Genomic DNA, 115,343 nt, shown 5'->3' on the forward strand with positions numbered 1-115,343 from the left:
GTCAGCGTGCTCAACGGCCCGCATGACCTGGGTATTCCCGATTCCGCCAGATTTCTCCGACTTGTTTCGCTCACCGGCCCGGAGCGGTCCGCAACCGGGCGTCGACGGCGTGGGCGGCCAGTGCCGCGGTGACGGCGGCCCGGCGCCGCGCGCTCCCGGCGAGCACCGGCAGCGGGTCGTCGGGGATGCCCGGCCGCCGGGCGAGCTGCGCGAAGGCGTCCGCCTGGGTCGTGGCCGGCAGCCCGGCGATGACGCCGTGGACGCTGCGGTAGACGTCGTAGCCGGCCACGACGTCGCCGGACTCCAGTGCGAGCCGGTAGTGCGCCGACGACAGGCGCACCCGGTCGTAGTTCGGCTCCGTCTCGTCCATGCGGGCGAGCTGGGCGTCGTCCAGCCACAGCACCACCGCCCGCAGGGTCCGCCCGCGGTGCTCGTACGGCGTGTACGGGATGTACCCGGCCCGGCTGACGTGCGCCGAATGACCCACCGCCAGGTCGCTCACCCGGACGGCGTGGACGGGGACGGCGAGATCGGGGCCGAGCTTCTGCCGCAGCTGGCTCGCCGCCGCGTTGGACCCGACGGCGAGCACCGGCCGCCGTCCGTCCAGGCACACGTCCGCCGCCAGCGGGCGCACCGCGGTGCCGGTCACGACGCAGGAGGTCGTGACCGGCACGCCGGGGTAGCTCGCCGGGTCGAGCAGCGGTGCGGTGCTCAGAGCCGGGCCAGTGCCTCGCGGAGCGGGTCGAGGCCGATGGAGCCGAGGTCGAGCGCGGCGCGGTGGAACTCGCGCAGGTCGAAGGCGTCGCCCTGGCGCCGCTGGGCGTCGTCGCGGGCGGCGAGCCAGATGCGTTCGCCGATCTTGTACGACGGCGCCTGGCCCGGCCAGCCGAGGTAGCGGTCCAGCTCGAAGCGGAGGAACTCGTCGGGCATGCGGCAGTGGGCGCGCAGGAACGCGTACGCCGACTCCGGCGTCCACACACCGGCGGGCAGCCCGTCGGCCGCCACCAGCGACGCCGGGATCTCCTTGCCCAGGTGGAAGCCGATGTCGACGACGACGCGGGCGGCGCGGAAGGACTGGCTGTCGAGCATGCCGAGGCGGTCGCCGGGGTCGTCGAGGAAGCCGAGGCCGGCCATCAGCCGCTCGGCGTACAGCGCCCAGCCCTCGCCGTGGCCGGACACCCAGCACAGCAGCCGCTGCCAGCGGTTGAGCACCTCGCGGCGGTACATGACCTGGGCGACCTGCAGGTGGTGGCCCGGCACGCCCTCGTGGAACACCGTCGTGGTCTCGCGCCAGGTCGAGAACTCCTCGACCCCCTCGGGGACGGACCACCACATGCGGCCCGGCCGCGTGAAGTCGTCGCTGGGGCCGGTGTAGTAGATGCCGCCCTCCTTGGTGGGCGCGATGCGGCACTCCAGCCGGCGGATCGGCTCGGGGATGTCGAAGTGCACGCCGCTCATCGCCTCGACGGTGCGGTCGGACAGCTTCTGCATCCACTCCTGCAGGCCGTCGGTGCCCACGATGCGGCGGGCGGGGTCGGCGTCGAGGGCGGCGACGGCGTCGTCGACGGTGCCGCCGGGGACGATGTCCTGCGCGACCGCGGCCAGTTCGGTCTCGATGCGGGCCAGCTCGGCGACGCCCCACTCGTAGGTCTCGTCGAGGTCGACGGTGGCGCCGAGGAAGAACCGGGAGGCGACGGCGTAGACGTCGCGGCCGACGGCGTCGCGCTCGCGCGCCGCCGGGGCCACCGTGTCGCCGAGGTAGCCGCCGAACGCACGGAACGCCTCGGACGCCGCCACGGCGGCCGCGTCGAGGTCGGTGCGCAGGGCGTCGGGGCCGCCCGCGGCCAGCCCGGCGAAGAACGTGTCGGCGACCCGCCCGGCCTGCTCGGCGACCGCGAGCACCTGACGGCGGGCCGGCGGCAGCCCGGCCGCGAGGTCGGCGTCCATCGTCCGCCGGTACTGCTCCAGCGCCACCGGGACGGCGCGCATGCGGGCGGCGATGTTCGCCCACTGCTCGTCGGTGTCGGTGGGCATGAGGTCGAAGTTCTCGCGGGCCCAGTGCATGGGGCTCTCGATGACGTTGAGGTTGCGGTTCAGCCCCGCGTCGTCCATCTCGAGGTCGAGCGACAGCCGCTCGCGCATCGCCTCGCCCGCGACCCGCTCGCGCTCGTCGGCCGCGGTCGCCGTCTCGAGCGCGGCCAGGGTCCGTTCCGCGAGCGCCCGCCGCTGCGCGAACCCGTCCGGCGACAGGTCCGTGCTCTGGGCGTCGTAGCCGCTCAGGCCGGCATAGGTGGCGGTGTAGGGGTCGAGGGCGGCGTACTCGTCGACGTAGGCGTCAGCGATCTCGTCGACGGTGCGCGGCTGCGGAGTCGTCACGACGCCGACCCTATCCGGGCGATCCTTCCGGCGAGAAGGACGAACGACGGGCAGATCTTCGGCAGTGCGTCAGCGCGGCAGCGCGCTGGCTCGCCACGCGCCGTCGCCCGGCGTCAGCGGCGCACGGCGCCGCGCCCAGTACGACGCCCACGCCGACCGCGGCGGCTCGGCCGGCCCGGGCCCGCCCGCCGCCTTCGCCGTCAGCACGACCGTGAGCGCGGCCAGCTCTTCGTCCGTCGGCGTCCCCCGGACCACCCTGAACAGCGCTTCGTCGCTCACACCGTCACCCTAACCGGTGCAGCGGGATCGTCGCGGTGACCGTCGTGCCGCCGGAGCCGGAGCCGAGGTCGAGCCGTCCGCCCAGCTCGGCGGCGCGCAGCCGCATCGACTCCAGCCCGACGCCGCCGTCGCGCCCCAGCCGGCCGCCGCGGCCGTCGTCGGCGACGCGCAGCAGCACCTCGTCGCCGCACTGGCGGAGCAGGACGTCGCAGCGGCCGGCTCCGGCATGGCGGGCCACGTTGCTCAGCGCCTCGGCGCCGATGCGGTACAGCGCGACCTCGACGGCGGCGGGCAGCCCGGTGAGGTCGCCCTCGACGACGACGTCGTGCGGCAGCCCGGCCAGGACGGCGCCGGCCTGCTGGCGCAGGGCGGCGGGCAGCCCTTGGTCCAGGGCGGGCGGGCGGAGCCCGTCGACGACGCGGCGGATCTCGCCCGCGCAGCCGGTGAGGTCGTCGACCGCGGCGGCGAGCATCGCCGCCACCTCGTCCGCACCGGCCGCGCCGGCGCCGGCCTGGGCGGCCCGCACCTGCATCCGGGTGCCGACCAGCGCCGGCCCGAGGCCGTCGTGCAGGTCGCGGCGGATCCGCAGCCGCTCCTCCTCGCGCGCCAGCACGAGGTCCTGGCGGGAGCGCTGCAGCGCCAGCGTGAGCCGGTGCGCCTGGGCGGCGATGCCGGCCTGCGAGGCGACGTCGCGCAGCAGGGTCCGCTCGGCCGGCGTGAACACCTCGCCGGCCCGCCGTGGCGCCACTTCCAGCGAGCCGACCCGTTCGCCATGCGCCAGCAGCGCGAACGCGGTCAGCTCCGGCTGCGGCCGGCCGTGTGCGGCGGTCACATAGCTGCCGTCGCTGGTGTCGACGAGCATGCGCACGTACGGCACCCGCAACGCGTCGGCCAGCGTGACGACCAGCTGATCGAGCATCGTGCCGGGGTCGCCGGCCTCCTGCATGCGCCGGCCGAGCCGCTGCAGGACGAGGTGCGGCGCGTCGCGGTCGCCGAACAGCAACCGGTCGACGGCGCGCTGGACGGCCCGCCGGACGGGGTCGAACCCGGCCGCGACCAGCCCGGTGGCCAGCGCCGACGCGACGACCGTGGAACCGCCGGAGTGCAGCCGGCTGCCGGCCAGCCCGATGCCGACGGCGTAGACGCCCAGCACCAGTAGCGTCATGACCAGCCAGACGAGAGCCCGGTTGACGACGAGGTCGAGGTCGCCGAGCCGGAACCGCAGCACCGCGAGCCCGATGCCCAGCGGCAGCGCCACCAGCCCCGGGACCAGCGCGCCGCTCACGCCGGCCGCGTCCAGGACCACGCCGGCGGCGAACAGCACCCCGGCCGGCAGCATGCAGGCCAGCTGCCGCCGGACCAGCGGCTCGGCGCCGCGGGCGCGCCGCAGCAGCGAGGCCACCACGAGCAGCGCCGCGACGATCAGTGCCAGCGCGACCGCGATGACACCGCGGACCAGCAGGTGCGCCAGCGGCGAACCGGACTCGCCGCTGGTCAGCAGCGACCGCGGGTGCTGCGCCGCCGCGACGGCCAGCGCGAGCGTGCCCGCCGCGGCGCACCCGGCGAGGACGACGGCCAGCGGCCGCCAGCGTGGCGACGGCAGCGCGCCGTCCGGGAAGAACAGCAACGCCAGCGGCACCAGCGCAACCGCCGGCCACCACGCCCACTGCGTCACCCACGCCGGGACGACGGCGCCGGACCACGCGACCGCGGCGACGGCGCCCGCGGCCAGCATGCCGGTGGCCAGCACCAGCCGCGCGACGGCGTGCCCCGGCTGGGCCCGGATCAGGAACAGGCCCACCGGCAGGAACCCGCCGGCCAGCGCCAGCAGCATGTCCAGCGGCGCGTCGACCCGGCCGGACGGGCCGACCAGGAAACCCGCGGCCGCGAGCAGCACCAGGACGAGGCAGCCCCAACGGGCCGCCGCCGTCGACCAGCGGGCCACGGCTCAGACGTGGAACAGGTTGTGGAACCACCCGGCGCGGTGACCCGGCCCGGGACGCACGTCGAGCTCGTCGTTCAGCGCGCCGAGGACGTCGGCCAGCGACCCCTTCGGCCGGGGCACCTCGGTGGCCGTCGGCAGCGACTGCTGGCGGCCGAGATCGGGGTCGGCGGTGAGCCGTTGCTGGGCGAGCTCGAGGGCGGTCGCGACCCGGGCGGCGACGGCGTCGGGGTCGCCCGGCCCGGCGCCGGGGACGAACCCGGTGACGACGAGTTCCGCGGTCACCACCGGCCACAGCCGCCGGCCCGCCGCGTCGTACAGCTCGACGACCCGCTCGTCCGGATGGTCGTCGTGGCCGCCGGGCAAGTGCGCGAGCATCGCCTCCACCGTGCCGACGTGCAGGAAGGTGTGGTCGGCGGAGATCGCCAGGACGAGGTCGCCGAGGTCGACGAGGGATGGGTCGGTGCTGGTCACGATGGGTCGCTCCTCATGATCGCGGGCGGGCTGAAAGTGCACCTTAGTGGGACGGTCGTGACAGAACGTCCGCCGGCTTCGCTACGCTCGGCGTCATGGCGAGCGACCCGCTGACCGTGCTGCTCGTCGACGACCATCCGGTGGTCCGGCGCGGGTTGCGGGCGCTGCTCGGCGCCCAGCCGTGGGCGGGCCCGATCCACGAGGCCGACACCGTCGCGCGCGGTCTGGAGCTGGCCCGCGAGCACCGTCCCGACGTCGCCGTGGTCGACCTCGCGCTGCCTGACGGCGACGGCGGCCGGCTGGTCGAGCGGCTGGCGCCGGACTGCGCCGTGCTCGTGCTGACGATGACGGTCGACCCGGGGCGGGCGCGGGCGCTGCTGGCCGCCGGGGCCGGCGGGTACCTCGCCAAGGAGACCGACCCCGACGTCGTCGTTGACGCCATCCGCACCGTGGCCGGCGGCGGGCTCGTGCTGGGGCCGAACCTCGACCGGTCCGCCGTGCTGGGCGCCGGTCCGGCCACTGCCGCGCCGCCCGCCCCGTTCGACCGGCTCAGCCCGCGGGAGCTGCAGATCGTCACGCTGATGGGGCAGGGCCGGTCCAACGCCGAGATCGCCCGCGCCCTGTCGCTGGCCGACAAGACGGTCCGCAACCAGGTGTCGTCGCTTCTGACGAAGCTCGGCGCGCGCGACCGGCTGGAGGCGGCGCTCATGGTGCGCGAACACGGTCTGGTCCCGTAGTACGCCAGGCGCGCAGCGCCCGGGCGCCGTCACTGCGCGGGCCGGCGGTCAGCGCGGCCAGCGCCACGAACGCGTTCAGCACCAGCAGCAACCGGCCCAGCCGCCAGTGGTCCGGCGTGCCCGCGACGACCGCCAACCCGGCCAGCGCGAGCAGGACGGACGCGGCCGGGCCGGCCAGGCAGACCAGCGCCTCGGTGCGCCGTCCGGGGCTCACCGAGCGGACGGTGCCGGCGTCGAGCAGCCCGCGCAGGACGACGGTGTGCACCCGCAGGCCGCGTGCGCGGGCCGCGAGCGCGTGCCCGGCCTCGTGCGCGACACAGGTGACGAGCGCGACGACGCCCGCGGCCGCCCCGCGGGCCAGCGCGGTCGCGACGCCGTCATCGCGGGCCAGCAGCGCGGCGACGGCGACGACCGCGGCCAGCTGCAGGTACACCGCCCGGCGCACCTCGACCCGGGTCCGCTCAGCCGGCGACACGGCACGCCTCCGCGGCGAACGCCAGCACCTGCGGCAGCGCCGGCAGCGCGCCCGGGCCGACGGAGCCGTCGCCGAGCGAGACGCCGTCGACCGGGTCGAGCACGCCGACGCCGTCGGCACGCAGCGTGGCGACGTTGCGCCGGACCGCCGGCTTCGCCCACATCGCGGCGTTCATCGCCGGTACCATGACGACCGGGCAGGTCGCCGCCAGCAGCACCGTCGTGAGCAGGTTCGGGGCCAGCCCGAGGGCGGCCTCGGCGAGCAGGTCCGCCGTCGCCGGCATGACCAGCACGAGGTCGGCCCAGGCGGCCAGTTCGACGTGCGGGACGATCAGGTCGCCGGTCCGTCCGTCGGAGTAGACCGGGTGGCCGGCGGCCGCGGCCAGCGGCAGCGGCGTCGCGAACAGCTCGGCCGCGGGGGTGGTGACCACCCGCAGCCGCGCCCCGGCGCCGAGTCGCAACGCCGCCGCGGTCTGCGACATCGTGGCCGCGGCGACGGAGCCGCCGATGCCCAGCAGGATCCGCCGGTTCAGCCAGTCCATCTCCCTCAACTCCCTGTCAGTGTTGTGGCCGCGTCGAGGACCGCGTGGCCGAGGCCGGTCAGGACGGCGATCGCTTCCGGCCGCGCCCCGAACGCGGCGCTCACCCGGGCCTCGTGGTCCAGGACCTTGACGGCGGCGGCGTCCGCGGCCGCCCGCCAGAACGCCGCAGGCCTCGGGCGGTCGCCGTCGTACCCGCGTCGTACCGCCGCGGCGAGTCCGAACAGTGCGGCCCTGGTCCACGGGTCCCGCCCCCCAGGGGACCCGTGGACGGCCGCCCCGGCGGGCTCGGCCGGTGCGCGGTGGCCGTCCGCCGGGAGCAGGTGCGCGATCTCCAGCAGATCGCCGATCAGGTAGCCGGCGTCGAACCACGCCGGCCCGCGGGCCCGCCCGGTCCAGCCGGTCACGACCGCGAGCACCGCGTCGTCCGCCGCCGGCTGCTGCGCGACGAGGAGATGGCCGGTCGACGGCTCGCCGTGCAGCGGCGCCGGTGGCTGCGCGTGCCAGCCGGCGCGGACCCCTGCCAGCGCGGCAGCCAGCCGGTCGTCGGTGCGGGCCAGCGTGCCGGTGGCGTCGACGCGGGCGAGCGCGGCGGGTTCCGCGGCCGGTACGGCGCCGGGGCCGTCGTGCAGGGCGCGCAGTGCGCGGCCGAGGCCGGCGCCCAGGTCTGGCCCGGCCGGGTGGCGCGGGCCGGCCGCGGTGATCGTGGCCGCCAGCAGCGCGGGCCGCCAGGGCACCTCGTACGCGACCGCCCCGCCGGACAGCGGGATCGGCACGCCGATCCGCACCGAACCGTCCTGCCGCGGCACCCGGACGATCGCCGCGGGCGTCGTACGCTCCGCCGGCACGTCGGCCCAGAGGTGGCCGCCGGCCACGGTCGTCAGGGACCAGCGGGCGAGCAGCGGCCCGGCCAGCACGGTCGCGTCCGCCAGCACCGGGACACCGGCGGCGGTGAGGCCGGCGGCGAGCGCGGGTGGCACGGTTGCGGCCGCCGGGCCGGCCGGGTTGGCGCTCATCGCGGCCCTCCGGCGCCGGCCAGCACGCCGGCGCCGAGGTCGGGCTCGGCGCCGCCGGGGCCGAGGTGCGGCCGGTCCGGGTCGAGGCCGGCGGCGGTGAACTCCGCCCGCACGCCGTCCCAGCGGGCCGCGACACCGGCGCCCGCCCCGGCCGCGAGCACGCCCCGGACCAGCAGCAGGCATCGATGCTGACCGAAGCTGAGCGCGCCGGCGGCCGTGCGGGCCGGCTCGTCGGCGACCGCGACGCCGGGTGCGACGGCCCGGGTGAACGCGGGCACCGAGGGTCGCAGCCGCACGCCGGGAGCGGCCAGCGCGGCGCGCACCACCGGCGCCGTCGCGGCCGAGTCGCCGCGCGGGGTGTAGAGGACCAGCGCGTCAGGCCGTGGATGCGCGGCCGGGTCGTTGAGCGTCTTGACGGTGAACGGCAGGCCGGCCGCGTCCAGGCCACCCACCAGCGCACCCAGCAGCGCCGCCGCACCGTCCGCCGTCGTGTTCAGGTACCAGCGCAGCACCGGGCCCGAACCGGGTCCGGCCAGGCCCGTGGTCAGGTAGAAGCCTGGCGAGACGAAGCGGCGCTCGGCGGGGAACGCCACCTCGACGCCGTCGCCGGCCGGGCGGACCTCGTCCGGACGGGCCGTGACCCGCACGCCGTCGTCCGTGCCGACCACCGTCAGCCGGTCGCCGTCGGCGCGGTCCAGCCGCCAGCCGGGCTGCCAGCGCCGCCGTCCTCCGTCGGCCCGGCGCAGGGCCGCGACGAACGCGGGGTGCTCACGGTCGGCGGGCAGCCGGCGGTCCGGCGTCGCGGCGGGGTCGTGGTCTCGGCCGAGGTAGAGGTGGTCGTACACGGCGGCGTGCAGGCCGGCGGCCGTGACGGTGCGGTCGCCGCATCGCGCGGTGTCGTGGTCGAGGAGCTCGACCCGGTGGACGGCGTCGAGCAGGTCGGTCGTGGTCATAGCAGCATCGGCGCCGTTCGGTCGGGATCGGTGAGGAGCTGGGTGGCGAGGTGCGCCGTGAGCACACTCGGCGCGTCGAGCCGCTCGGCCAGCAGGCCGGCGGCCAGGGCACGTTGCAGCAGGAACACACCGGCATGGGCGGCGACGAGCCCGCGGTCGGCCGGTGCCAGCGGCGGGTACGCGCTCAGCGCGGCGCGGACCCGCGCGCGCAACTCGTCCAGCGGGACCGGCGCGTCCGACAGCCAGGACTCCAGCGTCCCGCCCGGGGCGAGGCGCAGCGTGTGCAGCCACAGCTGGACGAGGTTGCCGACCAGGCTGCCGAGGTCCCACAGCGGGTCGCCCCAGCCGGCCGTCTCCCAGTCGAGCAGCACGACGCGGCCGCCGTCGGCCACGACGTTGTCGTGCTTGACGTCGCCGTGGATCAGTGCGCTCGGCCGCCACCGCGCGGCGAGCCGGTCGAGGACGGCGTGCGTGTCGGCGGCGCGGGCCCACACCTCGCGGAACCCGGACGGGAACGCCGCCAGCGCGGCCGGCGTCACGGCCGCCCAGTCCAGCGTCGGCCGGCCGAACGGGCCGGTGGGCGCGATCGCGTCGACGGGGTGCGTCTCGGGCCGGACGGCGTGCAGCCGGGCCAGCGCGGCCCCGATCGCCCTCGCGACGTCCGGGCCGACGTCCGGCCAGTCCGTCAGCGCGCGCCAGTCCTGGTAGCCGCGGTACACGGCGGCCGATCCGGCGTCGTCGACGGCCAGCAGTTCCGGCGCGATCGCGGCCGTCCCGGGCAGGGTGTCCAACGCGCGGACCACGCCTGCCTCGCCCGTCACCGCCGGCCGGCCGGGCCGGGCCCGCTTGACGAAGAGCAGGCGGCCGTCGGCGAGGTCCACCTGGGAACAGAGCGCCCGGCCGGGCAGGTGACGGACGGCGCGGACGTCGTCAGGCGCGGCGAGGCCGGTCCGCGCGAGCGCGGCGAGCAGCGGGTCGTCGATGATCGTCACGGCGATCCTCCGTGGGACGGGACGGCCGCCGGGGCACGAGACCCCGGCGGCCACCGGGAACGGACCGGATCAGCAGCTGAAGCCGTAGCTGGCCGCGATGATCGACGGGCAGTAGATGATCGACGCGATCACGATCGGGGCGAGACCGTCCTCGGTGGTCTCGGCCCGCTCCGCGACGTCGGCCGACAGCGCGGCCTGCTCGGCGGGGGTCCCGAAGAGGTTCTGAGCGGACATGTGGCAACTCCTGTTCTCCAGTCCGGGAGCGCCTCTCGCCCCCGGCTGAAGACCACGCTGGCTGGCCCGCCGTCCCTGCCTCCAGGGACAATGTCCCCGTCAGAGCGGGATGTTGCCGTGCTTCTTGGGCGGCAGCGTCTCGCGCTTCGTGCGCAGCGCCCGCAGCGCCTGCGTCACCGCGACCCGGGTGCGCGACGGCTCGATGACGGCGTCGACGTAGCCGCGTTCGGCGGCGATGTAGGGGTTGGCGAGGGTGTCCTCGTACTCGGTGATCAGCTCGGCGCGGCGCTCGGCCGGGTCGTCGGCGTCGGCGAGCTCGCGGCGGTAGAGGATGTTGACGGCGCCCTGCGCGCCCATGACGGCGATCTGGGCGGTCGGCCAGGCGAGGTTGACGTCGGCGCCGAGGTGCTTGGAGCCCATGACGTCGTAGGCGCCGCCGTAGGCCTTGCGGGTGATGATCGTGACCAGCGGGACGGTCGCCTCGGCGTAGGCGAAGATCAGCTTGGCCCCGCGGCGGATGATGCCGTTCCACTCCTGGTCGGTGCCGGGCAGGAAGCCGGGCACGTCGACGAAGGTGAGGACGGGGATGTTGAAGGCGTCGCAGGTGCGGACGAACCGCGCGGCCTTCTCCGACGCGTCGAGGTCGAGGGTGCCGGCGAACTGCAGCGGCTGGTTCGCGACGACGCCGACGGACTGGCCCTCGACGCGGCCGAAGCCGACGATGATGTTGGCGGCGAACAGCGGCTGCACCTCGAGGAAATCGCCGTCATCGAGCACCGCCTCGATGACGGCGTGCATGTCGTACGGCTGGTTGGCGCTGTCGGGGACGAGGGTGTCCAGCGCGAGGTCGGTCTCGCTCGGCTCGAGCGACGCCTCCACCCCGGCGAACGACGGCGCGGGGTCGAGGTTGTTCTGCGGCAGGTACGACAGCAGCGCCTTGACGTAGTCGACGGCGTCGGCCTCGTCGCCGGCCATGTAATGGGCGTTGCCGCTGCGGGTGTTGTGCGCGCGGGCGCCGCCGAGCTCCTCGAAGCCGACGTCCTCGCCGGTGACGGTCTTGATGACGTCGGGGCCGGTGATGAACATGTGCGACGTCTGGTCGACCATGACGGTGAAGTCGGTGATGGCCGGCGAGTACACGGCGCCGCCGGCGCACGGGCCCATGATCAGCGAGATCTGCGGGATGACGCCGGACGCGTGCACGTTGCGGCGGAAGATCTCGCCGTAGAGGCCGAGGGAGACGACGCCCTCCTGGATGCGCGCGCCGCCGGAGTCGTTGATGCCGATCATCGGGCAGCCGGTCTTCAGTGCGAAGTCCATGACCTTGACGATCTTCTCGCCGAACACCTGGCCGAGGCTGCCGCCGAAGACGGTGAAGTCCTGCGCGAACACCGCGACCTGGCGGCCGTCGACGGTGCCGAAGCCGGTGACGACGCCGTCGCCGTAGGGGCGGTTGGCGGCCATGCCGAACGCGGTGGAGCGGTGCCGCGCCAGCTCGTCGAACTCGACGAACGAGCCGTCATCGAGCAGCATCGCGATGCGCTCGCGGGCGGTGCCCTTGCCGCGCGCGTGCTGTTTCTCGACCGCTCCGCCGGAGCCGGCGTGCACGGCGTCGTCGATCCGCTGCCGCAGGTCGGCGAGCTTGCCCGCGGTGGTGTGGATGTCCGGGTCGTCGTGCGTCGTCATGTCGTGCCTCCGTCGTCGGATGGAGCGTTAGCAGGGTAGAGCACGTCCTCGCAGCCTGCAGTGACTCTCGTCTCGCACTGTGGGGCGCGCCCACTGCGTTCCATGTGCGCTGTCTACGCTGGACGCATGGCCTCCACTGCCACCGGATCCCGCGAAGCCGCGCGCTTCGAGATGCCCGAACGGCTGCGCGCCGACGTCCGGCAGCTCGGCGACGCGCTCGGCCAGGTGCTGCGTGAGTACGGCGGCGACGCCCTGCTGGCCGACGTCGAGCGGCTGCGCGAGCTGACCATCGCCTCGCACCACGAGGACCAGACGGTCGCCGACGACGCCGCCTCGCAGGCCGAGCACCTGGTCGCGTCGTGGTCGCTGGACCGCGCCGACGAGGTCGCCCGCGCCTTCACCGTCTATTTCCACCTGGTCAACGCCGCCGAGGAGTACCACCGGGTCCGCTCGCTGCGGGCCGGCGACCGCGCCGACCACCCGCTGGCCGGCACCGTCGCGAAGGCGGTCGAGGACGTCGCCCGCCTCGCCGGGCACGACAAGGCCAAGCACCTGCTCGACGGCCTCGAGTTCCGGCCGGTGCTCACGGCGCACCCCACGGAGGCGCGCCGCCGCGCCATCGTCACGTCCATCCGGCGCATCGCGCAGCTGCTCGAACGCCGCGACGACCCCAGGCTGGGCGCGTCCGAGGACGCCGAGACGCAGCGGCACCTGCTCGAGCAGATCGACGTGCTGTGGCGCACGGCCCCGCTGCGGGTCGACCGTCCCGGCCCGCTCGACGAGGTCCGCACGGCCATGTCGGCCTTCGACGACGTGCTGTTCCACGTCGTGCCGCAGGTGTACCGGCGGGCCGAGATGGCGCTGGCCGGCGGCGCCGAGACGGTCGCGGCGCCGCAGGTGCCGGCGTTCGTGCGGCTCGGCTCCTGGATCGGCGGCGACCGCGACGGCAACCCGCACGTCACCAGCGCCGTCACCCGTCAGGCCATGGCCATCCAGTCCGACCACGTGCTCAGGGCGCTCGAGGCGGCGGCCACCGCCGTCGGGCGCGGGCTGACGCTCGATGCCGGCAGCACACCGGCCGCCACCGAGCTGCGCCGCATCCTGGCCGACGCGCAGGCCGCGCAGCCCGAGCTGTACGCCGAGCTCGCGTCGCGCTCGCCGAACGAGCCGCACCGCATCGCCGTCCTCTACGCGGCCGCCCGCATCGCCGCCACCCGCCGCCGCGACGCCGACCTCGCCTACGCGGCGGCGGGCGAGCTGCTGGCCGAGCTGCGCGCCGTCCAGGCCAGCCTGGCCGAGGCCGGCGCGGCGCGGCAGGCCTACGGCGCGCTGCAGGGCCTCATCTGGCAGGTCGAGTCGTTCGGGTTCCATCTGGCCGAGCTCGAGGTCCGCCAGCACAGCGCCGTGCACCGGGCGGCCTTGGAGGAGATCCGCGCCGGCGGCGTGCTGTCCGACCGCACCGAGGAGGTGCTGGCCACCATCCGGGTCATGGCGCAGATCCAGGCCCGGTTCGGCCCCGACGCGTGCCGCCGCTACGTGGTCTCGTTCACGCAGTCCTCCGACGACGTCGCCGCCGTGTTCGAGCTGGCCCGGCACGCCCTCGACGGCCGCCCGCTGGCGCTCGACGTCGTGCCGCTGTTCGAGACCGGCGCCGACCTCGCGGCCTGCGTCGACATCCTCGACGGCGTGCTCGAGCTGCCCGACGTGCGGTCGCGGCTGGAACAGACCGGCCGGCGCCTCGAGATCATGCTCGGCTACTCCGACTCCGCGAAGGACGTCGGCCCGGTGTCGGCCACGCTCGCGCTGTACGACGCGCAGGACCGGCTCACGGCGTGGGCGCACGAGCACGAGCTCACGCTGACGATGTTCCACGGCCGCGGCGGGGCGCTGGGGCGGGGCGGCGGGCCGGCCAACCGGGCCGTCCTGGCGCAGGCGCCGGGCTCGGTCGACGGCCGGTTCAAGCTGACGGAGCAGGGCGAGGTCATCTTCGCCCGGTACGGCGACCCCGCCATCGCGCGCCGCCACATCGAGCAGGTCGCGTCCGCCGTCCTGCTGGCGTCGACGCCCGCGGTCGAGGAGCGGGCCCGCGCGGCCGCGGTCGAGTTCTCGCCGGTCGCGTCGGTGCTCGACACCGCGGCCCGCGAGGCCTACCACGCGCTCGTCCGCACCGACGGCTTCCCCGAGTGGTTCGCCCGGGTCACCCCGCTCGAGGAGGTCGGCTCGCTGCCCATCGGCTCGCGGCCGGCCCGGCGCGGGCTGACGGTGTCGTCGCTCGACGACCTCCGCGCCATCCCGTGGGTGTTCTCGTGGTCGCAGACCCGCGTCACGCTGCCCGGCTGGTACGGCCTCGGCTCCGGCCTGGCCGCCGTCGGCGACCTCGACGTGCTGCGCCGCGCGTACGAGGAGTGGCCGCTGTTCACCGTCATGATGGAGAACGCGGAGATGTCGCTGGCCAAGTCCGACCGCCGCATCGCCGCGCGCTACCTCGCGCTCGGCGACCGGCCGGAGCTGACCGACCGCATCCTCGCCGAGCACGCGCTCACCACCCACTGGGTGCTCGACGTCACCGGGCACAGCCGGCTGCTCGAGGACCGCCACGTGCTGGGCCGCGCCGTCGCACTGCGCAACCCCTACGTCGACGCGCTGTCGTACCTGCAGGTCCGGGCGCTGCGGGCGCTCCGTCGCGACGACGTCGAGTCCGGCTCGGCGGAAGAGGCCGCCACCCGGCGGCTGCTGCAGATCAGCGTCAACGGCGTCGCCGCCGGCCTGCAGAACACCGGCTGATGTGGGACGTCCACCGGGTCGCCACCACGGGGTCGACGAACGCCGACGTCGCCGCCGCGGCCCGGTCCGGCGCGGCTGAGGGCTACGCCGTCGTCGCCGAGCACCAGAGCGCGGGCCGCGGCCGGCTGGACCGCCGCTGGGAGGCCCCGCCCGGCACGTCGCTGGCGATGTCGTTCCTGCTCCGGCCGCACGGCGTGCCGGACCCGCGGTGGTCGTGGCTGCCGCTGCTGGCCGGCGTGGTCGTGGTCGACGCCGTCGACGCGGCGGCGGGTGCGGTCGCCGTGCTCAAGTGGCCGAACGACGTGCTGCTCGACGGCGGCAAGCTGTCCGGCATCCTCGTCGAGCGGGTCGAGACGCCGTCCGGCCCGGCCGCCGTCGTCGGCATCGGGCTGAACGTCGCGCAGACGCCGGACCAGCTGCCGCCCGGCGGGGTGTCGCTGGCGCCGTACGGCGCGCGGGCCGACGCCGTCCTCGACGCGGTCGCGTCCGGGCTGGCCGCGCGTTACGAGACCTGGCGCGCCGCCGAGGGCGACCCGTCCGCGTCCGGGCTGGCCGAGGCCTACTCCGCCCGCTGCGACACCCTCGGCCGCGAGGTCCGGGCCCAGCTGCCCGGCGGCGACACCGTCGAGGGCCGCGCGGCCGCCGTCGACGACGCCGGCCGGCTGCTGATCGCGCCGGCCGCGGGCGGTTCCCCCGTGGCCGTCGGCGCCGGTGACGTCGTCCATCTGCGTCCGCGGTGAGAGCGCCTGTTCTCGCGAACGGGTGCGACGTGCCAGGATGCACGCCATGGGGTTCTCCGATAAACACCTCAGCGACGACGAACAGGTCATCTACCACCTGCACACGCACGTCAAGGCGCTGATCGTGCCGGTGCTGGTGCTCTTGGTCCTGGCCGCCGGCGTGGGCTTCGGCCTGGGCGCGCTGCCCGACGACGAGCTGATCGGGACGGTGGGCCGCTGGGCCATCGTCATCGTCGCCGTCGTGGCGCTGGGCGCGTGGGTCATCTGGCCGTTCCTCACCTGGCTGACCACCACGTACACCATCACCAGCGAGCGGCTGATCACCCGCCAGGGCATCATCACCCGCACCGGCCGCGACATCCCGCACACCGTCATCAACGACGTCGCGTACGAGATGCAGCTCACCGACCGCATGCTGCGCTGCGGCACGCTCGTGGTGTCGGCCGCCAGCGAGCAGGGCCAGGTGCGCCTGCACGACGTCCCGCGGGTGCACCAGGTGCAGCTGCGGCTCAGCGAGCTCGTGCGCGAGGCGCACGACCTGGACGAACGCACGTGACGCTGCCGCCCGAACCGCCGCGGAAGCCCACCACCGACGAGCTCGAACGGCTGCTGCTCGGCGCGTCCCGCCGCTACACGCGGGAACAGATCGCCGAGGGTGCCGGGCTCAGCGTCGAGGAGGTGACGCGGTACTGGCGGGCGCTGGGTTTCCCCGACGTCGGCGAGGAGCGGGCGTTCACCGTCTGGGACATGGAGGCGCTGCGCGGCGTCACCGAGCTGATCCAGGACGACGTCGTCGACGAGGCCACCGCCGTGCAGATGGTGCGGGCGCTGGGCCGGATGACCGGCCGCCTCGCCGAATGGCACGTCGAGACGCTGGCCGAGATCATCGAGGACAACGAGGCCGCGGGCCACGGCACCGGCAGCCGGCTGACGTCGGCCTACCTCGTGGCGCAGAAGCTGCTGCCCGAGTTCGAGCGGCTGCTCATCTACGCGTGGCGGCGCAAGCTGGCCGCGTCGGTGAACCGGCTGGTCGCGATCGGCCGCATCGGCGACGCCCCGCTGCTGGCCGCGCCCGCCTCCGTCGGGTTCGCCGACCTCGTGTCGTTCACCCGGCTGTCCCGCGGGCTCAGCGTCGACGAGCTGGGCCAGCTGGTCGAGCAGTTCGAGGCCACCACCAACGACGTCATCTTCGGCACCGGCGGGCGGGTCATCAAGACCCTCGGCGACGAGGTCGTGTTCACCGCTGACGACCCCGAGACGGCGGCGGAGATCGGCTGCCGGCTGGTCGAGGAGATCGGCGAGAACGGCGACCTCCCCGACATCCGGGTCGGCATCGCGACCGGTCCCGTCGTGGCCCGGCTCGGCGACGTCTTCGGCACCCCGACGAACCTCGCCGCGCGGCTGACCGCGCTGGCCGAGCGCAACACCGTCCTCGTCGACGACGTGACGGCGAAGGAGCTGGCCGCGGCGCCGGCGTTCGCGCTGCGCGCCCTCCCGCCGACCACGGTGCGCGGGCTCGGCGTCGTCAACGCCTTCACCGTCACGCCGCGCCGCGACCCGCAGGCGCCCGCGTGATCGAGCACCGGGTCGCCGTCGCGGTGCTGGTCGCCGGCGGCCGCGTCCTGATGTGCCACCGGCGGGCCGACCGCACGTGGTACCCCGACGTCTGGGACTTCCCGGGCGGCCACCTGGAGGACGGCGAGACCGCCGCCGAGTGCGCGCGGCGCGAGTGCGGCGAGGAGCTCGGCATCGACGCCGGGCCGGCGCACCGCGAGCTGGCCCGCTGGGTCGAGCGCGACGAGGACATCACCTTCGTCCAGCTGCTGAGCTGGACCGGCACGCCGTCCAACCACGCGCCCGAGGAGCACGACGACGTCCGCTGGGTCACGCTGGCGGAGGCGCTCGAGCTGAGGCTGCCGGACCCGCGGTACCCGGACCTGCTGCGCGGCGTGCTGGACCCGCCGGCGGGCGGGTAGGGTCCGCGGCATGACGACCGGAGCGACCGTGCGGCAGGCGGTGATCCTCGCCGGTGGGCAGGGGTCCCGGCTCAAGCCGTACACCGACACCGTCCCGAAGGTGATGATCGAGATCTCGGGCCGGTGCATCATCGACCACCAGCTGGACTGGCTGGCCGAGGCCGGCGTCACCGACGTCGTCGTGTCGGCGGGGCACCTGAGCGAGGTGCTGCTGGCCCACCTCGACTCCCGCGAGCTGCCAGTGCGTGTGCGCACCGTCGTCGAGGAACAGCCGCTGGGCCGCGGCGGCGGGCTGAAGTACGCCGGCAAGGAGCTGCCCGCGCCCGACGACGGCTGGTACGCGCTCAACGGCGACATCTGGACCCGGTTCGACCTGCGCGCCATGACGGCGTACCACCTCGAGCGGCAGGCCGTCGCCACCATCGCGCTGGCCCGCCCGCGCATGCCGTGGGGCGTTGTCGAGCTCGACGAGCTGGGCCGCGTCACCGACTTCGTCGAGTCGCCGCCGTCGCCGTACCCGATCAACGGCGGCGTGTACGTGTTCTCGCCGCGCATCCTCGACCTCCTGCCCGACGTCGGCGACCACGAGCGCACCACGTTCCCGTCGCTGGCCAAGCAGCGGCTGCTGGCCGGGTACCCGATCGAGACGTACTGGCGGGCCATCGACACCGCGAAGGACCTCTCCGAGGCGGCGAAGGAACTGGCGGCGCTGCGGTCCCGGCTGGGCGACTGAGCCGCCCGTTAGGGTGTGCCCCATGGGCAGTGTGACGATCAACCGGCACGATGACGTCCCGGGTGTCACGGAGCTGGTCCTCGACCGGCCCGAGGCGCACAACGCCATCTCCACGGAGTTCGCGCGGCAGCTGACCGCGGCGACGGCGGAGCTGGCCGCCGACCCGTCCGTCCGCGCCGTCGTCCTGACGTCGTCGGCGCCCAAGGCGTTCTGCGTCGGCGCCGACCTCAAGGAGCGCAACTCCATCGACGACGACGGCCTGCGGGCGCAGCGGCTGGTGTTCCGGGAGATGTTCACCGACCTGCTCTCGCTGCCGGTGCCGGTCGTCGCCGCCTTGCACGGGTACGCGCTGGGCGGCGGGCTGGAGCTGGCGCTGTGCTGCGACCTGATCGTGGCCGACGAGTCCGCCGTGCTCGGGCTGCCCGAGGTGTCCGTCGGCGTCATCCCTGGGGGCGGCGGCACCCAGCTGCTGACCCGGCGGCTGGGCTGGAACCGGGCCGCCGACCTGATCTTCACCGCCCGGCGGCTCGACGCCGCCGAGGGCTACCGGCTGGGGCTGGTCGACCGGCTGGTGGACGCCGGCTCGGCGCGGGCTTCCGCCGTGTCGTTGGCGTCGTCGATCGCCGCGCATTCTCCCGTCGGGGTGCGCAGCGCCAAGCGGGCCATGCGGCAGGGGTTCGACGCGCCGCTCGCGGCCGCGCTCGACATCGAGGACGCCGCCTGGCGGGCCACCGCGTTCAGCGGGGATAGAAAGGAGGGTGTCGCGGCGTTCAATGAGAAGCGACGCCCGGATTGGCCAGGTGAGTGACGTGACGTTCCCCTCCAGCGTGAGTGTCCGCGAGGTCGGCCCGCGCGACGGCCTGCAGAACGAGGACCCCGTCCCGGCCGACGCGAAGGTCGAGCTGATCGACGCGCTCGGCCGCACTGGCCTGCGGCGCATCGAGGCGGTCTCGTTCGTCCACCCGAAGGCGATCCCGCAGATGGCCGACGCCGACGAGGTGTGGTCGCGGGTCCGCCGTTCGCCCGACATCCGCTACTCCGCGCTCGTCCCGAACGTGCGCGGCGCCGAGCGGGCGCTCGCGGCCGGGTTCACCGAGCTCGAGGTCGTCGTGTCGGCGTCCGACACCCACAACCGGCGCAACATCAACCGCACCACCGAGGAGTCGCTCGCCGACCTGCCCGCTCTCTCGTCGCTGGTGCACTCGGCCGGTGGCACCCTGCAGCTGATCGTGTCGACGGCGTGGGGCTGCCCGTACGAGGGCGACGTGCCGGTGTCGAGGGTGCTGTCGGTCGTCTCGTCAGGGGTCGCGGCGGGGGTCGACTCGCTCGCCTACGGCGACACCACCGGCATGGCCACGCCGCCGCGCGTCACCCGGCTGGTGGAGTCGACCCGCGAGGCGCACCCGTCGCTGCCGCTGGGCCTGCACTTCCACAACACCCGCGGCACCGGCCTCGCCAACGTCTACGCGGCGCTCGAACTGGGCGTCGACGACTTCGACGCCTCGGTCGGCGGCCTGGGCGGCTGCCCGTACGCCCCCGGCGCGTCGGGCAACATCGCCACCGAGGAACTCGTGTACCTGCTCGAGGACATGGGCATCCGCACCGGCGTCGACCTGCCCGCCCTCATCGAGGTGGCCGGGCTGGCCGAGCGGCTGGTGGGCCGCAAGCTGGACTCCCAGGTGCTGCGCGCCGGTCCGGCCGTGCGCTGAGCCGGTCCGGCCGTGCGCTGAGTGGCGGCCGTTCGCGGCCGGGTGCATGGCCCGCCCGGCTGGGAGGGCTTCCCACCCTATGGGCGGGCACCGACAGAGTCGCCGAATCGGCCGCGGCGGTGGCTAGGTGGTCTGCTCCTGCACCCGGTGCGCCGGGAAGACCCAGGTGCGGTACGACCAGAACCGGAACAGCGTGCCGAGCAGCAGCCCGACCACGTTGGCGGCGATGTTGTCGGCCAGCGGGCCGGACAGCCCCAGCACGTACCGCGAGAACCCGAGACAGGCCAGCGCGATGCCCAGCCCGATGCCGTTGAGCACGAAGAACAGCGTGTACTCGCGGGCCAGCCCGGTGCGGGCGCGGTGCCGGAACGTCCACAGCCGGTTGCCGGTGTACGTGACGGACGTGGCGCCGACGACGGCGATGGTCTTGGCCCAGAGAGGGGAGTCGTGCAGGGGGCCGATGCCGTCGGCGCCCCAGAAGAGCAGCGCGTTGAAGATCGCGAGGTCGACGAGGAAGCCGATGCCGCCGACGGTGGCGAACTTGGCGGCCTCGCGGACGAGGTGGTGAAGTCCGTACCACAGTCGCGACACCGCGCCCGGCAATCGCGGGGCGCGGCGCTTCGGCGGCACGGTATCGAGCACGCGCCCAGGGTAAGGCACAACGCCCGGATCGGGATATCCCTCCGGATTTGCGCAGGTCAGCTCGTGATCGTTCGTCTCAGCATGAGGCCGGCAGGTGGTCGCGGCGGGCCGGACGGCCGGTGCCGTACGCTCGTGGCCCGTGGGTGATGATGCGACGTGGCCCGTGGTGGGCATGGTCGGCGGGGGGCAGCTGGCCCGGATGACCCAGCCGGCGGCGGTGGCCCTCGGCGTACGCCTGAAGGTGCTGGCCGCGGCGCCGGACGAGTCGGCGGCGCAGGTGGTGAACGACCCCGTCATCGGCGACGAGAAGGCGCTGGCCGACCTCCGCGCGTTCGCCGCCGGATGCGACGTCCTGACGTTCGACCACGAGCACGTGCCGCCCGCGTGGCTGGAGGCCCTGGAGGCCGACGGCGTGCTCGTGCGGCCCGGGTCGGCGGCGCTGCTGCACGCCCAGGACAAGGGCGTCATGCGGTCGCGGCTGACGGCGCTGGGCGTGCCGTGCCCGCGCTGGTCGATCGTGGCGTCGCCGGACGAGGTGGCGGCCTTCGGCACCGAGGTCGTGCTGAAGACGACGCGCGGCGGGTACGACGGCAAGGGCGTCTGGCTGGTCACGCCGTCGACGCCGGCCGAGGTCGTCGAGGAGCCGTTCAAGGCCGGTGTCCCGGTGCTGGCGGAGGTGCGCGTCGACTTCGCGCGCGAGCTGTCCGCCGTCGTCGCCCGCTCGCCGCACGGCCAGGCCGTCGCGTACCCCGTCGTCGAGTCGGTGCAGCGTGACGGCATCTGCGTCGAGGTGGTGGCGCCGGCGCCGGGGCTGTCGCCCGACCTCGCGAACGAGGCGCAGCGGCTCGCGCTGACGGTGGCCGCGGAGCTGGGCGTCGTGGGGGTGCTGGCGGTCGAGCTGTTCGAGACGACGGACGGCCGGCTGCTGGTCAACGAGCTGGCGATGCGGCCGCACAACTCCGGGCACTGGTCCATCGACGGCGCCGTGACCAGCCAGTTCGAGAACCACCTGCGAGCCGTCCTGGACCTCCCGCTCGGCTCGCCGGTCGTGCGGGCCCCGTACACCGTCATGGTCAACCTGCTCGGCGGCGACCTCCCCGAGGTGTACTCGACGTACCGCCACATCATGGCGCGCGACCCGGAACTCAAGGTGCACTGGTACGGCAAGGGCGTACGGCCGGGCCGGAAGGTCGGCCACGTGACGGCGTACGGCGCCGACCTCGAGTCGCTGCGGGAACGGGCCTGGCACGCCGCCGACTACATCCGAGGGGACATCGATGAGTGACCTGGTGACGGCACGAGGGTCCGGCGCGCCGCTGGTCGGCATCGTCATGGGCTCCGACTCCGACTGGCCGGTGATGTCCGCCGCCGCCGAGGCGCTGGATGAGCTGGCCGTGCCGCACGAGGTCGGCGTCGTGTCGGCGCACCGGATGCCGCAGGCGATGCTGGCCTACGGCGCCGACGCGGCCGGGCGGGGGCTGCGGGTGCTGATCGCCGGCGCCGGCGGCGCCGCTCACCTGCCCGGCATGCTCGCGTCGGTGACGTCGCTGCCCGTCGTCGGCGTGCCGGTGCCGCTGAAGTACCTGGACGGCATGGACTCCCTGCTGTCGATCGTCCAGATGCCGGCCGGTGTGCCGGTGGCGACGGTGTCGGTGGGCGGTGCCCGCAACGCCGGCCTGCTGGCCGCCCGCATCCTGGGCGCGTCGGACGACGCCCTGCGTGCGCGCCTCGACGACTTCCGCTCGTCCCTCGAAGCCGCGGCGACGGCGAAGGGCGCCGCCCTGCGCGCCCGCCTCGCGTCCGACGCCGACTCCTGATCCAGCCGACCTCACCCGCGTCTGGCACACCTCACCCGTCCGGGGACCAGTTGGGCCCGGGAACGGCTCGTCATACGGTCTCCACGCGAGTGAGGCGCACATCGGCAGAGTGAGGTCTGCCGATATCCACAGGGCCGCCGGATCTCGGCGATCGTCCACAAATCGGCTGCAGGCCCTGTCGTGCGGGCGCGCCGATGACGACGCTGGGCCAATGCCAGGACGACCGCGCCGACTTCCCGACGACATCGCCGAGCTCATCGCGCGTGAGCACGGGGTGGTGACGCTTGCCGTCGCGCGGGCAGCGGGGGTCGATCCACGACGGCTCCGCCGGCTCTGCGCGGCTGGACTGCTGACCTTGCTGATGCCCGGCTGTTTCGCCATGGCCACGTCAGCTGCGGTCGACGAGTGGGACGAGTTCCGGCTCGGCGCGCGTGCGTTCGCGGGCTACTGCGGTCCGTCCTCCTTCCTGTCTGGGTGGTCGGCCGCGGTCACGTGGCGGCTTCCAACCATCGGACGGCCGCCGTCACGCCACAGCGCTGTCCGCCAGGTCGGCGCAGGCCACTCGGTGCGGAACACACCCTTCGGCGAGCTGCGAGCTGTCGTACTCGCGCCGCGCCATTCCTGTCGCTTCGCCGGTGTGCGGGTCGTGAGCAGGGCGTGGACGGTGGCCGATCTGGCCCGTGCTGGGCCGATCCTGCCCGCGCTTGTCGCCGCTGACGCTGCCGCCGCTGCGGGCGTCGATCTGCGCGGAGCGATCGAGCACATGGAGCACTGGCCCGGCGTTCGACGAGCGAGATGGGTGGCCGCGTATGCCGACCCGATGGCCGAGTCGCCGCTGGAGACGCTCGGGCGGTTCGCGTGTCTGCAGTTCGACCTGCCGCTGCCGGTCTGCAACGCATGGGTCGGCGCCGACGGGCCCGAGTACCGGGTCGACGGGCTGTGGCCCCACCACCGGGCCGCGTTCGAGGCCGACGGCGCGCTGAAGTACGACAACCGTCCGGACGCCTCCCGCATCGTCGCGCGGCAGGGCGAGCGAGAGTGGCGGTTGCGGCGAATCGGCCTCGACGTCGTCCGGTTCGGGTGGGACTTCGCCTGGCGGAACCGGGCCGAGCTGGCTGGACGGTTCGCCGCCCTGCTCCGCGACAACGCGCGGCACGAGCGACCGATTCGCTGGTGGAAGCACGTGCCGGGAGTAGGCGCGGTGGAACCCGAGCCCGCCGACTGGCCGTCGCCCGTGCGGTCGGGGGTCGTCCTGCCGGCCGGCTGGGACCGCTGACGTCCGCCGGATTCCGGGGCGTGGGGGCCGCGCGGAAATTCGGTTGCGCCGACGGGACCGGACCGGGTTGGCTGGACGGCGACGGATGTCCGGGTCGGCTCGACCCGGCGAGGCGAAGGGAGGCGTGTCCGATGGCTGCCCACTCGAGGCGGCGCGCTGTCGTCTGCGCGCCAGATGGCCCTCACTTCGCCGTTCCCACCGCCTGACCCGAACGAACACCCCGCGGTGGGGACCTCCTCGTCAGGAGACCACCGCAGTGCCGAACCACGATCAATTCCAGCCCATGCGCTCTCGCGGCCGCGCCCGCACCCGTGAGGACCGCGCCGAGGTCGCCGACCGCGGGCCGAACGTCTTCGCCGAGTATGCCGCGAAGTACGGGCTCACCCCGCCCGGCGAAGAGGCGGTCACCGACGACCCGCCGTACGGGGACCGGTGGACCACCTGGGACGACTCCACGGCGGGCCAGCGCGGCCCGCGGCCGTACCCGGACTGGGTCGTCACCGAGCTCGGCGCCGTCGACACCGAGCTGGGCATCCTCAAGACCGGCAAGGAGGCCGACGTCTTCCTGGTGGAGCGCTCGGTGCCGGACACCGGGAAGGCCACGGTGATGGCGGCCAAGCGCTACCGCGACCCCAAGCACCGCATGTTCCACCGCGACGACGGCTACCGCGAGGGCCGCCGCGACCGCGAGTCCCGCGTCAACCGCGCCATGGCCAAGGGCAGCGCGTTCGGCCGCGAGGCCATCGCCGGGCAGTGGGCGCACGCCGAGTTCGCGGCGCTCACGGCGCTGTGGGCGGCCGGCGTCGCCGTCCCGTATCCGGTGCAGATCGTCGGCACCGAGCTGCTGATGCAGTTCATCGGCGACGACGGCGGGGGCGCGGCGCCGCGGCTGGCCCAGCTCCGGCCCGACCCCGGCGAGCTGCGCGACCTCTGGGACCAGCTGGCGCACAACCTGTCGCTGCTGGCGCTGGCCGGCTACGCGCACGGCGACCTGTCCGCGTACAACCTGCTGGTGCACGACGGCCGGCTGGTGGTCATCGACGTGCCGCAGATCGTCGACGTCGTCGGCAACCCGCACGGCCGCGAGTTCCTCGACCGCGACGTCCGCAACGTCGGCGGCTGGTTCACGGCCCGCGGCCTCGACCCCGGCCACGTCGACTCGCTCAGCGAGGCGCTGGCGAGGGACGCCCGGCTCGCCTGACCCGCTCGGCAATGAGCACCTCTACGCATCGATGCGTATGGGTGCTCATTGCAAAGAGGCGCGGCGGGCTCCCGAGGGAACCCGCCGCCGCCTGGAGCGTCAGGCCGTCAGCGCCCGTCGCTGACGATGCCGACGGTGGCCGAGGCCGGGTCGCCTGCTGCGTAGCCGGCGCCGTCCTCGATCGTGACGGTGACCGAACGGTCGCGCGGGCTCGGCCCGCGCCGGTCGATCACCCCGACGGTCTCGACCACGGTGGTCTCGCCGGGCCCGAACGTGACGGTGCCGTCGAGCGGTTCGTAGTCGCGGCCCGGCCGGGTGTACCGGTTGTTCTCGACCGAGTACGTCACCGTCAGCGAACCCGACGACGAGCCGGCCGGACGGGTGAAGGTGAACGCGCCGTCCGTGGCCGGCTCGACCGCGTCGGCCGTCGCCGCGACCGTGACGACCGGCAGCGACACCGTAACGCTGTCGGAGACGGTGACCTCCTGAGCACCCGGGTTGTCGGTGACGTGCACCGCCGAGTTCGTCAGCACCGTGCCGTCCGCGACGTCGGCGTCGACCGTGACGTCGTAGGTGATGACGACCGGGTCGAGGTCCGGCCCGGCGTAGTTCGCGCAGACGACGGTGTCGTCCGCGATGACGCCGGCCGCGCTGCCCGCGTTGACCAGCGCCGTCGCCGACGTGCCGGCGGCGTTCTCGGTGCCGATGGTGATCGGCCCGGCCAGCGGCCCGGTGACGTTGTCGTAGGCGAACACCAGGTCGTTGCTGCCCGACTGGATGATCGCCTCCATGTCGTAGGTGCCCTGCGCTCCGGTCGGGTCGCCGGCGAGCCGCAGGTCGTCGTACTCGATGATCCCGGCGGCGCCGCCGGTCGTCCTGGCCAGCGTGACGCCCGAGTTGGCCGCCTGGTCGTAGACGACCTGCATGTCCTGCCAGAGCAGCGCGGCCACGTTGTTGGGCAGCCCTGCCGACGGCAGCTCCTGCGGCGTCCCGGGGTCGCCGCCGTAGTTGGCGTCGATGTCGAAGATCAGGAAGCCGTCGTCGGTGAAGCCCACCTCGGTGTAGCCCACGTCGTAGAACCCGTACGTGCCACCCAAGGTCGTCCCGAACGCGACACCGTCGCCGGTGATGTTCGGGTTGGCCGCGAGGCCCGCGCCGGTCGCCAGGTCGACGTACGACGCCGTGCCCGTGAACGGGTTGACGCACTGGGGGTCGGTGGCGCTGGTCGTGATGACGTAGTCCCCTTCGGCCCCGACCGCCGTCGGCAGCGTTCCCGACCACGTCAGCACGCCGTCCTCGACGGTGGCGCCCTCGGTCGCCGATCCCTCGACGTACGTCGTGCCCTCGGGCAGCGTGTCGGTGATCGTGTAGGCGAGGTCCTCGGGCGTGACGTTCGGCTGGACCATCAGCGTGTACCTGACGGTGTCGCCCGGCGCGGCGGTGTCGACGGACGCCGTCTTGGTGACGTCGTCGGCGTGCCGGGTGACGGTGACCGGGATGACGCCGATGTCGCCCGGCGAGTCCGGCGACGAGCCCAGTGCCACCGCGCCGAACCAGGTCTCGCCCGGGTCGAGGTCGTCCTCGTCGTAGAACGCGCGGATGGTGAACGGCTCGCCCTGGGGCTGCGACGCCGGGCCCTCCACCGTCAGGTTGCCCTCGCCGGCGGTGACGACGGCGGTGCCGAGCGTGACGGTGTCGGTGCCGCCCGGCGTCGACGCGTCCCAGTTCTGCACGAGGATCCACCAGGTGCCCGCCTCCGGGCTGCCGACGTCGCAGGACTCGGCCGCGCTGCCGGTGGCGCTGGTGCACACCAACGTCGCCGCGCTCGGGGTGTCGCCGGTGCCGACGAACAGGTCGAGGTCCGGCGCCGTGGAGTCGGACAGCTGGGCGACCAGCCGCGCGGTGTCCGCCGGCACGTCGACCAGGATCGTCTGCGTGCCGTTGCCGTCGTACGGGTCGGTGTTGGTGCTGTCCTCGACGATCGACAGCTGCTGCTCCTCGACCGGGACCAGCCCGCCCACCGTCGCGGTGAAGTCCTCGATCTCGATCGACTCGATCGGCGCGGACTCCTGCGAGCCGGCGTCGCGGCGGGTGTCGATGTCGATGCCCTCGGGCAGGACGCCGTTCGACGGCAGCGCCGCGACCGGCAGGTGCGCGACCGGCGCGGCCGAACCCTCCGCCGGCGTCAGGACCACCGTGGCGAACTGGTAGGCGTCGGTCGGCGCGCCGGTGACGTCAGCCGTGATCGTCAGCTCGATGTCCTGGCCCTCGGCGATGGTGAACGTCGACGGCTCGACCGTCACCGCGATGCCGTCGGTGATCCCGTCGGTGCTGACGGTCCAAGTGCCGGCGCCGGTGGAGGTGCCGGTGACGGTGCGGGTCCACGTGCACGTCTGAAGGCACTGCCGGTCGGTCATGCTGGCGGTGTTGAGCGCCTTGACGTCGCCGCCCTCGCCCGGGTCGGCCGCAGCGTACTCGGCGGGGGTGACGTCGAGGACCAGTCCGGCCATCGCGGCGACGTCGAGGTCGACCCGGCCGGAGCCCATGTCGAACCAGTCGGCGGGCGTGCCGTCGTTGTCGGTGACCTCGGTGACGGACGTCGTCATCAGCGCGGACTGCGCCTCGGCCGGCGACCAGTCGTCCCCGTGCAGGGCCTTGAGCAGCGCGTACGAGCCGGCGACGTGCGGGCTGGCCATCGACGTGCCGGAGATGAAGCCCCACGACACCTCGTTGCCGACCCCGTTGGCGGCCAGGACGTCGACGCCGGGGGCGCTGACGGCCGGCGAGATCAGCTCGACGGCACGGTTCGGGCCGCGGCTGGAGAACGACGCCATGATGTCGCCGAGATCGTCGGAGATGACCTCGAGGCCGCCGGACAGCGACGCCTGCTCGCCGGTGACCGACGCCATCCACGCCTTCAGCGCGACGCCGTCGTCGTAGGTGATGTGCACCGCCGGGATCGCGTGCGGGTCGGCGTTGAGCGACGTGCCGCTGGCCTCGTCGTTGGCGAGGACGAAGCCCTCGGCGCCGAGGGCGCCGACGATCTGGCCCTTCTCGACCCGGCCGTTCTCGCCGCGGTCACAGACGACGATCTGGCCGGTGAAGTCGGTGCCGGCCGGGAACCCGTCGGCCAGGCACAGCGGGTTGTCTAGGTCCGCGGCGTCGACCAGCGGGAACGTGCCGCTGGTGGCGGCGCTGAACGCCTGGCCGCGGATCGCCGGCAGCGTCTGGCCGCCGTCCGCGGTGAGGTTCTGCACCTCGGCCTGCCACTGCCGGTTGTGCTGCACGGCGCCGACCGCGGTCAGCCACGGCACGTCGCCGGGGGAGCCGGTCGTGGCCGCGCCCGGGCCCTCGTTGCCGGCCGAGCTGGCGACGTAGACGCCGGCGGCGCGGGCGTTGAGGAACGCGACGGAGTCGGTGTCGCTCCACGGGTCCGGCGAGGCCGACGGGCTGCCGATGGAGTAGTTGACGACGTCGACGCCGTCGGCGATGGCTTGGTTGATGCTGGCCAGCGTCGCCGATCCGGGGCAGCCGTCGGCGTTGCAGGCGTCGTAGGCGATGACGTTCGCGTGCGGCGCCACGCCCTTGATGGTGCGGGTGGCGCTGAACTCGTGCTCGGTGCCCTTCGCGCTGTACGTCGTGGCCGTGACCTGGTTGCCGGCCGACGTGCTGGCGGTGTGGCTGCCGTGGCCGTCGTTGTCGTACGGGTTGGTGCCGTCGACGCTGGTGAAGTCCCAGGCGCCGATCAGCTTGTCGTTGCAGCCCCAGTCCGGGATGTGCGCCGGGTTGGCCGGGTCGCAGACGCCGACGTACGTGCCGGCGCCGCGCGGGTTGGTGTGGTCGTAGCCGTCGCCGCCCTCGGCGACCGGCACGTCGTCGGCGAACGACGGGTTGGCCGGGTTGATGCCGGTGTCGATGACGCCGACGACGACGCCCTCACCCTTCGTGCCGGTGTCGTCGGCGGCCGGGGTGCCCGAGCCGTCCCACAGCGCCGGCGCGCCGATCCACTCCGGGCCGACGTCGGTGTGCAGCTCCCGCTCCACGTCGACCGTCACGGACGTGACGCCCGGCAGCTCCGCGACCGCCAGCGCCTCGTCCTTCGTCAGCTCGACCGCGATGCCGTTGAGCGCGTACGTGTAGGTGAACGCGACCTCGGGCGCGCGCCCGATCTCGTCGTCGATGCGCGCGACCAGCTCGGCCTGCTCCTCCTCCAGATGCCCGGCGTAGGCCTGGGCGGCCCGGCTGTCCGCGTCCAGCGGCTCGGCGCCGCGGGCCTGCGGGCCCGTGGCCGCGAGACCGTCGATGCCGCCGTCGTAGGCGGGGACGGCCGGCTGGTCGAGCTGCACGATGTACAGCTCGGGCGCGGCGGCGGTGCCGAGCCGGAGGGCGACGCCCTTCTCCTGCTGGTGCACGGAGAGGTCGGTCACCGCCTCCAGCTGGCCGGGCGACGGGGGCTCCGGGGGTGCGGCTCCGGCGGCCTGGGTGAGTCCCAGGGCGAGAGCCACCACCGTCGGAAGGGTCAAGCTGCGACGCAACATGCGGGCTCCTTCAACGACGAACCCGCCGGCCGGTCCGGGGTGTGGTGGCGGCGGGTCTGCGGTACACGCGTACGTGCTGACGGGACGGAGGAGATGCGGTGCCGGTGACAACGCGTTGGCGTCGGCATCACCGGCCTCCTACGGAGCGTGCGTTTCCCGGACGGATGACGTGCGGAGACGCACAGTGTCACAAGGTGTCCGGTAACCGGTGAAACTAGACGAAGGCTGTCACCACTGTCAATGGTGACAGTTAGGGTGAGGCGCATGAACACGTCCGCGACCGTCGCCGGCCTGGTCGACCTCGGGCTGACGAGCTACGAGGCGCGGGCCTACGTCGCGCTGGCCGGCCGGCGCGACGCCACCCCGGCCGAGGTCGCGCGACTGGCGTCCATCCCGAGGCAGCGCGCCTACGACGTCCTGGCCACGCTGGCGGAGCGCGGGCTGGTGCAGCAGGTCCCCGGCCAGGCGGTCCGGTACCGCGCGCAGCCGCCCGACCACGTCACCGAGCTGCTGCTGGCGGTCCGGCGGCGCGAACTCGACCGCCTCGCGCAGGCCTCGACGGACGTCGCCGGGCAGCTGCGGTCGCTGTTCCAGCGCGGCCAGGACCACGGCCACCCGTTCGACTACGTCGAGGTGCTGCGCGACCGCGAGCACGCCGTCGAGCGGGTGCAGCAGCTGTGGGCCGACGCCCGGCACGAGGTGCTGACGTTCGTGCACCCGCCCTACCTCGGCGCCTCGACGCCGTCGACCGACGCGGTGCCGACCGGCATCGTCCAACGCTCGATCTACGAGACGTCCATCCTCGACGACCCCGTCATGACCGAGCGGGTGCGCACGTGGGCGGCGCTGGGCGAGCAGATCAGGCTCACCACCGAGCTGCCGCTCAAGCTGACCATCGTCGACGGCCGCTCGGTGGCGTTCAACATGCCCGACTCCGCCGAGGGCGACGGCTCGGTGACGACGCTGGTCGTGCAGCACGAGGCGCTGGCGGCCACGCTGAAGATCGCGTTCGAGAGCCTGTGGTCGACGGCCCGCACCCTGGACGACGTCGCGGCGGCACGCACCTACTAGAGGAGTGAGTCCTCTTGATCGGGAGTGGTCGTCGGCGGTCATGGCGTTTGGTTGGGGCGCCGGTGTGCGCTCGCTGCTCTCGGCGGTGCAGATCAGATGCGGGCCCCCGGGTGGTGGTGCGCGGCGGGGTGACACGCGTGCCAACATTTGCCGCTGGTGTCACCGGGCCAGAGCAGAGCCCCCGGTGGTTCTCCCGGACGAGGGCGAGCACAGTTGATGGGCCGGAGCTCACCAGACCGCGTCCTCGCCGTACCGGCAGCGACACACCCGCAAGATCACTAGGGCGCACCTACTAGAGGCGGGGCGCCTCGATGGCGGGGCAGGTGTCCATGACGACCTCGAGCCCGGCCGCCTTCGCCCGCTCGGCCGCCTCCTCGTCGACGACGCCCAGCTGCAGCCAGACCGCCTTGATGCCGAGCCGCTCCTGCTCGGCGATGGCGTCGTCGACCACCTCACCGACCCGCCGGCTGTTCACGAAGCAGTCGACGACCTCGACCGGGCCCGGCACGTCGGCCAGCGTCTTGTACCCCCGCGCGTCGAGGGTGTCCTCGCCGCGCGGGTTCACCGGCACGATCGTCATGCCGAGACGGTCGCGCAGGAACCGCGCCACCCCGTACGCGGCCCGCTCGCGGTTCTGCGACAACCCGACGACCGCCCAGGTCGCGGGGGTGGTCAGCAGGCGGTGGACGGTGTCGGGGTCGTTCACGTGGGGGGTCACCCTTCGAGCGTATGTCGCCCCCTCGGCATAGGGTCCCTGGCATGAGCCGACCGCCGTTGACGGACCGCATGCTCGACCGTGCCGAGTCGACGCTGCGCGACCCCCCAGCTGCGTTGGCGCGGCAACTCGAGGACTGGGCCGCCGATCCGCACCGCGACGACGTCGAGGACGTCGCCACGCTGCTGGTCGCCGGCCGGACCGGCGATGCCGACACCGTCGCGGCCGAAGTGCGCCGCTCCCGTCGCGGTGACACCTTCGTGCTGTCGTTCCTGGGCGAGAGCTACGAGGAGGCCGGGCACCTCGCCGAGGCGCATCGCTGGTTCACCATGGGCCTCGCGGTGGCGGAGCGCAGCGGCGACCCGGCCGGTGCGGCGCCGGCGCTGCTCGCCGGCCGGTTCCGGGTGCGCCGGGAGCTGGACCTCCCCGTCGACGAGGACGACCAGGAGTACGCCGACCTCGTCGTCGAGGATCTCGAAGCCGACGGCGTCGATGTCGCCGCCGAGGCCGCGGCGCTGATGAAGGAGGACGGCTCGAACCCGGACGCGTTCTTCCGCCGCTGACCACCCGCCGGGGTCGGCCCGCCCCGTCAGCCGGCGAGGGTGGTGGTGGCGGCGCGGAGGGCCTCGGCGACGGAGCCCGCGGTGGAGGCGTGGCCGCCGTCGACGACGACCAGGCGGGCGTCGGGCCAGGCCTGGGCCAGCTCCCACGCGGTGCGGACCGGTGTCTGCACGTCACCGCGGCCGGCCACCAGCACGCCGGGGATGCCCCGCAGCCGGCCGGCGTCGCGCAGCAGCTGGTCGTCCTCGAGCCAGCCGTCGTGGCGGAAGTAGTGCAGGGCCAGCCGGACCAGCGTCGCCGCGAACCGAGGGTCGGCGAAGGCCGCGGCCGTGTGCGGGTCCGGGTGCAGGCTCAGCGTCGCCGCCTCCCAGGCGCACCAGGCCGCCACGGCGGTGTCGCGGACGGCGGGGTCGGGGTGGTGCAGCAGCCGGTGGTACGCCGCGAACACCGCGGCCGCGCCGCCCCCGGCCGCCGGCGCGCTGAACGCGGCCCACGCCTCGGGGAAGAACCGCCCGGCGCCGCCGCCGTAGAGCCATTCGGCCTCGGCCGGGCGCAGCAGCGCGACGCTGGTCAGCACCATCGCCGTGACGCGGTCCGGGTGCGCCTGCGCGTACGCCAGGCCCAGCGTGCTGCCCCACGACCCGCCGAGCACCAGCCAGCGGTCGACGCCGCGGTGCTCGCGCAGCCGTTCGAGGTCGCCGACCAGCGCGGACGTGTGGTTGGCGGACAGGTCGGCGTGGTGGTCGAGGACGCGCGGCGTGCTGCGGCCGCAGCCGCGCTGGTCGAGCAGCACGACGCGGTAGAGCTCCGGGTCGAACAGGTCGCGGTGCGCGGCCGTGCAGCCGGTGCCGGGGCCGCCGTGCAGCACGACGGCGGGCCGGCCGGCGGGGTTGCCGCACTCCTCCCAGTAGACGCGGTGCCCGTCGCCGACGTCGAGCAGCCCGTGCGCGTACGGCTCGGTCACGCGACGTCGAGGGTGCCGGGGCGATAGGACGACATCCACGAGCGCAGCAGCTCGACCCGGTCGGTGTTGGCGTCGTTGCCGACGACCACCGGCTCCTCGTTGTAGGCCATGGTGTCCGAGCGGCGCCGCAGCTTGACGTAGAGCCCGGACGCCTCGATGGCGTAGCGCTCCATGTCGTCCTGCAGGGCGCCGACGACGGTGATGTTGTGGTCGTTGCCGATGCGCTCGAACAGCGCGACGGCCTCGCGGCGGTGCTGCTTGCCGAGGTTGCGGCCGAGCTCGTCGAGGATCAGCAGCAGCGGCCGGTCGCCACCGCGGGCCAGGGCGGCGGCGCAGACCAACTTGACCGCCTTCTCGTCCATCTGGGCGGTGTTGCTGCGCAGCGTGTACGCGGACATCCGCTGGCCCTCGGCGCGCCGCCACTTCGGGCTGACCGTCCACCGCCACGGCTTGTCCGGCTCGGACGGCGGCTCCGGCTCGGGGTAGTCGAGGCCGGCGCCGTAGCCGCCGTACTCCTGGTCGAGGCGGTCGAACTCGGACGCGACCTTCTTCAGCATCGTCTTGATGCCGGCCGCCAGCGACGTGCGGTGGGCGCGGACGGTCTGCTCGGCCTCGCTGTAGCCGAGCCGCGCGGCCTCGAGGTCGGCGGTGCGCCGGGCCCGCTGCTCGGCGATCTGCTTGAGCTGGTGCCGGTCGTGGTCCTCGTGGTCGCGCAGGTGGCCGTCCAGCGCCCGCAGCAGCGCCGCCACCAGCGACACCCGCGTCTCCAGCGCCGCGCCGGACCAGTTCGGCGTGACGAGCAGCTCGCGCAGCTCCGCGGTCAGCTCCTCCTGCGGGGTGCCGGGCGGGAAGCAGCGGACGGCGACCTCGTCGGTCAGGCGGGTGGCGTCGTCGTCCCACGCGGCGGTGGTGCGCGCCTGCAGCTCGGACGGCAGCTCGACGAGGTGCCGGCGAGCGGCGTCGGGGGAGTCGCCCCAGGCCTTCTCGCGGTCCAGCAGGGCGAGGCCGTCGCGCTCCTCGGTCAGCGCGTACCGCTCGGCCTCCTTCTCCTTGACGGTGACGGCGAGCCGCTTGCGGGTGTCGCGCAGGCTGGTGATGCGCTCCTCACGCGAGTTGTGCACGCCCAGTTCGTGGGCGTAGGCGGCCTCGGCGGCGGTCAGGTCGGGCGCGAGCGCGTCGCGGTGCTCCTGGCGCTCGGCGTTGGCCCCGCGCAGCTCACCGATCTCGTCCTGCAGCGCCTCGGCCCGCTCGGCGGCGTCGGCGGCCTTCGCGCGCGTCTCGGCCCGGGCCAGCGTGGCGCGGGCCTGCTCGACGACGGCGGCAGCGGCGTCGAGCGCCTCGGTCAGCTCGCGGTGCGCCTCCTGAGCGGCGGCGACGCGGGCCGGCTGGCCGGTGATCGGCTCGGCGAACCCGCCGATGGCCAGCACGCCGGCCGCGTCGTCGACGACGGCGCCCTTGCCGGCGCGTGCGGCGACGGCGTCGAGGAACGTCGTGAGGTCGCGCTTCCCCGCCGGGCCGTCGGCCAGCACCAGCAGCGAGCCGGGCAGCCCGGCCAGCGCCTTCGCCGCCTTCGTCGCGTCCTTCCGGCCGACCACGACGGCCTCGCGGTACGGCGACAGCCGCGGCTCCCACACGTCCCGCTCGGCGGGGTCGACGGCGACGACGTCGACCAGCGCGGCCGCGTCGAGGCCGGCCGCCCGGAGCCGTTCGACCTGCTCGGCGGCGACGTCGTCACCGGACTCGGCGGCCGTGACCCGGCGCGCCGCCGCGGTCGCCGCGGCCCGGGCGACGGCGTGCGCGGCGATGGCCTCCTCCAGCGCGGTCCGTGCCTCGGCGACCTCGGCCGCGGCGGTCTCCGGAGTGCGGCCGTCGGCGGCGCGGGCGTCGTCGACGAGGCGGCGCTGCGACGTCGTCAGGCGGTCCAGATGCTGGGTGGCGGCCAGCTGGGCGGCCTCCAGTTCGCGGTCGCGGGCGATCAGCTCGTTGCGCTTGCGCTGGGCCGCCTCGAACCGGCGCGCGGACTCGTCGTCGTCGGTCAGCGCGGCCAGCCGGTCCTCGACGGCGTCCAGCTCCTGCCGCAGCGCCGCCTCGGTGTCGTCCAGCTCGGCCAGCGCCTGCCGCAGCTCGGCCGCCCGCTCGACGCCGTCCAGCAGGTGCCGCGCGCACCGCGACCGCCAGGCCGTCCGCGCGTCGCCGAGCAGCTCGCGCGCGGCGAGCCGGCGGGCGATGCCGGCCTCGATGACGGCGACCTCGCTCTCCCAGTCGGCGATCTGCCGCTCGGTCTCCTCGACCTCGCTGCGGTGCCGGTGCTCGGCCGAGCGCAGCACCTGCTCGTGCTCCAGCTCGCGGTCGAGCCCGGTGAGCGTCGCGATGGCGTCGAAGATGCGGTGCGGCGGGAGGTCGTTCAGCGGCTGGGCCAGCAGGTTCGCCGCCTGGCTGGAGCGCACCGACGTCGACAGGAACGACACGCAGCGCGCGTTCTGCCCGAACAGCACCCGCGACAGCTGGCCGGCGTGGAAGTCGGTGCGGCCGTTGCTGCGCGGCAGCTGCGCCCACAGCTCGTCGACCCGCGCGGCCCGCTCGGACTCCGTCGCGCCGTACGGGACGTGCAGCCCGCCGGTCCAGCGCAGGTCGAGGTAGGGCGCCTTGCGGTTGATGCGCAGCCAGACGGTGACGGCGTCGTCCTGCGGCGCGCTGCCGGGCGAGCCGAAGACGCCGATGACGTAGCCGCGGTCGACGTTGGACCAGCGGCCCTCCTGCGCGGCCAGCTCGGCTGTGAACAGCAGCTCGGCGGCGCCGGCGGCGCCGCTGGCCAGCTTCCACTGCTCGTCGGCGTGCAGCAGGCTCAGCGCGGCGATGAACGACGACTTCCCGGCGCCGTTGGAGTCCTTCGGCCCCTGCCCGGCGACGGTGACCAGCCCCTGCCCGATCATCGGGACCGGGTGCGTGGACAGCCGGGAGATGTCGACGACCTGGACGCCGACGAGCACCCGCTCGCCGACGACGTCGAAGGCGCCCGGTGCGGCAGCGCTCACGTGTCCTCGTTCCTCTCGGTCGGTGCGTCCGGCTCCGCGGCCGGAGCCGCGGACGGGGTCGTCGCCGGGCGGCGGGCCCGGATGGCCGCAGCGAGCGGGCTCTCCGGCGCGGCGGCCAGGATCAGCTCGTGCTCCAGCCGCTCGCGGGCGGCCTTGGTGAGCCGGTGCAGTGCGGGTCCGGGCAGGTAGGCGGGCCCGTCGACGGCGGCGGAGCGGCCGCGCGGCGGGGCGATCTGCACCAGCCCGGCGGCGCGCAGCCGCTGCAGCGCCGGCCGGATCTCGCCGCGCGGCAGCTGGGTGTACCGGGTCAGCTCGTCGACCGACGTCGGGTGCGCCGACGTCCACGAGTCGCCGCTGACCAGCCCCTGGCTGCGCGGGATCGCGACCGAGTGCACGAGCACCAGCACCAGCACCGCGCGGTCGATGCGCGACTGCGCTGTGGCGCCCTCGGCGGCCAGCCGCTCGGTGACGTCGTCGCGGAAGCCGGAGGTCCAGTGCGTGCTGCCGACCCGGACCAGCGTGCGGCCGAGGCGGAACAGCAGCCGCTGGAGGTCGCGGCGGACGGTCGCGTCGCGCAGCGCCAGCAGCTGGGCCTCGGGGACCGGCTCGCGGCCGTGCTCCAGCGCGGCGAACGCGGCCAGCACCTCGTCGCGGTGCCGCTCGTTGAGTTCGGCGAGGGCGCTGTCGAAGACCGTGCTCATGCGCCGCCCGCCGGGGGCGCGGGCAGCGAGCGCCACAGCTCGCGCAGCGTGCTCAGCTCCGCCGCGCTCCACGACGCGACCCGCGGGCCGAGCCGGACGACGCGGGTGTCCTCGTCGAACAGCACCCAGCCGGAGCCGGCCAGCCGGCGCACAGCACCCATCGCGGCGGCGTGCAGCGCGCGCTCGTCGCGGCTGCCGGTGATGCCCCGGAACACGCCGATGACGTGGTCGAACGGCGCCGGGACTGCGGGCCAGACCGGTCCGCTGGGCTCGGTCCAGCAGCAGCGCAGGCAGGCCGCGAGCACGCGGGCGGTGTCGTTGGGCTGGTCGACGGCGACGCCGGGCAGCCCGAGCTCGTCGAGCACGTCCGGGCGGGCGTTGTCGGGCAGCTCCGGCAGCAGCCAGACGGCGGCCGCGTCGGGCTCGACCAGGCGGATCATGCCGGTGGGGTGGGCGCTGGCCGGTGGGACGCGCTGCGGCCCGGCAGCGCGGTGCCGCGCCCACCAGAGGGTGGTGTCGTCGACGGTCATCGGCTCGCGGCCCGCCGGAACGTCCCGTCCGACACCCACGACGCGCTGTCGGCGGGGTCGACGCGCAGCCCGCCGGCCCACGTCAGCTCGTAGGCGAGGTCGGGGTGGTGGTGGATGGCGGTGAGGTCGGCGAGCAGCCGGCGCCCGGACGGCCAGTCGCCGGCGCCGTCGAGTACGTCGGCCACCGCCACCGCGTCGCCGTCGCCGAGCAGCCGCTCGGCGGTCTCGCGCAGGCTCGCGGCGTCGTCGGCCGGGCGGATGTCGTCGGGCGGCGGCTGGCCCGGCCCCTCGGGCCGGGGCGGCGGCTGGCGGACGGTGTTGGCGCCGCGGCCGGTCTCGACCGCCTCGGTGAGCAGGTTCGGCGAGAACCACGGCGCCGGCGCGTCGAAGACGAAGGTGTCGAGCACACCGGCGAGGTCGTCCTCGTCGGCCGTGCGGGCGTAGCTCAGCCACGTCTCGACGGACAGCAGGCCGAGCGCGCGCGTCGTGCCGGCCCGCTCGATCAGCCGCCCGGCGGCCTTCTCGACGGCGTCGCCGTAAGCGGCCAGCGCGACCCGCAGCGCCGTGCACTCGCGGTCGAGCTGCGGCCAGCGGGTCAGGACGACGGTGTGCACCTCTTCGGCCTGGCTGATCAGGCCCTTGTTGCCCCAGAGCAGCTGCGCGTGGTCGCCCAGCTGCTCGGCGGTGCTGCCCGCGGCGAGGATCGCGAGCTCGTTGCCGAGGTGGCGGAAGATCCTGGTCAGGCGGCTGATCGTGGTCTGCCCGGTCTCGGGCTCGGCGTCGGGCGCGGTGACGCTGACGTGCTCGAGCGTCAGCAGCTGGTGCAGCTCGGCCTGACCGCCCTGCTCGGCCAGCCGGCGCAGGAACAGCAGCATGACGTACGGCGCGAACGCGGCCCGGTGGAACCGTTCGTTCGGGCGCTCGACCACCTTGCTGATGGCGCCGTACTCGCGCAGCACCTCGAACCGGCGGTGGATCAGGCCCGGGTCGATCGGCCGGCAGGCGGCGGCCGCCTGGTCGACGGTGAGGCCGTCGCGCCCGGCGTCGGCGAACGCGTCGAGGATCGCCTCGTCGACGTCGAGCAGTTCGAGGTCGCTGATCATGGCGCCGGACTCGCGCGCCAGCACCGCGAACACCTGCCGGTAGAGCCGCTCGACGGCGGCGTCGCCGGCGAGCTGATCGATGGTCAGCTCGGGTCCGGCGGTCATCGGGACAGCATGCCATTCGAGGCGGGGCCTCTGTCCACCCGGATCGATAGGGTGACCTGCCATGTCGATCACCCGCGAGATGGACTGGCGCCTTGGCGGCCGTCGTCGCCGTCCTGCTGGCCGGTTGTTCGGGCGATGACGACGACCCGGTCCGGCGACGCCGGGTCGCCGGCGCCGGACGACCCGGCCGCGTCGTCCGATCGGCGGGCTGGAGTTCACGGTGCAGGGAGCGTCCGGCGAGCGGCACGCCGAACCGTGCGTGGCCGACAATCCGATGAACACGACGGCGTGGCTGGCCGCGCCGGCGCAGCAGGTGGCCAGCGTGTGCGTGGCGGTGCCGCTCGACGACCTCGACGGCGCGGTGTGGCGGATCGGCCAGCGCGGGGCCGGCGAGGACGCCTACGTGGCGCTGTCCTGACGGCCCCTCCGGGCTTCAGTTCCGCTGGCCGACCGGCCGGACGATGATCTCGTTGACGTCGACGTGCGGCGGCTGGCCGATCGCGTAGAGGACCGCCGCGGCGACGTCGTCGGGGTCGAGCTTGGGGTCGTCCCTGCGGTGGGGCGGAATGGCGCCGGTGTCGACGAGGCCCGGCTGCAGCAGCGTCACGCGGATGCCGGTGCCGACGCATTCCGCGCGGATGGCCTGGGCCAGCCCCGTCACCGCCCACTTCGTCGCCGCGTACAGGTTGCCGGGACGGACGCCGCGCCCGGCCGCAGAGCCGGTGAGCAGCAGGTGACCCTTCGTCGCGCGCAGCGCGGGCAGCGTCGCGCGGGCGGTCAGCGCCGGGCCGTAGACGTTCGTGAGGACGAGGTCGCGCCATGCCTCCGGCGGGGCGCCGCCGTCGCCGTCGTCGCCGAGGAAGGAGGTGACGACGCTCGCGCCGGCGTTGGCGAGCACGACGTCCAGCCGGCCGAAGCGTTCCTCCGCCTCCGCGACGACGCCGGTCAGCGCCGTCCAATCGGTGACGTCCGCGGGGCGGGCGAGCGCGCGGGACGGCCCGCCGAGCTCGTCGGCCAGGGCCGCGAGGGGTTCGGGCGTCCGGCCGGTCAGAATGAGGCGGTACCCGGCGGCCGCGGCCCGCCGGGCGACGGCCGCGCCGATGCCGCGGGACGCTCCGGTGATCAGGAAGACCGGGTCTGCCATGGGGTGAGCCTAGGGGGTCGTCGTCAGACACACCCGTGAGCGCGGGGTCGCGCGGACGGGGCCCGGAGCGGTAATACTTTTCATCGGAAGGCCACTTTCCGGATGGAGCGAGCAGACGTGTCGCAACGACCTGGCACCCCGAGCCTGCTGCGGGCGATGAACGACCGCAGCGCGCTCGAGCTGCTGCTCGCGGCCGGCCCGCTGACCCGCGTCGACCTCGGCCGCATGACCGGCCTGTCCAAGGTGACGGCGTCGCAGCTGCTCGGGCGGCTGCAGGAGCGCAACCTCGTCGAGGTCGTCGGCACCCGGTCGGCCGGCCGGGGCCCCAACGCCGAGCTGTACGCCGTCCGTCCCGGCTGCTCCTACTCCATCGGCATCGAGCTGAACCCCGATGTCGCCGAGGCGGCGGTCGCCGACGTCACCGGCGCGGTCATCGGTTCCGTGACGGCGCCGGTCGCGGCCGAGGTCACGGCCGCCGGCGGCGCCGACTCGCGCCGGCTGGTGCACGACATGGCGCTCGCCGCGGCGGCCGACGCCGGCCTCACCCTCGCCGACGTCGACGACGTCGTCCTCGGCCTGCCCGGTGTCGTCGACCCGTCGACCGGCGACATCGAGCTGTCGTTCGACCTCCCCGGCTGGCACCGCGGCATGCGCGACCTGCTGGCCGCCGACCTCGGCTGCGCCGTCTCGTTCGAGAACGACGTCAACCTCGCCGCCGTCGCGGAACGCGCCGAGGGCGCCGGCCGCGACGTCGACGACATGGTGCTGCTGTGGATCGGGCGCGGTGTGGGTCTGGCGGTCGTGCTCAGCGGCCACCTGCACCGCGGCGCCACGGGTGCGGCGGGCGAGATCGGCTACCTCCCGATGCCCGGCGTGCCGTCGCCCGCCAGCGTGGAGCGCCCGGCGAGCGGCGCGTTCCAGGCCCTCGTCGGCGCCGGCGCGGTGGACGAGCTGGCGGCCGAGTACGGCATCGTCGGCGACGGCGCGGCCGCTTCGGTCCGGGCCGCGCTGGCCGGCGGCGGCGCAGCGGCGGACGGTTTCCTGCTGGCGTTCTCGCATCGGCTGGCGCTCGGTGTGGCATCGGTGTGCACGGTGGTCGATCCCGCGCTGGTGGTCGTGGCCGGTGAGGTGGGGGCGGCGGGTGGGGACCGCCTGTGCGACCTCGTCGGCGACGACGTCCGCCGCATTGCCCCCGTCAACCCGCGCGTCGTCCCGACCACGGTGCCCGGCGCCCCCGTCCTGCGCGGAGCCGTCCTCACCGCGGTCGAGCACGCCCGGCAGACCCTCTTCGCCTCCACGGAGTAGCGGCCGGGTCGGTCGTTTCGCCGCTCGTGATCCGCGCGGACGTTGTCGGTGCCCGCCCGTAGGGTGGGAGCCCTCCCGGCCGGGCGGGGACCGTACCTCGATCAAGCGCACCGGCCCGCCGACGCCGCCGCTCCGCCTGTGCGCGGGCCCGCGCGTCGCACCGTCGCTCGCGCCCGGCCACCGGCTGCCACCCTCGCCCAGGCCGCAGCACCCGCCGTCGAGACCCGTCACCCCTGGTATTCCGGCCCATCCGCGCTGGCTGCTCATTCGGTAGCGGGACGTTACGGAAACGTGATCACCGAGACTGGCAAGAAACCTTACAGTAGGCACAATTACTGGAAGGTTAGCTTCCAGTTCACCGTCACGCGCCCTGCTCGGGCCGAACCGGAGGAACCGCCGTGAACAGAGCACTTCGCCTCACCGCCGGCCTGGCCGCCGCGGCGCTCGCCCTTTCCGCATGCGGCGACGGCGACGACGACACCACCGAATCCGCCGCCGGCGGCGAGACCGCCGACGCCCCGGAGCCTGCTGAGCTGCGGCTGTGGCTCAACGGCCCGGACACGCCCCAGCCGATGCGCGACTGGCTGATCGCCGAGTTCGCGGAGCAGAACCCCGGCTCCACCCTCGTCATCGAGGAGCAGGAGTGGGAGGGCCTGGTCGACCGCCTGACGACGTCGCTGGGCAGCGAGTCCGAGACACCTGACGTCGTGGAGGTCGGCAACACGCAGGCGCCGACGTTCACCACCGTCGGCGCGTTCAGCGACATCACCGACCTGGTGCCCGACCTCGGCGGCGACGACTTGCTGCAGGGCTTCGTCGACGCGGGGAGCGCGGACGGGAAGACCTACGCCGTCCCGCTGTACGCCGGCTCGTCCTACGTCTTCTACCGCAAGGACCTGTTCGCGGCGTCCGGCATCGAGGTGCCGACGAACATGCAGGAGTTCGTCGACGCGGCCGTGAAGCTGAAGCAGGACAACGCGTCCGTGCCGAACTTCTCCGGCTTCTGGCTGCCCGGCCAGGACTGGCGTGACGGCGCCGCGTTCCTGTGGGACGCGGGCGGCGACTTCGCCGTCGAGGACGGCGGCGAATGGAACGGCGCGCTGTCGACGGCGGAGTCGCAGGAAGGGCTGCAGCTGGTCCAGCGGCTGTTCAACGAGGCCTCCGGCGCGCCGAAGGACGCCAACGAGGCCGACGGCCACATCCCGTTCTGCGCCGGCGAGATCGGCATGATGCTGCGTCCGGGCTGGCTGCGCGGCCAGATCGAGGACCCCGAGGCCGGCTGCCCGGACATGATCGCCAACGTCGGCGTCTTCGCCCTGCCCGGCAGCGACGGCGAGCCCGCCCCCGTCCTGCTCGGCGGCTCGAACATCGCCATCTCGGCGAAGTCGCAGAACCAGGAGCTGTCCCAGAACCTGCTCGAGCTGATCCTCAGCGACGAGTTCCAGAGCCAGTACGCCGAGAACGGCCTCACCCCGGCGAAGGTGTCGCTGGCCGACGGCCTGGGGACGGACGAGTTCGCCGCCGCCACGATCGAGGCGGTCACGAACGCCAAGCTCACCCCGGCGGCCGCAAACTGGGCCACCGTCGAGGGCTCCCGCGTGCTCGAGGACCTGTTCGTCAACATCGCCAATGGTGGCGACGTGCAGCAGCTGGCTGAGGAAGCCGATGCCACCATCGCCGAGCAGCTCGGTTAGCCGAGCTGGGCGGACCGGCCGGGACCAGGGACCCGGCCGGTCCGTCCCCCCGGCTCCGCCACAGGACCCACGGACCGGCCGGGGGCCGGCGGGTGACGTGACACCCCGCCGGCCCCGACGGCCGCGACGATCGCCACTGCCCTACGTGCTGCTGCTGCCGGCGCTGGCGATCCTCGTCGCCGCACTCGGCTACCCGCTGTACCGCCAGGCGGTGATGTCGTTCCAGGAGTACGGCCTGGCCCAGCAGTTCGGGCAGGCGCCCGAGTGGATTGGCCTGGACAACTACGTCACGCTGGTCACCGACTCGTACCTGTGGACGGTGATCGTCCGGTCGATCCTGTTCTGCTTCGCGAACGCCGCCATCACGATGGTGATCGGCACCGCGCTGGCGGTCCTGATGACGCTGGTCTCGCGGGGTCCGCGGCTGGTGTTGCAGATCGGCCTGCTGCTGGCGTGGGCGATGCCGCACCTGGCGGCGCTGACGGTGTGGCAGTGGTTGTTCGACGCGCAGTACGGCGTCATCAACTGGGTGCTGGTGAACCTCGGGTTCGACCGGTTCGCCGGGCACTCGTGGCTGGTCGACCAGCTGTCGTTCTTCGTCGTCGCGACGGTGATCGTGGTCTGGATGAGCGTGCCGTTCGTCGCGTTCGCCGTCTACGCGGGCCTGACCCAGGTGCCGGACGAGCTGTACGAGGCGGCCGAGATCGACGGCGCGTCGGCGTGGGCGCGGTTCCGCACCGTCACCGTCCCGCTGGTGAAGCCGGTGCTGCTGATCGTCGCACTGCTGCAGATCATCTGGGACCTGAAGGTGTTCACCCAGATCTTCGTGTTGCAGGACGCCGGCGGCATCACCTCGCAGACGAACCTGATCGGCACGTACATCTACCGGCTCGGGCTGGGCGAGGGCGAGTTCGGGCTGGCGGCGGCCGCGTCGTGGTTCGTGCTGCTGCTGACCGTCGTGCTGAGCCTGTACTACGTCCGGATCCTGGTCCGTGAGGAGGAGTTGTGAGCACCCGCATCCGCACCAGGCAGCGGTCGTTCGGCGTCCTGGCCGTCGTCGTCGCGCTGCTCTGGATGTTCCCCGTCTACTGGATGCTGAACAGCTCCTTCCTGCCGTACAACCGCATCCGCTCCGCCGAGCCGTCGTTCGTGCCGCTGAACGGGACGGTGTCGGCGTACGGCCGCGTGTTCGACAGCAACTTCTTCGACACGCTGCGGATCAGCGCGATGGTCACCGGGCTCACCGTGGTGGCGGCGCTGCTGTTCGCGTTCCTGGCGGCGCTGGCGTTGTCGCGGTTCCGGTTCAAGGGCCGGCGCAGCTTCATCCTGGCGGTGCTGATCATCCAGATGATCCCGGCGGAGGGCCTGTTCATCTCGCAGTTCAAGCTGCTGGAGGGCTGGCAGCTGCTGAACAACGTCATCGGGCTGTCGCTGCTGTACATCGCGGCGGTGGTGCCGTTCACGATCTGGATGCTGCGCGGGTTCGTCAACGGCGTGCCGCGCGATCTGGAGGAGGCGGCGCTGGTGGACGGCTGCAGCCGCCTGCAGGCCTTCTTCCGCATCACGTTCCCACTGCTGGCGCCGGGTCTGGTGGCCAGCGGGGTGTACGCGTTCCTGCAGGCCTGGAACGAGTTCACCCTCTCCCTAGTGATCATGACGAGACCGGAGAACATGACTCTTCCACTGTGGCTGCGCACGTTCACCGAGGCGAATCGCGTCAGTGACTGGGCCGGTATCATGGCCGGATCCGTCCTCGTGGCGGTGCCGGTGATGATCTTCTTCCTGCTCGTCCAGCACCGCATGACCTCGGGTCTGGTGTCAGGGGCGGTGAAGGGCTGACATGAACGCCAGTGACCTGCGAGGCCTCGCCCTCGCCACGCTGTTCCCCGGCTTCCACGGCGCCCACGACGTCCCGCCGTGGCTGGCCGCCATGGCGGCCGAAGGGCTCGGCGGCGTCGTGCTGTTCGGCCGCAACGTCGACCCCGACCGCGGCGACGCCGGCGTGGCCGCGCTGACCGGCGCGCTGCACGCGATCAACCCCGACCTCATGGTCGCCATCGACGAGGAGGGCGGCGACGTCACCCGGCTCGACGTCGCGGCCGGGTCGATGCTGCCCGGCAACGCGGCGCTCGGCGCGCTGGACGACCCCGAGGCGACGGAGCGGGTGGCGGCCGAGGTGGCCGCCCGGCTGCGCGCCTGCGGCGTCGACCTCAACCTCGCGCCGGTCGCCGACGTCGACTCCAACCCGCTCAACCCGGTCATCGGGGTGCGCTCGTTCGGCTTCGACCCCGACCTCGTCGCGCGTCACGTCGCCGCGTACATCGCGGGGCAGCAGGCGCAGGGCATCGCCGCCACGGCCAAGCACTTCCCGGGCCACGGCGGCACCAGCGAGGACAGCCACCTGGTGGTGCCGTCCATCGACGACCCCCTGGACGTCATCCAGACCCGCGATCTGCCGCCGTTCCGCGCGGCGGTGAAGGCCGACGTCAAGATCGTCATGACGGCGCACATCCGCTATCCCGCGCTCGACGGCGACCGTCCGGCCACGCTGTCGCGGCCGGTCATCACCGGCATGCTCCGCGACGACCTGGGCTACGACGGCCTGGTGATGACCGACGGCATGGACATGCACGCCATCAGCCAGACCGTCGGGCACGCCGAGGGCGCGGTGCTGGCGCTGCTGGCCGGCGTCGACGCGCTGTGCGTCGGCGGCGAGACCGTCGGCCCCGAGACCGTCGAGGCGATGGTGGCCGCGCTGATCGACGCCGTACGCACCGGGCGGCTGCCGGAGGAGCGGCTGGCCGAGGCGGCCGGACGGGTCCAGGCGCTGCGCGGCTGGGTGCTCGACGCGGCGTCGTCGCCGGTGCTGTACGGGTCGGCGGCCGACGCCGCGCGGCGCGCCGTCACCGTCCACGGCGACGTCACGCTCACCGCACCGCCGCTGGTGATCGAGCTCGACGACGACCCGTCCATGGCCGCGGGTCCGATCCCGTGGGGCGTCGGCCGTCATCTGGTCGACCGCCTGCCGGGCACCGTCCTGGCCCGGGTCACGGCGTCGACGGCCGACCTCTCCGCGGTGCTCGCGGCGCTGCCGTCGCGGCGGCTGGTGGTCGGCGTGCGAGGGGTGCGACGGCGTCCGTGGCAGGTCGCGGCGGTGCAGGCCGCCCGCGCCGCCCGGCCCGACCTCATCGTCGTCGACCACGACGTCAATCCGCTGCCGGAGGTCCTCGGCGAGCACTACCTGCTCACGCACGGCGCCGCCCGCGTCACGGCCGAGGCCGCGGCGGAACGGCTCGCGGCCGCGCTCACCCCGTCGGGGTAGCGGCGGCCCACCCGACCCCTCCTACGGGGGAGGCCGGGCCGGACCCGGACCGGAAGCATCGTCGGCATGACGACTGTGCGCACCCGGTCCGGCCCGGCCCGGCCTCGTCAGCTGGCCGGCGACGTCCTCGCGATCGGCCGGCCGTGGTTCTGGTTCGTCTCGCTGCTGCCGTACTACCTGGGCGTCGTGCTGGCGACCGAGCGGCTCGTGCCGCCGGTGGAGGACTGGCCGGTGCTGGCGCTCGGCGCGGTGGTGATCGGCCCCTTGGTGTGGATCTCGGTGCTGGCCGTCAACGACGCGCACGACCTGCGCGGCGACCGTCTGAACCCGCGCAAGGCCGGGTCGCCGCTGGTCGGCGGCCGGTTGACGCCGGCGGCGGCGCAGCTGATCGCGTTGGTGGCCGGGCTGCTGGCGGTGGCCGCGGCGCTGTTCGCGGGGCCGTTGTTCGCGCTGGGGACTGCCGTCGTGCTGCTGGTCGGCTGGGCCTACAGCGCACCGCCGCTGCGGCTCAAGGCCCGCCCCGGCTTCGACGTCGCCGTCAACGCGCTGGCCATCGGCGCCGCCGGGCAGCTGGCCGGGTGGTCGCTGCTGCGGCCGCTGACGGAGTTCCCGTGGCCGATGGCGGTGCTCGGGACGCTGGTCGGCGCCGCCCTGTACGTCCCGACGACCCTGGCCGACCTGGAGGCCGACCGGACCAGCGGCTACACCACGCTGGCCGTGCGGCTCGGCCCGCGGCGGGCGTACCTGCTGGGGCTCGGGCTGTGGCTGGCGGCCGGGCTGCTGTCGCTGGCGATGTCGGCGGCGGACATGGTGATCCCGCGGTCGATGCTGCCGATGGAGATCGTGCTGGTGCCGCTGCTGGTGCTGGCCTACCGGCGCCTCGTCCGGGCCGAGCGGACCTTCCGCGGCATCATCGCCGTCGCCGTCCTCTTCCTGGTGCCGAGCCTGACCTTCGTGCTCACCTTCACCGGCACCCTCCCTTGATGATCATGGGGGCGGACGCGGCAGGACGGGCCGCACGCGCGTGGTGTTCCCCTCCAGCCGCGGGCTCGCAGGACTCGGACGTGTTCGGCGGCGACGCCGCAGGGGTCGCCGAAGACGTCGGCGTGGCCGTATCGGAGGGTGGCGTGGCCGTCGACGGTGGCGCGGTTGTCGCGGTGCCGGTCGCGGAAGCGGCCTTCGCCGGTGTGTCCGACGCGTCCGTCCAGTTCGACCCGGAGCCGGAAGTCGTCGTAGTCGACGTCGATCCAGATGACGCGGCTGCCGGCGAGGCGGTGTTGGCGGCAGCCGGTGGGCAGGCCGTGCGCGCGTTCGACGCGGCGCAGGTGGCGCAGCTCGAGCGGTGACTGGGCGCCGGACGCGACGTCGGCGAGCATGGCTTCGGTCATGGGTCGCCAGCGGATCTTCTTGCGCCGTCCCAACGCGTCGGCCAGCCGTTCCGGCGTGGTCAGACGACGTTGGCAGGCCGCCGTCACCCAGCCCTCCGCCTCGCGCGGATGCGATGCGACGTCGACGAGGTCGAGGACGGTGTCGTCGAGTCGGGTCCGGGGCGGGTTCTTCGACGGGTGCCGGGTGTGTGGCAGCCGGTGCGCGTAGTGGACGCGCACGCCGTCGATCTTGGTGCGGACGTGCCGTTCGACGGGCGCGGTGACGTGGACGACCGGTCCGGGGTCGTCGCAGAGGCCGTCGAGGTGGGCGGCGGTGCGATGGCTGGCCACGGAACCCGCGCCGACGCGCAGGATCGCCGCCCACACCTGCGCCTCGTACGGCAGCGGACCGGTGAACGTCGCGAATGTGTGCGCGTGGACGCGCTGCCAGCGGCCCGACTCCACGAGCCACCGCAACCGCGCGGCCGTCAGCCCGGCGGCCAGCGCCTGCGCACGGCTGATCACGCCCCGCTGCCGCGCCAGAACGTCGTCGAGATCCACGTCCGCCAGCCTGCGTGAACCCGTCCCGCCGCGCCAGCCCCAGTTGGTCGCCTGTGGATGCCCGTGATCATCAACCTTCTGCGTCGTCAGAACAGCTCAGAAGGTTGATGATCATGGGGCGGAGCGGCCGGAGAGCTGCTCGACCTGCAGGAGCAGGGCGCTGTGGTCGAGGTCGCCGTGGCCCTGGGCGCGCAGCGCGGCCATCAGCGTCGCCGCGAGGGAGCCGGCCGGGATGGCGACGCCGGCGTCGCGGGCGGCGGCGGTGACGATGCCGAGGTCCTTGTGGTGCAGGTCGACCCGGAAGCCGGGGGTGAACTCGTGCGCCAGCATGGCCGTCGCCTTGCGGTCGAGGACGGCGCTGCCGGCCAGCCCGCCGGCCAGCACCTCGACGGCGCGGGACCGGTCGACGCCGTGGGCGTCGAGGAAGACGAGGGCCTCGGCGACCAGCTGCAGCGTGCCGGCGACGATCAGCTGGTTGGCCGCCTTGACGGTCTGGCCGGCGCCGGGCGGTCCGACGTGGACGACGGTGCGTCCGAGCGCGTCGAACACCGGCCGGGCCGCCTCGAACGCCGCGGCGTCGCCGCCCACCATGATCGACAGCGTCGCGTCGACGGCGCCCTGCTCGCCGCCGCTGACCGGGGCGTCCAGCACCCGTATGCCGCGCTCGTCGCCGGCCGTGGCCAGCGACCGGGCGACGTCCGGGCGGATCGTGCTCATGTCGACGACGACGGCGCCGGGCGCGAGCACGTCGAGCACGCCGTCCAGCAGGACGGCCTCGACGTCGGGGGAGTCGGGCAGCACGGTGATGACGACGTCGGCGCCCTCGGCCGCCTCGGCCGCCGACGCCGCGCCTCGCCCGCCCGCGGCGACGAGCCGCTCGACCTTCGCCGGGCTGCGGTTGAACCCGGTGACGTCGAACCCGGCCCGCACCAGGTTGGCCGCCATCGGCCCGCCCATGACGCCGAGTCCGATGAAGCCGATCGCCGTCATCGCCAGCTCCCTTCCGTGCGCCACGCGAACGGGTCCGCGTCGTCGCTCACGTGTTCCAGTGCCATCCATCCGTCGTAGCCGCCGTCGACGAGGTCGTCGACCCAGGCCCGCAGCGGCAGCGTCCCGGTGCCGGGCGCGCCCCGTCCGGGCGCGTCGGCGAGCTGGACGTGCGCGATGCGGCCGCGGAATCGCTCGATCGCCGCCGCGACGTCGTCGCCGTTGACGGACAGGTGGTAGACGTCGAGCAGCAGGCCGACGTCGGGCGCGCCCACACGGTCGGCGACGGCCACTGCCTGCGCCGCCGTGTGCAGCGGGTAGGCGTCGATGCCGCTGACCGGCTCGATCAGCACGGTCCCGGGCAGCTCGGCGGCCGCGACGGAGAGGTTGCGATGGGCGACGGCGTCCTGCTCGGCGGGGTCGTGGCCGGGCAGCCGGTTGCCGTACAGCGCGTTGAAGTTGCGGCAGCCCAGCTCGGCGCCGATGTACGCCGCCACCCGCACGCTGGCCAGCAGCTCGTCCTCGCGGCCGGGCCACGACACGACGCCGCGCTCGCCGGCCGGCAGGTCGCCGGCGAACAGGTTGAGCCCGGCCAGCGCCAGCCCGGACGCGCGGACCGCGTCGACGAACGCCTCGACCTCGGCGTCGCCGGGCGTCGCGGTGGGGAACGGCCACCAGAACTCGGCCGCCTCGAACCCGGCCGCGCGGACCGCGTCGAGCCGCTCGCGCAGCGGGCAGGTGGGTCAGCAGGATCGAGCAGTTGACGGCGAATCGCGGCTCAGGCATCGGCGCCACTGTAGCCGTCGTCGAGGTGCCGGGCAGACCATGTCCACGCTCGGCGCAGCGGACGGATCGCCGCTGGTGGCGGGCGGCCCGTAGGCTCCCGCCGTCGCCGAACACCACCAGGGAGCCCGTCGTGAACCGCGCCACCCGGCTGGCCGCAGCGCTCGCCGTCCTCGTCACTTCCGTGATCCTGTCCGGCTCGCCCGCTGCCGGTGCCGAGCTGCCCGACTACGCCGTCGAGCCGCTGCCGCGAATCGCCGCCGGCCCGGACCGGACGCTGGTGAACGCCGAGACGGGTGAGCAGTTCCGCCCGCGCGGTTTCAACTACGTGCGCCTGACGCCGATGCCGTCGAAGCCGGCCGCCCCTTACCACTCGACGTTCGAGCCGGGGCTGTACGACGCCGCCCGTGCGGAGACCGCGTTGCGTGACAACTGGCTGCGTGGTTACAACACCGTCCGGGTGTTCATCGACCCGGGCAACGGGCAGGACAACGCGATCGGCCGGCCGCACGGGCTGGGCCGCGGCAACGCCGACCTGAGCCCGGCCGACGCCGCCTACCTCGACAACGTCGCCGACTTCGTCCGCCTCGCAGCGGCCTACGGCATCTACGTGCTGCCGTCGCTGGACGTGTTCCCGCAGAACGGCTACTACCGCGACATCATCGTGAACAGCCCGCACCCGGTGAACGTCGAAGGCCGGAACAGGTCGTTCATGTACGAGGGGTACATCCGGGCGAAGGAGGAGTACCTCCGCGTCTTCACCCAGGAGATGAAGGACCGTCTCGGCACCTTCATGAGCACGTTCCTCGCTCTGCAGTTGGACAACGAGGCCTATCTCACGTCCGCCGAGGCGCCGTTCCACCGGTTCAGCGGGACGGTGACCGTGGCCGGTCGCAGTTACGACATGGCCGTGCCGGCGCAGCGGCAGGCCGCCGCCGACAACGCCTTCATCGCCTACGCCGATCGCGGCGTGGCCGCTGTCAAGGCCGTCGACCCGGAGCTCATGGTCACCATGGGCGCGTTCACCAACCTGGCGGTCGGCAAGTCGTTCGACGGGCTGTCCGGCCGGTGTGGTGCGGTGGCGTGCGCGGACCCTCGGTACCCGGTGCGCGTCTCGACCGTCACCCGCGAGTCCGACCTCGACTTCTTCGACATCCACACCTACCTCGCCACCGGCCGCACGCTGGCGGCGTCGTTGGGTTCGATGGAGTGGTCGCAGGTCGTCGGGCCGGTGATCAACGGCGAGTTCGGCACCCAGCGGCAGTGGTTCGGCAGCATCGACGCCGCCCGGCACGCGCTGGTGATGCACCAGTTGGGCAGCTGCGACTTCGGCATCAGCGGCTGGCTGTACTGGACCTGGGACACGACGGAGGACGCGACGCAGCGGACGTTCTTCAACGCGGTGGAGTCGGGCGGGGTGCTGGCCACGGCGTTGTCGCCGAAGGAGCGGCCCGATCCGTGCAGGTACCTCTCCGGTCGCGTCCCCGCGCCGCTCGTGCCGCCGTCGCCGCGGGGTCAGGCCGCGACGGACGCCGGCGCCTCCTGAGACCGGAACTGCGTGCGGTAGAGGTCGGCGTACGCGCCGCCGGCGGCCAGCAACTCGTCGTGGGTGCCGCGCTCGACGATGCGGCCGTCGTCGACCACCAGGATCTGGTCGGCGTCGCGGACGGTGGACAGCCGGTGCGCGATGACCAGCGACGTCCGTCCGGCCAGCGCGGTCTCGAGGGCCCGCTGCACGGCGGCCTCGGACTCGGAGTCGAGGTGCGCCGTGGCCTCGTCGAGCACGACGATGCGCGGCGCCTTGAGCAGCAGGCGGGCCAGCGCCAGCCGCTGCTTCTCGCCGCCGGACAGCCGGTAGCCGCGCTCGCCGACGACGGTGTCGAGGCCGTCGGGCAGCGACCGCACCAGCGGGGCGATCTGGGCCGCCTCGAGCGCCGCCCAGATCTCGTCGTCGGTGGCGCCGGGCCGGGCGTAGCCCAGGTTGGCACGCAGCGTGGTGTGGAACAGGTGCGCGTCCTGCGTGACCACGCCGATGGCGTCGCGCAGTGACTGCTGGGTGACGTCGCGGACGTCGTGGCCGCCGACCCGCACCGTGCCGCCGGTGGCGTCGTACAGGCGCGACACCAGGTGGGTGACGGTGGACTTGCCGGCGCCGGACGGCCCGACCAGCGCGATCATCTCGCCCGGCCGCGCCGTGAACGTGACATCGTGCAGCACCTGGCCGCCCGGCGTGCCGGCGAGGCCGGCCACCGACTCCAGCGACGCGAGCGAGACCTCGGACGCGGCCGGGTAACCGAAGTCGACGTGGTCGAACTCGACCGACGCGGCGTCGGACGGCAGCGGCCGCGCGCCGGGCGCGTCGGCGACCATCGGCTCGAGGTCGAGCACCTCGAGCACCCGTTCGAAGCTGACCAGCGTGGTCATGATGTCGACCTGCAGGTTCGACAGCGACGTGATGGGCCCGTACAGCCGGCCGAGGTACGCCGTCAGCGCGACGACGGTGCCGACGCCCAGCGTGCCGGCGATGGCGAGCACGCCGCCGAGGCCGTACACGAACGCCGTCGCCAGCGCGGCGAGCAGGCCGAGCGACGTCATGAGGACCCGCGAGTAGACCGCCGTCGTGACGCCGATGTCGCGGACCCGGGCGGCCCGCTCGTCGAACTCGGCGGACTCGGCCTCGGGCCGGCCGAAGACCTTGACCAGCAGCGCGCCGGCGACGTTGAACCGCTCGGTCATGGTCTGGCCCATGTCGGCGGTGAGCTCGTACCGCTCGCGGGTGAGGTCGGCGAGTTTCCGTCCGACCAGCTTGGCCGGCAGCACGAACAGCGGCACCAGGATCAGCGCGGCGACGGTGATCTGCCACGACAGCACGAACATCGCGGCCAGCACCGTCGCCGTCGTGGCGATGTTGCCGACCACCGTCGACAGCGTGGACGTGAACGCCTGCTGGGCGCCCTGCACGTCGCCGTTGAGCCGGCTGACCAGCGCGCCGGTCTGGGTACGGCTGAAGAACGCGATGGGCATGCGCTGGACGTGCGCGAAGACCTGGCTGCGCAGGTCGTGCACCAGCCCCTGGCCGATCTTGGCCGAGACGTAGCGCTGCGTGAGCCCGATGGCCGCCGTGACGACGGCGAGCCCGGCGACCGCGACGGCCAGGCCGATGACCAGGCCCTGGTCGCCCTTCAGGACGCCCTCGTCGATGATTAGCTTGAACAGCAGTGGCTGGGCGGCCCCGAGCAGCGCGTCGACCAGGATCAGGCCCAGGAAGACGGCGAGCTGCTTCTTGTAGGGGCGGGCGAAGGTGAGGATGCGCCGGACGGTGCCCGGCGCGAGCTTGTGGGCGGTGACGGAGCGGTCCTTGGTGAAGGAGCGAGTCCGGCCGCCGCGAGTGGAGTCATCCATGGCGACCTCCCTGAAAGTCTGCGTGATACAGAGGTTACCTCGTAAAGAGGTTTTCTCGCAAGTTGATGGTAGGGTGGGCGCTGTGGACAGGGAGCTCGCCGGGCACATCGCCGACCTGCTGACCAGCGCGAACCGCCGCCTGCGCCGTGCGTCCCGGGCCGAGCTCGAACGCGCCGGCGTCACACCCAGCCAGCTGCGGGTGCTGCGGCTGCTGCACGCGGCCGGCGCGCCGCTGCGGGTCAGCGAACTGGCCCGTCAGCTCGACGTCATCCCGCGCTCCGCCACCTCGGTCGTCGACCTGCTCGAAGAGCGCGGCCTCGTCTCGCGGCAGCCCGACCCCGCCGACCGGCGGGCCATCCTGGTCGCCCTGACCCCTCCGGCCACCGACCTGCTGCGGGCCTTGCGCGCGAGCCGCGCCGCCGGGGTGGCGCAGCTGATCGACCGGCTCTCGCCGGGGGAGCAGGCCGAACTCGCCCGCCTGCTCACCGTCCTCACCGACGACGACTGAGCGCCGCGGCCGGTCAGCGGTTGGTCGCGGCCTTGATGACGTCGTCGAGGACCTCGCGCGACCGGGCGAGGTCGCCGATGGCGCGGTCGAGCCGGTCGCGTTGGGCGATCAGCTCCTGTTCGAGCCACGGCGTCGCGTCGGCGGCCGGGCCGCCGTCGGCGTCGCGCATGCAGGGCAGCAGCTCGGCGATGGTGGCGGAGTTGAGGCCCGCGGCGAACAGCTCCTGGATGCGGATGACGCGGTCGACGGTCGCTGGCGGGTACTCGCGGTGTCCGCCGGGCGTGCGGGTGGCCTCGAGCAGGCCCTGCTGCTCGTAGTAGCGCAGCGACCGTTCGCTGACCGCCGTCAGCCGGGCGAGCTCACCGATGCGCACCTGGGCCTCCAGGGGTTGAAACTGACATCAATGTCAGATTCTACCGTGGCGGCATGACTGCGAACGCCCTCTTCACGCCGGTCGACGCCGGCGAGCTGCGGCTGCCGAACCGCATCGTGATGGCCCCGATGACGCGGCTGCGGGCCGCGGTGGACGGGACGCCGACGCCGGAGATGGCCGAGTACTACGCCCAGCGCGCGTGCGCGGGGCTGATCGTCACCGAGGGGATCTGGCCCGAGCCGGCGGGGCAGAGCGAGTGGCGGGTCCCCGGCCTGAGCGGCGAACGGCACGTCGACGGATGGCGGTCCGTCACCGCCGCCGTCCACGCGGCCGGCGGCGTCGTCGTGGCCCAGCTCATGCACGGTGGCCGCAACGGCCACCCGGCCGCGCGGTTCGACGGATCGACGCCGGCCGGGCCGTCCGCGGTCGCCAAGACCGAGCCGGTGCACCTGCCGGACGGGACGAAGGCGGTGCCGCCGACGCCGCTCGCGATGACGCGCGCCGACATCGACCGGGCGGTCGCGGCGTACGTGACGGCGGCGGCGAACGCGGTCGCGGCCGGGTTCGACGGCGTCGAGATCCACGCCGCCAACAGCTACCTGCCGCACCAGTTTCTGGCCGACAACACCAACCTGCGCACCGACGAGTACGGCGGCGACGTGGCCGGGCGCATCCGCTTCCCGCTGCGGGTCGCCCGGGCCGTCGCGGACGCCGTCGGCGCCGCCCGGACCGGCATCCGGCTCTCGCCCGGCAACCCACAGTTCGAGATGAGCGAGAGCGACCCCGCCCCCGTCTACCGGGCGCTGCTCGGCGAGCTCGACCCGCTCGGCCTGGCCTACCTGCACCTCACCGACGACGACGCCTACCCCGCGCTGGCCGATCTGCGGCCACGGTGGTCCGGCACGCTGATCGCGAACGTCGGCGAGAACCGGGCGCCCACGACCGCCGAAGCCGCGGCTCGCGTCATCGACGACGGGCTGGCCGACGCGGTGTCGTTCGGGCGCGGCTTCCTCGTCAACCCGGACCTGCCGTACCGGTTGCGGCACGGGCTGTGCTGGAACCCGCTGGACGAGGCGCACCTCTACACCCCGGGCCCGGTCGGGTACACGGACTATCCGGCCGTGCGTTGACCGGCGGGGCGGCCACCACGGCGCCCCGCCGGTCGTACGAGTGGTGCGGACCGACAGCTGGATCGGCCCGCGCTTTGGATCATGATCAACTCCGGCGGACCTGTCAAGATCGCGTCCGCCGGCTGGCGGGGGTTGACGCCGCCGATAGGGTCGACTCCCTGGCCGAATGGTGCCGGAGGGGTGTCCCGTCCGGTATCAGGAGGATCGTGTGAACCCCGACCCCGCCAGCATCCCCGCGCCCACGCCACGGCTCGACGTCGTGCGACTGGTCGACGCGTTGTCCCGCACCCACGGCATCGAGCTGGAGCTCGTCGGCCCCGCGCCGGGCGGCGAGGTCGGCGCCGCGTTCGTCCGCTGGCCGTCCGGCCGCATGGGGGTGCTCACCCAGGTGAGCGACGACTCGCCGGCGGCCGCGGCGGCGCTCCGGGCGACGGCGGACGTGCTCGGTGTCGCCCGGGCGCGCGGCCTGCCGGTGCCGCGCTACGACCTCATCGCCGCGGCCGGCGGGGTGCACGCGGTGGTCCAGGAACGGCTGCCCGGTGCCCCGCCGCGCACCGTCGGCCAGGCGCTGGTCGCGCAGCTGGTCGCGGCCGTGCAGCAGTGGACCGGCCTGCTCGCCGAGCGGACCGAGCTCGCGCCGCCCCCGCTGTACCTCACCGAGAGCAGGCCCGGCTTCTGCCTGCACGAGTCGCTGCAGCACTACGACGCCCGGACCCGACGACTGCTCGGCCAGGTCCGCGAGGTCGGGCGGACCGCCGCCTCGGCGGCCGGCACCGACCTCGTCCACCTGGACTTCCACCCCGGCAACGTCCTGGTCGACACCGCCGGCCGGATCACCGGCATCGTCGACTGGGACGGCTGGGGCCGCGGCGACCGCTGGTTCTCACTCGAGGTGCTGGCGTTCGACCTGGCGCGACGGCGGGCCGGTGCGGCGACGCGCAGCCGGCTGGACGAGCGGATCGCAGCCGCCGTCGCGCCGGACCGCCTGCTGGCGTACCGCGCCCACCTGGCGTTGCGTCAGGTCGACTGGGTGATCCGGCACCACGGCCCGGCCGAGGTCGACGTCTGGCTGGCGATCGTGGCGGACCGCTTCCGGCCGTGACGGCCGTGACGGCCCCGGCCGCCGCGGTCAGCCGTCGAGGCCGATGCGGACGGTGTCGAGCAGGTCGGCCGGTTGGCAGCGCCGCGCCACCTGGTCGACCGGCACCCACTCGGACGCGGTGTACTCGGCGCTGAGCTCGACGGGCGTGCCCCACGGCAGGTCGAGGCGGTACACGGCGACCTCGGGGTCGTCGACGCGGACGGGTTCGGGGGTGGCGACGATGCCGGTCTCTTCGCGTAGCTCGCGGGCGGCGCAGTCGGCGATCTTCTCGCCCGGCTGCCTGACGCCGCCGGGCGGCACCCAGGCCCACTCGCCCTCGAGGGACTCGATGTCGGCCGGGTGCAGCAGCAGCACGTGCGGCCCCTTCGGCCCCCGGCTGGTCACGACGATCGTGGCGACGTCCGGGCCGTTCTCGAGCGCCTCGCTGGTCGGGTCGGTCATGGCGGACAAGTGTGACGCATGACGTGGCCGAATGCGGCCGTATCGGCAGGATCGCGTCGTCCGGCGCGTCGCGGACGGCCCGGCCGCGGGCCCGCGCGGTGGGGCTAGCCCTACCGCAAGCTCGGGTGGCAACCGGCCTGTCCCGGCGATCACACGTACGTATGATTTCGATCATGACAGCTCTCGACGCCATGACCAGCACAGATACCGTCCAGGGCCGTCCGCGGCAGCGATTCGTCACCGACTATGCGGAGCTCTCCCAGCGTGTCCGCGACGCCGGCCTCATGCGGCGGCGTCCGGTCTACTACGCGATCCGGGCCGGCCTCCTGGCGGGGGCGTTCGCCGGCGCCGTGGCGGCGTTCCTCGCCCTGGGCGACTCGTGGTGGCAGCTGCTGCTGGCGGCCGGGCTCGGCCTGCTGCTGACCCAGGCGGCCTACCTCGGGCACGACGCGGCGCATCGGCAGATCTTCGTGTCGGGCCGGCGTAACGAGCTGACCGCGCTGCTGCTGGGCAACGTCGTCGTCGGGCTGAGCCACGGCTGGTGGATGTCCAAGCACAGCCGGCACCACGCCAACCCGAACAAGGTGGACGTCGACCCCGACGTCGAGCCGGCGGCGCTCGTGTGGACCAGCGACGTCGCGGCCCAACGGCGGCAGGACCGTGGATTCTCCGGGTGGTGGGTGCGGCGCCAGGGCACGTTGTTCTTCCCGCTGTTGCTGCTGGCCGGGCTGAACATGCACGTCAGCGGCCTGCGGACGGTGTTCGGGCGGGGCCGCGTGAAGTTCCGCGCGGTGGAGATCCCGCTGCTGCTCGCCCGCCTCGTCCTGTACCCCGTCGCGTTGTTCGCGTTCCTCTCGCCCGGCATCGCCGCCGCCTTCCTCGCGGTGCAGCTGGCGGTGTTCGGGTTCAGCATGGGCGCGACGTTCGCCCCGAACCACAAGGGCATGCCGATGATCCCCAAGGACCTCAGCCTCGACTACCTGCGCCGGCAGGTGCTGACCAGCCGCAACGTGCGCGGCGGCCGGTTCGTGGACGTCGCGATGGGCGGGCTGAACTTCCAGGTCGAGCATCACCTGTTCCCGAGCATGCCGAGCTCCAGCCTGCGCGCGGCCCGTCCGATCGTGCGGCGGTTCTGCGCCGAGCGCGGCGTGACCTATACCGAGGCGGGCGTGCTGGAGTCGTGGCGCATCGTGGTCAGGCACCTCAACCGGGTCGGCACCACGAACGTCGACCTGTTCGAGTGCCCCATGGTCGCCCAGCTGCGCGCGCCCGCCTGACGTCACTCGTCGGAGCGCTCGCCGAGCTCCCCGAGCGCCGCGGCCAGCACCGTCGCGTCGGGCAGCGACTCGGGGTCGACGAGCGCCTGCGCGACCATGCCCGTCACCAGCGCGTAGACGAGTGTGCCCAGGCCCTGCGCGGCCGGGGAGCCCTCGTCGACGGACGGCCGGCCGAGCCCGACCGCCGCCAGCGCCGCCCGTCCGCGGGCATGGCCGGCCGCGATCTCGGCGCGCAGCTCGTCGTCGAACTTCGACTGGGTGAGCGCCAGCAGGCTGGCCGCTTGGGTGTCGCCGGCGCGCGGGATCATCTCCAGCAGCGTGGTCAGCAGCGCGCCCAAGCGCTCGGTCCGGGTCGCCCCGCCCGCCGCCCGCGCGGCCGCCTCGAGGGTGTCGCCCCACTCGCTGCTCAGCTCGATCGCGGCGAGGTTCATCAGCCGGTCCTTCGAGCCGAAGTAGTAGCTGATCGACCCCAGGTTGGCGGCTGCCGCGGCGGCGATGTCGCGGGCGGTGGTGCCGCTGTAGCCCTTCTCGACCAGGCACTTCTTCGCCCCCGCGATGAGGGCTTCGCGCTGAGACATGGTCGTCAGCGTACGGAGGCGAGGCGCGCGAGGAGAGGGGTGATGCGGTAGGGGACGAGCTCGCGCATGACGAGCGCGGTGTTGGTGCGCTCGACCCCGGGGATGGCCAGGATCTGCCCGGCGATGCGGTAGAGGTCGGTGTCGTCGACGGCGACGATGTGGACCAGCAGGTCGGTGGGCCCGCTGATGCCGTGGACCTGCAGCACCTCGGGGATGTCGGCGAGCGCCGCGCCGACCTCGTCGAGGAAGCGCTGGGTGACCTGGGTGGTGACGAACGCCGTCAGCGGGTAGCCGAGCGTGCGCGGGACGACCCGGCGCTCGAACGAGTCGAGGACGCCCGCGCCCTCCAGCCGGGTCAGACGGGCCTGGACGGTGTTGCGGGAGAGCTTGAGCCGGTCGGCGAGGGCGAGGACGGTGGCGCGCGGGGTCTCGGTGAGCGCGGCCACGAGCCGCGCGTCGGTGGCGTCGAGTCGGTCGTGCGTGGGCATTGTGCTCGCTCCCGTCCCCGGTCGGCGTGGTCGGCCTGAGCATACTGCTGAATCTCGACGCGATAGATGGTGCAACCTGGGCTGGTCGTGCTGTGATCGAGCGCATTCTGTCCGAACGGCGTGGAGGTCGGGATGACGATGGTCGCGGCGGTGCCCGAGGCGGATCGGTTCGAGACGCTGCGCGAGATCGAGCGCCGGGTGCTCTGGTTGTCGACCGCGATGGTCCACCACGCGAACCGCGTCCGGCCGAACCCGTCGGGCGTGAAGGTGGGCGGCCACCAGGCGTCGTCGGCGTCGATGACCACGCTCATGACGTCGCTGTGGTTCCGGCACCTGCGCGCCGAGGACCGGGTGTCGGTGAAGCCGCACGCGTCGCCCGTCCTGCACGCCGTCAACTACCTGCTCGGCCGGCTCGACGCGGCGAAGCTGACGACGCTGCGGGAGTACGGCGGCCTGCAGAGCTACCCGAGCCGGTCGAAGGACCCGGACCCGGTCGACTACTCCACCGGCTCGGTCGGCATCGGGGCGACGGCGCCGATCTGGGGTGCGCTGGCCGGCCGGTACGTGGGCGCGGCCGGCGCCGGACGGCAGTACTCGCTGGTCGGCGACGCCGAGCTGGACGAGGGCGCGGTCTGGGAGGCGATCCTCGATCCGCAGGTCGCCGAGCTTGGCGAGATCGTCTGGATCGTCGACGTGAACCGGCAGTCGCTGGACCGCGTCGTGCCCGGCATCGCGATCCCGCGGCTGCAGGGCATGTTCGCCGCCGCTGGCTGGCAGGTGCTGACGGTGAAGTACGGCCGGCTACTGGACGACCTGTTCGCCCGGCCGGGCGGTACGGCGCTGCGCGACCGGCTGGACCGGATGTCCAACCCGGAGTACCAGCGGCTGCTGCGCTGTACGGCCGCCGAGCTGCGCGACCGGCTGCCGGACGGCGACGCCGCCGTCGCGGAGGTGCTCGCCGACGTCGACGACGACGCCCTGCTGGCCGCGGTGCGCAACCTCGGCGGTCACGACCTGCCCGCGCTGGACGCCGCGCTGGGCGCCGTCGACGACACCCGGCCGACGGTGATCTTCGCCTACACCATCAAGGGCCATGGCCTGCCCACCGCGGGGCACCCGCAGAACCACTCCGCCCTCCTCACCGACGCACAGCTGCACGCCCTCGCCGCCACCATGGGCATCGACCCGGACCGGCCGTGGGAACGTTTCGCCGACGGCACCGACGCCGCCCGGCTGTGCGCGGCGACGGCGGACCGGCTGGCCCCGCCGGACCTCCGCCCGGTGGCCGCGCCGGAGCTGCCGGTGGACCTCGGCCGGACGCCGAACGGCACCGCGACCACCCAGGCCGCGCTCGGCCGGGCGCTGGTCGACCTCACCCGGCAGGCGCCCGACGCGGCCCGTCGCGTCGTCACCGTCAGCCCGGACGTCTCGTCCTCGACCAACCTGGGCGGCTGGGTGAACAAGGTCGGTGTCTGGTCGCCGCGCGAACGGGTGGACTGGTTCGCCGACGACGCCGAGACCATCCTGCACTGGCGCGAGCGGCCGACCGGCCAGCACATCGAGCTGGGCATCGCCGAGACCAATCTGGTCGGGCTGCTCGGCGAGCTGGGCGCGACGTGGAGCCGGTGGGGCGAGCCGTTGCTGCCCATCGGCGTCCTCTACGACCCGTTCGTCGCGCGCGCCCTCGAGCCGTGGTCGTTCGGCATCTACTCCGGCGGCCAGTCGATCCTGGTCGGCACCCCGTCCGGCGTCACGCTGGCCCCCGAGGGCGGCGCGCACCAGTCGATCATCACGCCGTCCATCGGGCTGGAACAACCCGGCTGCGTCAGCTACGAACCGGCCTTCGCCATCGACCTTGAGTGGACCCTGCTCGCCGCGCTGGCCCGGCTCGGCCGCCCGGACGGCTCGTCGGCGTACCTGCGGCTGTCCACCCGCCCCGTCGACCAGTCCCTCGCCGCCGTGCCCGCCGACCCGGCCGCCCGGGACCGGCGCCGCCGCCAGGTCGTGGCCGGCGGCTACCCGCTGCGCCGGGCCGCCCGGCCGGACGTCACCATCGCGGCGATGGGCGCGCTCGTCCCCGAGGCGCTGGCCGCGGCCGACCGGCTGGCCGAGAACGGGGTCGCCGCCGACGTCGTCTGCGTCACCAGCCCGGACCTGCTGTTCCGCGCCGTCCAGGCCCGCCGCGGCCGCGACGACGCCCCGTCCTGGATCCTCGACCAGCTGCTGCCCGCCGACCGCGCCCGCCCGCTCGTCACCGTCCTCGACGGGCACCCGCACACGCTGGCGTTCCTCGCCACCGTCCACCGGGTCGACCACCTCGCCCTCGGAGTCGCCGGGTTCGGCCAGTCCGGCTCGCTGGAGGACGTCTACCGTCACCACGGCATCGACATCGACAGCATCATCGGCGCCGCGCTCGACCTCACCGGTACGCTCCTGAACTGAAGCGCCCCCGTGGCGCCGGACCGACCTGAGGAACCGAGTTGCGCAGTCTCTCGGAGGCACCCGACCTCTTCGCGATGGCGGGAGCGCTCGCGAACCTGCTGGGCGCCCCGGTCACCATCGAGGACCACGACGCGAGGGTCCTGGCGTACTCCGACGGCCAGATGTCGGCCGACCAGGCGCGCACGGCGACGATCCTCGGCCGTCAGGTCCCGCCCGAGTACCGCGAGGCGTTGCGCGCCGCGGGCGTGTACCGCCGCATCGCCACTCAGGACGGCGTCGTCTACGCCGACCTCGCCGACGCCGGCATGAAGCCGCGCGCCGTGGTCGGCATCCGCGCCGGCGACGAGCTGCTCGGGTCGATCTGGGCGCTCGTCCCCGGAGAGCTGACCGCGGCGCAGGAGAAGGACCTGCTGGAGGCGGCCCCGATCGTCGCCGACGCCCTGCTGCGGAACCGGGCCCGCGACGACCGGGCCGGCGAGCAGGTCGCCGCGCTCCTCGAAGGCGGCGCCGACGCGGAGGCCGCGGCGGCCCGGCTCGGGCTGGCCGGCCGGCTCACCGTGCTGGCCGTCGCGACGACCGACGCGACCCGGGTGGACCGCACGGCCGGCGCCCTGACCCTGCGGCTGGCCGCCTCGGGCACGACGCCGGTCTCGGCCGTGCTCGACGGCGTGCTGTACGTCGTGGTTCCCGCCGAGGCCGACGTCGTGCACCGGATCGGGGCGGACTTCCTGCGCCGCGGCGGCGGCCCGCTCGTCGCCGGAGTCGGGCGGACGGTTCCCGGCCCGGCGCAGGCCCATCGGTCCAGGTCCGACGCCGACAGCATCGTCCGCATGCTGGCCGGCCGGGGCGCGGCCGGGGTGGCGCTGCCGATCCAGGACGCCTTCGTCGACGTCGTCACGGCCCGGGTCGCGGAGGTCATCGAGGCCGACGACCTCGGCGACTACGGCCCGCTGGCCGCGCTGGAGCGGTTCGACGCCGACCGGGGCACGGAGCTCGTGAAGACCGCGCGCGCCTACCTGGCCCGCGGCGGCGACGTCAGCGCGGCCGCCGCCGATCTCACCGTCCACCCGAACACGCTGCGCAACCGGCTGCGCAGGGCGCAGGAGGCCGTCGGCGTCGACCTCGACGACGCCGATACCAGACTCGCGCTGATGCTGCAGCTGAAGGCGGCGGCACTGGCCGATCGCACCGCGCGCGGCGGGGAACGCTGGCCGCCCCGCCAATGACCCGGCGCCTCCGCTCGGTGACGATGGCCACAAGCCGTCTCACCAGGAGGTTTCGTCCATGTCCGCCCAGCCGTCCGGCCGCGCACCGCGGCACGTCGTCGTCGCCGGCGCCGGCATCGTCGGCCTGTCCACCGCGTGGTTCCTGCAGGAGCGCGGCGCGGAGGTCACCGTCATCGACGGCGTGGGCGTCGCGGGCGGCTCGTCCTGGGGCAACGCCGGCTGGCTCGCGCCGGCGCTCACCACGCCGCTGCCGGAGCCGGCCGTCCTGGCCTACGGGCTCAAGGCGGTGCTGAGCCCGTCGTCGCCGGTGTACGTGCCGCTGCGGTTCGACGCCGGGCTGATCCGCTTCCTGGCCGGCTTCGCCCGCAACTCGACGCCGCGGCGGTGGCGGCGGTCGATGGCGGTCTTCGCCGGGCTCGGCCGCGACGGCCTGGCGGCGTACGAGGCGCTGGTCGGCGGCGGCGTCGCCGCGGAGGTGCGCGACGCCGACCCGTTCCTCGTCGGGCTCGGAACCGACAAGGCGGTGCGCGATTTCACCACCGAGCTGCATCACATCGAGGCGGCCGGCGTGGACGTCGCGGCGGACGTGCTCGGCGGCGCCGAGGCGCGCGAGCTCGAGCCCGCCCTCGGCCCGGGGGTTGCGGCGGCGGTGCGGCTGCGCGGGCAGCGCTACATCGACCCCGCCGTCTTCGTGCACGCGCTCGCCGACGCCGTCGTCGCCCGTGGCGGCAAGCTGCTGGAGGGCGTCGCCGTCGACGGCGTGCGCGACCTCGGCGCCGAGGTCGTCGTGGACTCCGGCTCCGGCGAGGTGCGCGCCGACGCCGTCGTGCTGGCGACCGGTGCCCGGCTGGGCGAGCTGGCCCGGCCGTTCGGCGTGCGCCGGGTGGTCCAGGCCGGGCGCGGCTACAGCTTCAGCGTGCCGCTCGACCACGTCCCCGCCGGACCCGTCTACTTCCCTGACGTGCGCGTGGCCTGCACGCCGCTGCGGGGGCGGTTGCGGGTGGCCGGCACCATGGAGTTCCGCCCGCCGGACGCCCCCCGCGACCCCCGTCGCATCGCGGCGATCATCGAGTCCGCCCGCACCCGCCTGGCCGGTGTGCGCTGGGACGAGCGCACCGACGAATGGGTGGGGTCGCGCCCCTGCACGAGCGACGGCCTGCCCCTGGTCGGGCCCACCCGCTCTCCCCGCGTCCACGTCGCCGGCGGCCACGGCATGTGGGGCGTCGCGCTCGGGCCGCTCACCGGCCGCCACGTGGCCGAGACCCTGGTGACCGGCCAGCGGTCCCGTCAGATCGCGGCCTTCGACCCGCTGCGCTGAGCTCTGCGCCGTCCACCGTCGACAAATTCGGTGCAGGGGACCACAATCGGGACATGAGGCGGTCGCTCCTGTGCCGCGTGGGCTGGCACAAGTGGCAACGGCTGTCCACCGAGGACGGCCACCGGTACCTCGTGTGCCGTCGCTGCGGCAAGGAAGGCGAGGTCGGCCCCATGCTCGGCGACGGGCCGTGAGGCCGGCGCCGGACTGGTGGCGCGGTACCCGGCCATCGCCCATGCCGGTCCATCCCGGGGCTGTCCACCTGAGCGGGCAGCTGACGCAGCAGAGCTTCCCGACGTTCTCCCAGCGACCCGCGGACCTCCAAGGCGTGGTCGTCACGCAGGCCCGGGCCGAAGGGCTCACCGTCTCGTTGGACGACCTCCACTTCCTGGCCAGTTGGTCGGAGTTCGAGGACTGCACCTTCACCCAGCGACGCAGCGGGCCCGTTCTGAACGCCTCGGGAGCGGCGGCACAAGGCAGTCTGGGTTGGGCCGGCGGTCCCAGCGTCTACCGTGGTTGCCACTTCGAAGGCATCCGGTTCAAGACGCTCGGCGGTTACCGCATGGACGCCGCGACCTTCGAGGACTGCACGTTCGACCGCTGCCGCTTCAACGGTCACTTCCACACGACCGCCGATCTGATCGGTTGTCGCTTCGTCGGCACGATGGACGGTTGCGTCTGGTACGGAATGTCGGCGGAGCACCAGGGCAGCCGGCGAAACGTCGTTCGCGGCAACGACTTCACCGGTGCCACCATCACCTCGAATGTGGCATGGCGCGGGCGCTTCGATGTCGGAGCACAGCGCTGGCCCGAAGAGTTCACTCCCACGGTTGACGACTAGCCGGCCGCGCCGGTGCGCTGCGCTACACCGTCGGTGGCCCGCCGAACGCCCCGGCCGGGAAGCCGATCCGGAGCATCACCTCGGGCGTGAACACGACCATGATCTCGTCGCCGGGGATGAAGACCTCACCCCTCTCGGAGGGGTTGCCCCCGACGAACCACAGCGGGCCGGCCGCGAAGTCGAGCCGAAGCGCGACCGGCACCTCGACCGCCCGGGCCGGGCCGGCGATGCTCCCGTCGGCGTACCTGGCGGGTCCGAGCTCGAGCCGCTCCCAGAAGGCGCCGGCGGCGAGGACCGGCTGATCGGCGCGTGATCTCCACGCAGGATGGTCCGTGACCCTCAAGCTCCGCGGGCCGTCGTCGCCCCGCACGACGAGCTTCGACATCGGCTCGTCGAAGATCTCGACGCCGTAGGGGTGGAACGTGTTGGTGCACAGCACCCGTCATCGAGCCTGGGCGCCGGCCGACCAGTCCGGGAGCTCCTGCAGCGCCCAGCCGTTGCCGTCCGGGTCGGAGAAGAAGACGAACCGGCCCCACGGCTGGTCGTCGACCTCGCTGACCTCGATGCCGCGCGCGACCAGGTCGGCACGGGCAGCGTCGGCGTCGGCCACCACCATCTGCAGGTTGTCCAGCGACCCGGGCTCCATGCCGGTCAGCCCCTGGCCGATCGCGATCGAGCAGGCCGACCCCGGCGGGGTGAGCTGGACGAACCGCACCGCGTCGCTGACCGTGTGGTCGTGGTCGGCGTTGAAGCCGGCCCGGACGTAGAACTCCTTGGCCCGGTCGACATCGGTCACGGGCACTGCCACAAGCTCCAGTTTCATGTCCATGTCGCGAGCGTAGCGGCGTTTACCCAAAGTGCCGCTGACCTGCAAGCACCTTCGTACTGGCTCTCGGTGGATCACGGCGGTTTCCGACCTGCGGCGGCCCACAGGCGGCCCGCTGCACCGCACCGAAGCCGAAGAAGCGAGAGATCATCACCGCGCGCCGTTCGTTGCACCCCGATGTCGGAGAGGTCGTCGTCTTCCGTGACGAGGAAGGCCCGAGCGGCTGGACCGGCTGTACCTCCGGTTCCGGAGCCGGCGGATCGGCTGGATGAGTTGCGCTCGTCGTTGGCGGACGTGAGACGGCTGTACCTCGCTGAGCAGAAGCGCCGCTTGATACCGAAGAGCCGAGCGCGGCAACTCTGCCGATCTCGACGCTGTCCTGTCGCGGGTGAAGTCTGACGGCCGTGTGGCGGCTGATGCTTGGCACGTACCGCCCGCAGGGTCGAAATGCGACGCAGAGGCCTATCGCAAGCTCCATGCAGGCGAGGAGGATGCGTGGGACTCTCTGGACCACATCACCGAGCGGACCGAGGTCCTGCATGAACTCTGGCAGGACGTGGCCGCTGCCTACGAGGCCTGAGCGGACGGCCCCAAGCACGGAGATCGGACTGACATTCCTTGGTCGGTCCGACCGGCTCACGAGCGGGATCGACGGCCTGTCGCGCGCCCGTGGGTTAGAAGCTCACAACCCCTTTGAGCAGCTGTCTTGCCATGACCATGCGTTGGATCTGGTTGGTGCCTTCGTAGATCTGGGTGATCTTGGCGTCGCGCATCATGCGTTCGACGGGGTAGTCGCGGGTGTAGCCGGAGCCGCCGAAGAGCTGGACGGCGTCGGTGGTGACGGTCATGGCGATGTCGGAGGCGAAGCATTTGGCGGCGGCGCCGAGGAAGCTCAGGGTGGGTTCGTCGCGCTCGGAGGCGGCGGCCGCGCGGTAGACCATCTGGCGGGCGGCCTCGGTCTTCATGGCCATGTCGGCGAGCATGAACTGCACGCCCTGGAAGTCGGCAATGGGACGGCCGAACTGCTGGCGTTGCTGGACGTAGGTGGTGGCGGCCGCGACGGCGCCGGCGGCGATGCCGACGGCTTGGGCGCCGATGGTGACGCGGGTGTGGTCGAGGGTGCGCAGGGCGATCTTCAGGCCCTGGCCGAGGTCGCCGACGACGCGGTCGGAGGGGATCCAGCAGTTGTCGAAGAGCAGTTCGCGGGTGGGCGAGCCCTTGATGCCGAGTTTGCGTTCGGGTGCGCCGTAGGAGAAGCCGTCGTCGGTGGCCTCGACGACGAAGGCGGTGATGCCGCGGGAGCCGGCGTCGGGGTCGGTGACGGCCATGACGGTGTAGTACTGCGATACCCCGGCGTTGGTGATCCACGACTTCTGGCCGGACAGCCGGAACCCGTCGCCGTCGGGGACGGCACGGGTGGTCATGGACGCGGTGTCGGAGCCGGCCTCGCGTTCGGACAGCCCGTAGGAGAACATCGCCTGCCCGGCGGCCACCGGCGGCAGGTATTTCTGCTTGAGGGTGTCCGAGGCGGCGAGCAGCAGCGGCATGGTGCCGAGCTTGTTGACCGCCGGGATGAGCGACGACGACGCGCAGACGCGGGCGATCTCCTCGATGACGATGCAGGTGGCCAGCGCGTCGGCGCCGGCGCCGCCGTACTCGTCGGGGATGTGCGGTGCGTGGAAGTCGGCCGAGCGCAGCGCGTCGTAGGAGGCCTGCGGGAACGTGCCGGTCTCGTCGGCCTCGGCGGCGTGCGGGGCCACCTTGTCGGTGCACAACTCGCGCACCGCGGACCGGATCGCCTCGTGCTCGTCGCTGAGCCGGTACAGGTCGAAGTCGGCATCCATGGTCCGATGCTACTCGCCAGTAGCGTCGGGACCGCAAGTGCGGCATGGCGGCGCCCGGCACCGGCTTGTACATTCGAGCAGACGAACCGGCCACAAACGGGTGGGAATGATCGTGACCATGCGCATCTCCGTCATCGGCACCGGCTACCTCGGCGCCGTCCACGCCGTCGGCATGGCCGAGCTGGGCTACACCGTCGTCGGCATCGACGTCGACGCCGAGAAGGTCGCGGCGCTGGCCCGCGGCGAGGCCCCGTTCTACGAGCCCGGGCTCGACGAGCTGCTGGCCAAGCACTCCGGCACCGGACGCCTGACGTTCACCACCGACTTCGCCGCGGCCGCCGGCGCCGACGTCCACTTCGTCTGCGTCGGCACCCCGCAGCGCCGCGACGGCCTGGCCGCCGACATGCGCTACGTCGAGGCGGCCGTCGACTCCCTCGCGCCGCACCTCGACGCCGCCTGCCTGGTGGTCGGCAAGTCGACGGTGCCGGTGGGTACCGCCGTGGCGCTCGCCGACCGGCTGGCCAAGACGGCGCCCGTCGGGGTCGGCGCGGAGCTGGCGTGGAACCCCGAGTTCCTGCGCGAGGGGTTCGCCGTCGAGGACACCCTGCACCCCGACCGCCTGGTAATCGGCGTGACGTCCGACGACGCCGAGCGCAAGCTGCGCGAGGTGTACGCGCAGACCATCGCCGACGGCACCCCCGTCATCGTCTCCGACCTGCCGACGGCGGAGCTGGTGAAGGTGTCCGCCAACGCGTTCCTGGCCACGAAGATCTCTTTCATCAACGCCATGGCCGAGATCGCCGAGGTGGCCGGCGCCGACGTCACCAAGCTGGCCGACGCCATCGGGCACGACGCCCGCATCGGCCGCAAGTTCCTCAACGCCGGCATCGGCTTCGGCGGCGGCTGCCTGCCCAAGGACATCCGCGCGTTCATGGCCCGCGCCGGCGAGCTGGGCGCGTCGCACTCGCTGGCCTTCCTCGCCGAGATCGACGCCATCAACCTGCGCCGCCGCCAGTACGTCGTCGACCTCACCCGCGACCTCGTCGGCGGCAGCGTCGCCAACCGCCGCATCGCTGTGCTGGGCGCCGCGTTCAAGCCGCACTCCGACGACGTCCGCGACTCGCCCGCGCTGAACATCGCCGGCCAGCTGCACCTGCAGGGCGCCCGGGTGTCCGTGTACGACCCGAAGGCCACCGACAACGCCCGCAAGGTCTTCCCGACGCTGCCCTACGCCGACTCCGCCGTCGAGGCCTGCCGCGACGCCAGCGTCGTCCTGCACCTCACCGAGTGGCAGGAGTTCCGCGAGCTCGACCCCGCCGAACTGGCCGGCATCGTCGAGACCCCGCTCGTCGTCGACGGCCGCAACTGCCTCGACGCCGACGCCTGGCGGGCGGCCGGCTGGACCTACCGGGGCCTCGGCCGCCCCTGACCCGTGCGGCGGTGACGGGCGCTGCGAGGCGATGTCGGCGCAGCGATGACGGGCGGCGGCGCGGCGGGCGTTCGCGAGCGCGACGTTGTCGGTGCCCGCCCGTAGGGTGGGCCCCACCCGGGCCGGGAGGGGTCTACCTACCACCGCGACGCGGCCGACCGGTCCTGCCGAAACCGCGGTCGAGCTGAGGCCGCTGCGGTACGGGGGTGGCGGGACGCGTGGTGGCGGAGGGCTGCCGCGGTGGCGGGACGCGTGGTGGCGGAGGGCTGCTGCGGTGGCGGGACGCGTGGTGGCGGAGGGCTGCTGCGGTGGCGGGACGCGTCGTAGCGGAGGACTGCCGCGGTGGCGGGACGCGTCGTAGCGGAGGACTGCCGCGGTGGCTGCGGGGTGTTCGCGAGCGCGACGTTGTCGGTGCCCGCCCGTAGGGTGGGCCCCACCCGGGCCGGGAGGGGTCTACCTACCACCGCGCGACGTGGCCGTGCCGAACCTCGCGGCCCCGCCGACGGTGGCGGCGCCGGGCCGGCCCCGCCGACGACCGGGCCGCCCCCGCCGACGACCGGGCTGGCTGAGCCGACGACGGCTACGGCTGGGCGTCGATGACGGACTGGGGGACGGCGTCGCCGTTCTGGAGAGCGGTCCACAGCTCGCCCGCGAGTTCGGGGTCCCAGGTGACGGTGTTGCCGACCTCGCCCAGTGGGACGGTGATGGTGTCGCCGGAACCGCCGGAGACCGAGCCCATGGCGCGGGCGAACGCGACCATGTCCATGGGGCCGGTGTCCTCGTCGAGCACCAGGGCGTCGCCGCCGGCGAGTGCGGTGCGGGTCAGCTCGATCGGGTTGACCAGCGTGCCGGGGGATGTGGCCTTGTCGGCGATGGCCGAGATCAGTTCGCGCTGCCGCTGCACCCGGCCGATGTCGGCGGTGGGGTCGAAGTAGCGCGCCCGGGCGTAGCCGAGCGCGTCGGGGCCGTTGAGCGTCTGGCAGCCGGCCGGGAGGTCGATGTGCGCCTTGTCGTCCTGGATGGCTTCGTCGAGGCACATCTCGACGCCGCCGAGGGCGTCGACGATGCCGGCGAAGCCGCCGAAGCCGATCTGCACGTAGTCGTCGATGGCGACGCCGCTGGCCGCCTCGATGGTCTCGACCAGCAGCGGGGCGCCGCCGAACGCGAACGCGGCGTTGATGCGGTTCTCGCCGTGGCCGGGGATGTCGACGACGGAGTCGCGCGGGATGCTGATCAGCGCGTTGCGCTCGCCGCCGCCGGGGACGCTCAGCAGCATGATGGTGTCGGTGCGCTGGCCCTCGACGCTGCCGGTGCCCAGCTCGCTCTGCTCCTCGTCGGAGAGGTCCTCGCGGCTGTCCGATCCGACCAGCAGGAACACCCGGCCCTCGGACGTCGCCGAGCCGTGGTCGGACGGGATGGCGTCGACCTTCTCGATGCGGCCCCACACGTACCAGAGCAGCGCGCCGAGCGCGACGAGGACGACCAGCCAGAACGACAGGAACCAGCGGAGGAACCGGACGAAGCCGGAGCGCTTGCGCTTCGGCCGGCCGGGCGGCTCGGCGCCCTCGCGGCGACGACGGGTGGGTGGCGGCGCCGCGGGGGGAGCGCCGGCGCCGTCGGTCGCGGCCGGGCCGTACGCGTCGGCGGGCATGACGCTGGTGCCGCTGGGCACCGCCGCAGCCGGGGCCGGCCCGGGCTCGTCCTGCGGGCTGTGGGCCACACCGCCGCGATAGGAGACGCCGGGGACGTGGCCGGCCTGGTACTCGGTGACCTTGACCTCGGTCCCCCGGGCACCGCCGTCAGCCCCGTATGCCGCCATGCCTGCCTCGCCGTCTGGTCGCATCAGCTCGACCATACCGTCGCCGGACGGCTCTGTAACCTGCCGATCTCGCGTGTCAGCCCTGGACGACCACGACATCACCGGCGCTCAGGCCGAACTCGGCGGCCGCCGAGCCGCCGTTCACGACCAGCTCCAGGAAGCCCGGCCCGGAGCTGCCGGTGACCAGCGCGGCGACGCCGACGGGCACGTCGGAGAGCCGCTCGTGGTGACGCACCTTCGTGGCGCCGACGGCGACCCGGTCGCCCGCGACGATGCCGAGGTCAGCGGCGGTGCAGGTCAGCTTGCAGTTGCCGAAGTTGTCGACGAGCGCGACGCGGACGCCGTCAGGCTGCTCAGGCGCCGCCAGCTCGACGGACGACGACGGCACCGGCCGGTCGTCGAGCACCCACTTGGCCAGCAGCGGGAGGTACCAGAGGCTGCGGAACTGCGTGGTCGCCAGCCCGGCGGCGTCGGCCGCGCCGATGGACGCCCACTCGGCCGCCGCCAGCACCGTCGCCGCGTCAGTCACCGAGACGGAGCTCACGCCGAGGTGGCGGCGCACCGGGTCGAGCAGCACCGGGTCGCACGTCGTGAACACGGTGTGCCGGCCGTGCCGGAACCAGCCGAACGGCGCCCCGTTGGGCCACCGGCCGTCCCGCGGCGCCACGTTGACCAGCGTCACCGTCGGGAAGCCGTCCTCGCCGAGCAGCCGCGTCGACAGCAGCACGTCCAGCAGCGTCAGCCCGGCCGACTCCAGCGGCGCCGGCCCGTCCAGCGGCAGCAGCACCGGCGACCGCCCGAACAGCGCCGCCAGGCGGGTGGTCAGCCGGGCCTGCGCGTTGGCGTCGGAACAGTCGGTGAGGTACGTGATCGGCGGATACATGCTTCCCCTCGGGACGTGGGCATGAAAAAAGGCCCCCGCGCGGTGCGGGAGCCCGAGAGACTGACGGTGGGACGCGTCAGGCCAGCATCGAACGGCCGCACAAGGAGTGCAGCATTCGCATCATGGCGTGGCCGTGCGTCACGTCACAGACCGTACCGACGCACTTTCGGCGGGGTCAAGCCGTAGCGTGGCGGCCATGAGTCCCGAGGGCCGACCGGCCTCCGCCGCGCAGACCAGCCTGTCGCGCATCATGACCGCGCTCGACACCAACCTGCTCGGCACCGTGCACGGTGGCGTCATCATGAAGCTCGTCGACGACGTCGCGGGCGCGGTGGCGCAGCGGCACTCCGGCGGCCCGGCCGTCACGGCGTCGATGGACGAGATGACGTTTCTCGAGCCGGTGCACGTCGGCAACCTCGTGCACGCGCACGCGAAGGTGAACTGGACCGGCCGGACGTCGATGGAGGTCGGCGTGCGGGTGGTCGCCGAGCCGTGGAACGAGGTCCGCCCGGCCACCGCGGTCGCCACCGCCTACCTCGTGTTCGTCGCGCTCGACCCCGACGGCGCACCGCGCGAGGTGCCGCCGGTGCTGCCGGAGACCGACGAGGACCGCCGCCGGTTCGCCGAGGCCGAGATCCGCCGTACCCACCGGCTGGCCCGGCGCGCGGCGATCCTGCGCTCCCGCGAGGAGTCCACGCCGACGGCCTGACCGATGGTCTGACCCAGAGTCAACCGAACGACCCCGTTCTGCCTACTCCTGTGACTGATGTGACAGAAGAGGCGCTTGGGCTCGGCGTGCCGCCCGTGAAATCGGCTCGGCCTGTGGTGATACTGACCAAGCGGCGGGCAACGGGGACCCGCCGGCACGTCCGGTTCGATGGGGGAAGTGCATGACGACAGCGGCACGTCCGCCGGATCCACGGCGGGTGCGGGCCCGCCGCGAAGCCATCGCCGCGCTGCGCGCCCAGAAGGCCGAGGCGGCGCGGTTCCGCCGATCGGTGACGCTGGTCGCCCTGTCCGTCGTCGCCCCCGGCAGCGCGCAGCTGATCGCCGGCCACAAGAAGACCGGCAAGATCGCGCTCGGGATCTACGGCGGGCTGATCGGCGTCCTGCTGCTGGTGCTGTGGCTGGTGCCGCTGCAGGACCTCGCCGGGCTGGCCGTCCGGCCGTGGCTGCTGACGGCGTTCAAGCTGCTCGCGTTCGGGGTCGCGGCCGCGTGGATCGTGCTGCTGCTGGACGCGTGGCGGCTCGGCCACCCGCCGGGACTGAGCCAGAAGCACCGGCTGATCATGATCGGCGCGACGCTCGCGCTGGCGGCCATGGTGTCGACGCCGTTCTTCGTGGCCGCCCGGTACGCGACGGCCGCGCACGACGCCGTCGTCGAGATGTTCCCGTCAGGCCAGGTGGCGGCCGCGAGCGACGGCCGGCTCAACATCTTGCTGCTCGGTGTCGACGCCGGTGACGGGCGGGTCGGCGTGCGGCCGGACAGCATCAACCTGGTCTCCATCGACGTCCGCACCGGCGAGCCGGCCATGATCAGCCTGCCGCGCAACCTGGAGAGCGCCCGGTTCCCCGACGGCACGCCCGCCGACGACGAGTTCCCGCGCGGCTTCTCCGGCGACGGTGACGAGTCCGACTACATGTTGAACGCGACGTGGACCTTCGGCGAGGAGAACCCGGAGCTGTTCGAGGGCCCGTCCGGCCCCGGCCCGACCGCCGTCAAGCAGGCCGTTGAGGGCACCCTCGGCGTGCCGGTGCACTACTACGTGGCCGTCGACCTGCAGGGCTTCCGCGACATCATCGACGCGATCGGCGGCATCACCCTCAGGGTGAACGAGGAGTTGCCGATCGGCGACAAGGGCAAGGTGCTCGAGCCCGGGTTGCAGGAGCTCGACGGCTACCACGCGCTCTGGTACGCGCGGTCCCGCGAGGGCTCGTCCGACTACGCGCGCATGGCCCGGCAGCGCTGCGTCATCGGCGCGCTGGTCAACCAGGCCGACCCGCAGACCGTGCTGTCGAACTTCGTCGAGCTGGCCGACGCGTCGAAGTCGGTCATCACCACCGACATCCCGCGCCAGGACCTCGCCAACCTCGTCGACCTCGCGCTGAAGGCGAAGGACGAGGAGATCACCTCGCTGCAGTTCGTGCCGCCGCTGATCGTGCCGGCCGACCCGGACATCGGGCTCATCCACGACGAGGTCGACGCGCTGCTGTCCGGCGACGCGAAGCCGGCGCCGTCGGAGACCGCCGCCGAGGAGCCGTCCGACCCGCCCGCCGAGGAGTCCGACGAGCCGTCCGAAGAATCCGAGGAAGCTCCGACGGAGGAGGCGGCCGACGAGCCGTCGGACGACGGCTCGAAGGACGAAGAGGCCGAGGAGGCCGAGGAGACCGAGGAGACCGAGGAGACCGAGGAGCAGACGCCGGTCGAGATGTCGTCGGTGTGCTCCTACGAGTGAGCCGGACGTCAGGCGCGGCGGGTGCGCAGGAGCACCACCGCGCCGGTCGTCAGCAGCACGACGCCGGCGATGATCGCCTCCGGGGGTTCGCCTACGAGGGCGACGCACGGCCGCCGGGAGGGGTCGCCCGATGACGCGGAGTCGATCACTGAGCTCCTCGGTGCCGGCACCGGGTAAGGTGCCAGCCGACATGAACGCCGCCGATCCCACCCCTTCCGGCCGGCCGGTCGCGCCCGACGAGCGCGTGTGGCCGGCCGTCTCGGTCATCATGCCCGTGCTCGACGAGGAGCGGCACCTGGCCGAGGCCGTCGCCGGCGTGCTCGCCCAGGAGTACCCGGGCGAGCTGGAGCTGCTGCTGGCGCTCGGCCCGTCCCGCGACCGCACCGACGAGATCGCCCGCGAGCTGGCCGCCGCCGACCCCCGGGTGCGGCTGGTCGCCAACCCGGCCGGGCGCACCCCCGCCGGGCTGAACGCGGCCCTCGGCGCCGCGCGGCACGGCGTCGTCGTGCGGGTCGACGGCCACGGCGTGCTGTCCGACCACTACATCCGCACCGCCGTCGCCGAGTTGGAGCGCACCGGCGCGGCCAACGTCGGCGGCATCATGAACGCCGAGGGGCAGACCGACTTCGAGCGGGCTGTCGCCTGGGCGTACACGTCGCCGTTCGGGCTGGGCGGGGCGAAGTTCCACCTCGGCGGGCAGGCCGGCCCCGCCGACACCGTCTACCTGGGGGTGTTCCGGCGCGAGGTGCTAGACCGCCTCGGCGGCTTCGACGAGCACTTCGTCCGCGCCCAGGACTGGGAGCTGAACTACCGCATCCGGGCCGCCGGTGAGACCGTCTGGTTCACGCCCGACCTCGTCGTCAGCTACCGGCCGCGGCCGAACCTGCGCGCGCTGGCCCGGCAGTTCCTCAAGACCGGCCAGTGGCGGCGCGAGGTGGTCCGCCGCTATCCCGACACCGCGAACGTCCGCTACCTCGCCGCACCCGCCGTCACGGTCGCCGTCGCCGCCGGGACGGCAGCCGGGCTGGCCGGCCTGGTGGGGCCGTCGTGGCTGCTGATCGGCTGGCTGGCGCCGGCCGGGTACGCCGCCGGCGTCACCGCCGCCGCGCTGCTGGCCGGTCGCGGGCTGCCGGCGAAGGCGCGCGCCTGGCTGCCGCCCGTCCTCGCGACGATGCACCTGACGTGGGGCGCCGGGTTCCTCCTGGGATCCCGCGACGCCGCCCGGTCGCGGCGCGCCGACCACGACGCCACGGCCGCGGGAGGACCGGCGACGTGAACGTCCTGATGCTCGTGCAGTCACCGGTGGCCGGCGACTCGCGGGTGCTCCGGGAGGCCGCCACGCTGACGGCCGAGGGGCACGCCGTGCACATCGTCGGCCGCGACGTCCCCGACGGCTTCGACCCCGGCGACGGCGTCACCGTCGAGTCGGTGACCCGGTCGCGCGGCATGCGCCCGCCCGGCACCCCGCGCGGCGCCGCCCTGGCGTCGTCGTCCGGGCCCAAGGCGGTGGTGCGCCGGGCCGGACGCTGGCTGCTGCTGCCCGAGCACCGCGAGCGCACCGAGCGGCGCTGGCGCGACGACGCCGCCCGGCTGCTGGCCGGCCGGTCGGCCCCCGACGTCGTGCACGCCCACGACTACAACACACTGGCGCTCGGCGCCGACCTCGCCCGGCGGTGGTCCGCCCGGCTGGTCTACGACAGCCACGAGCTGTGGTTCGACCGCGGGCTGCCCGGCCGGCCCACGCCGCTGGCGCACTGGCGCGGACGGCGCAAGGAGACCGCGCTGGCCCGGCAGGCGCGGGTGGTCCTGACCGTCAGCGAGGGCATCGCCGCCCGGCTGCGCGGCCGCGGGCTGCCCGACGTCCGTGTCGTCCGCAACACCTTCCCGCTGGCCGACCACGAGCCGCCGGAGCTGCCCGCCACACCCGCCGGATTCGCCTACGCCGGGCGCATCGGCCCCGGCCGCGACCTCGAGGCCGTCGTCGGCGCCGCCGCCCGGCTGCCGTCGCTGCGCACCGTCGTCGCCGGGCCGGCCGACCCCGGCTACCGCCTCGACACCACCGGCGTCGAGGTGCTGCCGCCGATGTCGCTGCCCGCGGTCGACACCCTCTACCAGGAGGTGGGTGTGGCGGTGGTCACCCTCACCGACACCTGTCTGAACCACCGGCTGGCGCTGCCGAACAAGTTGTTCCACGCCGTCCGGGCCGGTGTTCCCGTGGTGGCGGCGAACCTCCCGGAACTCCATTCCTTCGTGCTCCGTTACGGTCTGGGCCGCCTCTACACGCCCGGCGACGCGTCGTCGCTGGCCACGGCCGTAGAGGCGGTTGCGTCCGATTACACTGGGTACGTCGAGGCGGTGCGCAAGGCACGGCTGGAACTGGCCTGGGAGCACGACTCCCGCGTACTCGCCGACGCGTACGCGAACCTGGGGACGGCGTGAGATGGCATACATCGTCGCGTGTGGCCCACGGGTGCGATATTTCGTCTGTGTGTCGTCTACCCTTGACCCGATCCGGTGCGGATCCACTCGGTCCAGCGCCTGGCCGCGGTAGAAAGGCAAGCCTTCGATGAACGCCACTCGTACCGACGAGGATTTCACCTCGTCGGTGCACGTGTACGAGCCGCATCGAGCGGGGCTGCCCCGGCTCGGGCCGTACATCCGCACTCTGTGGCAGCGCAGGCAGTTCGCCGCGGAGATGTCGCGGTCGAACATCCGGGCCGCGAACACCAACACGTTCTTCGGCCAGATCTGGCTGGTGCTCAACCCGCTGCTGCTGGCCTGCGTCTACTACGTGCTGATCACCATCCTGCGCAGCGGCGACACCACCGACGCGGCCGAGCGGTTCGTCCACCTGTGCGCCGGGCTGTTCGCGTTCTACTACTTCTCCGGCTGCCTGCAGACCGGCGCGTCCAGCGTGGTGGGCGGCGGCAAGCTGCTGCTGAACATGTCGTTCCCGCGGCTGCTGCTGCCGTTGTCGGCGGTGCGCACGGCGTTCTTCCGGTTCCTGCCCACGCTCATCGTCTACTTCCCGATCCACGTCGCGTTCGGGCAGCCGCTGCGCTGGCAGATGCTGCTGGCGCCGGTGTTCCTGCTGCTGCTGACGATCTTCGGTGCGGGCGCGGCGATGATGTTCGCCACGCTGCAGGTGTACTTCCGCGACACCGCCAGCTTCCTGCCGTACTTCGTGCGCATGTGGCTGTACCTGTCGCCGGTCCTGTGGTTCGCCGAGGACGCCCCCGAACGGTTCGAGCGGTTCATGGTCTTCAACCCGCTGTACTCACTGCTGGGGGGCTGGACCGACCTGCTCGTCCGCGGGCAGATCCCGGACCTGTCGTTGTGGATCGCCGGTGTCGCCTGGGCGGCCGCCGCGGCCATCGTGGGGAGCCTGTTCTTCATGTCGAGGGAGCGCGAGTTTGTCGTCCGTCTCTGAGGTTGGCGCCGTGACCACCACATCGGCCGCGCCTGATGCCGTCGTCGTCGAGAATGTCTCGCTGACGTACCGCACCACGTTCGAACGCGTCCCGACGTTCAAGACGGCGATCGTGCGGTTCGGCCGCGGCGAACGCGCCGTCAAGGAGGTCGAGGCCGTCCAGGACGTCTCGTTCTCCGTGCCGCACGGCAACGCCATCGGCATCATCGGCGCCAACGGCGCCGGCAAGTCCACGCTGATGCGCATGATCGCCGGCATCCTGCCGCCGACGAAGGGCCGCATCCAGGTCAACGGCCGGGTCAGCACGCTGCTGTCGCTCGGCGTCGGCTTCAACGCGGCGCTCACCGGCCGCGAGAACGTCGTCCTGGGCGGGCTGGCCGCGGGCCTGAGCCGCAAGGAGATCCAGGAGCGCTACGAAGAGATCGCCGACTTCGCCGAGATCGGCGAGTTCATCGACATGCCGATGCGCACCTACTCCTCCGGCATGTTCCAGCGGCTGGCGTTCTCCGTCGCCGTGCACATGGACCCCGACATCCTGCTCATCGACGAGGCGCTGTCGGCCGGCGACGCCAAGTTCAAGCAGAAGGCCGCGGCGAAGATGAAGGACCTGGTGACGCACGCGCGCACCATGTTCCTCGTCAGCCACGCCCTCAGCAGCGTCCGCGACCTCTGCAACGACGCCGTGTGGCTGCACAAGGGCAAGCTGATGATGCGCGGCACCCCCAACGAGGTCATCGAGGCCTACAACACCTTCCTCAAGGTCGGCGAGGACGCCTTCAGCCTCGAGGACCTCTGAGTCGTGGCCGCACCACGTGTCGACGTCGCCATCGTGTCCGCCGGGCACGACGTCGCCGACGCGCGGCTGCACAAGATCACCGCGGCGCTGCGACGGGCCGGCCTGAGCGTCGAGCTGGCCGGGCTCGGTGACGCCGACGGCGGGCCGGCCGGTGTCCGCGTCCGCACCGAACAGCGCGGCGGCATGGCCCGGCGCGCGGTGCGTGCGGCCATGCTGCCGTGGCGCTCTCGTGCCCGCGTGCTGATGACCGTCGACCCCGACGTCGTCCCGATGGCCCGTGCCGCCGCGTCGATGCGCCGCTGCAAGGTCGTCGTCGACATCCACGAGGACTACGCCCGGCTGCTGTCCGACCGGTCCTGGGCGCGCGGCCTCATCGGCTTCGGCGCGCGCATGATCGTGCACGCCAGCACCCGCCTGGCCGCCGGCGCCGACGTCACCGTCGTGGCCGACGACCACATCCCGCCGCACCAGGCCCGCCGCCGCCTCGTCGTCGAGAACCTGCCCGACCTCCAGCTGCTCTCGCCCGGCCCGCCCGACGACCGTCCGCGCGCGGTCTACATCGGTGACCTCCGCGCCAGCCGTGGCCTGTTCGACATGGTCGACGCCGTCGCGGGAGCGCCCGCCTGGACGCTCGACCTCATCGGCCCGGTGGCCGCCGCCGACCGCGACCAGCTGGCCGCCCGGCTCGCCCACCCCGACGTCGCCGGCCGGGTCGTCCTGCACGGCCGGCAGCCACCGGAGCTGGCCTGGCAGATCGCCCGCGGCGCCTGGGCCGGCCTGGTGTTCCTGCGCGAGACGCCGGCGTTCCGGCAGGCGATGCCGACCAAGCTGTACGAGTACCTCGCCAGCGGCCTGCCCGTGCTGTCGACGCCGCTGCCGCGGCAGACCTCGGTCATCCGCGAGTCCGGCGGCGGCGTCCTCATCTCCGGCCCCGCCGAAGCCGCCGACGTCCTGCGCCGCTGGAGCGACCATCCCGAGGAGCTGGACGACTACCGCGCGGCGGCGGCGGAGTGGACGGAGCGCAAGCTCAGCGAGCGCACCCCCTACGACCTCCTCGCCGAGACCGTGGCCGAGCTGCTCGGTCAACGGTCTGCCGTCGCCTGACCCCTCGCCATTCGCCGCAGCGGAACGGCAGGCGGCGAACGGCGGACGGTGCGGGCTGTGCCCGGTCTTCCCCCGTCCCCCTGATAGGTGCCCGTTCTTGGGCCGGGGTGCCGCGGGTCAAGCGGTGCTTCGCTCGCGCGAAGCGCCGAACAGGGCTCCGCTTGAGGCGTGGTGCCGCGGCTAGGAGAATGGGCGCCAGGGGGACGGCCAACGGCGGCAAAGCCCGAACTGAGCACAACGGCCAACGAGCAGGCCGGGGTCAGCGAGCGGCGAGCTCGCGGCCGGCCGCCGCGGCGCCGTTGATGACCTGCGGCGCGGACGGACGGCGGGCCAGGTGCCAGCCGGCGCGGAGGGCGCGGCTGTCGAGCACCACGACGAGGTCGGCGCCGGTGGCGGCGGCCAGCGCCTCGGGCCGCGAGCGCAACCGGGACCAGTACCGCGCCGCCAGCCGGCCGGCCTTGAACTGGCGCACCAGCTTGCGCAGCCGCGAGACCGGCCGGGCCGGAGCGGGCGCCGCCGGGGGAGCCGCGGGAGCCGCGGGAGCCGGGGCCGGAGCCGCCGGGGCGGGAACAGCCGGCGCGGGAACAGCCGGCGCGGGAGCAGCGGGCGCAGGGGAGGCCGCGGCCGACCCGCTCAGCACGATGACGTTCGGCACGACGTCGGCGACGGGGTCGAGGGGCGGCTGCCAGGAGATCAGCGTCAGCTCGAGGTCGTCGCGGCCGAGGTCCTTGGCGACGGTGGCCAGCTGGGCGCGGCCGAGCTTCCCGGTGCCGAGCAGGGTGACCTTCACGACGCGGCCTCCACGGCGACCGGGGCGCCGCGCAGGGCCTCGATGCGCGGGTCGAGTTGGAGATCGCGGCGGTAGCCGGCCCCGAAGGCGCGGGCCTGGGCGCGCTGCTCCTGCGTCGCCGAGCGGGCGGCCTCGGCGGCCGCGGCCAACGCGGCGGCGACGGTCTCGGGGCGCAGGTCGGCGACCGGGAACCAGAGCGGGTGGCCGCGCAGCACGTCGGTGGCGGCGTTGCCGGGCTCGTGGACGGAGACGACGGGCAGGCCGGTGGCGAGGTACTCGAACACCTTGCCGCTGGTGACGTAGCGGCCGGCGCCGAGGATCAGCAGCAGCACGTCGAACCCCGCGTAGGTGGCGGCGATGTCGGCCTTGCCGACCGGGCCGCGGTAGCTGACGCCGTCGGCGGAGGCGGAGTCGATGACGGCGAGCAGGTCGGGCCGCGGCTGGCCGTAGAAGCCGAGGTAGCCATGGATGCGGGCCTCGGCGCCGGCCAGCGACGGCGACGTGGCGCGGCCGTGCTGCCAGCCGCGGACGAACTCGGCGAGGGGCACCTTCGGGGTGACGGTGCCGACGTAGCCGAAGACGACGGGACGGTCGCCGACGGGCGGCCGCTCGCCCGTGGGCGCCGGCGCCAGCTCGGCGTCGAAGCCGTTGGCCACCGTACGCATGCGGTCGGCGTGCGCGGGGTAGAGCCGCCGGTGCCAGTCGCGGATGGGGTCGTTGACGAACCACACCTCGCGGGCGCCGGCCACCAGCCGCCGCTCCCAGCGGGCCGCCCGGCTGCGGGGGGAGTGCAGCCGCTCGCCGCTGAACACGTCCAGCAGCCAGGCGTCGCGGTAGTCCATGACGTACGGGACGCCGTGGCGCCGGTGCAGCCGCCAGGCGGCGGTGAACGCGACGTGCGGGTTGGCGGTGGCGAGGACGAGGTCGACGGGGTCGCCGGCGTGGATGCGCTCGGCGGCGGCCTCGATGACGCGCCGCCACGGGCCGTAGCCGACCTCGGGGAACGCGACGGTGTCGCGGCGGGCGCGCCACTTCGCCCAGGCGCGCGGGAACCGGGCCCGGAACCGCGACCAGCGGCGGAGGTCGGGCTCGTGGACGGGCCACGCGAACGGGACCCGGACGACCTCGACGGCGGGGTCGATGCGTGCCTCGAGAGTGGGATCGGTGCCGGTGAACCGGACGAACGTGTCGCGCTCGACCGTCAGCACCGTGACGCGCCAGCCCAGCCGGGCGAACCGGTTGGCGGTGGCGAGGCCGCGGTAGACGCCGCCGCCCCGGCAGGGAGGGAAGCCCCAGGCCACGTAGAGCAGGTGCGGCCGGCGGTCGTGGGGCGCGCCGGAGCGCCCCGAGCTGGCGTGCGTCATCATGTCACGGACAGGCTACGACACCCGGAGGGCTCCATGGCACTGCGCACGGCGGCGAAACGCTGGCTGCCCGGCGCCGTCGTCGACGGTCTTGCCGGGGCCCGGCGGCGGGTCTCGTGGCTGCGCCGCCCACTGCCGCCGCAAGAGCCGTTCCCGCAGGTCCGCGCGGCCGCCGCGCGGCTGCTGGTGGGCCCGACGAACTCCGCCGGGCAGGGCTGGGCGTGGGCCCGCGCCGCCGAACGGGCGAGCGGCGACGTCGCGGCGGCCTGCTTCGCCATCCGGCGCAACAACTACGGGTTCGCCGACGACTACGGCGTCGCGGTGCCGGTCTACGCGCACCCGGCGTGGCAGCGGGCGCACGAGCAGTACGTCCTCAGCACCTTCACGCACGCCGTCGTCGAGTCCATGCGGCCGCTGTTCGGCGCCCGGCACGCCCGCGACGCCAGTGGCGACGTCGCCGTGCTGACGCGGGCCGGCCTGCGGGTCGCGCTGGCCTTCCACGGGTCCGACATCCGGCTGCCCAGCCGGCACGCCGAGCGCGAGCCGTGGTCGCCGTTCCGGGTCCGCGACGACCTCACCGCGCGGCTCGAGGAGCAGGCTCACCGGCACGCCGCGTTCGCGACGGAGTTCGCGGCCGGCGGCGGCGCGGTGCTGGTGTCCACCCCGGACCTCTTCGACGACCTGCCGGAGGCCACCTGGCTGCCGGTCGTCGTCGACCCCGATCGCTGGCAGGCGCCGCCGTCGCCGGGCCGCCGCCGTCCCGTGGTCGTGCACGCGCCGTCGAACTCGCGGCTCAAGGGCACCGAGGCCGTCGAGGCGGCCATGGACGCGCTCAGCGCGAAGGGCGTCGTCGAGTACCGCCGGCTCGAGGGCATCCCGAACGACCGCATGCCGGCCGCACTGGCCGAGGCCGACATCGTCGTCGACCAGCTGACCATGGGCTTGTACGGGGTCGGCGCCTGCGAGGCGATGGCGGCCGGGCGCGCCGTCGTCTCATACGTCGGGACGGCTGTCCGCGAGCGGGTCCGCGACCGCACCGGGCTCGACGTCCCGATCGCCGAGGCGACCCCCGACGACCTCGCCGACGTCGTCGCCGCGCTGGCCGCCGACCCGGACGCCGCGGGGGAGCTCGCGGCGCGCGGTCCCGGCTTCGTCCGCGCGGTGCACGACGGCACGGTGTCCGGGACCGTGCTCGACGATTGGCTTCGGCAGACGACCCGATGATCTGATGGGAACCGGCGGAGCGTCTCTGCGAGACTGGGTATATTCGCCGATCGGCCGGCAAACAGCCCCGGGAGCTCCCGGGGCCGATATCTCGTGAAGGGCGTGGAGGGCAACACGGTGGCTCGGGGAACAGACAGGCGCCGAGACGACCGGCCGGAGCTCGAGGACGACGCACCCGCCACCCGCGACGGGTTCCCGCCGCGGCTCGACGCGCCGGTCCGGCTCCTGGTGGGGCCGGCCAACTTCGCGGGTCAGGGCACCCGCTGGGCGCGTGCGCTGGAAGAACGCGTGCCCACCGTGAAGGCGACGTCGTACGCCTTCCTCAAGGGCGTCCTCGACTACCCGGTCGACTACGGCATCCCGGCGGGCACGTACCGGCGCAGCCGCCGCTGGCAGCAGAAGTTCCTCACCCACGTGCTGCAGAACTACACCCACGTGCTGGTCGAGGCGTCGCGGCCGATCTTCGGCACCTGGCACGGCCAGGACGCCTCCTTCGACATCCCGCCCATGCTGGCGAAGGGGTTGCGGGTCGGGCTCATCGCGCACGGCTCCGACGTCCGCATCCCCAGCCGGCACGTCGAGACCGAGCCGTGGTCGCCGTTCCCCGACCTCGAGGACGAGACCGTCGAGCTGCTCGAGCGCAACTCCACCCGCGCGGTCGAGCTGTTCACGTCGTACCCGGGCGCGGTCTACGTCTCCACCCCCGACCTCCTCGACTACGTGCCCAACGCGGTCTGGTGCCCGGTGGTCGTCGACGTCGCCACCTGGCGCAGCGACGCCCCCGTGCTCGAGCACGAGAAGCCGGTCGTGGCGCACGCGCCGAGCAAGTCGGCCATGAAGGGCTCGGAGCTGATCGACCCCATCATGGAGAGCCTGGCCGAGCGCGGCCTCATCACCTACCGCCGGGTCGAGGGCGTCGACCCCGAGGACATGCCGGGCGTCTACCGCGACGCCGACATCGTCCTCGACCAGTTCCGGGTCGGCAGCTACGGCGTCGCCGCGTGCGAGGCCATGGCGGCCGGCCGCGTGGTCGTCGGGCACATCTCCCAGCACGTCCGCGACCGCGTCCTGGCCGACACCGGCCTCGAGCTGCCGATCGTCGAGGCCACGCCCGACACCATCGAGCAGGTCGTCCTCGACCTCATCTCGCACCCGGACCGCGCGCGCGAGGTGGCCGCCAGCGGCCCGGCCTTCGTCGAAGAGGTGCACGACGGCCGCCGCTCGGCCGAGTCGCTGGCGCCGTTCGTCGAGCGGCCCAGCGCCGTGCCGGCCGAGTGGAAGCCGTCGTGGATCAGGCCCAAGGTCGTCATGATGGCCGGCAACGACATCATCCCCGACGCGCGCGTCCTCAAGTACGCGCAGACGGTGGCCAACTGGGACCTCGACGTCACCTGCATCGGCATCCCGGGACGCCGGCTCAAGGGCGCCCGCGAGCTGGGCCGGGTGCACGTCCTGTGCCCGCCCATCCAGTCGAAGGTGCTGGTCACGGGGTGGCGTAAGCGGCTGTCCAACCTCCGGCCGTGGTTCACCACCGAGGCCGAGTACACCCTGGCCTACGGCCGCTGGCAGTACGCCAGCCGCGAGCTGCGCGGCGACCGCGGCCGCGACCGCCGCGACTCCGGGCGCACCGGCGGCGTCGACGCGGCGCCCGCGGTGCGGCGCTCCACCCGCGACCGCCTGCTGCGCGCGGCCCGCTGGCGCTCGCTGAAGCTGCACCGGGCCGTCCTCGACGCCCGCGCGTACCCCGTCCGCCGGGCCAAGCGGAAGAGCCCGCCCACCGACCTCGGCATCGGCAAGCGGCGCGAGCGGCTGCTGCGGCTCTACCGCTACCTGCCGTCGGGCCGCTGGCGCCGGGTGATGCCCGAGGTGGTCGACCAGGAGCTGACCCTCGGCCCGCTGCTGGACCGCCTGCAGCCCGAGGTCATCCACGTGCATGACGTGTTCATGCTCGGCATCGCCGCCCGCGCGGCGCACCGGGCGGCGCTCGACGACCGCACCATCAAGATCATCTACGACGCGCACGAGTACATCCCCGGTGTGCCGGTGGTGGCGCCGCGCCGGGTCGCGGCCTACAGCGACCTCGAGCGCGAGTTCATCCACGACGCCGACCGCGTCATCACGGTGTCCGAGCCGCTGGCCGGCTGGCTGCAGCGCGACCACAAGATGGCCCGCCGGCCCGACGTCGTCCTCAACGCGCCGGTCGAGCCGCCCGAGGACGCCGAGGTCAAGGGGCTGCGCCAGCACCTCAAGCTGCCCGACGACGTCCCGCTGCTGGTGTACGGCGGCGGCGTCAACCGCGCTCGCGGCGTCGGCACGGCGGTCGAGGCGCTGCCGCAGCTGCCCGGCGTGCACCTCGCCGTCGTGGCCCGCGCCAACCCGGTCACCGCGGAGCTGCAGGCGCGCGCCGTCGAGCTGGGCGTGGGCGACCGCGTGCACCTGGCGCCGTTCGTCGACGCCGAGGTGGTGCCGCTGTACCTGCGCTCGGCCACCATCGGGCTGAGCCCGCTGCTGCACGCGCCCAACCACGACATCGCCGTCACGAACAAGTTCTGCGAGTACATCGCCGCGGGTCTGCCGATCATCACCAGCGACACCCCCGCGCAGGCCGACCTCGTGCGCGAGCTCGACCTCGGCGCGGTCCACACCGCCGGCGACGTCGACGACTTCGTGCGGGCGGTCCGCACGGTGCTGGCCGACCACGACCGCATCGCCAAGCGCATCGCCGACGACCCCCAGCTGCGGCACCGCTTCTCGTGGGCGGCGCAGGCCGAGGTCATCAGGTCGGTGTACGCCGAGGTCATGGAGAAACTGCCCGACGCCGCGTGGGCGCCGGGCGCCACCGTCGTCAACCGGCTGATCCCCGACCCGCCGGAGCCACCCGAGACCAAGTGGCGCGCCTTCAAGGAGGCGGCCCGCGTGGCCGAGCGGGACCACCAGGAGCAGGAGAAGAAGCAGCGGTGAACGTGCGCATCATGGCCTCGGCCGACGTCGACGACAGCGCCGAGATCGGCGCCGGCTCGTCGGTCTGGCACCTGGCCCAGGTCCGGGAGAAGGCCGTGCTCGGCCGCGACTGCGTCATCGGCCGCGGCGCCTACATCGGCACCGGCGTCCGCGCCGGCGACAACTGCAAGGTGCAGAACTACGCGCTGGTCTACGAGCCGGCGGTGCTCGAGGACGGCGTGTTCGTCGGCCCCGCGGCGGTGCTCACCAACGACACCTTCCCGCGCGCCGTCAACCCCGACGGCAGCGCCAAGAGCGCGGCCGACTGGGACGCCGTCGGCGTCACGCTGCGCGAGGGGTGTTCCGTGGGGGCTCGGGCGGTATGCGTGGCTCCGGTCACCGTGGGACGATGGGCTACCGTAGCCGCCGGAGCCGTCGTCACCCGCGACGTCCCTGATTTCGCGCTGGTGGTCGGTGTGCCGGCGCGGCGGGTCGCGTGGGTGGGGCGTGCCGGCGTCCCGCTCGAGGACGCCGGCGGGGGCACCTGGCGGTGTCCGCGCACCGGCGAGCTGTACATCGAACAACACGGGCACCTGCGGGAAGCCGGTCAGAGCACGGAGGACAACGCATGAGCACCAGCCCGATCCCGGCCGCGAAGCCGATCATCGGCGACGATGAGCGGGAGGCGGTCGACCGCGTGCTGCGCAGCGGCATGATGGCGCAGGGACCGGAGGTCGCGGCCTTCGAGCAGGAGTTCTCGGCCGAGCTGGTCGCCGGGCGGGCCTGCGTGGCCGTCAACTCCGGCACCTCCGGCCTGCACCTGGGCCTGCTGGCCGCGGGCGTCGGGCCCGGCGACGAAGTCATCGTCCCGTCCTTCACGTTCGCCGCCACCGCCAACTCCGTCGCGCTCACCGGCGCCACCCCGGTGTTCGCCGACATCGAGCCGCGGTACTTCTGCCTCGACCCCGCCGCCGTCGAGGCCGCCGTCACCGAGCGGACCGTCGGCATCATGCCGGTGCACCTCTACGGCCACCCGGCCGACCTCACGGCACTCGGCGACATCGCCGAGCGGCACGGCCTGAAGATCTTCGAGGACGCCGCCCAGGCGCACGCCGCCACCTGGAAGGGCGCGCCGGTCGGCTCGTTCGGCACCTTCGCCATGTTCAGCCTGTACCCGACGAAGAACATGACGTCGGGCGAGGGTGGCATGGTCAGCACCGGCGACGACGACCTCGAGCGCCGGCTGCGGCTGCTGCGCAACCAGGGCATGCTGCGCCAGTACGAGAACGAGCTGGTCGGCCTGAACAACCGCATGACCGACATCCACGCCGCCATCGGCCGGGTCCAGCTGCGCAAGCTGGCCGGCTGGACGAAGCAGCGGCAGGAGAACGCCGCCTTCCTCGACGCCCACCTCGACGGCGTCGTGGTGCCGCCGGTGTCCGAGCACGCCACGCACGTCTACCACCAGTACACCGTCCGGGTGTCCGGCGATCGCGACGGCTTCGCGGCGGCGCTGCGCTCCGAGTACGGCGTCGGCTGCGGCGTGTACTACCCCATTCCGAACCACCGCCTGCCGTCGTTCGGCCGCGACGCCGACCTCCCCGAGACCGAGCGCGCGGCGGCCGAGGTCATCTCGCTGCCGGTGCATCCGTCGTTGAGCTCCGAAGACCTCGACCGCATCGTGACGGCCGTGAACACGCTGGCGAAGGCGGGTGCCTGATGACCGACCTGCGAGCCGGGCTGATCGGCCTGGGCATGATGGGCCGGCACCACGCGCGGGTGCTGCGCTCCCTCGACGGCGTCGACCTCGTCGGCGTGGCCGACCCCGCCGGCGACCCGCACAAGGTGGCCGGCGGGCTGACCGTCCAGCCCGACATCGAGGCGCTGATCGAGACCGGCCTCGACTACTGCGTCGTCGCCACGCCGACCGCCTACCACGAGGAGATCGGCCTCGCGCTGGCCGCGGCCGGCGTGCACGCGCTGATCGAGAAGCCGCTGTCCAAGGACAGCGAGGGCTCGGCCAAGCTGGCCGCGGCGTTCCAGGCGGCCGGGCTGGTCGGCGCCGTCGGGCACATCGAGCGGTACAACCCGGCGCTGCAGAGCCTGCGGGCGCGGCTGCTGGACGGCGAGCTCGGCGACATCTACCAGATCATCACCCGCCGGCAGGGCCCGTTCCCGGCCCGCATCGCCGACGTCGGCGTCGTCAAGGACCTCGCCACCCACGACATCGACCTCACCGCCTGGGTGGTGGGCTCGCCGTTCGTGTCCGTCGCCGCCCGCACCGTGCACAAGAGCGGCCGTGCCCACGAGGACCTCGTGGCCGTCACCGGCCAGCTCGCCGACGGCACCGTCACCAGCCACCTCGTCAACTGGCTGTCGCCGATGAAGGAGCGGGTCACCATCGTCACCGGCGACCGCGGCGCCTACATCGCCGACACCCTGCACGCCGACCTCACCTTCCACGCCAACGGCTCCATCCCCACGGCCTGGGACGACCTCGCCCAGTTCCGCGGCGTGTCCGAGGGCGACGTCGTCCGCTACGCCATCGCCAAGCCCGAGCCGCTGCGCACCGAACACGAAGCCTTCCGCGACGCCATTCTGGGCAAGGAATCGGATATTGTCACAATGCAGCAGGGCCTGGCAACCGTCGAGGTCGCCGAGGCCGTGCTCCACTCCGCCGCGGAAGGCACTACCGTGCGGCTACCACACTAGAGCTCGACCAGGGGGGTCCTGGTGGTGCACGGCACGGTGCATTCCGGTTCCGAACGGCGCCCGGCGACGGGCGCCGTCCGTCTTGCCTGGGTCGACATCGCGAAGTCCGCCGCCATCGTGCTGGTGGTCTTCTACCACGTGGGGCGGGTCGGCCTGGGCGCCGCGCCCGGCACCGTCGGCCCGGCCACGCGTCCCTGGCTCGACCTCAACATGGTGCTCGTCCCGGTGCGGATGCCGGTGTTCTTCCTGGTGTCCGGGCTGCTGGCGGCGTCGGCGCTGTCTCGCCCGTGGCCGCGGGTGCTGCGCGGCAAGGTGCTGGACCTGCTCTGGCCGTACGTGCTGTGGACGGTCCTGTTCGGGTTCGTGTGGGTGCACGCGTCGTTCCCCGACGACCCCGGCACATGGTTCTGGTACAACCTGCGCATGCTGCCCTTCGGCGGCCTGGCCTACTGGTACCTCAGCCTGCTGATCGTGTTCTTCCTGACGGCCAAGGCGTTGCGGCGGTACCCGGTGCCCGTCCTGGTGGGCACGCTGGTGCTGCTGGCGGCGGCGCCGGCCATCGGCACGCTGGTCGACGCCAACGGCGACCAGTCGGGGACGGTCAACGTCATGCGGCTGGCGACGTTCGCCGTCTGGTTCTTCGCCGGTGCCTACCTGCCGGCGCTGGTGCGCCGCATGGCGACGGCCGGCGGTCCGGCCGGTCTGGTGGCGGCCGTGGCCGGGTACGCGCTGCTGGCCTACCTGTTCTACTACGACCACGCGCCGGGCGGCGTCGAGTTCTTCCTGGCCCCCGTGGGCGTGCTGGCGTCGGTCTGGGCCGCGGTGGCGGTGGCGCGGTTCGGCTGGGTCTGCCGGCTGTCCGGCTACCTGTCGCGGCGGACGCTGGCCATCTACGTGTTGCACCCGATCCTGATCCACGCGACGGTGTGGGCGGCGCGCGAGTCCGGCGCCGACCCGCTGGGCGACCTCGACAACGTCGTGGTCGACTTCCTGTTCGTGCCCGTGTTCGCGCTGCTCGTGACGGCTGTGGCGGTCGGGTTCCACGACCTCGCCGGACGCGTCGGGCTGGGCTGGCTGTTCCGCTGGCCGGTGCGCCCGGCCGTCAGTCCTTCGGCGCCATCGCCTGGTTCAGGCGTTCCCCCAGCACCGGAGCCAGCGCCGCAGCGTACTCCCGCGTGAGGTGGCTGTAGTCGCGGTAGACGATGATGTCGCCGACCACCGGGTAGCAGTGCTCGTCGTCGCAGAACCGGTCGGTGAGGTCGACGGCGTGCACCTTGGGGTCGTCGAGGCGTCCGGCCTCGACCACGGCGGCGTCGTCGGGGAGGTCGGCGGCGGACGTGGCGCACTCGAGGGGGTCGCCCGGGTGGGCCGACAGGCAGGTCGGGACGTACTCGCCCTGCGTCGGCGGCACGTCGCGGAGTACGACGACGTCCTTGCCGGAGTCGGTCCACTTCTGCCAGATCGGCGCGAAGCCGTCGTAGGCGGGGTCGTCGAACTCGGTGCCGCGGGCGTCGGTGAACTCGTAGGCGTTGGTGTACGACGACGTCAGCACCATGGAGATGGAGTCGTCGGCGGCGATCTCGTCGCGGACCTCGCGCACCCAGCTGTCGCAGCTGTCGGCGGCCTCGCCGGTCTGCTCGGAGTCGAGCTCGCGGCGCGCGGCCGTGACCGGGCAGGAGCTCTTCAGGTACGTGACGACCGTCCAGTCGCTGGACTCGCCGATCAGCTCGATGGCCGGCAGCCAGTGGGTGGCGTGGGAGTCGCCGACCACCGCGATGACCCGCTTGGGGTCGGGGCCGGTGTAGCCCTTCTCGCACCGGATGACGTCGGGCTCGGTGATGGCCTGCTGGCACTCCTGATAGTCGGAGCGGCGGTTCTGCTCGACGACCACCTCGGGCGGCGGGATCAGCGGGCCGGAACCGATCGGGTCGCAGTCGCTGCCGGGGGCGAGCGCGCCCGGTCCGACGCACGGCTCGGCGACGGGGTCGGCGGACAGGACCGCCTCGGCGCGCTCCTCCGCCTCGGCCTCGCGGCGGTCGAGGTCGTTGGTGACGGCGACGGTGCCGGCCACGACCACGGCCATGCCGGCGACGGCGAACGCGAACGAGCGCCACGGCGCCGCGGCGAGGAACGTCCGGGTGCGCAGCGGGTCCTCGACGAACACCTTGCTGAGCCAGGCCAGCACCAGCGTGGCCACGAGGATGCCCAGCTTGTCGCCCCAGCGCAGCTCGGTGCCGGTGACGTGCGGCAGCACCACGATGAGCGGCCAGTGCCACAGGTACACCGAGTAGGAGATGTCGCCGACGAACGTGACCGGGCGGCGGGTCAGCCACCAGTGCGGCGCGAACCGGCGGTACGTCGGCCCTGCGGCCATGACGGCGACGGTGCCCAGCACCGGCAGCAGCGCCACCCAGCCGGGGAACAACGTCGCGCCGTCGTACGTCACACCCGCGACGACGATGGCGACCAGCCCGGCGGCGGCGATCAGCGCTCGGATGATGCCGCGGCGGGCCGGACGCACGGCCAGCAGCGCCAGCAGGGCGCCCGCGGCGAACTCCCAGATGCGGGTGGGCGTGACGAAGTATGCGGCGGCGGGGTCGGCGTTGGTGGCGATGATCGACCACGTCAGCGACGCCGCGCCGAGCACCGCGATGCCGCCGGCCAGCAGCCGCCGGGTGGACCACCGGATCCAGGCGCGCCGGCCCAGCACGACGATGGCCAGCACCAGCACCGGCCACAAGACGTAGAACTGCTCCTCGACCGACAGCGACCAGTAGTGCTGCGCCAGTGTGGGCGCGTTGTCCTGGGCCATGTAGTCGACGGCGTCGTCGGCCAGCGCCCAGTTCTCGACGTAGAGCGCGCTGGCGGCCAGCTGGCGGGCTGTGTTGGCCCACTCGGTGGCCGGCAGCAGCGTGACCGTCGCGACCGCGCCCAACGCCAGGACCAGCAGCGACGCCGGCAGCAGGCGGCGGATGCGGCGGGCCCAGAACCGGCGCAGCGAGAGCGTGCCGGTGCGCTGGGTCTCGCGGTGGATGTGGTCGGTGATCAGGTAGCCGGAGATCACGAAGAACACGTCGACCCCGACGAACCCGCCGCTCAGCTCCGTCGGCCAGAGGTGGAAGAACACCACCAGCAGCACGGCGACCGCGCGCAGCCCCTGGATCTCCGGCCGGTGCCGGGCCGCCGGCGCGCCCGTCGCCGTGCGCTTCGTCTGCTCGGGCGTCGCGGCCGCGGCCGGCTCGGGCGCCGGGTCGGGGCGGACCTGGGCGTCAGTGCTCATGCCGCGCCCCCGCCGAGCAGCGACTGGACCACCTGCCCGGCGGCGTGACCGTCGCCGTACGGGGTGCCCTGCGGCGCCGACGGGACCGGCCGGGTGACGGCGTCGGCGAGGTCGGCCGGCTCGGGCACCAGCACGTTCCAGCCGTCGTGCAGGGTCTCGAGCCACTCGGTCTCGGTGCGCAGCGTGCTGCACGGGCGGCCCAGCAGGTAGGCCTCCTTCTGCAGGCCGCCGGAGTCGGTGACGACGCCCGCGGAGTGCAGCACGGCCGCGACCATGCCCGGGTACGGCAGCGGCGGCGCGGTGTGCAGAGCGCTGCCCGGACGGTCCAGCTCGATGCCGAACTCGCGGCAGCGGGCCACCAGGCGCGGGTGCGCCAGCAGCAGCACCGGCACCGGCAGCCCGGCCAGCGCCTCGACCACGGCCGTCAGCCGCTTGGGGTCGTCGGTGTTCTCGGCGCGGTGGACGGTGGCCGCGACGTAGCCGCCCGGCTCGAGGCCGGACGGCAGCTCGGGCGGGGTGTCGCGGACGGCGTCGCGGACCCGGAAGCAGACGTCCGTCATGACGTCGCCGACCCGGACGGTGCGCTCGGCGAGGCCCTCGCGGGCGAGATTCGCCACCGCGACGTCGGTGGGCGCCAGCAGGAGGTCGGCCGCATGGTCGGTCAGTACCCGATTGTGCTCTTCCGGCATCGCCCGGTTGAACGAGCGGAGCCCGGCCTCGAGGTGCGCGACGGGAAGATGGAGCTTGACCGCGGCCAGCGTTGCGGCCAGGGTGGAGTTCGTGTCGCCGTAGACGAGCACCCAGTCGGGGCGGCGGTCGGCGAGCACGCCGTCCAACGCCGCCAGCATGGCGCCGGTCTGCGTGCCGTGGCTGCCCGAGCCGATGCCCAGGTGCACGTCGGGAGCCGGGATGCGCAGGTCGGCGAAGAACACGTCGGACATGTTCGCGTCGTAGTGCTGCCCCGTGTGCACGATGACGTGCTCGTGTCCGCCCGCCGTCAAGGCCTCGGCCACGGGAGCGAGCTTGACGAATTGCGGGCGGGCTCCGACGATGCTGAGCACCTGCATGGAAGTCCGTCCTCGAAACCTGTGCACGACCCCGACACCGGGCAAGGCCGCGAGCCAACCCCGGTAGCCTATACGCCGGACCGCATCCGCCATCACGACCGAGGTCATACGTGAGAATCACCGTCGTCGCCCTGGGCAAGATAGGGCTGCCGTTAGCCGTCCAGTTCGCCACCAAGGGCCACGAGGTCATCGGCGTCGATGTCAACGAGACCGTCGTCGACCTCGTCAACAAGGGTGAAGAGCCGTTCCCCGGCGAGGACCAGCTGGCCGAGAAGCTGGCCGAGGTCGTGAGCGCCGGGCGGCTGCGGGCCACCACCGACTACGCCGACGCCGTCCCGGGCAGCGACGCCGTCGTCCTCGTGGTGCCGTTGTTCGTCGACGACACCACCGGCGAGCCCGACTTCGGGTGGATGGACTCCGCCACGCAGTCGCTGGCCGAGAACCTGACGCCGGGCACGCTCGTCTCCTACGAGACCACGCTGCCGGTCGGTACCACCCGCAACCGGTGGCGGCCGCTGATCGAGAAGGTGTCCGGGCTCACCGAGGGCACCGACTTCCACCTGGTGTTCTCGCCCGAGCGGGTGCTCACCGGGCGGGTCTTCGCCGACCTCCGCAAGTACCCCAAGCTCATCGGCGGCCTGACGCCGGCCGGCGCCGAGCGGGCGCGGGAGTTCTACGACGCCGTCCTCGACTTCGACGACCGCCCTGACCTCCCGCGCGGCAACGGCGTCTGGGACCTCGGCAGCGCCGAGGCGGCCGAGATGGCCAAGCTCGCCGAGACCACCTACCGCGACGTCAACATCGGCCTGGCCAACCAGTTCGGCCGGTTCGCCGCCGCCAACGGCATCGACGTCTTCCAGGTCATCGAGGCGTCGAACTCGCAGCCGTACAGCCACATCCACCGGCCCGGCATCGCGGTCGGCGGCCACTGCATCCCGGTCTACCCGCGGCTGTACCTGTGGACCGACCCCGACGCCACCGTCGTCCGGGCCGCGCGCGAGGCCAACGTCGGCATGCCCGAGTACACGGTCGGCCTGGTCGAGGCCGCGGCCGGCGGCTCGGTCGACGGCCTGCGCGTGGTCGTGCTGGGCGCGGCCTACCGCGGGCGCGTCAAGGAGACCGCCTTCTCCGGCGTCTTCCCGACGGTGGCGGCGCTGCGCTCGCGGGGCGCCGAGGTGCTCGTCCACGACCCCATGTACACCGACGCCGAACTGCGCGACCTCGGCTTCTCGCCGTACCACCTCGGCGAGCCCGCCGACGCCGTCGTCGTCCAGGCCGACCACCCCGAGTACGCCGAGGTCGGCGCCACAGACGTCCCGGGCGCCAAGATCCTGGTCGACGGCCGCGACGTCACCGACGCCGCCCGCTGGGACGGCGTCACCCGCATCGTCGTGGGCCGGGCGTCGTCACCGGCATGATCTCCGTTCCGGTGCCGGCAGGACGGGCCCCCGTGCGCCCGTCCGGCCGGCGCCCGGCGGGTCCGCGTGTGTTGGAGCGGCGTGCGCTGGACCCGCGGTCGCCGGATCGGCGTCTGCTGGACCCACGGTCGCCGGATCGGCGTGCGTCCGGCCCGGCTCCGGTTCGTCGGCGCGCGCTCTGTCAGTGCCCGCCCGTAGGGTGGGTCCCACCCGGTAGGGGCGGGTCATGACTACCGCAGAATCGAGTACGCCGAAACCACCTACGTCGGGCTCCGCCGTCGGTGGCGGCCGTCCGCACGTCGTCATGCTGGTGGCCAACGACGTCGTCACCGACAGCCGGGTCAAGAAAGAGGCGCAGGCCGTCGCCGACGCCGGGTACCGGGTCACGGTGCTGGGCGTCGCGGCCGACGGGCGGCGGTCGTTGGAGTTGCTCGGCGACGTGCTGGTGGTCCGGGTGCCCGTGGCGTTCCAGCTGCGCGACGAGCGCGACCGCAAGCGCCGCTCCCACCGCGACTGGCGCCCGCCTTACGTCGGCTATCCGGCGAAGTCGGCGCAGACGGCGCGCAAGCAGGCGCTGAAGGCCCGGCGCGTCGAGCTGAGCGGCCGTCGCGGCCTCGGCACACAGCTGGCCACCGCGCGCCTCACCGCCGCCGAGCGGGCCGCCTGGCTGCGCGCCGGCGTCGGCAACCGGGCCGACAAGCTGTTCCGGTTCGGCTGGCGGGCGTGGGACGGCGTCGCCGCGCGCACACCGTGGCCGGCCCGCTGGCGGCTGGTGCACCCGCAGGCCTACGACTACGAGCTCGCCTTCGGGCCGCTGCTCGACCAGCTCGCGCCCGACGCCGTCCACGCCCACGACATGCACGTCATCGGCGTGGCCGTGCGGGCGGCCGAGCGAGCCCGCGCCGCCGGCCGCCGGCTCCCCGTCGTCTACGACGCGCACGAGTACGTCCCCGGCCTGTCCCGCTACGGCCCCCGCACGCCGCGGTTCATCGCCGCCTGGGCCAACCACGAGCGCGAGTACATCGGCCGCGCCGACCGCGTCGTCACCGTCAGCCCGGCCATCGCCCGCACGCTGCGGCAGCGGTACCGCCTCGACCGCGAGCCCACGGTCGTCATCAACTCGCCGAGCATGACCGAGCTCGACGGCGGTGACGTGCCCGGCCTGCGCGCCCGCGTCGGTCTCGCGGCGGACGTGCCACTGCTGGTCTACAGCGGCGGCGTCACCAAGGCGCGCGGCGTCGAGACCGCCGTCGAGGCGCTGCCGTCGCTGCCCGGCGTCCACTTGGCGGTCGTGTCCGTCCCGCACATCGAGATCGCGCCCGTGCACCAGCTGCGCGCGCTGGCCGGACGCCTGGGCGTCACCGACCGCGTCCACTTCCTCGATCCCGTGCGGCCGCACGAGGTCGTCGCGTTCCTGTCGTCGGCCGACGTCGGGCTGATCCCGATCCTGCGCTACCCCAGCCACGAGATGGCGCTGCCGAACAAGGTGTTCGAGTACGCGTTCGCCGGACTGCCGGTGGTCACCAGCGACATGCCGAGCCTGACGGAGTTCATGCGGCAGTCCGGCATCGGCGAGGTGTACCGCGTCGGCGACGCCGCCGACCTCGCCGCCAAGGTGCGCGCCGTCCTCGCCGACCCCGCTCCGTACCGCGCCCGGCTGGAGCGGCCGGAGTTCCGCGAGGAGGTGTCCTGGGAGGGGCAGGCGCAGCACCTGCGCGAGCTGTACGCCGACCTGCTCGGGACGGCGGCCGCGGCGACGGTGCCTGCGCCGGCAGCCACGACTGCGCCCGCGACGCCGGCCGCCGCGCCGCACCTGCTCATCGGCCCGTCCAACAGCGCCGGCCAGGGCTGGCGCTGGGCGCGCGCCGTCGAACGGTACGCACCGCCGGCGACGGCCGAGAACCTCATGACCGAGTCCGGCTCGTTCGCGTTCCGCGCCGACCACGTCGTCACGGCCGAGCGGTTCCAGCACGACGCCGCCTGGGTGGTCGAGTTCGCCGACCACGTGCTGCGCACCGCCACCCACGTGCTGTTCGAGGCGGCCCGGCCGGTGCTCGGCCAGGCCCGCGGCCAGCTGTTCGTCGAGGACCTGCCGACGCTGCGGGCGGCCGGCATCGCGGCCGGGGTGATCCTGCACGGGTCCGAGATCCGCGATCCGCGCCGGCACCGCGAGCTGTTCCGCCACTCGCCGTTCGCCGACCCCGACGACCCGCTGACGCGGCGGCTGCAGCAGGCCACCGCGGTCGTGCTCGGGCACCTGCGCGACTTCGACGGCCCGCGCCTCGTCACCACGCCCGACCTCCTCGACTTCGTCGACGGCGCGCAGTGGCTGCCGGTCGTGGTCGACGTCGACGACCTCGCCACCGACCGGCCGGTGCTGGAACGACCGGTGCCGGTGGTCCTGCACGCGCCGTCGCGTGGTGCGCTCAAGGGCTCGGCCGCCGCCGACCCCGTCCTGCGCGACCTGCACGACCGCGGCCTGATCGAGTACCGGCGCATCGAGGGCATCGCGCACACCGAGCTGATGGCCCAGCTGCGCGACGCCGACGTCGTCGTCGACCAGCTGGCGCTGGGGTCGTACGGCGTGCTGGCCTGTGAGGCGATGGCGGCCGGACGGGTCACCGTCGGGCAAGTCGCCGAGCACGTCCGGGCCGCCATTCCGGCCGAGCTGCCGATCGTCGAGGCCACGCCGGACGACCTTGGCGCCGTCGTCGAGCGGCTGGTCGCCGAGCGCGAGCCGGCCGCCAAGACGGCCTCGGCCGGCCCCGACTACGTCCGGCGGTTCCATGACGGACGGGCATCGGCGCGGGTCCTGGCGTCGTTCCTGGGCGTCGCGGACTGATCCGAATCGTCCGAACGATTCACCCCAATCGGTTGCGTGGCTCGTGTTACTGGTGAGACTGTTGTTGCATCAGTAGTCATGTGAAGCATCACAGCTGGTCTGCGGGGGACGAGTCGTGAAGGTCATCAACGCGGGACTGGCGGGCGCGCTCGTCGCGTTCGCGATGGCGCCGGCCGTGCCCACGTACGGCGTTCCGGAGGTGCCGCCGGCGTCGCCGCCGGCATCGGGGAGTGCGACGGCGACGCCGGACGCCGCGGCACCGGAGGACGCGTCGCCTGGCGACGCCGCGCCGGACGAGGGCACGGCCGGAGCGGCCGACGCCGCCGAGCCGACCGCCACGAACACACCCGCCGCCACAGACACGCCGGGCGCCGCGGGCACGCCGGGTGCGCCGGGTGCTGCGGGTACGTCGGCCGCCTCGGGCGCTGCGACTGCCTCGGACGCTGCGGGTGCGTCGATCGCGGACGACCTGCAGACGATCAGCCTGCCGGTCGCGGCCGGCGGGTTCGGGCGGCTGCCCAGCCTGCCCCCCGCCCCGGGCGGCACGCCGCGCGAGTTCGCCGACCTCAGCGCGAAGATCCCGCTCGTCTACTCCGAGGAGTACACCGTCCGGCCGTTCCGGCTGGCCGCCGTCACCTGGACCGGCGCCGCTCCGGTGCGGGCGTGGGCGCGGGTGCGCTCCGACGGCGAGTGGTCGCAGTGGTACGAGCTGCCCGGAGGCGACGACCACCAGCCCGACCCCGGCACGGCCGAGGCGGCGAGCGCCCGCAACGGGACCGACCCGCTGCTGGTGCCGGCGTCGGACGGCATCCAGGTACGCGTCGACGGCGCGCAGTCGGGCGCGCGGCGACCGTCCGACCTGCGGCTGGACCTCGTCGAACCGGGCACCGCGCCGGCCGCGAGGGTCGAGGCGCCGGAGCTGACCGTCAACGGCGGCCCGACCATCTACAGCCGGGCGCAGTGGGGCGCGGACGAGTCGATGCGGGCCGATCCGCCCAGCTATGGCGAGGCGCGCGGCGCGTTCGTGCACCACACCGTCAGCGCCAACGCCTACAGCTCCGCCGACGTCCCGGCACTGATCAGGTCGATCTACGTCTACCACGTGCGCTCGCGCGGCTGGAACGACATCGGCTACAACTTCGTCATCGACCGCTTCGGCCGCATCTGGGAGGGCCGCTACGGCGGCGTCGACCGCGCGGTCATCGGCGCGCACACCCAGGGCTACAACGACGACGCGTTCGCGGCGTCCGCGCTGGGCACCTACGAGAACACCGCGCCGCCCAGCGTCATGCTCGGCGCGTACGCGCGGCTGTTCGGGTGGAAGTTCCGCATCCACGGCATCCGCCCGCTGCGCCAGGTCAACTACGACGGCGAGGCCTGGCCGGCCATCGCCGGACACCGCGACGCCGCCGCCACCGCCTGCCCCGGCGACGCCCTCTACGCGCGGCTGAACACCATCCGGTCCGGCACGCTGCGGCAGATGGGCATCGGCGGCGACTCCACCAGCGGCCGCGACGTCAATGGCGGCGGCCGGTCCGACATCATGGCCCGGCAGCGCTCGAACGGCTCGTTCTGGCTCTGGCCCGGCAGCACCATCGCCGGTTTCGGCAACCGCATCGCGTTCGGCACCGGCTGGTCGTCGATGATCTCCGTCGCGCTGCCCGGCGACTGGGACGGCGACGGCCACGACGACGTCATCGCCCGCAGCGCGACCGGCGGGCTGTGGCTCTACTCCGGCCGGTCCGGCCAGGGGTTCTCGGCGCAGCGGCGCATCGGCACCGGCTGGGCCGGCTTCACCTACGTCGTCGCGCCGGGCGACTGGGACGGCGACGGCCGGGTCGACCTCATCGCGCGCCGCCGCGACGGCGTGCTCATGCTGTACCCGGGCAACGGCAGCGGCGGGTTCGGGACGGCGCGGGTCATCGGCACCGGCTGGGGCGCGTTCACCGCGATCGTCGGGGCGGGCGACTGGAACAGCGACGGCGCCGTCGACCTCATCGCCCGGCTGCCCAACGGCGCCCTGCTGCTGTACCCGGGCACCGGCAAGGGCGGCTTCGGCAAGGCCCGCACCATCGGCACCGGCTGGGCCGGGTTCACCGGCATCGCCGCGGCGGGCGACGTCAACGACGACTACGTGCTGGACCTCGTCGTGTGGACGTCCGGCGGCGGCATGCTCCTCTACCCCGGCAACGGTTCGGGTGGCTTCCTGCCGAGCCGCAGCATCGGCTCCGGCTGGAACGCCTTCGACCTGCGTAGCTGAGCGACGGGGACGCGGGTGGGCGGGGTGGCGCTGGCGCTGACGGCGCTGCTGATCGCGTCCGGCCTGACGTCGGCGGACCCGGCGCCCGACTCGGGGGCGACCCCGGCGGACCTGGGGACGACCCCGGCGGATCCGAGGACCGACCCGGGGGTGACTCCGGCGGACCCGGCGCCCGTGCCGTCGACCCAGGTGCCGGCCGACCTGCTGGCGGAATGGGCGGACGAGGCGGCGGGCGCCGAGCCCGCGGCGCCGGTGCCGGACGACCTGCCGGACGGCTTCACCGGCGAGCTCGACCTCCCCGTCGACCCCGCCGTCGAGGTCGTGCGCTGGCCGTCGTCGGGCGAGCTGGTGCTGGAGGGCCGCGGTTACGGGCATGGGCGCGGGATGTCGCAGTGGGGCGCGTACGGTGCGGCGGCGAGCGGCCTCGGCTACGGGCGGATCCTCGCGCACTACTACCGCGGCACGTCCCTGGAGCGGCGCGACGACATCCGGCTGCGGGTCCGCATCACGGCCGACGACGACGGCGAGACCCGGGTGGCCCCAGCCCGCGGGCTGACGGCGACCGCCGGTGACGCGGCGCTGGCGCTGCCGTCGTCGCTGGGCGGGAGTCGCGTCACCGCCTGGCGGGTCGTGCGCGACGGTGACCGGCTGGTGCTGCAGGGGTACGCGGGCAGCTGGCGGACGACGGCGATCGGCGGGGCCACGGCGCACGCCGGCCCGATCGGGTTCACGACGCCCGCCGGCGCCGTCCGCCTCGTCCTCGGCTCCACGCACCGCGAGTACCGCGGCGCCGTCGAGGCGGTCGCCACCGGCTCCGGCGTGGGCACCCGCGTGGCCACGTCGCTGGAGTCGTACCTGCGCAGTGTCGTGCCGGCGGAGATGCCGGCCGGCTGGCCCGCCGCGGCGCTGCAGGCGCAGGCCGTCGCGGCCCGCACGTACGCCCGGTGGCAGCGCGCCGAGGAGCCCGGATCCTGGTACGACACCTGCGACAGCACCCGCTGCCAGGTGTTCAACGGCGCCGCCGACTACACCGCCGGCGGCGACCTCATCCGCCGCTACGACCACCCGGCCAGCGACGCCGCCGTGGGCGCGACCGCCGAGCGGATCCTGCTGTACGACGGCGAGCCCGCGTTCACCCAGTTCACGTCCGCGAACGGCGGGTGGACGGTGCGCGGGTCGCGGCCGTACCTGCGCGCGTTCGCCGACGAGTACGACGGGGTGGTGTCCGGCTCCCCGCACCGCTGGCGCACGACCCTGACCGCCCGCGCCGTCGCGTCCGCCTTCCCGCGCGCCGGCCGCCCGGTCACCCTGCGGGTCGACGCCCGGAACGGCCACGGCGCGTGGGGCGGGCGGACCACGTCGGTGGTGGTGACCGGCACGGAGGGGTCGGTCGAGGTCAGCGGCGAGGCGTTCCGGTCGGCGCTCGGGCTGCGCAGCGACTGGTGGCGCGTCAGCGGCGTCGCGGGCGCGGGGCACGACCTCACCGGTGACCGCCGGGCCGACCTCGTGGCGCGACGCTCGTCCGACGGGTCGCTCTGGCTGTATCCGGGCAACGGCGCTGGCGGCTTCGGCGCGACGCGGCCGCTCGGCACCGGCTGGCGCGCGATGGCGTCGATCCTGGTCTCGCCCGACTGGGACGGTGACGGGCGCACTGACCTGGTGGCGCGGTCGCGGTCCGGCGACCTGTGGCTGTACTCGGGCGACGGTGCTGGCGGGGCCTCCGGACGGCCGATCGGGCAGGGGTGGGCGGGCATGAACGCGATCGCCGCGCCGGGCGACTGGGACGGTGACGGGCGGGCGGACCTGCTGGCGCGGCGGTCCCGGGAGGGGTCGCTGTGGCTGTACGCGGGGGCGGGGCGGGCCGGCTTCGGGGTGGTCCGGCCGATCGGCACGGGGTGGAGCGCGTGGAACCTCATCACCGGCACCACCGACTTCGACGGTGACGGCCACGCCGACCTCCTCGCCCGTCGTCGCGGCGACGGCACCCTCTGGCTCTTCCCCGGCGACGGACGCGGCGGATTCGGCACCGCTCGCCGGGTCGGGCACGGCTGGGCCGCCATGAACGCCCTCGTCGCCCCCGGCGACTGGGACGGTGACGGCCGGGCCGACCTCCTCGCCCGCAGCGCCACCGACGGCGCCCTCTGGTTCTACGCCGGCAACGGCCGCGGCGAGATCGCCGCCGTCCAGCGCATCGGCACCGGCTGGACCGCGGTCGACGCGATCGGCTGACCGGCCGCTCCCGCTGCCGCTTCTCGCACCCGCCGCTCGCACCCCCGCTGCCTCCGCCCGCTGCCCGCGCCTTCCGCCCACTTCCCCCAGCCGGTCCGTCTAACCGTGCCGCCACGGCCGGCGATCTGTGCCACTACAGTCGCCCGGTGTTTGCGCGGTCCACCGCACCCCTACCCAGCCCTGTCGCGTGTTCTGCGCCGACGTTGGCGTGGTCGGGTGCTCGTTCGGCCCGTGCCACCACGGCCGCCAATCCGTGCCACTACAGTTGCTGACCTGCGTGGTCACCGGCGATCTGCGCCGTCTCGGCGTGCGCGGTCGGGTGCTCGTTTGGGGCCCGTGCCACCACGGCCGCCGCCCGTGCCACTACAGTCGCCGTCGTGTGCGCGGTCCACCGCACCCGTACCCAGCCCTGTCGCGTGTTCTGCGCCGACGTTGGCGTGGTCGGGTGCTCGTTTGGGGCCCGTGCCACCACGGCCGCCGACTCGTGCCACTACAGTCGCCGGACCGCGTGGTCACGGGCGATCACGGCGGACCGCACCTGCCCGGCATTCAGACGCCGGCCGCCCGCCCGCCGCCCGCTGGCACGCGTCCCCGCCCCTCAGGAGGACGCGGGTCAGAGGAGGGTCGGGCGGCCGCCGGGCGCTGGATAGCGCAGGTAGGCCAGCCGGGCCGTCTCCTCGCGCCCGCGCCGGATGGTCTCCAGCAGGTACCCGACCCCCAGGGTGACGACGGCGATGATGGCGACGGCCGCCGCGAGGAAGGCGGTCGGGAAGCGGGGGACGAGGCCGGTCTCGAGGTACTCCGCGACGACGGGGAGGCCGAGGACCAGCGCCACCACGCCGAACACGCCCGCCAGCACGCCGTGAAACAGGGTTGGCCGCTCATGCCGCGTCACAGTGACCAGCCAGTGCAGAATGCGCAAACCGTCGCGGTAGGTGCGCAGTTTGCTCTCGCTGCCGTCCGGGCGTTCCTTGTAGCCGACCGGGATCTCGGCCACGGGAACGCGCAGCCGTAACGAGTGAATGGTCAGCTCGGTCTCGATCTCGAATTCCCGCGACAACGCCGGGAAAGATTTCACATAACGTCGCGAGAACGCCCGGTACCCGCTCAGCAGATCGGTGAGCTGCCGTCCGAACAGCGCGCCGACGACGCCGTTGAAGGCGCGGTTGCCCAGGACGTGGCCGGCCCGGTAGGCGGCGTCGCTGGAGTGCGTTCGCACCCCGACCACGTGATCGTACGGACCGTCCAGCAACACCTTGACCAGCATGGACGCGGACGATGCGTCGTAGGTGTCGTCGCCGTCGATGAGGACGTAGACGTCCGCGTCGACGTCGGCGAAGGCGCGGCGGACGACGTTGCCCTTGCCCTGGCGCGACTCGGTGCGGACGACGGCGCCCGCGCCGAGCGCTTCGGCGACCGTGGTGTCGGTGGAGTTGTTGTCGTACACGTAAATGGTCGCATCGGGCAGTGCGGTGCGAATATCCGCCACGACGGTCGCAATGGCAACCGCCTCGTTATGGCACGGAATGATGACGGCGACGTCCGGCCCGCCCGGTTCTGTCACGCAATTCTCCATTGTCACGATCTATTGATGTTACATGCTACTGTCTGCGTTATCGGAGTGCGAATTGCCACTCCCCGTGGATTGGGGTGTCACTGTGTATACGCACCGGCGGCTCGTGAGGTTGCACGGCCTGCCGAACCTGGCGACGGCCGCCCTCGCGGCGGTCCTCGCGGCGGCCGGGTTCGTGGTGAGCGGCACGGTCCGCGGGACGTTCCCGTTCGGCGACGTGTCGCGCAACACCAACGACCTCGGCCAGCAGCTCATCCCGATGCACGGCCACCTGCGCGACGTGTTCATGGGCGACGCGGCGGGCGACCTCACGTTCAACTGGGCCAGCGGGTTCGGCGTCCCGTTCCTCGGCGACTACCTGTCCTACCTCGGCACCACACTGTCCTGGCTGGTGCTGCTGTTCCCGCGCGACGGCATGGACCTCGCGCTGTTCGTCATCGCGACGACGGCGCTCGCACTGGCCGCGGCCGCCATGACGGCGTACCTGCGGCTGCTGCGTCCGGCCGGCCCGGCCTGGCTCGCCGTCGTCGCCGGGGTGTCGTACGCGCTGGGCGGCTGGGCGCTCGACGACGGCGCGTACATGACCATCTGGCTCTACGGGCTGGTCGCGTTCCCGGTGCTGTGCCTGCTGTGCGAGTGGATCCTGCGGCGGCGACGCTCGTGGCTGCCGGTCTGCGTGGCGCCGTTCGTGGTGGCGCTGCTGTGGACGTCGCACTTCTACACCGTCTACATGGCCACCATCGGCGCGGCCATCGTCGTGCTGGTGCGGGTCATCTCGTACGACGCGACGGTGTCGTGGCGGGTGCGGGTGGTCGGCGTGCTGCGCTGCGCGATCGCCGTCATCGCGGGCATCGGGCTGGCCGCGCCGCTGCTGGTGCCGACGTTCTGGGCGGTGCGGTACTCGCGGCCGAGCCCCGACGTGCGGTTCCACGCCATGGACTGGCTCGACTTCCTGTCCCGGCTGCTGGCCGGCAGCGAGGGCGTCGGGTCAAGCCCTGGCCTGGCGGTCGGGACGGTGCTCCTGCTGCTGGCCGTGAGCCTGCCGTTCAACCGCGCGGTGCCGGTGCGGGAGCGTCTGGTGTGGACGGTCGCGATCGGGCTGACGGTGCTGAGCATGCAGGTGGCGCTCACGCACGCCGTGTGGCACGGGTTCGACACCCCCAACGGCAGCCCGTTCCGGCAGGCGTTCGTGGTGGCGGGGCTGCTGGTGATCGCCGGCTGGATCTCCGGCTCGGCGGGGCTGCGCGGCGTCGTGCCGGTGGTGGCGCCGCTGGCGCTGGTCGGCGGCCTGTATCTGGCGGTGCGCTCCGGCCCGTTCGTCACGCCGACCACGCGCGTCGTCGTCCCGGTGGTCGCGGGCGTCGCGCTCGTCGCCTGGCTGGCCTGGCGGTTCACGCAGCGCCGGCCCTGGGTCGCGGCGGTGGCCGCGGGCGTCGTCTGCGCCGCCGTGGTCGTCGAGGCGACGGCCGGTGCGGTGGCGATCGACCGGGCGCGGGCCGAGTTCCTGTACGCCTACCCGGGCTGGGGCGACGTGAACGACGAGGTCAGGGCGCTGGTCCAGGGCGGCGGGCGGTGGCCCGAGGCGCGGGTGTCGCCGGGTGCGCACGTCACTCAGAACGACCCGATGCTGCTGGGCGGGCAGGGGTCGCAGTACTACTCGAGCACGATCCCCGACGAGCTGTCCGTCGCGCTCGCGGGGCTGGGCTTCGGGTACAGCGCGTACGTGCGGGCCAACGTCGACCCCGCGAACCCCGTGATGGACGCCGTGTTCGCCGTCGGCGCCCGGGTGGTCGACGACGGCGGAGCGCTCCGGCTGGCCGAGAACCCCGACGTCGCGCCGCTGGTCACCGTCCGCCCCGCCGACCCGTGGACGTCGCCCGACCCGGCCCCGTTCGGCCACCAGGAGACCGCCCTCGGCGCCGACGTCTACACCGTCCCGCGGGTCTCGCTGACGCCCGATCCGGGGCTGACGGTGACCGGCCGGCGCCGCGACTCCCTGCTCGAGCCCGCGACGCCGGGGGAGCCGGCGCAGCTGCGGGTGACGGCGTCGTGCCCGGCCGGCTCGGACGTGTACCTGGCGGCGCCGGCGTTCGTCGGCGAGGTGCTCGACGAGACCGCCGGCTGGCTCACCGTCCTGCGTCAGACCACGCGTTCACCCGGCGTGTACACGGGCGCGCCGATACTGCGGGTGGGCACCGCGGCCGCCGACGGCGCCGTCGAGGTGGTGCTGCGGGTCTACGGCCCGGCGCGGCTGCCGGCCAGCCCCGTCGGTTGCCTCGACCGTGGCGCGCTGACGGAGGCGGTGGCCGCGCTGCGGGCCGGTGCGCCGTCGTCGGTGGACGTCAGTGGCCACGGCGTCGTGGCTGCCCTGGCGCCGTCCGGCTCCGCGTCGACGGTGGTGCTCGGCGTGCTGCGCAGCCCCGGGTGGCGCTGCTCGGTCGACGGCGGCGACGACGCGACCCCGCGGACGGTGGCCGGGCTGATCGCGGTCCCGGTCGAGGCCGGCGCGTCCGAGGTGTCCTGCGCGTACCGGCCGCGCGGCCTGCGCATGGGCCTCGCCGTCGGCGCCGCCGCCCTCGCCGTCGTCGCGGTCATGGGCGTGGTCGCCGCCCTGCGCCGTCGCGTCAGCGGACCAGCCGGAAGAACGTCCTGATCTCCTCGACGACGACGTCCGGCTGCTCGAGCGCGGCGAAGTGGCCGCCGCGGGCGGGCTCACCCCAGTGCCTGATGTTCGTGAACCGCCGCTCCGCCCAGCGCCGCGACGGCCGCTGCAGTTCCTTCGGGAAGACGGTGCACCCGGTGGGGACGTCGACGGCGGCGCCGGTGCTGCCGGAGATCCACTCGTCGACCTGGCGGATGCTCTCCCAGTACAGACGCGCGGCGGACGCGCCCGCGGCGGGCAGCCAGTAGAGCATGACGGTGTCGAGCAGCTCGTCGCGGCTGACGACGGCGTCGAGGGCGCCGTCGTGGTCGGTCCAGAACCAGTACTTCTCCGCGATCCACGCGCACAGCGCCGCCGGCGAGTCGACCAGTCCGTAGCCGACGGTCTGCGGCCGCGTGGCCTGCTGCCGCGAGTAGCCCGAGCCCCACTCGTCCGCCTCGCGCAGGTCGTCCAGCGCCGACCGCTCGGCGGCGGTGAGATCGTCGAACGTGGCCGGATCGGGTGGGGCGAGCGGCGGCATCAGGTGGATCCCGGCGACGCGGCCGGGATGCGCGACGCTGAGCAGCGTCGACACCGTCGTGCCCCAGTCGCTGCCCTGGGCGCCGTAGCGGTCGTAGCCGAGCCGCTCCATCAGCGTCGCCCAGGCGGCGGCGATGCGTTCGACGCCCCAGCCGGTGCGGGCCGGCCGGTCGCTGAACCCGTAGCCGGGCAGCGACGGCACCACGACGTGGAAGGCGTCGGCGGGGTCGGGCGGGTCGGTGAGCGGGCCGATGACCTTGCGGAACTCCAGCAGCGAACCGGGCCAGCCGTGCGTCAGGACCAGCGGGAACGCGTCGTCGTGCGGCGAGCGGACGTGCAGCAGGTGGACGCCCAGCCCGTCGAGCTCCGTCCGGAACTGCGGCAGGCCGTTGAGCCAGCCCTCGACCCGCCGCCAGTCGTACCCCGTCGCCCAGTAGTCGCAGAGGTCGCGTAGCCAGTCCAGCGGCACGCCCTGCGACCAGTCGTCGACGGTGGCCGGCTCGGGCCAGCGGGTGGCCCGCAACCGGGCGCGGAGGTCGTCCAGCTGGGACTCGGGGACATCGACGCGGAACTCGGTCAGGTCAGCGACGGTCATGTGCCCGGCTCACGTGGTTGCGCAAGTGGCGAGTATTGCGATGATTCAATGGGAAAAGTGAAGTTCTCAGTCACAACGGTCCTCTGGAGGGGTGGTCCGGTGAAGCGAAGCATGGCGATCGCGGCGCTCGCGGCCGCGGCGACACTCGGCGCCGTGGCGCCGAGCGCCGGCGCGTCGGAGAACGTCGAGACGGCCGAGCAGACGACGCGCGCCGCGGCGCCGGTGTCGACCTTCGACCCGTCGACGTCCTGGGGCTCGGCCAGCGGCACGATCACCTGGTACAACCGGTCGGTCACCGTGCAGGGCAGCGTGCACGACAAGGCGTCGGGCCGTGCCGACACCCAGGTGCAGTTCCGGTTCTACAGCGGTTGCCTGTCGACCGACTGCGACCACCCGACGCTGGTCGACTACCAGACGCGGACCGTGAGTGGCGGCGCAACCGGCCGCACCCTGCCCTACAACTTCGGCGTGACCGCCGACGTCCCCGGCGGGGTCAGCCTGGTGGTCGTCCGGGTGTGCCACGAGGCCGAGGCGGCGTGCAGCATCCCCGATCAGTACCGGTTCCGGTCCTGATCGGCGGGGGTGGCCCGGCGGCGGCCGGCGCGGCTGCACGAGTCGACCGTACGCGGCGGCACCGACAAGCGGTTCGGATGCGCTTCATCCGCTCATCACCGCGGCGACGGCTGCTGGTGCCCGTCGGTCGTTAGCGTCCCCGGCACACCCACCGTCACAGGAGGCCGCCATGACCGAGCACGTCCAGCAGCACGCCGAGGACACCCCCGGCTGGGACCGGCGCGACTTCGTCCGGATGAGCGGCCTCGGCACCGCCGCCCTCGCGCTCGGCGGCGCCGGTGCGCTCGCCGGCGCGGCCACCGCCGGCGCGGCGGACGAGGACCGGCCGCTGCGGTTCACCGGCGACGGCACGTTCAAGATCGTCCAGTTCAACGACACCCAGGACGACGAGCGGATCGACCGGCGCACCATCGAGCTGATGGAGAAGGTCCTCGACAGCGAGCAGCCCGACCTCGTCGTCCACAACGGCGACAACATCACCGGCGGCTGCGCGAACGCCACTGAGATGAAGCAGGCGATGAACAACGTCGTCCAGCCGATGGAGTCGCGGGCGATCCCGTGGGTTGTCACCTACGGCAACCACGACGAGGACTCCACGCCCGACACCGGCATGGACGAGGAGGACATGCTCGCCTTCTACCGGTCGTACGCCCACAACCTGAACCAGCCCAGCCCGCGCGGCGTCACCGGCTCGGGCAACATGAACCTGCTGATCCGCGGCGCCCGCGGCCAGCGTCCCGTCTTCAACCTGTTCCTGCTCGACAGCGGCCGCTACGCCCCGTCGACGATCGCCGGGCAGGACTTCGCCGGCTACCCGACGTGGGACTGGCTGCGGATGAACCAGGTGCACTGGTACACCGAGACGTCCGAGCTGGTCGAGAAGCGGGCCGGGCAGAAGGTGCCGGCCCTGATGTTCCTTCACATTCCGCTGTGGGAGTACCGGTTCATGTGGTGGGGCAGCGTCGACGGCCGCACCGCCGCCGACCACGAGCGCGCCGTCGTCAGGCACGGCATCGTCGGAGAGCGCAATGAGGACGAGTGCCCCGGCCCGTTCAACAGCGGCATGTTCTCCGCCATCCTCGACCGCGGCGACGTCCGCGGTGTCTTCTGCGGCCACGACCACGTCAACACCTACGTCGGCAACTACTACGGCGTCATGCTCGGCTACGCCGGCAACACCGGGTTCGGCACGTACGGCCTCAGCGGCGCCGACCGCAACCGGCTGCGCGGCGCCCGCGTCTACAACCTCACCCAGCAGCCCGACGACGTCGACATCGAGACCCACATGGTGTTCGCCGGCGATCTCGGCATCGATCTGACCGCGAACGATCAGAGCATCGACCCGCTGCCCCTGCCCGACGGGCGGCGCCGCAAGTAGTCGGGGGACCGGCCGGGGCGTCGGCCGGGGCCGGGGCCGGGGCAGGGGCCGGGGCAGGGGCGGGGGCGTCGGCTCGGCTTGGCTGGCACGCCGGTCGGCGGTCTCTGGTCGCGGTTCGCCGGCCCGTGGTTCGCCGGCCCGCCCGGAGGGTGGGACCCCTCCCTGGGGGGTGGGCCCCCACACTACGCGCGCGCACCGACAACGGCGCGAGCACCGACAAACGCCGCCGGCGGGCCAAGCGGCGCCGGCGGGCCAAGCGGCGCCGGCGGGCCAAGCGGCGCCGGCGGGCCAAGCCTCCGGCGGGTCAGGGGGCGCCGGTTGCCAGGGCGACGAACGGGTCCAGGGCGGCGGGGTTGCGGAGCGCCTCGCGGCTCACGGCCCGGTCGGCCGCCACCCCGGCGAGGATCCGCTTCACCGGCACCTCGCACTTCTTGCCGGTCAGCGTCCGCGGCACGTCGTCGACGACGAGGAAGCGGTCGGGGACGTGGCGGGGCGACAGTTCCGCGCGCAGCGACGACCGCAGCGCCGGCTCCACCTCCGCCAGCGACGCATCCGGCGCCAGCACGAGGAAGCAGATCAGCTCACCGTCCGGCGACGCCGCGCCGGACGTGTCGATGACCAGCGAGTCGACGACCGCCGGGTGGCCCTCGACGACCCGGTAGAACTCGGCGGTCCCCATGCGGACGCCGCCGCGGTTGAGGGTGGAGTCGCTGCGGCCGTGGATGACGGCGGACCCGTGCGGCGTGATCGTCACCCAGTCGCCGTGCCGCCACACCCCCGGATAGTCCTCGAAGTAGGCCGCCCGCAGCCGCGAGCCGTCGTCGTCGCCCCAGAAGGAGACCGGCATGGACGGCAGCGGCGCCGTCAGCACCAGCTCGCCGACCGCGCCGATGACGGGGTGTCCGGCCTCGTCGAACGCGGCCAGCGCGGCGCCGAGCGCGGGCCGCGACAGCTCGCCCAGCCACACCGGCACGTCCGGCGCCGGGCCGACGAACGCCGTGCAGGCGTCGGTGCCGCCGGAGAGGCTCGCGATCTGCACCGACGGGCCCAGGTTGCGGCTCAGCCAGCGGAAACCGTCGGTCGACAGCGGCGCCCCGGTGCTGCCGACGGCCCTCAACGCCGGGAACGCCGACGGGTCCAGCGTCAGGCCGTCCTTCAGGCAGGCCTGCACGAACGGCGCCGACGTGCCGAGGACGGCGACCCGCTCCTCAGCCGCGAACTCCCACAGCGACCGCAGCGACGGATACCCGGGGCTGCCGTCGTACAGCACCACCGTCGATCCCACCAGCAGTCCGCCGATGAGGAAGTTCCACATCATCCAGCCGGTCGTGGTGTACCAGAAGAACCGTTCGCCGGGCTTGAGATCGAGCTGCAGGCCGGCCGACTTGACGTGCTCGAGCACGATGCCGCCGTGGCCCTGGACGATCCCCTTCGGCAGGCCGGTGGTGCCGGACGAGTACAGCACCCACAGCGGGTGGTCGAACGGCACCGGCTCGAACTCCAGCGGCGCGCCGTCGTGCTCGGCCAGCAGGTCCGGCCACGAGAGCGCGTCGGGCACGTCCGTCCCCGTGAACGGGAACGCGACGACGGCGCGCAGGTCGGGCAGCTGCGCCCGCAGCGCCGCCACCGTCGGCCGGACGTCGATCGTCTTCCCGTTGTAGACGTAGCCGTCGCAGGTCACGAGCACGGTGGGCGAGATCTGCGCGAACCGGTCGGCCGCCGCGCGCACGCCGAAGTCGGGGGGGCAGGACGACCAGACGGCGCCCAGGCTGGCCGTCGCCAGGAACGCGACGAGCGTCTGCGGCGCGTTCGGCACCAGCGCCGCCACCCGGTCGCCGCGCCCGACGCCGAGGGAGGCCAGCGCGGCCCGCATGGCGGCGACCTGCCGGCGCAGCTCGCCGTGGGTCAGCTCGGCGCGCAGCCCGTCCTCGCGGCGGAACACGACCGCGACGTCGTCGTCGCCCTTGCCGTCGCCGGGGCGCAGCGCCTGCTCGGCGTAGTTGAGCGTCGCACCGGGGAACCAGCGGGTCCCCGGCATCGCGACGTCGGGCAGCACGTCCTCGGGCGGCGTGCGGAACGCGACGTCGAAGAAGCGGGCGACGGCGCCCCAGAACTCGCCTGGCTCACCGACCGACCAGCGCCACAGCTCGTCGTAGTCAGCGGCGTCGACCAGGCCCTCGTCGCGCAACCGGCGGCGGAACGCGGCGATGCGGCTGTGGGCCACGGCCTCGGGATCGGGCCGCCACACGACTTCGGCGTCGTCGGTCATGCGGCTCAACCTAACGCACGCCGGAGCCGGTTCGGACCGGGCTGTACGGGGGCGGCCGGACTGCTACCTTGGGGCAATCTTCTCCTTTCGCCGTGCGGAGGTGGACGGATGAGGCTCATCGCGACAGCACTGGCCATCGCGCTGGCGGCCGCCGGCCTGGCGCCCGCGGGCACCGCCGCGCCCGTCGCCGCCTCGGGCGTGCCGATCGACTGCCCCGTCAGCATGGCGAGCGTCGACTCCGACGGGCACTACCGCGCCATCCGCGTCAGCGGCACCACCAGCCGGGCCCCGTCGGTCACCGACTTCGGAGCGGTCACCGGGCTCACGTCCGTCCGGTCGCTGGCCACCGGCAGCCTCGACGCCGACTCCTCGACCCCCGCGGAGTCGTACCACGAGACGACCCACCTCGGCACCGGCACCAACGTGATCTTCCAGCTCGTCGCCCGCGGCGACGCCGCCGGGACGCGGGCCACCGCGCAGAATCTGGCCTCGCGGTGGGGCGGCTTCCGGCGAACGGTGCTGGCCAGCTCACTGCTGCCGCATCACTACCTCTATGGCCTGCACGACAACGGCTCGCTGTACCGCTACCGCGTCACGTACGGGTCCGGCGGCCACCCGTCCCTGACGAGCGCGGGCCACGTGCCCGGCTTCGGCACGGTCCGCGACATCACGCTGATCGGGCGCACGCCGCAGTACGACGCGCTGCTGGCGAACACGACGGACGGCCGGCTGATCCTCGTCAAGATCCCCGTGACCACCACGATGACCGCGGCGACCACGACCATCCGGGCCCGGACGTGGCAGGGCTTCGACCACCTGGCCGTCGGCAGCTGCATCAACCCCGCCGGCGGCGTCGTCACGACGTTGATCGGGACGAACAGCAGCACCGGAGCCGCCTACGCCTACCGCATGGGCTTCCTCCGCGACGCGACGACGCCCATCGAGGGCCTCGGCCGGCTGGCCGGGACCTGGCGCTATCCCACCCTGGCCGCCGTTTTCGACGCCACGACCCACCCACGCGGGGCCTGACGCAACCCGCACCCGGCCCGCCGACGTCCAAGAGGTGAGAAAGGGCGTCCTGCCCAGCGACCGGGACCTGCCGACCACGACGCCCGAGGCGCTGGCCGCGGCCCAGCTCGTCCTCGAGGTGTTCGCCGACCCGGACCGCGACGCGATCTGGGCGAAGTACCACTACACCGATGCGGGCGACGGCGTCGTCGTCAACCTGGTGTGTGGCTGGGAGGACACCGTCGTCGGGCAGGAGAGTGTCGCCGATTGATCACATGTGCTCGACGTTGTCGTCCTGCGGGGTGATGCCGCGGGTGTCGAAGACCCGCTGCGCCGTCTTGGCGATGAGCGTGCCGTCGTAGTCGCTGTGCGGCTGCAGCACCACGGTGAGGTCGGACGTGGCCAGCGCGGCCTCGAGGTCGGGCACCGACTGGTGGACGGTGTCGTCGACCTTCCAGGTGGGGACCTTGGGGTCGTGGAAGATCACGTTGGCGCCGAGCGACACCAGCCGCTTGGCCAGCGGGACGGCGGGCGACTCGCGCTGGTCGGCGATGTCGGGCTTGTACGTGACACCGAGGAGCAGGATGGTCGAGCCGTTCACGGCCTTGCCGTCGAGGTTCAGGATGTTCTGGATGCGCTGGACCACGTACGCCGGCATGGTGGCGTTGATCTCCTGCGCCAGCTCGACGAAGCGGAACGGGTAGCCGAGACGCTGGCGCACGTTGTGGCTCAGGTAGTTCGGGTCGATCGGGATGCAGTGCCCGCCGACGCCGGGGCCGGGGTAGAACGCCTGGAAGCCGAACGGCTTGGTCTTGGCCAGCCGGATGACGTCCCAGAGGTCGATGCCGAGCTCGTGGCAGAACCGCGCCATCTCGTTGACCAGCGCGATGTTGACATGGCGGTAGGTGTTCTCGAGCAGCTTCGCGGTCTCGGCCTCGCGGGTGCTCTTGGCCTCGACGACGGTGTCGACGAAGCGGCGGTAGAACGTGGCCGCCCGCTCGGTGCAGGCGGAGGTCTGGCCGCCGACGACCTTGGGGGTGTTGCGCATGCCGAACTTCGGGTTGCCCGGGTCGATGCGCTCGGGCGAGAACGCGAGGTGGAAGTCGCGGCCGGCGACGAGGCCGGAGGCCTCCTCCAGCATCGGCCGGACCACCTCGTCGGTGGTGCCCGGGTAGGTGGTCGACTCGAGCACCACCAGCATGCCGGCGGAGAGGTGCCGCCCGACGGTGCCGACCGCGGCCTTGACGGCGCCGAGGTCGGGCCCGCCGTCGTCGGACAGCGGCGTCGGCACGCAGATGACGATGGTGTCGGCGTCGTCGAGGTCGGCCTCGTTCGCCGACGCCCGGAAGCCGGCCGCCAGCATCTCGGCGATGTCGGCGTCGGACAGGTCGTCGACGTGCGACCGACCTTCGTTCAGATCTTCGACGACGTGGGTGCTGACGTCGAAGCCCATGACCCGCAGGCCCGAGCGGCTGGCTTCCTGCGCCAGCGGCAATCCCACGTATCCCAGTCCAACCACTGCGACATCTGTCGACACTGCTTCGTTCCCGTCCATGTGGCGCTCGGTGACCGGACGACTTTACAGCAGGTATGGGCGTGCTCTGATTCCCGCGGCCCGCGAGAACCGTCCAGAAGATGAGAACTTTCTCATCGGGCTCCCATCAAAACCGGGCTGAACTGCACTGTTGCACTGATAAACATAGGCGGTGCCTGCCGTCTCCGATGCCGTCCGTTCGCTCGAATGGGCCGCTGTGATCGAGCGTACGACGGGCAGCCTGCCCTCCGCACGGGGCGTCGCCCGATTGCGCCGGCGGCACTTCTTCCACGACAACCGCATCGCCTTCTCCGACCGGCTGGACCCGTCGGCGGCGTTCCCGTCCAGCGGCGTCTTCGTCGATCAGCGGACGGGGGCATCGGTGCTGGTCACGGACGGACGGCTGCGGGTGCGCTCGACGGCCGCCGCGGACGTCGTCGTCGCCGGGGCGATGCGCACGGCGGAGCAACTCCGGTTCCGCGCGTTCTACGTCACGGAGGCCGGCCGCACCCTCGTCGTGCAGCAGCGGTTCGCGCCCGGGACGCCGACGCCGCTGGTGGCGGGCAGTGTGCACCAGCGGTCGATCGTCGGCCGGACGCCGTTCGCCGTCCCGCGGGTGCTGGAGAGCGGGGTGGCCGGACGTGGCCTGGCCGGGCCCGGGCCGTCCGGCGGCGCCGTCGCGGACTGGCTGGTCGAGGAGGCGGTCGACGGCGCGGCGGTGCGGCCCGAGGATGCCGCCGACACCGTCGTGGAGCTGCTCGCGCTGCTGGCCGAGATGTGGCAGCGGCTGGGCGTGACGCACTCGCCGCTGGACGGTGAGCAGCGCTCTCGCGCGCTGGCCGCGTTCACCGCCCTCGCCGAGGACCCGCCGCCGGGCAGCTGGCCCGGCGCCCTCGACCGCCCGGCGACGCTCGAGCGGGCCCGCGCCCTCCTCGACGACGCGCGGCCGCTCACGATCGGGCTCAGTCACGGCGACCCCGGCCTGGGCAACGTGCTGCGGACGACCGACGGCCGGCTGGCGCTGGTCGACTGGGAGGACGCCGGACACCGGCCGCTCGCGCACGACGTCATCAAGGTGCTGATGTCCGCGCCCGACCCCCGCGCCCTCGCGGCGACGCTGGACGCGCCCGCCTCGCTGCGGCCCGCCCTCGACACCGCCGGCGCCGTGCCGTGGCGGCCGCAGGTGGCCCTGGCCCTGCTGCTGTTCCTGAGCGGCTGGCGCAACCGCTACTTCCGCGCCGTCAAGCGGGGCAGCGTGAAGGCCGCCGACCGGCGCATGCACACGATGCTGCGGCTGCTGGACGATCTGCTGCCCTAGCACGGCCCGGGTCGTCGGCCGGTCACGCCGCGCTGGCCGCCTTTGCGACGGTTCGCCGGGGCCGCAAGTGGGCCGTCCGGGTGTCGACGGCCGAGTTCGCCGTTGACCGTCCGCCGTTCTCGCCGGTGCCGGTGGTCTTCGAGAGCGGGAGTGTCGTTCCGAGCGCCGTGACGGGCTGATCGCGTGGTTCTGGCTATCGACGTCGGCTCCGGGTGCCGGTTGCGGACATCGAGGCGTGCCCGCCTCGCTGCGGCCCGCCCTCGAACCCGGCGGGCACCAAGCGGGACTCAGCGCGTAGGCGGCGGTAGTTTCGCCCGTGGCGCGCAGGCGGCGGTGAAGGCCGAGCCGGTGCTGAGGTGGTAGCGCCACTGCGACTCGCCGTCGCCGCAGCGGCCGCGGTAGCCGAGGTCGGCGTCGCCGTCGCCGTCGATGTCGCCGACGGAGATGCCGTAGTGGGCGGTGGTGCCGTCGGGTTCGGTCCAGAAGGCGTCGCCCCAGCTGCGCACCTTGAAGCCGGTGTCGCCGCTGGCGTGCATGCGCCAGCACGGTTCCGCGCGGGTGCCGCAGGAGCCGCGGTAGAGGACGTCGTCGCGGCCGTCGCCGGAGAAGTCGGCGACGAGGAGGCCGTACACGTCGGACTCGGTGGTCCAGGCGGCGGCGTCGCCCCAGGAGGAGACCTGGAACGACTCGCCGTCGCTGCCGAGCATGCGCCAGCACGGCTCGCCGTCGGGGCCGCAGCCGCCGCGGTAGAGCAGGTCGTCGCGGGCGTCGCCGTCGAAGTCGCCGGTCTGGACGCCGAACCGGGTGGTCTCGGCGGTGACGGAGCCGAGCCGCGCCCACGGCCGGGGCGGCGCGAACCCGTCGTCGCCGGTGAGGGCGACCCGCCAGCAGCTGCCCTGGTCGCGGCAGGTGCCGGCCCAGGCGAGGTCGTCGCGGCCGTCGCCGTCGAAGTCGCCGACCTGGACGCCGAGCCGGGCGGCCAGCTGGGCGCCGCCGACGTGCGCGGGCCACT

The 115,343-nt window shown here is 73.7% G+C and carries 100 protein-coding genes (1 of these 100 cut by a window edge); 56 read left to right on the plus strand and 44 right to left on the minus strand.

Features of this window, described 5'->3' with window-relative positions; genetic code table 11:
- Positions 1-70: 70 nt before the first annotated feature.
- From BLU82_RS01650 to BLU82_RS01670, 5 genes are all read right to left on the minus strand, one after another.
- The gene (locus tag BLU82_RS01650; protein ID WP_092614726.1) at positions 71-673 is read right to left on the minus strand and encodes a hypothetical protein; all 603 of its coding nucleotides are present in this window, start codon (positions 671-673) and stop codon (positions 71-73) included.
- A gap of 38 nt (positions 674-711) precedes the next feature.
- Entirely contained in the window at positions 712-2,376 is a 1,665-nt protein-coding gene (locus BLU82_RS01655) for a DUF885 domain-containing protein (RefSeq protein WP_092614728.1), read from the minus strand.
- 69 nt (positions 2,377-2,445) lie between these two features.
- A complete protein-coding gene (locus BLU82_RS01660) occupies positions 2,446-2,655 on the minus strand; it encodes an acyl-CoA carboxylase subunit epsilon (RefSeq protein WP_092614731.1) in 210 nt (69 codons plus the stop codon).
- A 4-nt stretch (positions 2,656-2,659) separates the two neighbouring features.
- Positions 2,660-4,600 (minus strand): GAF domain-containing sensor histidine kinase, encoded by a 1,941-nt coding sequence (locus BLU82_RS01665; protein ID WP_092614735.1) that lies wholly within the window; start codon positions 4,598-4,600, stop codon positions 2,660-2,662.
- Positions 4,601-4,603: 3 nt separating this feature from the next.
- Positions 4,604-5,071: a hypothetical protein gene (locus BLU82_RS01670; protein ID WP_092614738.1), complete on the minus strand. Its 468-nt coding sequence runs from the start codon at positions 5,069-5,071 to the stop codon at positions 4,604-4,606.
- Between the two features lie 95 nt (positions 5,072-5,166).
- Here BLU82_RS01670 and BLU82_RS01675 point away from each other — a divergent pair, with 95 nt between their 5' ends.
- Positions 5,167-5,808, plus strand: coding sequence for a response regulator transcription factor (locus BLU82_RS01675; protein ID WP_092614741.1), 642 nt, complete (start codon positions 5,167-5,169; stop codon positions 5,806-5,808).
- Here the strand turns inward: BLU82_RS01675 and BLU82_RS01680 are convergent.
- The 7 genes from BLU82_RS01680 to BLU82_RS01705 form a co-directional block, all read right to left on the minus strand.
- The gene (locus tag BLU82_RS01680; protein WP_157740459.1) at positions 5,777-6,283 is read right to left on the minus strand and encodes a M50 family metallopeptidase; all 507 of its coding nucleotides are present in this window, start codon (positions 6,281-6,283) and stop codon (positions 5,777-5,779) included. The two genes, BLU82_RS01675 and BLU82_RS01680, sit on opposite strands and share 32 nt — an antisense overlap.
- Complete coding sequence (locus BLU82_RS01685; RefSeq protein WP_092614747.1) at positions 6,270-6,824, minus strand: flavoprotein; 555 nt, start codon at positions 6,822-6,824, stop codon at positions 6,270-6,272. The genes BLU82_RS01680 and BLU82_RS01685 overlap by 14 nt, the downstream gene beginning before the upstream one ends.
- Positions 6,825-6,829: 5 nt before the next feature.
- Positions 6,830-7,837: a hypothetical protein gene (locus BLU82_RS01690; protein WP_092614750.1), complete on the minus strand. Its 1,008-nt coding sequence runs from the start codon at positions 7,835-7,837 to the stop codon at positions 6,830-6,832.
- Complete coding sequence (locus tag BLU82_RS01695; protein WP_092614753.1) at positions 7,834-8,790, minus strand: T3SS effector HopA1 family protein; 957 nt, start codon at positions 8,788-8,790, stop codon at positions 7,834-7,836. The genes BLU82_RS01690 and BLU82_RS01695 overlap by 4 nt, the downstream gene beginning before the upstream one ends.
- On the minus strand, positions 8,787-9,782 hold the full coding sequence (locus tag BLU82_RS01700) for a phosphotransferase (protein WP_157740460.1): 996 nt from the start codon (positions 9,780-9,782) through the stop codon (positions 8,787-8,789). The genes BLU82_RS01695 and BLU82_RS01700 overlap by 4 nt, the downstream gene beginning before the upstream one ends.
- A gap of 69 nt (positions 9,783-9,851) precedes the next feature.
- Complete coding sequence (locus BLU82_RS33920; protein ID WP_157740461.1) at positions 9,852-10,016, minus strand: hypothetical protein; 165 nt, start codon at positions 10,014-10,016, stop codon at positions 9,852-9,854.
- 99 nt (positions 10,017-10,115) lie between these two features.
- Complete coding sequence (locus BLU82_RS01705) at positions 10,116-11,702, minus strand: acyl-CoA carboxylase subunit beta (RefSeq protein WP_092614759.1); 1,587 nt, start codon at positions 11,700-11,702, stop codon at positions 10,116-10,118.
- 126 nt (positions 11,703-11,828) lie between these two features.
- On the opposite strand from BLU82_RS01705, the gene BLU82_RS01710 reads away from it, so the two are divergent.
- Genes BLU82_RS01710 through BLU82_RS01745 form a run of 8 tightly spaced genes read left to right on the plus strand, consistent with a single transcriptional unit; the run spans position 11,829 to position 19,644 of the window.
- A complete protein-coding gene (locus tag BLU82_RS01710; protein ID WP_092614762.1) occupies positions 11,829-14,486 on the plus strand; it encodes a phosphoenolpyruvate carboxylase in 2,658 nt (885 codons plus the stop codon).
- Entirely contained in the window at positions 14,486-15,226 is a 741-nt protein-coding gene (locus BLU82_RS01715; protein ID WP_092614765.1) for a biotin--[acetyl-CoA-carboxylase] ligase, read from the plus strand. The genes BLU82_RS01710 and BLU82_RS01715 overlap by 1 nt, the downstream gene beginning before the upstream one ends.
- A 46-nt stretch (positions 15,227-15,272) precedes the next feature.
- Positions 15,273-15,782, plus strand: coding sequence for a PH domain-containing protein (locus tag BLU82_RS01720; protein WP_092614768.1), 510 nt, complete (start codon positions 15,273-15,275; stop codon positions 15,780-15,782).
- Entirely contained in the window at positions 15,779-16,801 is a 1,023-nt protein-coding gene (locus BLU82_RS01725) for an adenylate/guanylate cyclase domain-containing protein (RefSeq protein ID WP_092614771.1), read from the plus strand. The genes BLU82_RS01720 and BLU82_RS01725 overlap by 4 nt, the downstream gene beginning before the upstream one ends.
- Positions 16,798-17,202: an NUDIX hydrolase gene (locus BLU82_RS01730; RefSeq protein ID WP_092614774.1), complete on the plus strand. Its 405-nt coding sequence runs from the start codon at positions 16,798-16,800 to the stop codon at positions 17,200-17,202. The genes BLU82_RS01725 and BLU82_RS01730 overlap by 4 nt, the downstream gene beginning before the upstream one ends.
- Positions 17,203-17,212: 10 nt before the next feature.
- Positions 17,213-17,935, plus strand: a complete 723-nt coding sequence (locus BLU82_RS01735; protein ID WP_092614777.1) for a nucleotidyltransferase family protein — start codon at positions 17,213-17,215, stop codon at positions 17,933-17,935.
- 22 nt (positions 17,936-17,957) lie between these two features.
- Entirely contained in the window at positions 17,958-18,743 is a 786-nt protein-coding gene (locus tag BLU82_RS01740; protein WP_092614780.1) for an enoyl-CoA hydratase/isomerase family protein, read from the plus strand.
- Positions 18,709-19,644: a hydroxymethylglutaryl-CoA lyase gene (locus tag BLU82_RS01745; RefSeq protein ID WP_092614783.1), complete on the plus strand. Its 936-nt coding sequence runs from the start codon at positions 18,709-18,711 to the stop codon at positions 19,642-19,644. The genes BLU82_RS01740 and BLU82_RS01745 overlap by 35 nt, the downstream gene beginning before the upstream one ends.
- 123 nt (positions 19,645-19,767) lie before the next feature.
- Here BLU82_RS01745 and BLU82_RS01750 read toward each other — a convergent pair whose 3' ends face one another.
- Positions 19,768-20,235, minus strand: coding sequence for a GtrA family protein (locus BLU82_RS01750; protein ID WP_370246357.1), 468 nt, complete (start codon positions 20,233-20,235; stop codon positions 19,768-19,770).
- Between the two features lie 223 nt (positions 20,236-20,458).
- Between BLU82_RS01750 and BLU82_RS01755 the strand changes: the two genes are divergently transcribed.
- The 4 genes from BLU82_RS01755 to BLU82_RS01770 all read left to right on the plus strand — a co-directional run bounded on the left by BLU82_RS01755 (position 20,459) and on the right by BLU82_RS01770 (position 24,580).
- Positions 20,459-21,571: a 5-(carboxyamino)imidazole ribonucleotide synthase gene (locus BLU82_RS01755; RefSeq protein WP_092614789.1), complete on the plus strand. Its 1,113-nt coding sequence runs from the start codon at positions 20,459-20,461 to the stop codon at positions 21,569-21,571.
- Positions 21,564-22,103, plus strand: coding sequence for a 5-(carboxyamino)imidazole ribonucleotide mutase (purE, locus tag BLU82_RS01760; RefSeq protein ID WP_092614792.1), 540 nt, complete (start codon positions 21,564-21,566; stop codon positions 22,101-22,103). Before BLU82_RS01755 ends, purE begins: the two co-directional genes overlap by 8 nt.
- Positions 22,104-22,314: 211 nt before the next feature.
- Positions 22,315-23,379 carry a type IV toxin-antitoxin system AbiEi family antitoxin domain-containing protein gene (locus tag BLU82_RS01765; protein WP_092614795.1) on the plus strand — a complete coding sequence of 355 codons (1,065 nt, stop codon included), beginning with the start codon at positions 22,315-22,317 and terminating at the stop codon, positions 23,377-23,379.
- Between the two features lie 256 nt (positions 23,380-23,635).
- Positions 23,636-24,580 (plus strand): serine protein kinase RIO, encoded by a 945-nt coding sequence (locus BLU82_RS01770; RefSeq protein ID WP_370246269.1) that lies wholly within the window; start codon positions 23,636-23,638, stop codon positions 24,578-24,580.
- A 107-nt stretch (positions 24,581-24,687) separates the two neighbouring features.
- On the opposite strand, the gene BLU82_RS01775 is transcribed toward BLU82_RS01770, so the two are convergent.
- A complete protein-coding gene (locus tag BLU82_RS01775; protein WP_092614801.1) occupies positions 24,688-29,118 on the minus strand; it encodes a S8 family serine peptidase in 4,431 nt (1,476 codons plus the stop codon).
- 264 nt (positions 29,119-29,382) lie between these two features.
- Here BLU82_RS01775 and BLU82_RS01780 point away from each other — a divergent pair, with 264 nt between their 5' ends.
- Complete coding sequence (locus BLU82_RS01780; RefSeq protein ID WP_157740463.1) at positions 29,383-30,189, plus strand: TrmB family transcriptional regulator; 807 nt, start codon at positions 29,383-29,385, stop codon at positions 30,187-30,189.
- Between the two features lie 292 nt (positions 30,190-30,481).
- Here the strand turns inward: BLU82_RS01780 and BLU82_RS01785 are convergent, their stop codons facing one another.
- A complete protein-coding gene (locus tag BLU82_RS01785) occupies positions 30,482-30,907 on the minus strand; it encodes a CoA-binding protein (RefSeq protein WP_092614808.1) in 426 nt (141 codons plus the stop codon).
- 41 nt (positions 30,908-30,948) lie between these two features.
- Between BLU82_RS01785 and BLU82_RS01790 the strand changes: the two genes are divergently transcribed.
- Entirely contained in the window at positions 30,949-31,467 is a 519-nt protein-coding gene (locus tag BLU82_RS01790) for a hypothetical protein (protein ID WP_157740464.1), read from the plus strand.
- Between the two features lie 26 nt (positions 31,468-31,493).
- Here BLU82_RS01790 and pip read toward each other — a convergent pair whose 3' ends face one another.
- The 5 genes from pip to BLU82_RS01815 are packed head-to-tail and all read right to left on the minus strand — an operon-like array spanning position 31,494 to position 37,903.
- Entirely contained in the window at positions 31,494-32,429 is a 936-nt protein-coding gene (pip, locus tag BLU82_RS01795; protein WP_092614814.1) for a prolyl aminopeptidase, read from the minus strand.
- On the minus strand, positions 32,426-35,464 hold the full coding sequence (locus BLU82_RS01800) for a chromosome segregation ATPase (RefSeq protein ID WP_092614817.1): 3,039 nt from the start codon (positions 35,462-35,464) through the stop codon (positions 32,426-32,428). Before BLU82_RS01800 ends, pip begins: the two co-directional genes overlap by 4 nt.
- Positions 35,461-36,165: a hypothetical protein gene (locus tag BLU82_RS01805; protein ID WP_092625300.1), complete on the minus strand. Its 705-nt coding sequence runs from the start codon at positions 36,163-36,165 to the stop codon at positions 35,461-35,463. The genes BLU82_RS01800 and BLU82_RS01805 overlap by 4 nt, the downstream gene beginning before the upstream one ends.
- On the minus strand, positions 36,162-36,695 hold the full coding sequence (locus BLU82_RS01810) for a hypothetical protein (RefSeq protein WP_092625302.1): 534 nt from the start codon (positions 36,693-36,695) through the stop codon (positions 36,162-36,164). The genes BLU82_RS01805 and BLU82_RS01810 overlap by 4 nt, the downstream gene beginning before the upstream one ends.
- Entirely contained in the window at positions 36,692-37,903 is a 1,212-nt protein-coding gene (locus BLU82_RS01815) for a hypothetical protein (RefSeq protein ID WP_092614820.1), read from the minus strand. Before BLU82_RS01815 ends, BLU82_RS01810 begins: the two co-directional genes overlap by 4 nt.
- Positions 37,904-38,123: 220 nt before the next feature.
- Between BLU82_RS01815 and BLU82_RS01820 the strand changes: the two genes are divergently transcribed.
- The gene (locus tag BLU82_RS01820; protein WP_092614823.1) at positions 38,124-38,321 is read left to right on the plus strand and encodes a hypothetical protein; all 198 of its coding nucleotides are present in this window, start codon (positions 38,124-38,126) and stop codon (positions 38,319-38,321) included.
- A 15-nt stretch (positions 38,322-38,336) separates the two neighbouring features.
- On the opposite strand, the gene BLU82_RS01825 is transcribed toward BLU82_RS01820, so the two are convergent.
- On the minus strand, positions 38,337-39,047 hold the full coding sequence (locus BLU82_RS01825) for an SDR family oxidoreductase (RefSeq protein WP_092614826.1): 711 nt from the start codon (positions 39,045-39,047) through the stop codon (positions 38,337-38,339).
- A 156-nt stretch (positions 39,048-39,203) separates the two neighbouring features.
- Here BLU82_RS01825 and BLU82_RS01830 point away from each other — a divergent pair, with 156 nt between their 5' ends.
- From BLU82_RS01830 to BLU82_RS01855, 6 genes are all read left to right on the plus strand, one after another.
- Positions 39,204-40,352, plus strand: coding sequence for an ROK family protein (locus BLU82_RS01830; RefSeq protein WP_370246358.1), 1,149 nt, complete (start codon positions 39,204-39,206; stop codon positions 40,350-40,352).
- A 398-nt stretch (positions 40,353-40,750) separates the two neighbouring features.
- Positions 40,751-42,046 carry an extracellular solute-binding protein gene (locus tag BLU82_RS01835; RefSeq protein ID WP_197682676.1) on the plus strand — a complete coding sequence of 432 codons (1,296 nt, stop codon included), beginning with the start codon at positions 40,751-40,753 and terminating at the stop codon, positions 42,044-42,046.
- A gap of 151 nt (positions 42,047-42,197) precedes the next feature.
- On the plus strand, positions 42,198-43,055 hold the full coding sequence (locus BLU82_RS01840; RefSeq protein WP_370246359.1) for a carbohydrate ABC transporter permease: 858 nt from the start codon (positions 42,198-42,200) through the stop codon (positions 43,053-43,055).
- Between the two features lie 65 nt (positions 43,056-43,120).
- Positions 43,121-43,885 carry a carbohydrate ABC transporter permease gene (locus BLU82_RS01845; protein WP_083288487.1) on the plus strand — a complete coding sequence of 255 codons (765 nt, stop codon included), beginning with the start codon at positions 43,121-43,123 and terminating at the stop codon, positions 43,883-43,885.
- A 1-nt stretch (position 43,886) separates the two neighbouring features.
- Positions 43,887-45,368: a glycoside hydrolase family 3 protein gene (locus tag BLU82_RS01850; RefSeq protein WP_092614836.1), complete on the plus strand. Its 1,482-nt coding sequence runs from the start codon at positions 43,887-43,889 to the stop codon at positions 45,366-45,368.
- A gap of 66 nt (positions 45,369-45,434) precedes the next feature.
- Positions 45,435-46,352 (plus strand): UbiA family prenyltransferase, encoded by a 918-nt coding sequence (locus BLU82_RS01855; RefSeq protein WP_092614839.1) that lies wholly within the window; start codon positions 45,435-45,437, stop codon positions 46,350-46,352.
- Here BLU82_RS01855 and BLU82_RS01860 read toward each other — a convergent pair.
- The 3 genes from BLU82_RS01860 to BLU82_RS01870 all read right to left on the minus strand — a co-directional run bounded on the left by BLU82_RS01860 (position 46,238) and on the right by BLU82_RS01870 (position 49,014).
- Positions 46,238-47,296, minus strand: a complete 1,059-nt coding sequence (locus tag BLU82_RS01860) for a type IV toxin-antitoxin system AbiEi family antitoxin domain-containing protein (RefSeq protein ID WP_197682679.1) — start codon at positions 47,294-47,296, stop codon at positions 46,238-46,240. The genes BLU82_RS01855 and BLU82_RS01860 overlap by 115 nt on opposite strands.
- A gap of 111 nt (positions 47,297-47,407) precedes the next feature.
- Positions 47,408-48,286 (minus strand): 2-hydroxy-3-oxopropionate reductase, encoded by an 879-nt coding sequence (locus BLU82_RS01865; protein WP_231947678.1) that lies wholly within the window; start codon positions 48,284-48,286, stop codon positions 47,408-47,410.
- Entirely contained in the window at positions 48,283-49,014 is a 732-nt protein-coding gene (locus tag BLU82_RS01870) for a hydroxypyruvate isomerase family protein (protein ID WP_197683011.1), read from the minus strand. Before BLU82_RS01870 ends, BLU82_RS01865 begins: the two co-directional genes overlap by 4 nt.
- 185 nt (positions 49,015-49,199) lie before the next feature.
- Here BLU82_RS01870 and BLU82_RS01875 point away from each other — a divergent pair, with 185 nt between their 5' ends.
- A complete protein-coding gene (locus tag BLU82_RS01875; protein ID WP_092614848.1) occupies positions 49,200-50,612 on the plus strand; it encodes a cellulase family glycosylhydrolase in 1,413 nt (470 codons plus the stop codon).
- Here the strand turns inward: BLU82_RS01875 and BLU82_RS01880 are convergent.
- Positions 50,582-52,468, minus strand: coding sequence for an ABC transporter ATP-binding protein (locus BLU82_RS01880; protein WP_092614851.1), 1,887 nt, complete (start codon positions 52,466-52,468; stop codon positions 50,582-50,584). The two genes, BLU82_RS01875 and BLU82_RS01880, sit on opposite strands and share 31 nt — an antisense overlap.
- A gap of 82 nt (positions 52,469-52,550) precedes the next feature.
- Between BLU82_RS01880 and BLU82_RS01885 the strand changes: the two genes are divergently transcribed.
- Positions 52,551-52,976, plus strand: coding sequence for a MarR family winged helix-turn-helix transcriptional regulator (locus tag BLU82_RS01885; RefSeq protein WP_197682680.1), 426 nt, complete (start codon positions 52,551-52,553; stop codon positions 52,974-52,976).
- A gap of 13 nt (positions 52,977-52,989) precedes the next feature.
- On the opposite strand, the gene BLU82_RS01890 is transcribed toward BLU82_RS01885, so the two are convergent.
- The gene (locus BLU82_RS01890; protein WP_092614858.1) at positions 52,990-53,349 is read right to left on the minus strand and encodes a MerR family transcriptional regulator; all 360 of its coding nucleotides are present in this window, start codon (positions 53,347-53,349) and stop codon (positions 52,990-52,992) included.
- A gap of 53 nt (positions 53,350-53,402) precedes the next feature.
- On the opposite strand from BLU82_RS01890, the gene BLU82_RS01895 reads away from it, so the two are divergent.
- Positions 53,403-54,479: an alkene reductase gene (locus tag BLU82_RS01895; protein ID WP_092614861.1), complete on the plus strand. Its 1,077-nt coding sequence runs from the start codon at positions 53,403-53,405 to the stop codon at positions 54,477-54,479.
- A 208-nt stretch (positions 54,480-54,687) separates the two neighbouring features.
- On the plus strand, positions 54,688-55,581 hold the full coding sequence (locus BLU82_RS01900) for an aminoglycoside phosphotransferase family protein (RefSeq protein WP_157740465.1): 894 nt from the start codon (positions 54,688-54,690) through the stop codon (positions 55,579-55,581).
- Positions 55,582-55,608: 27 nt separating this feature from the next.
- Here BLU82_RS01900 and BLU82_RS01905 read toward each other — a convergent pair whose 3' ends face one another.
- Positions 55,609-56,022: an NUDIX hydrolase gene (locus BLU82_RS01905; RefSeq protein ID WP_092614866.1), complete on the minus strand. Its 414-nt coding sequence runs from the start codon at positions 56,020-56,022 to the stop codon at positions 55,609-55,611.
- Positions 56,023-56,195: 173 nt separating this feature from the next.
- Here BLU82_RS01905 and BLU82_RS01910 point away from each other — a divergent pair, with 173 nt between their 5' ends.
- Positions 56,196-57,299 carry an acyl-CoA desaturase gene (locus BLU82_RS01910; protein ID WP_231947679.1) on the plus strand — a complete coding sequence of 368 codons (1,104 nt, stop codon included), beginning with the start codon at positions 56,196-56,198 and terminating at the stop codon, positions 57,297-57,299.
- 2 nt (positions 57,300-57,301) lie between these two features.
- Here BLU82_RS01910 and BLU82_RS01915 read toward each other — a convergent pair whose 3' ends face one another.
- Together BLU82_RS01915 and BLU82_RS01920 are read right to left on the minus strand one after the other, a co-directional pair.
- Complete coding sequence (locus BLU82_RS01915) at positions 57,302-57,877, minus strand: TetR/AcrR family transcriptional regulator (protein ID WP_092614872.1); 576 nt, start codon at positions 57,875-57,877, stop codon at positions 57,302-57,304.
- 5 nt (positions 57,878-57,882) lie between these two features.
- Positions 57,883-58,365: an Lrp/AsnC family transcriptional regulator gene (locus BLU82_RS01920; RefSeq protein ID WP_092614874.1), complete on the minus strand. Its 483-nt coding sequence runs from the start codon at positions 58,363-58,365 to the stop codon at positions 57,883-57,885.
- A gap of 132 nt (positions 58,366-58,497) precedes the next feature.
- Between BLU82_RS01920 and BLU82_RS01925 the strand changes: the two genes are divergently transcribed.
- The 5 genes from BLU82_RS01925 (at position 58,498) to BLU82_RS01940 (ending at position 64,189) form a co-directional block, all read left to right on the plus strand.
- Positions 58,498-60,807: a transketolase C-terminal domain-containing protein gene (locus BLU82_RS01925; protein ID WP_197682681.1), complete on the plus strand. Its 2,310-nt coding sequence runs from the start codon at positions 58,498-58,500 to the stop codon at positions 60,805-60,807.
- A gap of 38 nt (positions 60,808-60,845) precedes the next feature.
- On the plus strand, positions 60,846-62,033 hold the full coding sequence (locus BLU82_RS01930) for a CdaR family transcriptional regulator (RefSeq protein WP_092614876.1): 1,188 nt from the start codon (positions 60,846-60,848) through the stop codon (positions 62,031-62,033).
- 58 nt (positions 62,034-62,091) lie between these two features.
- Positions 62,092-63,351, plus strand: coding sequence for an FAD-binding oxidoreductase (locus BLU82_RS01935; protein ID WP_092614878.1), 1,260 nt, complete (start codon positions 62,092-62,094; stop codon positions 63,349-63,351).
- A 53-nt stretch (positions 63,352-63,404) separates the two neighbouring features.
- Positions 63,405-63,542: a hypothetical protein gene (locus BLU82_RS33925; RefSeq protein WP_157740466.1), complete on the plus strand. Its 138-nt coding sequence runs from the start codon at positions 63,405-63,407 to the stop codon at positions 63,540-63,542.
- 134 nt (positions 63,543-63,676) lie between these two features.
- A complete protein-coding gene (locus BLU82_RS01940; RefSeq protein ID WP_157740467.1) occupies positions 63,677-64,189 on the plus strand; it encodes a hypothetical protein in 513 nt (170 codons plus the stop codon).
- 22 nt (positions 64,190-64,211) lie between these two features.
- Here the strand turns inward: BLU82_RS01940 and BLU82_RS01945 are convergent, their stop codons facing one another.
- From BLU82_RS01945 to BLU82_RS01955, 3 genes are all read right to left on the minus strand, one after another.
- Complete coding sequence (locus tag BLU82_RS01945; protein WP_092614883.1) at positions 64,212-64,628, minus strand: hypothetical protein; 417 nt, start codon at positions 64,626-64,628, stop codon at positions 64,212-64,214.
- Positions 64,629-64,631: 3 nt separating this feature from the next.
- Positions 64,632-65,018: a VOC family protein gene (locus tag BLU82_RS01950; protein ID WP_092614885.1), complete on the minus strand. Its 387-nt coding sequence runs from the start codon at positions 65,016-65,018 to the stop codon at positions 64,632-64,634.
- A gap of 671 nt (positions 65,019-65,689) precedes the next feature.
- Positions 65,690-66,859, minus strand: coding sequence for an acyl-CoA dehydrogenase family protein (locus BLU82_RS01955; RefSeq protein ID WP_092614887.1), 1,170 nt, complete (start codon positions 66,857-66,859; stop codon positions 65,690-65,692).
- Between the two features lie 112 nt (positions 66,860-66,971).
- On the opposite strand from BLU82_RS01955, the gene BLU82_RS01960 reads away from it, so the two are divergent.
- Positions 66,972-68,288, plus strand: coding sequence for a UDP-glucose/GDP-mannose dehydrogenase family protein (locus BLU82_RS01960; RefSeq protein ID WP_092625308.1), 1,317 nt, complete (start codon positions 66,972-66,974; stop codon positions 68,286-68,288).
- A 580-nt stretch (positions 68,289-68,868) separates the two neighbouring features.
- Here the strand turns inward: BLU82_RS01960 and BLU82_RS01965 are convergent.
- The gene (locus BLU82_RS01965) at positions 68,869-70,131 is read right to left on the minus strand and encodes an LCP family protein (protein ID WP_157740468.1); all 1,263 of its coding nucleotides are present in this window, start codon (positions 70,129-70,131) and stop codon (positions 68,869-68,871) included.
- Between the two features lie 52 nt (positions 70,132-70,183).
- Positions 70,184-70,990: an SAM hydroxide adenosyltransferase gene (locus tag BLU82_RS01970; RefSeq protein ID WP_092614891.1), complete on the minus strand. Its 807-nt coding sequence runs from the start codon at positions 70,988-70,990 to the stop codon at positions 70,184-70,186.
- Between the two features lie 196 nt (positions 70,991-71,186).
- Here BLU82_RS01970 and BLU82_RS01975 point away from each other — a divergent pair, with 196 nt between their 5' ends.
- Positions 71,187-71,699 carry an acyl-CoA thioesterase gene (locus BLU82_RS01975; protein ID WP_092625310.1) on the plus strand — a complete coding sequence of 171 codons (513 nt, stop codon included), beginning with the start codon at positions 71,187-71,189 and terminating at the stop codon, positions 71,697-71,699.
- Positions 71,700-71,880: 181 nt separating this feature from the next.
- Positions 71,881-73,446, plus strand: a complete 1,566-nt coding sequence (locus BLU82_RS01980; protein WP_092614894.1) for an LCP family protein — start codon at positions 71,881-71,883, stop codon at positions 73,444-73,446.
- An 8-nt stretch (positions 73,447-73,454) separates the two neighbouring features.
- Here BLU82_RS01980 and BLU82_RS33930 read toward each other — a convergent pair whose 3' ends face one another.
- Complete coding sequence (locus tag BLU82_RS33930) at positions 73,455-73,595, minus strand: hypothetical protein (RefSeq protein WP_157740469.1); 141 nt, start codon at positions 73,593-73,595, stop codon at positions 73,455-73,457.
- Between the two features lie 41 nt (positions 73,596-73,636).
- Between BLU82_RS33930 and BLU82_RS01985 the strand changes: the two genes are divergently transcribed.
- The 5 genes from BLU82_RS01985 to BLU82_RS02005 all read left to right on the plus strand — a co-directional run bounded on the left by BLU82_RS01985 (position 73,637) and on the right by BLU82_RS02005 (position 78,776).
- Complete coding sequence (locus BLU82_RS01985) at positions 73,637-74,722, plus strand: glycosyltransferase family 2 protein (protein ID WP_092614897.1); 1,086 nt, start codon at positions 73,637-73,639, stop codon at positions 74,720-74,722.
- Positions 74,719-75,885, plus strand: a complete 1,167-nt coding sequence (locus tag BLU82_RS01990) for a glycosyltransferase (protein WP_092614900.1) — start codon at positions 74,719-74,721, stop codon at positions 75,883-75,885. Before BLU82_RS01985 ends, BLU82_RS01990 begins: the two co-directional genes overlap by 4 nt.
- A 127-nt stretch (positions 75,886-76,012) precedes the next feature.
- On the plus strand, positions 76,013-76,876 hold the full coding sequence (locus BLU82_RS01995; RefSeq protein ID WP_092614903.1) for an ABC transporter permease: 864 nt from the start codon (positions 76,013-76,015) through the stop codon (positions 76,874-76,876).
- Positions 76,877-76,886: 10 nt separating this feature from the next.
- The gene (locus BLU82_RS02000; protein ID WP_092614906.1) at positions 76,887-77,672 is read left to right on the plus strand and encodes an ABC transporter ATP-binding protein; all 786 of its coding nucleotides are present in this window, start codon (positions 76,887-76,889) and stop codon (positions 77,670-77,672) included.
- A 3-nt stretch (positions 77,673-77,675) separates the two neighbouring features.
- On the plus strand, positions 77,676-78,776 hold the full coding sequence (locus BLU82_RS02005) for a glycosyltransferase (protein ID WP_092614909.1): 1,101 nt from the start codon (positions 77,676-77,678) through the stop codon (positions 78,774-78,776).
- 259 nt (positions 78,777-79,035) lie between these two features.
- On the opposite strand, the gene BLU82_RS02010 is transcribed toward BLU82_RS02005, so the two are convergent.
- Together BLU82_RS02010 and BLU82_RS02015 are read right to left on the minus strand one after the other, a co-directional pair.
- Positions 79,036-79,566 (minus strand): hypothetical protein, encoded by a 531-nt coding sequence (locus tag BLU82_RS02010; protein WP_092614912.1) that lies wholly within the window; start codon positions 79,564-79,566, stop codon positions 79,036-79,038.
- Positions 79,563-80,933: a glycosyltransferase gene (locus BLU82_RS02015; protein WP_197682682.1), complete on the minus strand. Its 1,371-nt coding sequence runs from the start codon at positions 80,931-80,933 to the stop codon at positions 79,563-79,565. Before BLU82_RS02015 ends, BLU82_RS02010 begins: the two co-directional genes overlap by 4 nt.
- Positions 80,934-80,966: 33 nt before the next feature.
- On the opposite strand from BLU82_RS02015, the gene BLU82_RS02020 reads away from it, so the two are divergent.
- The 6 genes from BLU82_RS02020 to BLU82_RS02045 all read left to right on the plus strand — a co-directional run bounded on the left by BLU82_RS02020 (position 80,967) and on the right by BLU82_RS02045 (position 88,985).
- Complete coding sequence (locus BLU82_RS02020) at positions 80,967-82,154, plus strand: glycosyltransferase (RefSeq protein ID WP_092614915.1); 1,188 nt, start codon at positions 80,967-80,969, stop codon at positions 82,152-82,154.
- Between the two features lie 117 nt (positions 82,155-82,271).
- Positions 82,272-85,115, plus strand: coding sequence for a glycosyltransferase (locus BLU82_RS02025; protein ID WP_157740470.1), 2,844 nt, complete (start codon positions 82,272-82,274; stop codon positions 85,113-85,115).
- Positions 85,116-85,126: 11 nt separating this feature from the next.
- Positions 85,127-85,726 (plus strand): acyltransferase, encoded by a 600-nt coding sequence (locus tag BLU82_RS02030; RefSeq protein WP_092625314.1) that lies wholly within the window; start codon positions 85,127-85,129, stop codon positions 85,724-85,726.
- Positions 85,723-86,814 carry a DegT/DnrJ/EryC1/StrS aminotransferase family protein gene (locus tag BLU82_RS02035; protein WP_069110459.1) on the plus strand — a complete coding sequence of 364 codons (1,092 nt, stop codon included), beginning with the start codon at positions 85,723-85,725 and terminating at the stop codon, positions 86,812-86,814. Before BLU82_RS02030 ends, BLU82_RS02035 begins: the two co-directional genes overlap by 4 nt.
- Positions 86,814-87,806 carry a Gfo/Idh/MocA family protein gene (locus tag BLU82_RS02040; RefSeq protein WP_092614920.1) on the plus strand — a complete coding sequence of 331 codons (993 nt, stop codon included), beginning with the start codon at positions 86,814-86,816 and terminating at the stop codon, positions 87,804-87,806. Before BLU82_RS02035 ends, BLU82_RS02040 begins: the two co-directional genes overlap by 1 nt.
- A gap of 36 nt (positions 87,807-87,842) precedes the next feature.
- On the plus strand, positions 87,843-88,985 hold the full coding sequence (locus BLU82_RS02045) for an acyltransferase family protein (protein ID WP_157740471.1): 1,143 nt from the start codon (positions 87,843-87,845) through the stop codon (positions 88,983-88,985).
- Here the strand turns inward: BLU82_RS02045 and BLU82_RS02050 are convergent.
- A complete protein-coding gene (locus BLU82_RS02050) occupies positions 88,909-91,086 on the minus strand; it encodes an acyltransferase family protein (RefSeq protein ID WP_092614926.1) in 2,178 nt (725 codons plus the stop codon). The two genes, BLU82_RS02045 and BLU82_RS02050, sit on opposite strands and share 77 nt — an antisense overlap.
- Positions 91,083-92,153 carry a non-hydrolyzing UDP-N-acetylglucosamine 2-epimerase gene (gene wecB, locus BLU82_RS02055; RefSeq protein ID WP_092614929.1) on the minus strand — a complete coding sequence of 357 codons (1,071 nt, stop codon included), beginning with the start codon at positions 92,151-92,153 and terminating at the stop codon, positions 91,083-91,085. The genes BLU82_RS02050 and wecB overlap by 4 nt, the downstream gene beginning before the upstream one ends.
- A 110-nt stretch (positions 92,154-92,263) precedes the next feature.
- On the opposite strand from wecB, the gene BLU82_RS02060 reads away from it, so the two are divergent.
- The 4 genes from BLU82_RS02060 (at position 92,264) to BLU82_RS02075 (ending at position 100,902) form a co-directional block, all read left to right on the plus strand.
- A complete protein-coding gene (locus BLU82_RS02060) occupies positions 92,264-93,571 on the plus strand; it encodes a nucleotide sugar dehydrogenase (protein WP_092614932.1) in 1,308 nt (435 codons plus the stop codon).
- A 226-nt stretch (positions 93,572-93,797) separates the two neighbouring features.
- Positions 93,798-96,413: a glycosyltransferase family 4 protein gene (locus BLU82_RS02065; protein ID WP_092614934.1), complete on the plus strand. Its 2,616-nt coding sequence runs from the start codon at positions 93,798-93,800 to the stop codon at positions 96,411-96,413.
- A 115-nt stretch (positions 96,414-96,528) separates the two neighbouring features.
- Complete coding sequence (locus BLU82_RS02070; RefSeq protein WP_092614937.1) at positions 96,529-98,673, plus strand: FG-GAP-like repeat-containing protein; 2,145 nt, start codon at positions 96,529-96,531, stop codon at positions 98,671-98,673.
- 24 nt (positions 98,674-98,697) lie between these two features.
- Complete coding sequence (locus BLU82_RS02075; protein ID WP_157740472.1) at positions 98,698-100,902, plus strand: SpoIID/LytB domain-containing protein; 2,205 nt, start codon at positions 98,698-98,700, stop codon at positions 100,900-100,902.
- Positions 100,903-101,515: 613 nt separating this feature from the next.
- On the opposite strand, the gene BLU82_RS02080 is transcribed toward BLU82_RS02075, so the two are convergent.
- On the minus strand, positions 101,516-102,466 hold the full coding sequence (locus BLU82_RS02080) for a glycosyltransferase (RefSeq protein ID WP_231947683.1): 951 nt from the start codon (positions 102,464-102,466) through the stop codon (positions 101,516-101,518).
- 115 nt (positions 102,467-102,581) lie between these two features.
- Between BLU82_RS02080 and BLU82_RS02085 the strand changes: the two genes are divergently transcribed.
- Positions 102,582-105,128, plus strand: coding sequence for a YfhO family protein (locus BLU82_RS02085; protein WP_172885505.1), 2,547 nt, complete (start codon positions 102,582-102,584; stop codon positions 105,126-105,128).
- Here the strand turns inward: BLU82_RS02085 and BLU82_RS02090 are convergent.
- Entirely contained in the window at positions 105,100-106,251 is a 1,152-nt protein-coding gene (locus BLU82_RS02090; protein WP_092614950.1) for an epoxide hydrolase family protein, read from the minus strand. The two genes, BLU82_RS02085 and BLU82_RS02090, sit on opposite strands and share 29 nt — an antisense overlap.
- Before the next feature lie 99 nt (positions 106,252-106,350).
- Here BLU82_RS02090 and BLU82_RS02095 point away from each other — a divergent pair, with 99 nt between their 5' ends.
- Together BLU82_RS02095 and BLU82_RS02100 are read left to right on the plus strand one after the other, a co-directional pair.
- Positions 106,351-106,824 carry a hypothetical protein gene (locus tag BLU82_RS02095; RefSeq protein ID WP_157740473.1) on the plus strand — a complete coding sequence of 158 codons (474 nt, stop codon included), beginning with the start codon at positions 106,351-106,353 and terminating at the stop codon, positions 106,822-106,824.
- A gap of 169 nt (positions 106,825-106,993) precedes the next feature.
- Positions 106,994-108,202, plus strand: a complete 1,209-nt coding sequence (locus BLU82_RS02100) for a metallophosphoesterase family protein (RefSeq protein WP_092614955.1) — start codon at positions 106,994-106,996, stop codon at positions 108,200-108,202.
- Positions 108,203-108,506: 304 nt separating this feature from the next.
- Here the strand turns inward: BLU82_RS02100 and BLU82_RS02105 are convergent, their stop codons facing one another.
- Positions 108,507-110,471: an acetoacetate--CoA ligase gene (locus tag BLU82_RS02105; RefSeq protein ID WP_092614958.1), complete on the minus strand. Its 1,965-nt coding sequence runs from the start codon at positions 110,469-110,471 to the stop codon at positions 108,507-108,509.
- A gap of 108 nt (positions 110,472-110,579) precedes the next feature.
- On the opposite strand from BLU82_RS02105, the gene BLU82_RS02110 reads away from it, so the two are divergent.
- Together BLU82_RS02110 and BLU82_RS02115 are read left to right on the plus strand one after the other, a co-directional pair.
- Positions 110,580-111,500 carry a hypothetical protein gene (locus BLU82_RS02110; protein WP_092614961.1) on the plus strand — a complete coding sequence of 307 codons (921 nt, stop codon included), beginning with the start codon at positions 110,580-110,582 and terminating at the stop codon, positions 111,498-111,500.
- A gap of 34 nt (positions 111,501-111,534) precedes the next feature.
- On the plus strand, positions 111,535-111,750 hold the full coding sequence (locus tag BLU82_RS02115) for a hypothetical protein (RefSeq protein ID WP_092614964.1): 216 nt from the start codon (positions 111,535-111,537) through the stop codon (positions 111,748-111,750).
- On the opposite strand, the gene BLU82_RS02120 is transcribed toward BLU82_RS02115, so the two are convergent.
- On the minus strand, positions 111,751-113,034 hold the full coding sequence (locus BLU82_RS02120; protein ID WP_172885506.1) for a nucleotide sugar dehydrogenase: 1,284 nt from the start codon (positions 113,032-113,034) through the stop codon (positions 111,751-111,753).
- Between the two features lie 196 nt (positions 113,035-113,230).
- Here BLU82_RS02120 and BLU82_RS02125 point away from each other — a divergent pair, with 196 nt between their 5' ends.
- Positions 113,231-114,331 (plus strand): aminoglycoside phosphotransferase family protein, encoded by a 1,101-nt coding sequence (locus BLU82_RS02125; RefSeq protein ID WP_157740474.1) that lies wholly within the window; start codon positions 113,231-113,233, stop codon positions 114,329-114,331.
- A gap of 287 nt (positions 114,332-114,618) precedes the next feature.
- Here BLU82_RS02125 and BLU82_RS02130 read toward each other — a convergent pair whose 3' ends face one another.
- Positions 114,619-115,343: the final stretch of an FG-GAP-like repeat-containing protein gene (locus BLU82_RS02130; protein ID WP_157740475.1), read on the minus strand. 1,420 nt of this gene lie beyond the right edge of the window; the window shows 725 of its 2,145 coding nt (coding positions 1,421-2,145); its start codon lies beyond the right edge, outside the window — the gene reads right to left on this strand; its stop codon occupies positions 114,619-114,621.

The organism is Jiangella sp. DSM 45060 (genome assembly GCF_900105175.1).
GTDB lineage: Bacteria > Actinomycetota > Actinomycetes > Jiangellales > Jiangellaceae > Jiangella.

Excerpts from the sequence above, each read along its gene's own strand:
- BLU82_RS01675 (WP_092614741.1), top strand. The coding sequence starts at position 5,167 with ATGGCGAGCGACCCGCTGACCGTGCTGCTCGTCGACGACCATCCGGTG.
- BLU82_RS01685 (WP_092614747.1), bottom strand. The coding sequence starts at position 6,824 with ATGGACTGGCTGAACCGGCGGATCCTGCTGGGCATCGGCGGCTCCGTC.
- BLU82_RS01690 (WP_092614750.1), bottom strand. The coding sequence starts at position 7,837 with ATGAGCGCCAACCCGGCCGGCCCGGCGGCCGCAACCGTGCCACCCGCG.
- BLU82_RS01695 (WP_092614753.1), bottom strand. The coding sequence starts at position 8,790 with ATGACCACGACCGACCTGCTCGACGCCGTCCACCGGGTCGAGCTCCTC.
- BLU82_RS33920 (WP_157740461.1), bottom strand. The coding sequence starts at position 10,016 with ATGTCCGCTCAGAACCTCTTCGGGACCCCCGCCGAGCAGGCCGCGCTG.
- BLU82_RS01705 (WP_092614759.1), bottom strand. The coding sequence starts at position 11,702 with ATGACGACGCACGACGACCCGGACATCCACACCACCGCGGGCAAGCTC.
- BLU82_RS01710 (WP_092614762.1), top strand. The coding sequence starts at position 11,829 with ATGGCCTCCACTGCCACCGGATCCCGCGAAGCCGCGCGCTTCGAGATG.
- BLU82_RS01715 (WP_092614765.1), top strand. The coding sequence starts at position 14,486 with ATGTGGGACGTCCACCGGGTCGCCACCACGGGGTCGACGAACGCCGAC.
- BLU82_RS01720 (WP_092614768.1), top strand. The coding sequence starts at position 15,273 with ATGGGGTTCTCCGATAAACACCTCAGCGACGACGAACAGGTCATCTAC.
- BLU82_RS01735 (WP_092614777.1), top strand. The coding sequence starts at position 17,213 with ATGACGACCGGAGCGACCGTGCGGCAGGCGGTGATCCTCGCCGGTGGG.
- BLU82_RS01740 (WP_092614780.1), top strand. The coding sequence starts at position 17,958 with ATGGGCAGTGTGACGATCAACCGGCACGATGACGTCCCGGGTGTCACG.
- BLU82_RS01745 (WP_092614783.1), top strand. The coding sequence starts at position 18,709 with ATGAGAAGCGACGCCCGGATTGGCCAGGTGAGTGACGTGACGTTCCCC.
- BLU82_RS01755 (WP_092614789.1), top strand. The coding sequence starts at position 20,459 with ATGGTCGGCGGGGGGCAGCTGGCCCGGATGACCCAGCCGGCGGCGGTG.
- purE (WP_092614792.1), top strand. The coding sequence starts at position 21,564 with ATGAGTGACCTGGTGACGGCACGAGGGTCCGGCGCGCCGCTGGTCGGC.
- BLU82_RS01765 (WP_092614795.1), top strand. The coding sequence starts at position 22,315 with ATGCCAGGACGACCGCGCCGACTTCCCGACGACATCGCCGAGCTCATC.
- BLU82_RS01775 (WP_092614801.1), bottom strand. The coding sequence starts at position 29,118 with ATGTTGCGTCGCAGCTTGACCCTTCCGACGGTGGTGGCTCTCGCCCTG.
- BLU82_RS01780 (WP_157740463.1), top strand. The coding sequence starts at position 29,383 with ATGAACACGTCCGCGACCGTCGCCGGCCTGGTCGACCTCGGGCTGACG.
- BLU82_RS01790 (WP_157740464.1), top strand. The coding sequence starts at position 30,949 with ATGAGCCGACCGCCGTTGACGGACCGCATGCTCGACCGTGCCGAGTCG.
- BLU82_RS01805 (WP_092625300.1), bottom strand. The coding sequence starts at position 36,165 with ATGAGCACGGTCTTCGACAGCGCCCTCGCCGAACTCAACGAGCGGCAC.
- BLU82_RS01810 (WP_092625302.1), bottom strand. The coding sequence starts at position 36,695 with ATGACCGTCGACGACACCACCCTCTGGTGGGCGCGGCACCGCGCTGCC.
- BLU82_RS01815 (WP_092614820.1), bottom strand. The coding sequence starts at position 37,903 with ATGACCGCCGGACCCGAGCTGACCATCGATCAGCTCGCCGGCGACGCC.
- BLU82_RS01825 (WP_092614826.1), bottom strand. The coding sequence starts at position 39,047 with ATGGCAGACCCGGTCTTCCTGATCACCGGAGCGTCCCGCGGCATCGGC.
- BLU82_RS01830 (WP_370246358.1), top strand. The coding sequence starts at position 39,204 with ATGAACGACCGCAGCGCGCTCGAGCTGCTGCTCGCGGCCGGCCCGCTG.
- BLU82_RS01845 (WP_083288487.1), top strand. The coding sequence starts at position 43,121 with ATGTTCCCCGTCTACTGGATGCTGAACAGCTCCTTCCTGCCGTACAAC.
- BLU82_RS01850 (WP_092614836.1), top strand. The coding sequence starts at position 43,887 with ATGAACGCCAGTGACCTGCGAGGCCTCGCCCTCGCCACGCTGTTCCCC.
- BLU82_RS01855 (WP_092614839.1), top strand. The coding sequence starts at position 45,435 with ATGACGACTGTGCGCACCCGGTCCGGCCCGGCCCGGCCTCGTCAGCTG.
- BLU82_RS01865 (WP_231947678.1), bottom strand. The coding sequence starts at position 48,286 with ATGACGGCGATCGGCTTCATCGGACTCGGCGTCATGGGCGGGCCGATG.
- BLU82_RS01880 (WP_092614851.1), bottom strand. The coding sequence starts at position 52,468 with ATGGATGACTCCACTCGCGGCGGCCGGACTCGCTCCTTCACCAAGGAC.
- BLU82_RS01895 (WP_092614861.1), top strand. The coding sequence starts at position 53,403 with ATGACTGCGAACGCCCTCTTCACGCCGGTCGACGCCGGCGAGCTGCGG.
- BLU82_RS01905 (WP_092614866.1), bottom strand. The coding sequence starts at position 56,022 with ATGACCGACCCGACCAGCGAGGCGCTCGAGAACGGCCCGGACGTCGCC.
- BLU82_RS01910 (WP_231947679.1), top strand. The coding sequence starts at position 56,196 with ATGACAGCTCTCGACGCCATGACCAGCACAGATACCGTCCAGGGCCGT.
- BLU82_RS01915 (WP_092614872.1), bottom strand. The coding sequence starts at position 57,877 with ATGTCTCAGCGCGAAGCCCTCATCGCGGGGGCGAAGAAGTGCCTGGTC.
- BLU82_RS01920 (WP_092614874.1), bottom strand. The coding sequence starts at position 58,365 with ATGCCCACGCACGACCGACTCGACGCCACCGACGCGCGGCTCGTGGCC.
- BLU82_RS01925 (WP_197682681.1), top strand. The coding sequence starts at position 58,498 with ATGACGATGGTCGCGGCGGTGCCCGAGGCGGATCGGTTCGAGACGCTG.
- BLU82_RS01935 (WP_092614878.1), top strand. The coding sequence starts at position 62,092 with ATGTCCGCCCAGCCGTCCGGCCGCGCACCGCGGCACGTCGTCGTCGCC.
- BLU82_RS33925 (WP_157740466.1), top strand. The coding sequence starts at position 63,405 with ATGAGGCGGTCGCTCCTGTGCCGCGTGGGCTGGCACAAGTGGCAACGG.
- BLU82_RS01950 (WP_092614885.1), bottom strand. The coding sequence starts at position 65,018 with ATGGACATGAAACTGGAGCTTGTGGCAGTGCCCGTGACCGATGTCGAC.
- BLU82_RS01955 (WP_092614887.1), bottom strand. The coding sequence starts at position 66,859 with ATGGATGCCGACTTCGACCTGTACCGGCTCAGCGACGAGCACGAGGCG.
- BLU82_RS01965 (WP_157740468.1), bottom strand. The coding sequence starts at position 70,131 with ATGCGACCAGACGGCGAGGCAGGCATGGCGGCATACGGGGCTGACGGC.
- BLU82_RS01970 (WP_092614891.1), bottom strand. The coding sequence starts at position 70,990 with ATGTATCCGCCGATCACGTACCTCACCGACTGTTCCGACGCCAACGCG.
- BLU82_RS01975 (WP_092625310.1), top strand. The coding sequence starts at position 71,187 with ATGAGTCCCGAGGGCCGACCGGCCTCCGCCGCGCAGACCAGCCTGTCG.
- BLU82_RS01980 (WP_092614894.1), top strand. The coding sequence starts at position 71,881 with ATGACGACAGCGGCACGTCCGCCGGATCCACGGCGGGTGCGGGCCCGC.
- BLU82_RS01985 (WP_092614897.1), top strand. The coding sequence starts at position 73,637 with ATGAACGCCGCCGATCCCACCCCTTCCGGCCGGCCGGTCGCGCCCGAC.
- BLU82_RS01995 (WP_092614903.1), top strand. The coding sequence starts at position 76,013 with ATGAACGCCACTCGTACCGACGAGGATTTCACCTCGTCGGTGCACGTG.
- BLU82_RS02015 (WP_197682682.1), bottom strand. The coding sequence starts at position 80,933 with ATGATGACGCACGCCAGCTCGGGGCGCTCCGGCGCGCCCCACGACCGC.
- BLU82_RS02020 (WP_092614915.1), top strand. The coding sequence starts at position 80,967 with ATGGCACTGCGCACGGCGGCGAAACGCTGGCTGCCCGGCGCCGTCGTC.
- BLU82_RS02030 (WP_092625314.1), top strand. The coding sequence starts at position 85,127 with ATGGCCTCGGCCGACGTCGACGACAGCGCCGAGATCGGCGCCGGCTCG.
- BLU82_RS02035 (WP_069110459.1), top strand. The coding sequence starts at position 85,723 with ATGAGCACCAGCCCGATCCCGGCCGCGAAGCCGATCATCGGCGACGAT.
- BLU82_RS02040 (WP_092614920.1), top strand. The coding sequence starts at position 86,814 with ATGACCGACCTGCGAGCCGGGCTGATCGGCCTGGGCATGATGGGCCGG.
- BLU82_RS02050 (WP_092614926.1), bottom strand. The coding sequence starts at position 91,086 with ATGAGCACTGACGCCCAGGTCCGCCCCGACCCGGCGCCCGAGCCGGCC.
- wecB (WP_092614929.1), bottom strand. The coding sequence starts at position 92,153 with ATGCAGGTGCTCAGCATCGTCGGAGCCCGCCCGCAATTCGTCAAGCTC.
- BLU82_RS02065 (WP_092614934.1), top strand. The coding sequence starts at position 93,798 with ATGACTACCGCAGAATCGAGTACGCCGAAACCACCTACGTCGGGCTCC.
- BLU82_RS02090 (WP_092614950.1), bottom strand. The coding sequence starts at position 106,251 with ATGACCGTCGCTGACCTGACCGAGTTCCGCGTCGATGTCCCCGAGTCC.
- BLU82_RS02100 (WP_092614955.1), top strand. The coding sequence starts at position 106,994 with ATGACCGAGCACGTCCAGCAGCACGCCGAGGACACCCCCGGCTGGGAC.
- BLU82_RS02105 (WP_092614958.1), bottom strand. The coding sequence starts at position 110,471 with ATGACCGACGACGCCGAAGTCGTGTGGCGGCCCGATCCCGAGGCCGTG.
- BLU82_RS02110 (WP_092614961.1), top strand. The coding sequence starts at position 110,580 with ATGAGGCTCATCGCGACAGCACTGGCCATCGCGCTGGCGGCCGCCGGC.
- BLU82_RS02120 (WP_172885506.1), bottom strand. The coding sequence starts at position 113,034 with ATGGACGGGAACGAAGCAGTGTCGACAGATGTCGCAGTGGTTGGACTG.